92 protein-coding genes, 1 tRNA gene and 2 pseudogenes (2 of these 95 running past the window's edge) are annotated in these 115,343 nt (G+C 60.2%); 46 read left to right on the forward strand and 49 right to left on the reverse strand.

The window, feature by feature from the left end; translation table 11 throughout:
- Nucleotides 1-1,452 carry the 3' portion of a chloride channel protein gene (locus tag JSS95_16480; protein ID MBS1801410.1) on the forward strand. Its footprint begins 456 nt before the window's first position, so only the last 1,452 of its 1,908 coding nucleotides appear in the window; its start codon lies off the left edge, out of view; it ends in the stop codon at nt 1,450-1,452.
- Nucleotides 1,453-1,458: 6 nt separating this feature from the next.
- On the opposite strand, the gene JSS95_16485 is transcribed toward JSS95_16480, so the two are convergent.
- Together JSS95_16485 and JSS95_16490 are read right to left on the reverse strand one after the other, a co-directional pair.
- On the reverse strand, nt 1,459-1,713 hold the full coding sequence (locus JSS95_16485; protein MBS1801411.1) for a glutaredoxin family protein: 255 nt from the start codon (nt 1,711-1,713) through the stop codon (nt 1,459-1,461).
- A 28-nt stretch (nt 1,714-1,741) separates the two neighbouring features.
- Nucleotides 1,742-2,314 (reverse strand): hypothetical protein, encoded by a 573-nt coding sequence (locus JSS95_16490; GenBank protein ID MBS1801412.1) that lies wholly within the window; start codon nt 2,312-2,314, stop codon nt 1,742-1,744.
- Nucleotides 2,315-2,756: 442 nt separating this feature from the next.
- Between JSS95_16490 and JSS95_16495 the strand changes: the two genes are divergently transcribed.
- From JSS95_16495 to JSS95_16535, 9 genes are all read left to right on the forward strand, one after another.
- Complete coding sequence (locus JSS95_16495; GenBank protein MBS1801413.1) at nt 2,757-6,122, forward strand: hypothetical protein; 3,366 nt, start codon at nt 2,757-2,759, stop codon at nt 6,120-6,122.
- Nucleotides 6,123-6,708: 586 nt separating this feature from the next.
- Nucleotides 6,709-10,032 (forward strand): vitamin B12-dependent ribonucleotide reductase, encoded by a 3,324-nt coding sequence (locus JSS95_16500; protein ID MBS1801414.1) that lies wholly within the window; start codon nt 6,709-6,711, stop codon nt 10,030-10,032.
- Between the two features lie 162 nt (nt 10,033-10,194).
- Complete coding sequence (locus tag JSS95_16505) at nt 10,195-12,027, forward strand: AAA family ATPase (GenBank protein ID MBS1801415.1); 1,833 nt, start codon at nt 10,195-10,197, stop codon at nt 12,025-12,027.
- Nucleotides 12,028-12,365: 338 nt separating this feature from the next.
- Entirely contained in the window at nt 12,366-13,016 is a 651-nt protein-coding gene (locus JSS95_16510) for a PEP-CTERM sorting domain-containing protein (GenBank protein ID MBS1801416.1), read from the forward strand.
- A 46-nt stretch (nt 13,017-13,062) separates the two neighbouring features.
- Nucleotides 13,063-13,782, forward strand: a complete 720-nt coding sequence (locus JSS95_16515) for a hypothetical protein (GenBank protein ID MBS1801417.1) — start codon at nt 13,063-13,065, stop codon at nt 13,780-13,782.
- 74 nt (nt 13,783-13,856) lie between these two features.
- On the forward strand, nt 13,857-14,159 hold the full coding sequence (locus JSS95_16520; GenBank protein MBS1801418.1) for a YXWGXW repeat-containing protein: 303 nt from the start codon (nt 13,857-13,859) through the stop codon (nt 14,157-14,159).
- 25 nt (nt 14,160-14,184) lie between these two features.
- Nucleotides 14,185-14,766: an HAD hydrolase family protein gene (locus JSS95_16525; protein ID MBS1801419.1), complete on the forward strand. Its 582-nt coding sequence runs from the start codon at nt 14,185-14,187 to the stop codon at nt 14,764-14,766.
- 54 nt (nt 14,767-14,820) lie between these two features.
- Nucleotides 14,821-19,230, forward strand: a complete 4,410-nt coding sequence (locus tag JSS95_16530; GenBank protein ID MBS1801420.1) for a DEAD/DEAH box helicase — start codon at nt 14,821-14,823, stop codon at nt 19,228-19,230.
- Nucleotides 19,231-19,234: 4 nt separating this feature from the next.
- The gene (locus JSS95_16535; protein ID MBS1801421.1) at nt 19,235-19,426 is read left to right on the forward strand and encodes a hypothetical protein; all 192 of its coding nucleotides are present in this window, start codon (nt 19,235-19,237) and stop codon (nt 19,424-19,426) included.
- A 6-nt stretch (nt 19,427-19,432) separates the two neighbouring features.
- Here JSS95_16535 and JSS95_16540 read toward each other — a convergent pair whose 3' ends face one another.
- From JSS95_16540 to JSS95_16555, 4 genes are all read right to left on the reverse strand, one after another.
- Nucleotides 19,433-20,347: a tetratricopeptide repeat protein gene (locus tag JSS95_16540; GenBank protein ID MBS1801422.1), complete on the reverse strand. Its 915-nt coding sequence runs from the start codon at nt 20,345-20,347 to the stop codon at nt 19,433-19,435.
- Between the two features lie 121 nt (nt 20,348-20,468).
- Nucleotides 20,469-22,637 carry a VWA domain-containing protein gene (locus JSS95_16545; GenBank protein ID MBS1801423.1) on the reverse strand — a complete coding sequence of 723 codons (2,169 nt, stop codon included), beginning with the start codon at nt 22,635-22,637 and terminating at the stop codon, nt 20,469-20,471.
- Nucleotides 22,638-22,642: 5 nt separating this feature from the next.
- Nucleotides 22,643-26,077, reverse strand: a complete 3,435-nt coding sequence (locus JSS95_16550; GenBank protein MBS1801424.1) for a TonB-dependent receptor — start codon at nt 26,075-26,077, stop codon at nt 22,643-22,645.
- Nucleotides 26,078-26,174: 97 nt separating this feature from the next.
- The gene (locus JSS95_16555; protein ID MBS1801425.1) at nt 26,175-26,981 is read right to left on the reverse strand and encodes a hypothetical protein; all 807 of its coding nucleotides are present in this window, start codon (nt 26,979-26,981) and stop codon (nt 26,175-26,177) included.
- 123 nt (nt 26,982-27,104) lie between these two features.
- On the opposite strand from JSS95_16555, the gene JSS95_16560 reads away from it, so the two are divergent.
- Complete coding sequence (locus JSS95_16560; GenBank protein MBS1801426.1) at nt 27,105-27,842, forward strand: VIT1/CCC1 transporter family protein; 738 nt, start codon at nt 27,105-27,107, stop codon at nt 27,840-27,842.
- A gap of 88 nt (nt 27,843-27,930) precedes the next feature.
- Complete coding sequence (gene egtB, locus JSS95_16565) at nt 27,931-29,289, forward strand: ergothioneine biosynthesis protein EgtB (protein MBS1801427.1); 1,359 nt, start codon at nt 27,931-27,933, stop codon at nt 29,287-29,289.
- Here the strand turns inward: egtB and JSS95_16570 are convergent.
- Entirely contained in the window at nt 29,281-30,048 is a 768-nt protein-coding gene (locus JSS95_16570) for a ThuA domain-containing protein (GenBank protein MBS1801428.1), read from the reverse strand. The two genes, egtB and JSS95_16570, sit on opposite strands and share 9 nt — an antisense overlap.
- 103 nt (nt 30,049-30,151) lie before the next feature.
- Here JSS95_16570 and JSS95_16575 point away from each other — a divergent pair, with 103 nt between their 5' ends.
- Together JSS95_16575 and egtD are read left to right on the forward strand one after the other, a co-directional pair.
- Nucleotides 30,152-31,180 (forward strand): YncE family protein, encoded by a 1,029-nt coding sequence (locus JSS95_16575; GenBank protein ID MBS1801429.1) that lies wholly within the window; start codon nt 30,152-30,154, stop codon nt 31,178-31,180.
- A gap of 121 nt (nt 31,181-31,301) precedes the next feature.
- On the forward strand, nt 31,302-32,345 hold the full coding sequence (gene egtD / locus JSS95_16580; GenBank protein MBS1801430.1) for an L-histidine N(alpha)-methyltransferase: 1,044 nt from the start codon (nt 31,302-31,304) through the stop codon (nt 32,343-32,345).
- 102 nt (nt 32,346-32,447) lie between these two features.
- On the opposite strand, the gene moaC is transcribed toward egtD, so the two are convergent.
- The 10 genes from moaC to JSS95_16630 all read right to left on the reverse strand — a co-directional run bounded on the left by moaC (nt 32,448) and on the right by JSS95_16630 (nt 41,562).
- Entirely contained in the window at nt 32,448-32,915 is a 468-nt protein-coding gene (gene moaC / locus JSS95_16585; GenBank protein MBS1801431.1) for a cyclic pyranopterin monophosphate synthase MoaC, read from the reverse strand.
- 35 nt (nt 32,916-32,950) lie between these two features.
- Complete coding sequence (locus tag JSS95_16590; protein ID MBS1801432.1) at nt 32,951-34,228, reverse strand: molybdopterin molybdotransferase MoeA; 1,278 nt, start codon at nt 34,226-34,228, stop codon at nt 32,951-32,953.
- Between the two features lie 75 nt (nt 34,229-34,303).
- Nucleotides 34,304-35,494, reverse strand: a complete 1,191-nt coding sequence (locus JSS95_16595) for a tetratricopeptide repeat protein (protein MBS1801433.1) — start codon at nt 35,492-35,494, stop codon at nt 34,304-34,306.
- 85 nt (nt 35,495-35,579) lie between these two features.
- The gene (gene queC, locus JSS95_16600) at nt 35,580-36,296 is read right to left on the reverse strand and encodes a 7-cyano-7-deazaguanine synthase QueC (GenBank protein ID MBS1801434.1); all 717 of its coding nucleotides are present in this window, start codon (nt 36,294-36,296) and stop codon (nt 35,580-35,582) included.
- Nucleotides 36,286-36,567, reverse strand: a complete 282-nt coding sequence (locus tag JSS95_16605; protein MBS1801435.1) for a DUF2007 domain-containing protein — start codon at nt 36,565-36,567, stop codon at nt 36,286-36,288. Before JSS95_16605 ends, queC begins: the two co-directional genes overlap by 11 nt.
- A 7-nt stretch (nt 36,568-36,574) precedes the next feature.
- Complete coding sequence (locus tag JSS95_16610; protein MBS1801436.1) at nt 36,575-37,324, reverse strand: DUF3108 domain-containing protein; 750 nt, start codon at nt 37,322-37,324, stop codon at nt 36,575-36,577.
- Between the two features lie 142 nt (nt 37,325-37,466).
- Nucleotides 37,467-38,027 (reverse strand): isoprenylcysteine carboxylmethyltransferase family protein, encoded by a 561-nt coding sequence (locus JSS95_16615; GenBank protein MBS1801437.1) that lies wholly within the window; start codon nt 38,025-38,027, stop codon nt 37,467-37,469.
- Nucleotides 38,028-38,031: 4 nt separating this feature from the next.
- Nucleotides 38,032-39,066, reverse strand: a complete 1,035-nt coding sequence (locus JSS95_16620; protein MBS1801438.1) for a glycosyl transferase — start codon at nt 39,064-39,066, stop codon at nt 38,032-38,034.
- A 193-nt stretch (nt 39,067-39,259) separates the two neighbouring features.
- On the reverse strand, nt 39,260-40,294 hold the full coding sequence (gene lpxK, locus JSS95_16625; GenBank protein MBS1801439.1) for a tetraacyldisaccharide 4'-kinase: 1,035 nt from the start codon (nt 40,292-40,294) through the stop codon (nt 39,260-39,262).
- Entirely contained in the window at nt 40,291-41,562 is a 1,272-nt protein-coding gene (locus JSS95_16630) for a 3-deoxy-D-manno-octulosonic acid transferase (protein ID MBS1801440.1), read from the reverse strand. Before JSS95_16630 ends, lpxK begins: the two co-directional genes overlap by 4 nt.
- Nucleotides 41,563-41,635: 73 nt before the next feature.
- Here JSS95_16630 and JSS95_16635 point away from each other — a divergent pair, with 73 nt between their 5' ends.
- The 3 genes from JSS95_16635 to trmFO all read left to right on the forward strand — a co-directional run bounded on the left by JSS95_16635 (nt 41,636) and on the right by trmFO (nt 44,658).
- A complete protein-coding gene (locus JSS95_16635) occupies nt 41,636-42,361 on the forward strand; it encodes a hypothetical protein (protein MBS1801441.1) in 726 nt (241 codons plus the stop codon).
- Nucleotides 42,358-42,888 (forward strand): GNAT family N-acetyltransferase, encoded by a 531-nt coding sequence (locus JSS95_16640; protein MBS1801442.1) that lies wholly within the window; start codon nt 42,358-42,360, stop codon nt 42,886-42,888. The genes JSS95_16635 and JSS95_16640 overlap by 4 nt, the downstream gene beginning before the upstream one ends.
- 342 nt (nt 42,889-43,230) lie before the next feature.
- Nucleotides 43,231-44,658 (forward strand): methylenetetrahydrofolate--tRNA-(uracil(54)-C(5))-methyltransferase (FADH(2)-oxidizing) TrmFO, encoded by a 1,428-nt coding sequence (gene trmFO, locus JSS95_16645; protein MBS1801443.1) that lies wholly within the window; start codon nt 43,231-43,233, stop codon nt 44,656-44,658.
- Nucleotides 44,659-44,734: 76 nt separating this feature from the next.
- Here the strand turns inward: trmFO and JSS95_16650 are convergent, their stop codons facing one another.
- From JSS95_16650 to JSS95_16660, 3 genes are all read right to left on the reverse strand, one after another.
- Entirely contained in the window at nt 44,735-45,256 is a 522-nt protein-coding gene (locus JSS95_16650; protein MBS1801444.1) for a peptidylprolyl isomerase, read from the reverse strand.
- 70 nt (nt 45,257-45,326) lie between these two features.
- On the reverse strand, nt 45,327-46,058 hold the full coding sequence (locus tag JSS95_16655) for a peptidylprolyl isomerase (GenBank protein MBS1801445.1): 732 nt from the start codon (nt 46,056-46,058) through the stop codon (nt 45,327-45,329).
- 81 nt (nt 46,059-46,139) lie between these two features.
- Entirely contained in the window at nt 46,140-47,324 is a 1,185-nt protein-coding gene (locus JSS95_16660) for a dipeptidase (GenBank protein MBS1801446.1), read from the reverse strand.
- 333 nt (nt 47,325-47,657) lie between these two features.
- Here JSS95_16660 and guaB point away from each other — a divergent pair, with 333 nt between their 5' ends.
- From guaB to JSS95_16690, 6 genes are all read left to right on the forward strand, one after another.
- Nucleotides 47,658-49,181 (forward strand): IMP dehydrogenase, encoded by a 1,524-nt coding sequence (gene guaB / locus JSS95_16665; GenBank protein MBS1801447.1) that lies wholly within the window; start codon nt 47,658-47,660, stop codon nt 49,179-49,181.
- Nucleotides 49,182-49,908: 727 nt separating this feature from the next.
- Nucleotides 49,909-50,211, forward strand: coding sequence for a DUF503 domain-containing protein (locus JSS95_16670; protein ID MBS1801448.1), 303 nt, complete (start codon nt 49,909-49,911; stop codon nt 50,209-50,211).
- Between the two features lie 102 nt (nt 50,212-50,313).
- Nucleotides 50,314-50,715 carry a 30S ribosome-binding factor RbfA gene (gene rbfA / locus JSS95_16675; GenBank protein MBS1801449.1) on the forward strand — a complete coding sequence of 134 codons (402 nt, stop codon included), beginning with the start codon at nt 50,314-50,316 and terminating at the stop codon, nt 50,713-50,715.
- Entirely contained in the window at nt 50,712-51,683 is a 972-nt protein-coding gene (locus JSS95_16680) for a bifunctional oligoribonuclease/PAP phosphatase NrnA (protein MBS1801450.1), read from the forward strand. The genes rbfA and JSS95_16680 overlap by 4 nt, the downstream gene beginning before the upstream one ends.
- 23 nt (nt 51,684-51,706) lie before the next feature.
- Entirely contained in the window at nt 51,707-53,521 is a 1,815-nt protein-coding gene (locus JSS95_16685; protein ID MBS1801451.1) for a glycosyltransferase family 39 protein, read from the forward strand.
- A 127-nt stretch (nt 53,522-53,648) separates the two neighbouring features.
- On the forward strand, nt 53,649-54,638 hold the full coding sequence (locus JSS95_16690) for a GNAT family N-acetyltransferase (protein MBS1801452.1): 990 nt from the start codon (nt 53,649-53,651) through the stop codon (nt 54,636-54,638).
- Nucleotides 54,639-54,852: 214 nt separating this feature from the next.
- Here JSS95_16690 and JSS95_16695 read toward each other — a convergent pair whose 3' ends face one another.
- A complete protein-coding gene (locus JSS95_16695; GenBank protein MBS1801453.1) occupies nt 54,853-55,365 on the reverse strand; it encodes a DinB family protein in 513 nt (170 codons plus the stop codon).
- Nucleotides 55,366-55,442: 77 nt separating this feature from the next.
- Nucleotides 55,443-56,210 (reverse strand): enoyl-ACP reductase, encoded by a 768-nt coding sequence (locus tag JSS95_16700; GenBank protein MBS1801454.1) that lies wholly within the window; start codon nt 56,208-56,210, stop codon nt 55,443-55,445.
- 197 nt (nt 56,211-56,407) lie between these two features.
- Between JSS95_16700 and JSS95_16705 the strand changes: the two genes are divergently transcribed.
- The 3 genes from JSS95_16705 (at nt 56,408) to JSS95_16715 (ending at nt 58,167) form a co-directional block, all read left to right on the forward strand.
- The gene (locus tag JSS95_16705) at nt 56,408-56,782 is read left to right on the forward strand and encodes a transcriptional repressor (protein ID MBS1801455.1); all 375 of its coding nucleotides are present in this window, start codon (nt 56,408-56,410) and stop codon (nt 56,780-56,782) included.
- 143 nt (nt 56,783-56,925) lie between these two features.
- On the forward strand, nt 56,926-57,465 hold the full coding sequence (locus JSS95_16710) for a peroxiredoxin (protein MBS1801456.1): 540 nt from the start codon (nt 56,926-56,928) through the stop codon (nt 57,463-57,465).
- A gap of 144 nt (nt 57,466-57,609) precedes the next feature.
- A complete protein-coding gene (locus JSS95_16715; protein MBS1801457.1) occupies nt 57,610-58,167 on the forward strand; it encodes a carboxymuconolactone decarboxylase family protein in 558 nt (185 codons plus the stop codon).
- 127 nt (nt 58,168-58,294) lie between these two features.
- Here the strand turns inward: JSS95_16715 and JSS95_16720 are convergent, their stop codons facing one another.
- Nucleotides 58,295-59,206, reverse strand: coding sequence for a M20/M25/M40 family metallo-hydrolase (locus JSS95_16720; protein MBS1801458.1), 912 nt, complete (start codon nt 59,204-59,206; stop codon nt 58,295-58,297).
- Between the two features lie 186 nt (nt 59,207-59,392).
- Here JSS95_16720 and JSS95_16725 point away from each other — a divergent pair, with 186 nt between their 5' ends.
- Both JSS95_16725 and JSS95_16730 read left to right on the forward strand, forming a co-directional pair.
- Nucleotides 59,393-60,556 carry a beta-propeller fold lactonase family protein gene (locus JSS95_16725; protein MBS1801459.1) on the forward strand — a complete coding sequence of 388 codons (1,164 nt, stop codon included), beginning with the start codon at nt 59,393-59,395 and terminating at the stop codon, nt 60,554-60,556.
- 174 nt (nt 60,557-60,730) lie between these two features.
- Nucleotides 60,731-61,882, forward strand: coding sequence for an SH3 domain-containing protein (locus JSS95_16730; protein ID MBS1801460.1), 1,152 nt, complete (start codon nt 60,731-60,733; stop codon nt 61,880-61,882).
- A 194-nt stretch (nt 61,883-62,076) separates the two neighbouring features.
- On the opposite strand, the gene JSS95_16735 is transcribed toward JSS95_16730, so the two are convergent.
- Entirely contained in the window at nt 62,077-63,204 is a 1,128-nt protein-coding gene (locus tag JSS95_16735; protein MBS1801461.1) for a DegT/DnrJ/EryC1/StrS family aminotransferase, read from the reverse strand.
- A gap of 402 nt (nt 63,205-63,606) precedes the next feature.
- On the opposite strand from JSS95_16735, the pseudogene hfq reads away from it, so the two are divergent.
- The 10 genes and pseudogenes from hfq to JSS95_16785 all read left to right on the forward strand — a co-directional run bounded on the left by hfq (nt 63,607) and on the right by JSS95_16785 (nt 74,168).
- Nucleotides 63,607-63,813: pseudogene (gene hfq / locus JSS95_16740) on the forward strand (RNA chaperone Hfq).
- A 79-nt stretch (nt 63,814-63,892) separates the two neighbouring features.
- On the forward strand, nt 63,893-65,434 hold the full coding sequence (hflX, locus tag JSS95_16745; protein MBS1801462.1) for a GTPase HflX: 1,542 nt from the start codon (nt 63,893-63,895) through the stop codon (nt 65,432-65,434).
- A 533-nt stretch (nt 65,435-65,967) separates the two neighbouring features.
- Nucleotides 65,968-66,432, forward strand: a complete 465-nt coding sequence (locus JSS95_16750) for a hypothetical protein (GenBank protein ID MBS1801463.1) — start codon at nt 65,968-65,970, stop codon at nt 66,430-66,432.
- Nucleotides 66,429-67,151: an ATP synthase F0 subunit B gene (locus tag JSS95_16755; GenBank protein MBS1801464.1), complete on the forward strand. Its 723-nt coding sequence runs from the start codon at nt 66,429-66,431 to the stop codon at nt 67,149-67,151. The genes JSS95_16750 and JSS95_16755 overlap by 4 nt, the downstream gene beginning before the upstream one ends.
- Nucleotides 67,151-67,690, forward strand: a complete 540-nt coding sequence (atpH, locus tag JSS95_16760) for an ATP synthase F1 subunit delta (protein MBS1801465.1) — start codon at nt 67,151-67,153, stop codon at nt 67,688-67,690. Before JSS95_16755 ends, atpH begins: the two co-directional genes overlap by 1 nt.
- Nucleotides 67,691-67,756: 66 nt before the next feature.
- The gene (locus JSS95_16765) at nt 67,757-69,298 is read left to right on the forward strand and encodes a F0F1 ATP synthase subunit alpha (protein MBS1801466.1); all 1,542 of its coding nucleotides are present in this window, start codon (nt 67,757-67,759) and stop codon (nt 69,296-69,298) included.
- Nucleotides 69,299-69,301: 3 nt separating this feature from the next.
- A complete protein-coding gene (locus JSS95_16770) occupies nt 69,302-70,378 on the forward strand; it encodes a F0F1 ATP synthase subunit gamma (protein MBS1801467.1) in 1,077 nt (358 codons plus the stop codon).
- 284 nt (nt 70,379-70,662) lie between these two features.
- The gene (gene atpD / locus JSS95_16775; protein MBS1801468.1) at nt 70,663-72,105 is read left to right on the forward strand and encodes a F0F1 ATP synthase subunit beta; all 1,443 of its coding nucleotides are present in this window, start codon (nt 70,663-70,665) and stop codon (nt 72,103-72,105) included.
- A 339-nt stretch (nt 72,106-72,444) separates the two neighbouring features.
- A complete protein-coding gene (gene atpC, locus JSS95_16780) occupies nt 72,445-72,876 on the forward strand; it encodes an ATP synthase F1 subunit epsilon (GenBank protein ID MBS1801469.1) in 432 nt (143 codons plus the stop codon).
- Nucleotides 72,877-73,286: 410 nt separating this feature from the next.
- The gene (locus tag JSS95_16785) at nt 73,287-74,168 is read left to right on the forward strand and encodes a hypothetical protein (GenBank protein ID MBS1801470.1); all 882 of its coding nucleotides are present in this window, start codon (nt 73,287-73,289) and stop codon (nt 74,166-74,168) included.
- 173 nt (nt 74,169-74,341) lie between these two features.
- On the opposite strand, the gene aroE is transcribed toward JSS95_16785, so the two are convergent.
- Entirely contained in the window at nt 74,342-76,120 is a 1,779-nt protein-coding gene (gene aroE / locus JSS95_16790; GenBank protein ID MBS1801471.1) for a shikimate dehydrogenase, read from the reverse strand.
- Between the two features lie 162 nt (nt 76,121-76,282).
- On the opposite strand from aroE, the gene pgeF reads away from it, so the two are divergent.
- The gene (gene pgeF / locus JSS95_16795) at nt 76,283-77,116 is read left to right on the forward strand and encodes a peptidoglycan editing factor PgeF (GenBank protein MBS1801472.1); all 834 of its coding nucleotides are present in this window, start codon (nt 76,283-76,285) and stop codon (nt 77,114-77,116) included.
- Between the two features lie 64 nt (nt 77,117-77,180).
- Here the strand turns inward: pgeF and JSS95_16800 are convergent, their stop codons facing one another.
- The 6 genes from JSS95_16800 to sppA form a co-directional block, all read right to left on the reverse strand.
- Complete coding sequence (locus JSS95_16800) at nt 77,181-80,264, reverse strand: efflux RND transporter permease subunit (GenBank protein MBS1801473.1); 3,084 nt, start codon at nt 80,262-80,264, stop codon at nt 77,181-77,183.
- Nucleotides 80,265-80,268: 4 nt separating this feature from the next.
- Entirely contained in the window at nt 80,269-81,375 is a 1,107-nt protein-coding gene (locus JSS95_16805) for an efflux RND transporter periplasmic adaptor subunit (protein ID MBS1801474.1), read from the reverse strand.
- 8 nt (nt 81,376-81,383) lie between these two features.
- A complete protein-coding gene (locus tag JSS95_16810; protein MBS1801475.1) occupies nt 81,384-82,664 on the reverse strand; it encodes a TolC family protein in 1,281 nt (426 codons plus the stop codon).
- A gap of 72 nt (nt 82,665-82,736) precedes the next feature.
- Entirely contained in the window at nt 82,737-83,159 is a 423-nt protein-coding gene (locus JSS95_16815; GenBank protein ID MBS1801476.1) for a hypothetical protein, read from the reverse strand.
- Nucleotides 83,160-83,211: 52 nt separating this feature from the next.
- Nucleotides 83,212-83,538, reverse strand: a complete 327-nt coding sequence (locus tag JSS95_16820) for an integration host factor subunit beta (GenBank protein MBS1801477.1) — start codon at nt 83,536-83,538, stop codon at nt 83,212-83,214.
- Between the two features lie 239 nt (nt 83,539-83,777).
- Entirely contained in the window at nt 83,778-84,842 is a 1,065-nt protein-coding gene (sppA, locus tag JSS95_16825; GenBank protein MBS1801478.1) for a signal peptide peptidase SppA, read from the reverse strand.
- Nucleotides 84,843-85,118: 276 nt separating this feature from the next.
- Between sppA and JSS95_16830 the strand changes: the two genes are divergently transcribed.
- Together JSS95_16830 and JSS95_16835 are read left to right on the forward strand one after the other, a co-directional pair.
- Nucleotides 85,119-85,934 carry a glycosyltransferase family 2 protein gene (locus JSS95_16830; GenBank protein MBS1801479.1) on the forward strand — a complete coding sequence of 272 codons (816 nt, stop codon included), beginning with the start codon at nt 85,119-85,121 and terminating at the stop codon, nt 85,932-85,934.
- A 359-nt stretch (nt 85,935-86,293) separates the two neighbouring features.
- The gene (locus JSS95_16835) at nt 86,294-87,214 is read left to right on the forward strand and encodes a proline dehydrogenase family protein (protein ID MBS1801480.1); all 921 of its coding nucleotides are present in this window, start codon (nt 86,294-86,296) and stop codon (nt 87,212-87,214) included.
- Nucleotides 87,215-87,520: 306 nt separating this feature from the next.
- On the opposite strand, the gene JSS95_16840 is transcribed toward JSS95_16835, so the two are convergent.
- From JSS95_16840 to JSS95_16855, 4 genes are all read right to left on the reverse strand, one after another.
- Entirely contained in the window at nt 87,521-88,783 is a 1,263-nt protein-coding gene (locus JSS95_16840) for a redoxin domain-containing protein (GenBank protein ID MBS1801481.1), read from the reverse strand.
- 567 nt (nt 88,784-89,350) lie between these two features.
- Nucleotides 89,351-89,971 (reverse strand): DUF3106 domain-containing protein, encoded by a 621-nt coding sequence (locus JSS95_16845; protein MBS1801482.1) that lies wholly within the window; start codon nt 89,969-89,971, stop codon nt 89,351-89,353.
- An 88-nt stretch (nt 89,972-90,059) separates the two neighbouring features.
- Nucleotides 90,060-90,569: a hypothetical protein gene (locus JSS95_16850; GenBank protein MBS1801483.1), complete on the reverse strand. Its 510-nt coding sequence runs from the start codon at nt 90,567-90,569 to the stop codon at nt 90,060-90,062.
- A 79-nt stretch (nt 90,570-90,648) separates the two neighbouring features.
- Entirely contained in the window at nt 90,649-91,299 is a 651-nt protein-coding gene (locus JSS95_16855; GenBank protein ID MBS1801484.1) for a sigma-70 family RNA polymerase sigma factor, read from the reverse strand.
- Nucleotides 91,300-91,629: 330 nt separating this feature from the next.
- On the opposite strand from JSS95_16855, the gene JSS95_16860 reads away from it, so the two are divergent.
- Nucleotides 91,630-91,704 (forward strand) — tRNA-Val (locus JSS95_16860).
- Nucleotides 91,705-91,709: 5 nt separating this feature from the next.
- Here JSS95_16860 and JSS95_16865 read toward each other — a convergent pair.
- Both JSS95_16865 and JSS95_16870 read right to left on the reverse strand, forming a co-directional pair.
- Nucleotides 91,710-92,672 carry a site-specific integrase gene (locus tag JSS95_16865; protein ID MBS1801485.1) on the reverse strand — a complete coding sequence of 321 codons (963 nt, stop codon included), beginning with the start codon at nt 92,670-92,672 and terminating at the stop codon, nt 91,710-91,712.
- Nucleotides 92,673-92,937: 265 nt separating this feature from the next.
- Nucleotides 92,938-96,903 carry a VCBS repeat-containing protein gene (locus tag JSS95_16870; protein MBS1801486.1) on the reverse strand — a complete coding sequence of 1,322 codons (3,966 nt, stop codon included), beginning with the start codon at nt 96,901-96,903 and terminating at the stop codon, nt 92,938-92,940.
- Between the two features lie 120 nt (nt 96,904-97,023).
- On the opposite strand from JSS95_16870, the gene JSS95_16875 reads away from it, so the two are divergent.
- The 3 genes and pseudogenes from JSS95_16875 to JSS95_16885 all read left to right on the forward strand — a co-directional run bounded on the left by JSS95_16875 (nt 97,024) and on the right by JSS95_16885 (nt 101,863).
- Entirely contained in the window at nt 97,024-100,338 is a 3,315-nt protein-coding gene (locus tag JSS95_16875; GenBank protein ID MBS1801487.1) for a hypothetical protein, read from the forward strand.
- A 216-nt stretch (nt 100,339-100,554) separates the two neighbouring features.
- Nucleotides 100,555-100,842, forward strand: a pseudogene (locus JSS95_16880) (IS1 family transposase).
- Between the two features lie 736 nt (nt 100,843-101,578).
- Nucleotides 101,579-101,863, forward strand: a complete 285-nt coding sequence (locus JSS95_16885; GenBank protein ID MBS1801488.1) for a hypothetical protein — start codon at nt 101,579-101,581, stop codon at nt 101,861-101,863.
- 38 nt (nt 101,864-101,901) lie between these two features.
- Here JSS95_16885 and JSS95_16890 read toward each other — a convergent pair whose 3' ends face one another.
- The 12 genes from JSS95_16890 to JSS95_16945 form a co-directional block, all read right to left on the reverse strand.
- Nucleotides 101,902-103,374 (reverse strand): NADH-quinone oxidoreductase subunit N, encoded by a 1,473-nt coding sequence (locus JSS95_16890; protein MBS1801489.1) that lies wholly within the window; start codon nt 103,372-103,374, stop codon nt 101,902-101,904.
- A complete protein-coding gene (locus JSS95_16895; protein MBS1801490.1) occupies nt 103,371-104,873 on the reverse strand; it encodes an NADH-quinone oxidoreductase subunit M in 1,503 nt (500 codons plus the stop codon). Before JSS95_16895 ends, JSS95_16890 begins: the two co-directional genes overlap by 4 nt.
- Before the next feature lie 4 nt (nt 104,874-104,877).
- Nucleotides 104,878-106,431, reverse strand: coding sequence for an NADH-quinone oxidoreductase subunit M (locus JSS95_16900; protein ID MBS1801491.1), 1,554 nt, complete (start codon nt 106,429-106,431; stop codon nt 104,878-104,880).
- Nucleotides 106,428-108,476 (reverse strand): NADH-quinone oxidoreductase subunit L, encoded by a 2,049-nt coding sequence (gene nuoL, locus JSS95_16905; protein MBS1801492.1) that lies wholly within the window; start codon nt 108,474-108,476, stop codon nt 106,428-106,430. Before nuoL ends, JSS95_16900 begins: the two co-directional genes overlap by 4 nt.
- A gap of 7 nt (nt 108,477-108,483) precedes the next feature.
- Nucleotides 108,484-108,795, reverse strand: coding sequence for an NADH-quinone oxidoreductase subunit NuoK (nuoK, locus tag JSS95_16910; GenBank protein ID MBS1801493.1), 312 nt, complete (start codon nt 108,793-108,795; stop codon nt 108,484-108,486).
- A complete protein-coding gene (locus tag JSS95_16915) occupies nt 108,792-109,292 on the reverse strand; it encodes an NADH-quinone oxidoreductase subunit J (GenBank protein ID MBS1801494.1) in 501 nt (166 codons plus the stop codon). The genes nuoK and JSS95_16915 overlap by 4 nt, the downstream gene beginning before the upstream one ends.
- Before the next feature lie 141 nt (nt 109,293-109,433).
- On the reverse strand, nt 109,434-110,609 hold the full coding sequence (nuoH, locus tag JSS95_16920) for an NADH-quinone oxidoreductase subunit NuoH (protein MBS1801495.1): 1,176 nt from the start codon (nt 110,607-110,609) through the stop codon (nt 109,434-109,436).
- 5 nt (nt 110,610-110,614) lie between these two features.
- Nucleotides 110,615-111,205 (reverse strand): 4Fe-4S dicluster domain-containing protein, encoded by a 591-nt coding sequence (locus tag JSS95_16925; protein MBS1801496.1) that lies wholly within the window; start codon nt 111,203-111,205, stop codon nt 110,615-110,617.
- Entirely contained in the window at nt 111,205-112,335 is a 1,131-nt protein-coding gene (locus JSS95_16930) for an NADH-quinone oxidoreductase subunit D (GenBank protein MBS1801497.1), read from the reverse strand. The genes JSS95_16925 and JSS95_16930 overlap by 1 nt, the downstream gene beginning before the upstream one ends.
- Before the next feature lie 32 nt (nt 112,336-112,367).
- Entirely contained in the window at nt 112,368-112,928 is a 561-nt protein-coding gene (locus tag JSS95_16935; protein ID MBS1801498.1) for an NADH-quinone oxidoreductase subunit C, read from the reverse strand.
- Complete coding sequence (locus JSS95_16940; protein ID MBS1801499.1) at nt 112,912-113,556, reverse strand: NADH-quinone oxidoreductase subunit B; 645 nt, start codon at nt 113,554-113,556, stop codon at nt 112,912-112,914. The genes JSS95_16935 and JSS95_16940 overlap by 17 nt, the downstream gene beginning before the upstream one ends.
- A 61-nt stretch (nt 113,557-113,617) precedes the next feature.
- A complete protein-coding gene (locus JSS95_16945) occupies nt 113,618-113,998 on the reverse strand; it encodes an NADH-quinone oxidoreductase subunit A (protein ID MBS1801500.1) in 381 nt (126 codons plus the stop codon).
- 245 nt (nt 113,999-114,243) lie between these two features.
- Between JSS95_16945 and JSS95_16950 the strand changes: the two genes are divergently transcribed.
- Nucleotides 114,244-115,343 carry the 5' portion of a 2-oxoacid:acceptor oxidoreductase subunit alpha gene (locus JSS95_16950; protein MBS1801501.1) on the forward strand. It continues 769 nt past the right edge of the window, so the window shows 1,100 of its 1,869 coding nt (coding positions 1-1,100); its start codon is at nt 114,244-114,246; its stop codon lies beyond the right edge, outside the window.

Here is a 115,343-nt window from a genome sequence, read left to right on the forward strand (position 1 = left end):
GGGCAATTGCTTCATGCGACCGATTCGGAACGCACGACGCTGCTGGTTGCCGGTGCCGCCGCAGGCATGTCGGCGACATTCTCCTGCCCGCTGGCGGCCGTTCTGCTGGCGGTGGAGTTGTTGCTGTTTGAATGGCGTCCGCGCAGCCTGGTGCCGGTAGCCGTCGCCTCGGTTACGGCGGGAGCGATCCGCAGACTGCTCCTGGGACCGGGGCCGATCTTCCCCATGCAGCCAACGACAGTGCCGATTCACCATATGGCGATGATCGGCGCGTTGGTTGTCGGTTTGCTTGCTGCTCTGCTGTCAACCGGCTTGAGCAAGATTCTGTATGCCATCGAAGACATGTTCGAGCATCTGCCGATCCACTGGATGTGGTGGCCCGCAATCGGCGGCGCAGTCGTCGGTATCGGCGGCCTGTTCTTCCCACAGGCCCTGGGAGTCGGCTATGGAGTCATCCAGAAGCTGGTCACCAATGACGTGACATGGAAGGTCATCATCGGTGTGCTTGTCGTCAAGAGCATCATCTGGACCTTCTCGCTGGGATCGAACACCTCGGGCGGTATCCTGGCGCCGCTGTTGATGATCGGAGGCGCGCTGGGAGCGGCCGCGGCGCATGTGCTTCCTCCCATCTCGCAGGGCGCATGGGCGCTGGTGGGAATGTCGTCGGTGCTGGCGGCGGCGATCGGCGCTCCGTTGACAGCGGCGATGCTGGCGGTCGAACTGACTCACAACGGCGGCCTGATGCTGCCGGTCCTTCTGGGCTGCGTGGTGAGTTATGCCGTCGGCGTTCTGCTGCAACCGCGTTCGATTCTTACAGAGCGACTAAGCCGTCGCGGCTTCCATCTAAGCCGCGAGTACGGCGTGGACCCATTGGAGACGGTGATGGTTCGCGACGTGATGCACACCAGCGTCTTCGCGCTTCCGGCAGACGCCACCCGTCAGGATGCAGCTAACTGGCTGACGAGGATGAACAACCGTGGCAGCGAGGCCTGGTCGCACTGGCAGAGGTTGTTTCCATTAGTGGATGCCGTCGGGAAGCTCGACGGAGTGCTGACGCGCAGCCAGATGATCACCGCGGGGCGTGGAGGCGAGTCGACACAGCCGCTTATCCAGTCAGGCAGCTCGCGGCCTGCGGTGGTTGGGCCCAACGACACACTGCGTTCGGCTGCCGAAAAGATGGCGGAGTCGCACCTCACCTCCTTCCCGGTGGTCGATTCGGGCGGCGGGCTCAGCGGAATTCTGACGATCGAAGATCTTCTTGCCGCACGCAGCAAGGCGCGGATGCGCGACAGCGATCGCGAGCGTGTGCTCACACTCCGTTGGCCGTTTGGGCGGCAGCTTCGTGAAGAGCATTCGATCGACGATCTCGTGGATCGCGCCTATGACAGCGCAATCCGTGAGCACGAGAGATTAGAGGATGTAGGCGAACGGGTTGAGAGCGGACTGGACTAGCAGGGGCTACGACGAGACGCCGAAGAGTTCTTCCATCTCGTCGTAGAGAAAGCCCTCGCCCGGACGATACGGCTGCACCCATTTGCCGTCGATGACAAACTGCGGGATCGCGCGTTTGCCGACGTTGGCAAGAACCAGGTCGGCTGCGCCCGGTGTCCGCTCAATATCGACTTCGGTAAAAGGGATATTGTGCGTGGTGAGGAAGCGCTTTGCTTCGCGGCAGTCGCGGCACCATGCGGCCGTGTAGACAATCAGATCCATACAACCAGTTTACAGAGGGCAGGTTCCGCTATTCGGGAACCTGCCAGCCGGCCAGCGTCTGTGCCAGCGTAATCTCGCCGCTGCCTCCGTTTGTGACGGCCGCGCCCATTGCCGGAAATGCGGCCTGCACATCGGCAGACTTCGCCCACACGGGAACGTCCTCGATCTTGTAGCTGTACTTGATGTGCGTCTCAGGGAACCCGGTCATCCCTTTGGCGGGAGGCGTTGAGCTGTCGATGGCGCTCACCGTGCGGTGGCCATAGCAGAAGCGCGGAGCGTAACGCTCGCCGGCGCGCGCAACCGTGTAACGCGTCGTCTTGACGGCGGTCTCGTAGTTCGATTCCAGCAGCAGCGACTTCACCAGCGTGTTCATCCGCTTCGTCTCCGCGGGATCGGATGTGGCATACGGGAAACGAACATTCGAGAGCAGACACTCGGCGTGCTCGGTGTAATAGCTGTTGATGGTCCGGGTAAAGTTTGCCTCGCTGGGCTTTGCCTTTGAGTTGCAGCCCGTGGCGGCGAGAAGAGTTGCTGTCAACGTTGCAGCAGCGAGTCGAAAGGACCTGGCCGTGAAAGACGTACAAGGGGAAGTCGATGTCATACGTACTCCTAAACGCTTTGATTGAATCTAGAGTTCTGAACGTGCAATATGTTCCGGCAAACAGGTGAGATGCGATTTTTGCGTCGTCAGTTTGTCGGTCAGACTGAGGATGGCCGGATTGTCCGATCTTCGATCGACTCGTGAAATACGAGGGTATATCAAGGCTTGGCGTGCTGAAACAATCTCCATTGGCCATGCACTTGGGAGCTACGGGGACTGATCGAAGCGCAGAGGCCGCAGCATGCGCGGCAGGACATGCTGCCCGGCGTCGTGCGTCGTTATGGCAAGCGCGCGGGGTTAACTACACACGCAACACCATAGGCGCGAACCTTCAACCTCTGCTATTGTTGCCTGAACATTTTCTCGATGGGCCCGAACAGCCTCCGTGTGCGCCCGGGCAGGACGCACCGGTCTCCAAGCATCTCCCCGCAAGGAGCCGTAAATGCCAAAACTACCCGATTCCGCCCTTGAAGAGCAGAGGCTGCGCGACAAGGCCGCGAAGGATTACTGCGACAGACTCGCAACAACAATTAAGGATTTTTACGAGAGAAGAAGAGACCGCGAGGAGAAGAGAGTGGAGTTTGCCCACTCCTGGCACCACTCCTTCCCCGGCTTCGTACCGGCGCTCGATATTCTCGACGCGGCAGGGATCGCGCGGCTGCTTTACCATCAGCCGCGCGCGCAGGCGAGACTGGCCGCCCTCGTCGACTATCCTCCCAGCAAATGGCTTCTTGAGCAGGAGCTCACGGCAAAAGGGAACTGGCCGCCCGAAGGCACCCCCGAAGGTCCGTATGCTGTGCCAACGCAGGATGTCTACGACGTCGCCGCGGCGCTGAACCTTACAGGCATCTGCTTCTCGGGCGGAGGCATTCGCAGCGCCACCTTCAACCTGGGCGTCCTTCAGGGGCTTGCCGCCGCCGACCGCCTCAACTCGTTCGACTATCTCTCCTCTGTCTCCGGTGGTGGATACATCCATCAATTCCTTGCTGCATGGATATCCTGCGAGGACATCGAGACCGTCAAGAAGCAGTTGCAGCCGCTGCCCGGCCCGCCCTCGGCGCGTAGCTTCTGGCCCGATCCCCTGCGCTGGCTTCGCCGTTACTCCAACTACCTCACGCCGCAGGTTGGGCTCTTCACCGCTGACACATGGGTCGCATTCGCCATCTGGCTGCGCAACACCTTCCTCAATCAGATCGTCCTCGTGGCATCGCTTCTACTGATTCTGCTGCTGCCGCACTTCTACTTGAGTTCGCGAGGACGCCTTGCGCACTATCTTCTCGATCACGGTGGAATCACCGCTGCAATCATCCTCACCGGATTTGTGGTTGCCTCTGCCGTCATCGCGTTTACGCAGATCGTTCGTCCGCCCTCCGATCACTGTCACCCCGTTGAAGAGACCGGTTTCGGCCAGAACGGTGTGCTGGCGACGGTCTTCTTTCCCATTCTCATCTCCGTACTCGCGCTCTGCCCGTATCTCTATCGGTCATCGTTCTGGGCCGGCAATCGTTTGCCCGAGAACAACCCGCACAATCCTGCCGCGCAGCTTCGCCATTGGCAGCGAGTGCATCGAGCGATCGACACGGTCGCATGGCCCGAGAACACCGGCATCGTGCCTGCAAGCACGCGCGTCTACATCAGCCATCTGCATCATCTCGCACCACCTCCGCAACCACAGATGTCGACTGATCCCGGCAAGCCGAAGCTGCCGCCGCCGGGAGATCCCGCCGCCCTCGACAACCTTCGCGCATGGCAAAGCGCCTACTCCTTTCGCTGGTGGAAGCCCATCCGCTTCGACGGCTGGAGACCGGTCGGCAACTTCGATGAAGACACCTCCTCGTCGTGGGTCTTCACCTCCATGCTGTTGGGCATCGCCCTCTTTGTTCTCTCCGCCTCGCGTGCTATTCCGCAAGGGTGGAGGCGTCTCATCGTCCTGCTTGGAATCGTTGGAGCGGTTGGAAGCGGCTATGTGCTTATCAATCTCTCGCGCCTCATCATCTTCATCGCCTCATTCTTTCTTCCGCTCGAACACGTCACGCGAACCGCGATCCCTCTGCTCCCCTGGCTTGGCGTCACCATCGTCTTCGTCTCGATGGAGATTGCAGGCGGCTTCATCGGGAATCTAGTCGATGAATCGGTGCGCGAGTGGTTCGCCCGCCTCCGCGCGTGGAGCTTCCTCTTCGGCATCGCATGGTTCGGCCTTACAGCCTGTTCGCTGATCGGCCCCGGCCTGGTGTCGTGGCTCTTTCGTGTGGCCCATGTCGGCAAGCCGTTGTGGGCAACGTGGATCGCAACCACGCTGGCCAGCGTACTCGCCGGCAAGAGCTCTTATGTAGCCGGTGGCCCCAAGGACAGCCCGTCCAAGCTGGCTAAAGTGCTCAACGCGCTCATTCTTATCGGCCCCGTGGTCTTTATTGCGGGTCTTCTGATCACCCTCTCATGGGTCGTCGAAAAAGCGCTCGCCAGCATTGCGTCGCAGATCGGCGATATTATCGTTCCCCACTCCGACTTCGTCTTTCTGCTGCTTCTGCTTGCGATCACGGCCCTGCTCTTCGGCTGGCGCATCGACGTCAACGAGTTCTCACTCCACGCCTTCTATCGCGACCGCATCGCGCGCTGTTATGCCGGTGCCAGCAATCCCGACCGCCGCGCCAACCGCTTTACCGGATTCGCCGCCAGCGACAAGCGTCTGCGGCTGATCGACCTTCTGCCCGCGCAGTTCAATAGCGAGACGATGAAGCCTCTGTGGGCCAACACCTGCAGCCCGGACTTCTGTTCTGCCGAGCCGCAGGTCCCCACCTACCAGGGGCCGTTTCCCATCTTCTGCACCACGCTCAACCTCTCCTTCGGGCAGGACCTCGCCTACCAGGAGCGCAAAGGAGCGGCCTTCATCTTCACCCCGCTCTACTGCGGCTACGACGTTGGATGGACTGAGACTGATACCGACCGCGTGCAGTTCAACGGCTTCACTCCCACGCGCAGCTTCGCCTACAACGATGGCGGCCCGCGCATGGCCACCGCCGTGGCTACGTCTGGCGCAGCCATGAGCCCCAACTGGGGCTTTCACTCCAGCCCAACGATGGCCTTCCTGCTGACCATCTTCAACGTCCGTCTCGGCCTCTGGATACGCAACCCGCGCCACAAGCGCTTCCGTCTGCGGGCACGTCACAGCAATCCGTCGTCGCCGTGGTTCGGTCTCTTCTATCTACTTGCCGAGCTCTTCGGCATGGTCAACGACGAAGCTGCCTTCGTCTACCTCACCGACGGGGGGCACTTCGAAAACATGGGCCTCTACGAACTGGTGCGCCGCCACTGCGCCACCATCGTCATCTGCGACGCCGAGCAGGACGGCAACCTCTCCTTCCAGGGCATCGGCATGGCCATCCGCAAATGCCGCATCGACCATGCCGCCGAGATCAACCTCGACCTCACCCAGTTCGAGCCGGCGGGAGAATCGCAGGCAAGCCCGCAACACTGCATCGCCGGCACCATCCGCTACGCTAACGGAACCGTCGGGCAGGTGCTCTATATCAAATCCGTCTACACGCACGAGCTTCCCGCCGACCTGGTCAACTTCCGCAAGGAGAATCCCACCTTCCCCAACACTTCAACCATGGACCAGTGGTTCTCCGAGTCGCAGTTCGAGAGCTACCGCCGCCTCGGCCAGCACTACGCCCACTCCCCTCGCGTACTGGCCTGGCTCAACCACCACCTGCCCTTGCGAGATCCTGCCCCAGCGCCCCCTCCCGAACCCTCCCCCGGAGCACCACCCGAGGGAGCAGTGCCAGCGCCCACCGATCCGATGTCCTGAACTTTGAGCGGAGGATACGTACTCCTTTTCCACCGCTTCCACCACCCTCCACAGCGACTGCACAACTCTTGCGCCTTGTCCCTGACCTCTCCAGCGCCTACCCTCGCAGGGTGCAACAAAAGTTGTAGCGAGACCCTGCAAAGACCGCCAAAAAGAGCGAGAAGAAAACTCGCTCCAAAGGCGCGGATTTCGGGACTTCCACAGCTAAACCACTGATTTCCACGCCCTCTGGAGGTGTAACCTCGCATTAACAGGGGTATTTCCGCAGCCAACACTACATCTTGTGCTTTATACTTGACACACCCTATAAGGGGCGGTACTTTCACCACTGCAAGGGAACTCGTGAGAACCCCGCGTTAGACTCACCCGCCCCTCAAAATCCGGTTTCGTACGACCTTCAAGCCGTTCGACTGCCTCCGACGCCAACTCGGCCAGGCCAGACCAGTCGTCGCCTTGAAGCAACGTGATGACTATTAGATTCACCCGTTTTTTAGCTCACCTTGACCGTGAGCAGCAGGCCCGCAGTACCGAAGAATTTCTGCCTTGCAGGCATCAAATATCTAAGCGAGAAGGAGCAAACTCCCCCATGGCAACGATCCCGAATCAGACCACCGGCGCCGCTCAGTACCAGAACAACGCCCAGACCTCCGCACCAGCCAAGCGCGCCCCCGGCCTGACCTTCTCGCGCCACTTCACCCGCCCCGGCGTCTCGCCCTTCGACGAGATCGTCTGGGAGCTCCGCGACGCCGTCATTCAGGACTTCAAGGGCAAGACCATCTTCGAGCAGAAGAACGTCGAGGTTCCCGCCGACTGGTCCATGACCGCGACCAACATCGTCGCCTCCAAGTACCTCCACGGCCAGATCGGCACCGACGAACGCGAGACCGGCGTCCGCGCCCTCATCACCCGCGTCGCCGAGAGCATCCGCGACTGGGGCGTCGAGGGCGGCTACTTCGCCTCTGCCCAGGATGCCGACACATTCTACGCCGAGCTCTGCCACCTGCTGCTCAACCAGAAGGTCGCCTTCAACTCGCCTGTCTGGTTCAACGTCGGCTGCGATCGCCTGGAGCCGAACTCCGACGCGCAGAACTGGCACTGGAACCCGCACACCTGTGCCATTGAGTTTTCCGTCACCGGCTATCGCAAGCCGCAGTGCTCGGCCTGCTTCATCAACTCGGTCACCGACTCGCTCGACTCCATCCTCACCCTCGCCAAGACCGAGGGCATGCTCTTCAAGTGGGGATCGGGCACTGGCTCGAACCTCTCCAATATCCGCGGCTCGATGGAAACCCTCTCGGGTGGCGGCACTGCCAGCGGACCGCTCTCGTTCATGCGCGGCTTCGATGCCTTCGCCGGCGTCATCAAGTCCGGCGGCAAGACCCGCCGTGCCGCCAAGATGGTCATCCTCAACGTCGACCATCCCGACATCATCGACTTCATCGAGTGCAAGCAGAAGGAAGAGGCCAAGGCCTACACGCTCGTGCAGGCGGGCTACGACGGCTCCGGTCCTGACTCCGAGGCCTACAGCTCCATCTTCTTCCAGAACGCCAACAACTCCGTGCGCGTCACCGACGAGTTCATGGCCGCCGTCGAGGCCGACATCGTCTTCTCCACCCGCACCGTCAAGAACCGCCTGCCGGTGAAGGAGTACCGCGCCCGCGACATCATGAACAAGATCGCCGAAGCCACCTGGCAGTGCGGCGACCCTGGCATGCAGTACGACACCACCATCAACCGCTGGCACACGAGCAAGAACTCGGGCCGCATCAACGCCTCCAACCCCTGCTCCGAGTACATGTTCCTCGACGACTCGGCCTGCAACCTTGCCTCCTTCAATCTCCTGAAGTTCCTCACTCCGGGAGGCCAGTTCGACATCGCCAGCTACCGTCACGGCATTGAAGTCGTCACCACCGCGATGGAGATCATCGTCGACGCCGCCGGCTACCCCACCGAGTCGATCGCGAAGAACTCGCACGACTACCGTCCGCTCGGCCTCGGCTATGCGAACCTCGGCGCGCTGCTGATGGCCTTCGGCCTCCCGTACGACTCCGACGCAGGCCGCGACTTCGCCGCCACCGTCACCTCCATCCTCTGCGGCGACGCCTATTGGCAGTCCTCGCGCATCGCCGAGCTCTGCCCGCCGCTTGGAGCAGCCACGCCGCTCACCCAGCAGGCGCACATCGCTGGCGGAGCCTGCCCCGGCTTCTACGTCAACCGCGAGCCCTTCCTCGACGTCATCCGCATGCACCGCGCCGAGGTTAACCGCATCGGAGCCTCCTTCGACTCCGCCGAGCCCTTCGTCGCTCCTCAGCTCGACGAGCTCATCGAAGCCTCCCGCCACTCCTGGGACGGCGCACTCGCCCACGGCGAACGCTTCGGCTACCGCAACTCCCAGGTCACCGTCCTCGCCCCCACCGGAACCATCGGCTTCATGATGGACTGCGACACCACCGGCATCGAGCCCGACCTCGCACTCGTCAAGTACAAGAAGCTCGTCGGCGGCGGCATGATCAAGATCGTCAACAACACCGTCCCCTCCGCGCTCTTCAAGCTCGGCTACACCAACGCCGAGGTCGACGCCATCGTCAGCTACATCGATGCCACCGGCACCATCGAAGGCGCGCCCGCCGTCAAGCCCGAGCACCTCGCCGTCTTCGACTGCTCCTTCAAGGCCTCCAAGGGCACACGCTCCATCCACTACATGGGCCACATCAAGATGATGTCTGCCACCCAGCCCTTCCTCTCCGGAGCCATCTCCAAGACCGTCAACCTCCCGCAAGACGCCACCGTCGACGACATTGCGGAGGCCTATATCGAGAGCTGGCGTCAGGGCCTCAAGGCCGTCGCCATCTACCGCGACAACTCCAAGGGCTCGCAGCCGCTCAACGTCTCCGGAGCCGACGGCAAGGCCCAGAAGGAGAAGGATGCTTCTGAAAAGGGTGTCATCCTGAGCGAAGGCGCAGCCGCAGTCGAAGGACCTGCGGTCCTTGCCGCCGCCGAGGCCCGTCTTCAGGCGCAGCAGCATCAGATCGCCGCTCTCGAAACACAGCTACGTCAGCTTGCCGAGGCGGCCACCAGGAACGCCGACTCGCCCGACGCACAGTCTCCTCCGCGCGCCGTCCGTCACCGCCTGCCCGCCGAGCGCGCATCGGTCACGCACAAGTTCGGCCTCTCCGGCCACGAGGGCTACATCACCGTCGGCCTATACCCCAACGGCCAACCCGGCGAGATCTTCATCCGCATGGCCAAGGAAGGCTCCACCGTCTCCGGACTCATGGACTCCTTCGCCACTGCCGTCTCGCTCGCGCTCCAGCACGGTGTGCCGCTCAAGGTCCTCTGCGAGAAGTTCGCCCACACCCGCTTCGAGCCCTCCGGCTGGACCGGCAACGAGCAGATCGGCTACGCCAAGTCCATCATGGACTACATCTTCCGCTGGCTGCAGATCCGCTTCCTCTCCGGCCAGCAGCTCTCCCTCTTCGCCGGACTCGCCCCGCAGCAAGCCATCCCGGTCGAGGGCAGCGTCCTCGCCCCCGGCAACCACGTCATCTCCTCGCTCACCGCAGGCGCCGACCACAAAGACGGCTACTCCGTGACCGAGCAGAGACCAGCGTCTCTCCCCGGCATCTACGCGGAGACCTACACCACCACACCCCCACAGCAGGGAATCGCCCCCGACCCGAAAGCCTACTCCTCCTACAGTGTCATCCCGACCGGAGCCGAAGGCGGAGTGGAGGGATCTGCTTCTCCCCTCGCCATGGAAGACCGCGGCATCTACCACGCCGCCACAGCCATGAAGTCCATGGTCGACATGGGCGACGCCCCAAGCTGCTCCACCTGCGGAGCCATCATGACCCGCAACGGAAGCTGCTACCGCTGCATGGAGTGCGGAAGCACCAGCGGCTGCAGCTAAGACTGGCCGTCCAGGCAAACGCGCTTCGCGCAAAACAAAGGCCCCGCGAAAGTGGGGCCTTTCTATAGTTGAAGATGACAAGTGTGATAGGCTCTCCTTTTAAAGTGAATCCAGCCCCTATAGCTTTTACGGACTGCGCTAGATTGTGAAGTTTGAGTTTGTATGAAAATCACGAAATTCAGAATCAAAAATTATAAGTCCATCATCGATTCGGGCGATTGCTATTTCAGCGATAAGCTAACTATCCTCGCCGGGAAAAATGAATCTGGAAAGACTTCAATCCTTGAAGCTCTTGAGGACTTTGATGAGGATCGAACACTTAGAGACGAGGCGAAGCCGATTGAAGGAGATGGAATACCCCAAGTATCCGTTTCGTTTGCCCTCGATGCTCACGAAATTGGCAAGATTCTAGCGGAGATTAAAACAAGCGCGACGGCCTTGAAGGGTATTTCGATTGCACTTACTAAAAAGTATGGCGTAAAAGGCTATACGCTAGATTCTGATTCACGCAGATTACTCGGATTGTCGAATATATACGATAGCTCAAAGAGGCAGATATTAGATTCAATCAAGAAAGCCGATTCTTTTATTAAGGCTGCTGGGAGCAGCGCCAAATTCCCACGTTTAGAGAAGCAAAAGCCTAGTGACTACAAAAAGCTTAGTGACTACAAAATCGAGGCAGTCAATTTCAGGACTCAGAACACCGGTCTCGCTGATGTGGCTTCTGAAGTAGAAAAAATCGAGAAGGCCGCCGATGATTACTACGAACGAGAAGAGCTCGTGACCGCGTTTACGGAGCAATTTGTTCGCACCCAATTGCCCTATTTCATCCTTTTTTCCTCTTTTGACGATGAGTTCCCAAAATCTATTCCGATTGCTTCTTTAGCTCAGAATGAGTGGGCTCTGGACCTCGAACATGTCAGTAATTTTTCTGTTGAAAAGATGTCTTCTACAAACCAACAGGATCAAGTAAATCACGAAAATTCAGTAAATGTTGAATTTTCGGAGAAGTTCGAGAAGTACTGGACGCAGGACAAAATAAAATTGCAGATCCGAAAAGACGGTACGAATCTCAACTTCTGGATTGTCGAGAATAACCGTCTGTATTACCCCTCACAAAGGAGCAAAGGCCAGCAGTGGTACCTCTCGTTCTATGTGAAGATCGTCGCCCGGCTAAGGGAAAATAAGCCAAACGTCATCTTAATTGATGAACCAGGCCTTTATCTCCATGCGAAAGCTCAAAAGGATCTTTTAATGGTTCTTATGGAGAATACAAGCGATAGTCCGGTCGTGTTTTCGACTCACTCTCCATATTTAATAACCGAGGGCAATCTTGAAAATATCCGATTAGTTGAGAAGGCTACGCAAGGTACAAGAATCTTGGGGAAAATTCATGCACACCCAACAGCAGATAAAGAGACTCTAACCCCAATTCTCACCGCCATCGGTCTCGGAATCAATGATTCAATTGCCAATATTGACCAAAAGGACAACGTAGTCGTAGAAGGACCAGAAGACGTTTTCTATCTTCGTTCTTTTAAGGAATTGGAGAAAAAGGAGTTGAAAACCAACTTTATCAATGGCGGTGGTGCGTCGAACATGGGAATTGTTGGCGCGATCCTTGAAGGTTGGGGTGCATATGTCTACTACCTTTTCGACAATGATCAAGGGAAGAAGGATAGCGAGAAACATCTAAAGGAATGGAAGGTATTGCCGGAAGCCATAAAAGAGGTTATGAAGAAAGATGGTGCAACCATCGTCGATATTTTCAGCACTGATGACTTCAAAAAACATGTTCTCGAAGATTTAAAAGCTATATATACGTCGTCAAATTCAGGGTATGTCAAAAGCCTCAAACCGCGTCCTGACAAGGTTCTTTTCGCGCGTAAATTTCTTCAAAAGGTAAGGTCGGGAGAGGTATCTCTTGATGAAGAGACGAGGAAAAATATACATAACTTATTCAAGGAAATTCAATTTACGAAACGCTCTTCATAGGAAGCCTACGGTAGTTCAATTTGGGAGCCTCGGACCTTCCCATCCCCACCGAAATCCATCCAAAAGGCGAGCCGTTAGGAGCCTTTCACCACCGCCCACCCGCCGATAAACTACCCCCATGGCAATCCCGCAGAGAACCGCCAACCAGGGCACCTTCTTCCTCACCACCATCTGCTACAACCGCCGTCGCATCTTCCAAATCCCCCAGAACGCCGAACTTTTCCTCGAAACCCTACGATCGCGCCAACAATAATCACTCTTTCCCTTGACCTTCCCGCACTTACAGGGCATCATCGACACACTCCCCGCGGGCCCAAAATCAGATCAAGGAGTATGCCTTGAAGAGAGTCGCTGCTGTCCTCGCAGTTTGCCTTGCGTTCTTTACCACCGTGTCCAGGGGAGACACCCTTCGCACCTTCTCCATCACCGGTGCCACCACGACATTCAATACTCTTACCGGCCAGGTCACCATCGACACCACCACGGGAATGGGGCTTTACGGCTACGTCCAGTTCACCGACCTCATTGGCCCTTACCCGCCGGTTCAGATGAACCTTTCCGGCCCCATCATGAACGCCGGATGCGATGCCCTCTCCCCCATCAACTGTGAGGACTTTCCCGACACCCACCTGATGAAGATCTCCTCTACCAACCTTGCCGGGACCTCCCTTGTTGTCTTTCTCCCAACTCCCACAGGTCTCGTTGACTACATGGGCGGGCCTCTCTGCCCCTATCTGAACAAGTGCCAGGGAGATGAGGACACCGAATTTCTCTACCAGAACTTTCCCTACCCGCCATTTGAGCTCAATGGGCAGCTTGTTCCAGGATGGAACGGCGATGGCGTCGAGCCATTCAACCAAGCCTCACTCACATTAGTCAGCGAAGTCCAGACACCGGAGCCATCATCCTGGCTGCTCATGGGGAGTGGCGCTTTAGGAATGCTTGGCATGTGGAAGCGTAGGCGGCTCAAAGCACCTGAGACGGTTTAGTCCGAGCCGCTTTCAGACACCAATCATGTGTACGGAGAACGGATTTATGCGTCGCCTCATCCTTGCAGCTCTCAGTCTTGCTCTTCTTGCCGCGCCCTGTGCCTTTGCCCAGCAGCTTGTCAGCGTCTATGTGACCAGCGACAACAACGGCTTCAGTGCTCCGGGTGCGAACGATTCCTCGCTCGACCTGCAGAAGTCGCTGGCCAGTAAGAAGACCCTGCGTGTGGTCAGCTCCGCGCAGGAGGCCGACATCGTCGTCCGCATCGACTTTCGTGATTCGCACAAAGAGGTCGACGGCTACACCAGCAACCGCACCACCAGCGACGACGGACGTTCCTCAACCCGCACCACCACCCAGAACGACAAGACCGTCCGCAACCTCCACGCCACCCTGATGGCCGGCAGCTACACGCAGGCGCTCGAGGCCCAGAGCGAGATGAGCTGGCGCTTCGCCGCAGACAACATCGCCGGCCAGATCGAGCGCTGGACCCGCGAGAACTACTCCAAACTGATGTCGCAACGCGCCGACAAAACAAACGCTGCTTCGGGCTTGAACTCCACACAACCTCCACCCTCCGATGCCTCTGCTCCGCCCGCCACCCAGACCGGCGAGTCCGACATTCAGCCGGGCATGACCGCCGACCAGGTCATCAAGGCCCTCGGTGAGCCGCAAAAGAAGGTGAACTTCGGGACCAAATCACTCTGGACCTACAAGGGCATGCAGGTCGTCTTCGAAAGCGGAAAAGTGACCGACGTAAAGTTCTAGCCTGAGCGCGAATCACAACTCCTCAAGTGCAGAGTGCGTCTTATCTCTCAGTGATCTTGAGTAGACAAGAAGGGATGCGGCGATTCGCCGCTGCTGTCTGCGCCATGGTGCTCACAACAGCAACGGCGTACGCTCAGCCGATGCCGGCGCAGCCGACGATGGCTCCACCGCCGCCGCCGCGTGAGACGATTCCTCCCATTCCACCGAAGCATCCGCACTGGGTCTGGCGCGGAGGCCACTATCGCTGGTACGGCGGGCAGTATGTCTGGGCGCCAGGAGAATATATACGTCCACCGCACCCCGGCTATCGATGGTATCCCGGCCGGTGGCGGCAGACGCCGCGTGGCTGGGTGTGGGTGGAAGGACGCTGGAGATAGAAGACTTGTCACGTATCATCGAGAGATGACTGCTGAAGATCGCGCAAAAAAGATAAAGGTCCTCATCTTTGACGTAGACGGTGTTTTAACCGACGGCCAGATATTCGTCATCCCCGGCCCGGACGGGAAGGGAATCGAGTGTAAGGGATTTGCCGCTCACGACGGCTTGGGCATCTCGCTTGGGCGTCTGGGTGGTCTCCGCATCGGCATCATCACCAAGCGGAACTCGCAGACGGTTGCGATTCGCGCGCGCGACCTGAAGCTGGAGTTCGTCTATCAAGGGCAGGCCCACAAGATGGAGGCTGCCAACGAGATCCTCGCGAAGACCGGCTACTCGCTTGATGAGATGGCATACGTCGGCGACGACATTGTCGACCTGCCGGTGATGCGGCAGTGCGGTCTCGCCATTGCAACGGCGAACGCTCGTCAGCAGGTAAAGGACATGGCCCACTACGTTACTCCGCATGGAGGAGGGCAGGGCGCAGGACGCGATGCGATCGACTTCATCCTCTCGGCGCAGGGCTCGCTGGAGCGCGTGATTGAGCAGTACCTTGACGCTGAGAACCCGGCTGCGGGCGTGACAGATGTGGGCGTAGGAAACATGTAGTGCAGCTAAGTGTCTGGCGAATAAAGATCGAACAAAGCCGCGCTACAATACCCCATGCCCGCAGTTCAAAATGAACTGGAGATCCCCGCCTCATTAGCCTGGGCCCACCCGGTGACGGCGGAGTGGTTTTTACGCCGCTTCGGTTCTCCCACCGAACCGCAGGAGCATGGCTGGCCAAGCATTGTTGCGGGTGAGGCGACGCTGATCTCCGCGCCAACCGGCAGCGGAAAGACGCTCGCGGCATTTCTTGTCTGCATCGATCAACTGCTGCGCGACGCGATCACCGGGACGCTGGCTCCTGCGACGCAGGTCGTTTACGTCAGCCCGCTCAAGGCGCTGTCGAACGATGTGCAGAAGAACCTCGAGCAGCCGCTGCGCGAGATCCAGCGGCTTGCTCTCGAACGCGGCTATCTCTCAACCGAGATCCGCACGGCGGTTCGCACCGGCGACACACTGGCGAAGGAGCGCGCTGCGATGCTGCGTAATCCGCCGCACATTCTGGTGACCACGCCAGAGTCGCTTTACATCATGCTGACGGCTGGTAAGGCGCGCGAGAACATGCGCCGCGTGCGAACGGTGATCGTCGACGAGATTCATGCTGTTGCCGATGACAAGCGCGGTGCGCATCTGGCGCTTTCGCTGGAGCGGCTGGACGCGCTGGTCTGTGGGGAGAACAGGCTCTCCCCGGGGCAGTGGTTGACGGGGCAGGCGTCTCCGCCGCAACGCATCGGGCTTTCAGCCACGCAGAATCCAATCGACCTGGTTGCGGATTTTCTCACAGGAATTCATCCCGACAGACGGCCTGCGAAGATTGTGCAGGTTGGCCAGCGCCGCGAACTTGATCTTGCGATCGAGGTGCCGAGCGGTGAGCTGAGCTCTGTGCTGACGACGAAGATGTGGGAAGAGATCTTCGACAAGCTTGCCGCATATACCCAGACGCATCGCTCAACGCTGGTCTTCGTGAATACGCGTCGTCTCGTGGAGCGCATTGCCTTTGCACTGGCTGAGAGGCTGGGGCCGGAGAACGTAGCGGCGCATCACGGCTCTCTGTCGCGCGCGCTGCGCCTGGATGCAGAGCAGCGATTGAAGCGCGGAGAGATCAAGATACTCGTCGCCACGGCTTCGCTGGAGCTTGGTATCGACATTGGCGACGTCGACCTTGTCTGCCAGGTTTCCACCACGCGCTCCGTTGCAGTCGCCATGCAACGCATCGGTCGCGCAGGCCACTGGCGCGGGGCTGTTCCCAAGGGAAGGTTCTTCGCAACAACACGCGACGACCTATTGGAGCAGGCGGCGCTGGTGCGCAAGATGCGCGCCGGAGAGCTCGATCTACTCGAGGTTCCTCCAGAGCCGATCGACGTCCTCATGCAGCAGATCGTCGCCGCCTGCGGAGCGGAACCATGGGACGAAGATGCGCTGTTTGCCATGGTGACGCGCGCGTTGCCATATCGTAATCTCACGCGGGCACGGTTCGATGAGATCGTAACGCTGCTTGCGTCGGGGATTGAGTCGAGCCGCGGGCGTTATGGAGCGTACCTGCTGCGCGATGGCATTCACGGTCAGCTTCACCCGCACCGTGGCGCGCGCATGATTGCGATCTCGAACGGCGGAGCGATCCCTGAGACGAATGTCTTTCCGGTGATTCTCCAGCCTGAAGGAGTGCCGATTGCAACGCTCGATGAGCACTTCGCCGTCGACTCGTCTCCCGGCGATGTCGTTCTGCTCGGCAATGCAAGCTGGCGTATTCAGCGCATCGAGGCTGCGGGGCGTGTGTTGGTGGAGGACGCGCATGGCGCTCCACCAACGCTGCCGTTCTGGTTCGGCGAGGCGCCGCAACGAACGGCCGTGCTCTCCGATGGGGTCAGCGAGCTACGCGAAGAGATCGCTGAACTGACGCGCAACATCGCGCCTGGATACATCTCGCCCGCCGACCCCGAGGTCGATGCAGCAACTGCGTGGCTGGTCGAGCATTGCGGCCTCTGTGCAGGCGGCGCGATGCAACTCATCACATACATCGTTACGGGCAGAGCTGTGCTCGGCGGTGTGCCGACGAAGAGCACCATCATTGCCGAGCGCTTCTTCGACGAAGGCGGCGGTATGCAGCTTATTCTGCATGCGCCCTTCGGCGGCCGCATTAACAAGGCATGGGGACTTGCGCTGCGCAAACGGTTCTGTCGCGGATTTAACTTTGAGCTGCAAGCGGCCGCTACCGACAACGGCATCAACATCTCACTGGCGGAGCAGCACAGCTTTCCGCTGGCAGACGTCTTCCAGTTTTTGACCGAGCACACGGCGAAGGAGCTTCTGGAACAGGCGTCGCTGGCATCGCCGATCTTCAAGACACGCTGGCGTTGGGCCGCGAATCGCAGCCTTCAGTTGCTGCGAAACTCCAAGGGAAAGCGTATTCCGCCGCAGATTCAGCGCACGCGCTCGGAGGATCTCCTCGCCAGCGTCTTTCCCCAGGCAGCGGCGTGCTTTGAGAACATCGAGGGCGACATTCAGATACCCGATCACCCGCTGGTCGATGAGGTGATGAAGGACGTGCTTGGCGAGGCGATGGATCTCGAGGGCCTGATCGAGGTGCTTTGCGGAATTAAGGATGGAAGCATTCGCTGCCTTGCTGTCGATACGCCTGTACCGTCACAGTTCGCACATGAGTTGCTCAATGCGAATCCGTATGCGTTTCTCGATGAAGCGGGACTTGAAGAGCGTCGTGCTCGGGCCGTCTCACTGTCGCGTGCGTTGCCGGCGAGTGTGCTTGAAGAGGCCGGCCGTCTCGATCAGGCTGCGATCGACGAGGTGCGTCGTGAGTGCTGGCCCGACATCCGCGATGAGCATGAACTGCATGATCTGCTGCACTCTCTCGTTGCTCTCCCGGTGGACTTCTTCGCAGGCAGGCCCGAGGCACAGCACTGGCCTGTTCTATACGACCGGCTGATGCGAAGCGGACGTGTACAGACCGTTGGGCGTAAGGGAAGAATGTGCTGGACGTCGGTCGAGCGTGCCGGATATATCGCCGCGCTGGAGAATGACCCTTCAGAAAACGGCACCAGAGAGCAGGCGCTCAAGCAGTGCGTGCAGGGCTGGGTGCAGCTTCTTGGGCCTACGACGGCCAATTCATTTGCGGAGCGGCTGGGCCTCGAACCCTCAGAGGTCTTCCAGGCATTTTTGGCGATGGAGATGCAGGGTCTGCTGATGCGCGGCATCTTCGAGTTTGCGAAGCCGGAACAGGATCACGAGATCGAGTGGTGCGAGCGTCGTATTCTGCAGCGAATCCATCGCCGCACCTTGCATACGCTGCGCAAGCAGATTGAACCGGTCTCTCCATCGGTATATATGCGGTGGCTGCTGGAGTGGCAGCATCTCGCTCCGCAGACGCAACTGGCTGGTGAAGAGGGCGTGTTGCAGGCGCTGCATCAACTGGAGGGCTTTGAAGCGCCGGCGATCGAGTGGGAGCGCTCATTGCTGTCTTCGCGAGTCGCTAACTATGACCCTCGATGGCTCGATGCGCTGTGCCTGTCGGGCGCGGTTGGCTGGGGACGCATCTCGCCGCACCCGGCATGGTCGAACGCCGATGGCACCGGCCCGCGTCGTGTCATTCCAACGAATGCTGCACCGATTACTTTCTACATCCGCGAGACGGCGGAGTGGCTGCCCCACGCGCTTGCCCGCGAGCGCGTGGAAGAGACAAGATTGCAGGAATCGCTGAGTGCGGACGCGATCCAGGTGCGCTCACTGCTGCTCAGTCGCGGCGCTTGTTTTGCGAACGATATTCAGCGCATCCTCAATCTCTCGAAACAACAGACGCAGCAGGCGCTGTGGGAACTCGCTACGGCTGGTCTTGCCGCGGCTGACGGCTTCGACCAGCTTCGTTCAATCATGGACCCTCGCAGAAGATCGAATAGCAACAGCGCCGTAGCAAAGCGCTCACTTCGGTCGACGGCGGGCAGGTGGTCGCTGCTTGCCGAAGAGGCTCACGCCGCGCCTTCGAAGATCGAGCAGGCGCGGCGTAACGAGTCGGCGCTGGAGTCCTACGCGTTCATGCTGCTCGTGCGTTACGGCATCGTCTTCCGCGATCTGCTCGCGCGGGAGTCGAATGCTCCAAAGTGGCGCGATGTCGTTGGCCTGCTTCGCAGGCTTGAGGCGCGCGGCGAGGTTCGCGGCGGACGCTTTGTGACAGGATTTGGCGGCGAACAATTCGCGCTGCCTGAGGCGGCGGATTCGCTGCGTGCCTCGCGTGCGCGTGAGTCGTCGTCGATTGTGACCGTTGCAGCTGCCGACCCTGCGAATCTTGCGGGCATCGTTTTACCGGGAGAAAAGGTCGCCGCAATCCCTGGCAGGCAGGTCCTCTATCGCAACGGTCTGTTGTATTCGGAGCAAGCTGATACCGATACCGGCAGTATTCCAGCAGAGGCCATCCAACTGGCCACAACGGTGAGCGCAGTCAATCTGCCAATGTTTTAACTAAATGACGAAACCGGATCAATCATCGCCGAACGATGAAGTTGCACGAACTAAGAGGGAAGAGCAAACGCTCGCGCCCGAGGACTTCTACTACGAAGGTCCTTACATTGTCTTCACCGAGGCATATCACCTGAAGCGAGGATACTGCTGCAACTCCAACTGCCGTCACTGTCCTTATCGTTGGAACGCGACCTGAGCGTGTTCAGTGTTTAGGCGTCGATTCAGGCGGCAAGGGCGGTGGCGGGGCCTCTCCCGCAGCAATCGGAATGCCCTTCATTCTCATCTCCTGCGAGTTCTTCACCAGTAGCAACACGCGCGGGTCCTTGCGATATTTGCCAAGTGCGCCGTCGTAGGTCATGTGGTCCAGCACATCGAAGCCGGCTTCACTCGCCATCGTCAGGAAGTGCAACATCGTGGCTTCATCGCCTCGCTGAGCATATAACCGGGCCATCTCGAAGCAGAACCGCGCATGGTCCTCGGGAGAAAGCATGCGGGCAGTCACACCGATCGAGCTGTGATGGTCCATCATCTCCGGGTCGATCTTCAGGGCGATCTCATACTGCTTGCGGGCAGCTTCATAGTCTTTCTTCTCAAAGTAGGCGGTTCCCAGATTGGAGTGATAGGTCGCCGACTCCTTGTCGTACTTGATGGCCTTCTTGTAGTTGCCAATGGCGTTTTCGTAGCGGCCGGTTAGATACTCGATGGCGCCCAGGTTATTCCAGCCTTCGGGATTCTTTTTCTGCAACTTCACTACGCGCTGGAAGTATGACTTCGCGGCAGAGATTTCGCGCAGCTCCAGCTCCGAGACCCCCAGCTTGTTGAGCAGGACCACCTGGTTGCCTCCACGCTGAAGGGCAAACTGGTAATAATCCATCGCATCGACGATAAAGCGGCGGGCGCGAAGGATATCGGCGGCAGTTTCAAGCTGTGCGGCCGTGGCCGATGTTGGATTGGGAAGGTGAGCGCGTACAGAGTCCCACGAAGGACTCTGATGGTCCAGGGCGCGAATCTCGTCGCGCGTCAGTGGTTTGGTCTGTTCTGCGCGAACCGGCGCCGAAGATACAAAGGCAACTGCGGCTACAATCAGCAGGATCGAAGACCGAAATATAGGGAACATGGCATACCTCCAAGAGGTACGCACACATCATCCGCTGCAACCGGATGCCTGTCAACGGCTAGTCGTCACCGGGAATCCCGTTTTTTGTACAACTTCAAGGCAAGCGGGCAACTTCCGGGTTTTACTGCCCAGCTGCCGTCTTTGTAGACGACGGCGCTGCTGTTGCCGGTGCCTGGATTCGCAATGCGAGGCGCGGAAAGCTGAAGCTGCCTCCGGCATCGTCGATCACGTTCACCTGGCAGACGTAGGTGCCGGGCTTCAACTGTGCCAGCGGCACGTCGAACTGGAAGGCGACCGCCTCGCGGTCGGGGACATTGACGGTATCGGCTTCGACAAGAGGAGTCTCGTAGACCTTCACGCCGCCGCTCAGAAACTCGATATTGGTGAGCACCTTCACTGCGCCAGACGGGCGTCGAGTGAGGCCGGGAGATGGAGCAGGGGCCTGATCGGCTTTTTGCCGTGTTGGGTCATATACCTCGTAGAGCAGATAGAGGTGCTGGTCCTGCCTGAAGACATGCGGGACGTTGGGAATCCATTCGACGCCGTCGCGCACCAGCGGATTGATCGTCTTCTTCGCTGTGTTGGGCGCCTGCTGGCTCGCCAGAACGATGGAGCTCAGCTTCATCGGCAGCTTCTTGAGGTCGGGCACCTGCAGGTCGGCCTCGAAGCTGCCCATGTGGCCGGTTTCATTCTCGCGCACGACAAACTTCAGGTGATAGCGTCCAGGCGCAAGTGCAAAGCCTGTGGAGTACTGTATGTTCTTGCGCTGCACCTGCTGCGCCTGGTCAATGGCAAGCTTCACCGTGTCGCGAGCGTTGCCGACCACGATACCCTGAGCATTCTTGACCTCGCCGATAATGTCGATCGTCGCTTTGTCGCGGTCTCCGTTCTTGATGAAGGGGATCTGCGACCCCGGAACGATCAGGGAGACGGGGATGAAGAAGCGGTTGTCAGCGAGCCGGAAGTAAAGTGCTTGCAGATAGACCGCTACATCCGTCGCCGGCAGGTCGCTGCGCATCTGTTCGGTCAGGGCAAGTTCGCGGTCTTCGTTCTTCTGATGCTGGAAGTCGGCGGGTGCGTAGTAGCCGGGCCGGTACTCCAGCTTGGCGTCGCTGCGGTTCAGCTTGACGGTGAGGCGGCGGTAAGACCCGTCTCGCGCCGTATTCGTCGAACGGAAGCCGACGATGTAATACGCCTCGGTGTCATGTTGGATCTGCTGAAAGACGGGGCCAAAGTCGTTGGAGTCGAAGAAGGCCTTTCCGCCGGTATCGCTTGAGAGCGTGGACAGCACCTCCTGCGAGCCGAAGTTCGCATCGAGCTGGCTCTGCATGGCTCCGCCGCTGTAGGCTGCGGTTCCGCGAAGGCTGCCCTTGGAGGCATTGCCCACAGGAGGAAGCGCTTCGAGGCCGCGCGAGTCGACGCTGTAGATGGCCATGTTGGCGCGCACCGCGGCATTGGTTGCCGCGCGCATGCTGGCCTGGTTTTCGATGCCCTGCCGAGTCAGCCCTCCCGAGAAGTAGAGAAGGCTCTTACGCTGGTCCACGCGTTCCAGGCTCTTGGCTATGGTGCGAATCGCATACAGCTCGCGGTCGGTGTTGAGTGCGTTGTACTCCGAGTCGTCTGCGGTAAAGCTGGAGGCGTCGTCGGATGTGCCGCCATCGTTGCCACCCTCATTCCCGTTGGCGAAGCCCGTGCCCTCGGTGCCGTTGTAACGTCCTACGCCTTTAAGTAATGCAGCTTTGTCCGCGGTGAAGTCCTGGTCCATGCTCAGACCGGTCGACATGCTGACCAGCGCGACAAGGTCCGCCGGCTGCATCTTCTTGTTGATGTAATCCTGCGCTGATTCGACCGCGCGGTCGATGTCCTCCGGCTGCATACTGCTCAGGTCGAAGAACATGACGATCAGCCTGTGGTCCTTGAGCTGCGCCGGGTCTGCGGCGAAGTTACGATTGACGAGGTCGGCAATGGAGGTCTTGCCGCTGACAGTTGTGTTCTCGTGCAGCGCGACGGCCTCATCGACGGTCTGAAAATCGAAGCTCTTGATCGTCTGCGGCTTGCCATTTTCCAGAATCGTGAAGTCGCTCGCCTTCAGCCCCTTCACCACAGCGCCGGTCTTCTTGTCGCGAACGACGACGTTGGTCAGTACGATGTCACTCTGCACCTTCAGGGTGAAGGTGCCGTCTGCGGCGGCCTGCTGGGCCGAGGCGGTTGCAACTCCCAATGCCGGTGAGATCGCCAATACAGCAGTGAGGGCGGCTCCTGCAAGTCTTCGATCTTTTGCTGTTCTCATCATGGTCAGAACCTGTACCGGGCCATAAAGGTGATCCTGCGCATTGCGGCGGCCGATGTCACCTGTCCAAATGTTCGTGAGGTCAGATTTGTGTCGATACCTGCATATTGGACGGTGTTGAAGACGTTGTTCGCAGTGATGCGGGCCTCGAAAGAACGTGTCTCACCCAAGGAGACTGTCTTTGCGAGCGAGGAGTCGACGGCAACCGTACCCGGTCCCCTGATGGATCCACGCGATGCCGTGCCGAAGACGTTTGCCGGAGTCTTGAAGGCGGCCGGGTTGAACCAATTGAGAATCGTGCCTGCGCCGGAGATCGGCTGCGAAAAATCGCGGTCGGGTCGAAGGGAGTTATTGGTTCCAGTTGCAGTCTCCGCAACGGTGGCGGCATAGTGCGGCGTGTAGTAAGTTCCGGTGGCGAAGGTGAAGTCGCCGGAGAGCGAGAATCCATCGAGCGTCTTCGACCAGAAGCCGCCCTTCGACAGCAGCGCGCGGTTGGGGCCGAAGGGGAGTTCAAGCACCCAGTTGCCGGTAAGTTTGTGGCGTATGTCGAACGAGCTGTTTCCTTCTTCTGCTACGAGATTCTGGTCGTTCTGCGCGGGCACTGCCGTTGAGCCTCCGATCGACGATGCGTTGTCAATAGAGTGTCCGTACTGATACGTGGCCTGTAGCGAGATACCCTTCTGCATCCGCTTCCGTGCATTGATGCTCAGCGCATTGAACCGCGAAAAGCCCAGCGAGTCTTCGTAGTTGAAGGGTTGTGCTGCCGAATTCAGCACGCTTGCAGCGGTGCGATTCGGCGCGCGCACCATATCGAGGTTGCCGCCGAGAGCGCCGTTGTAGCCGACATTCAGTACGACGCCCATCCCCAGCGTGCGCTGTATGTCGAGGTTCCAAACCTGGACATGTCCCAGCCTGTAGTTCAGGTTCACGCTGTAGTTGTTCTGTACGGCCGCGGTGGAGCAGTTGAACGCATTCGCAAGCTGCAACGCAGCACATCCTTGCTTGTTTGCGATGTTTGTCTGCGTCACGGAGAACGGCGGCTGGAAGGCAAGCTGTCTTGCAAAGCTGCTGTACTGCTGCGTGTTGTAGTTGATGCCGTAGCCCCCGCGAACCACCATCTGTCCGAAGAGCTTTCCCTTCGGCCGGTAGGCCAGACCGAAGCGCGGCGAAAACATCGTCCGGTCGGGATTGACCAGCGAGCGCGGAAAGGCGCCGCTGTAGGGCCCAGCCTGCCCCGGCTGAACCGCGGCGATCTGCGTGAAGTCTGCGTTGTGGTCGAGATTCACCAGCCGGTTGTTCTTCTCCACGTAGGGAGAGAAGTATTCATAGCGCAGGCCGTAGTTCAGCGTTACGTTCGGAAGAATCCTCCAGTCGTCGTTGGCGTAGAGGTCCCAGACATTTGCGCGCAGGTAGCTCTTCTCAAGGCCAGCCTGTACCGCAGCTTGCTGGGGGAGCCCGAGAAGAAAGTCGGCGAAACTATAGCCGCTGGCGGGCTGCGGTCCCGATCCCGAGCTTGCGTGCTGTGTCGCATAGCCGGTGAAGGTGAAGGCGCCAAGGGGGCTTGCGCCGCTCTGCAGATTTCCTGGAGGAGTCAGACTGTCGGCATGTACGCGACGTATGTCGAAGCCGAAGCGCATGTTGTGCTTCTTATGGCTCCAGCTTACGAAGTCCGTGAACGAGATCGTCTGCCCAATCGAATCGCTCGGCTGTGTGGAATGTAAGCCTGAAAGCCCTGTAAATGTCAGCGATGGAACGCCATAGTAGAAGGGGTTTCCGGCGATGGCTGAGTTGCCGATCAGCACGCCTGCATCCGCCGCGGGGTTGGCCGTCCCATTGGTGAAGTAATTCGTTGTTGTTGCGTGAGAGCGGTTCCACGTAACCGTTGCGTTATTGGTCAGGCGTCCATAGCCGATGGTGTATCCCGCCGAGATGTTGTAGCCCTCGGAGGAGGATGAGCCGCCCAGCGGAAGGAAGATGTTCCGGCTGTCCGATGCGGAGTGGCTATAGCTTCCGCCGAAGTTGATGTTCTGCCGCAGAGACTTGGGGCCGTTGGTCTGTTGCTGACGACGGCCGCCGCCAAAACCTCCGCCGCCAAAGGGGCCAGAGCCGGCGTTCTGGCCGAAGTTGCGCACGTAGCGCGCCGAGGCGCTCAAGGCATTCTGGCCGGCGGTTGTGATCGTTTGATAGTTGTAACCCTGCGCGCCCGTCGTTGGGATATTCGGTGCCGGATAAAACTTCAGCAGCGAGAGCGCCTGCGGCGTGATGCGATTCTGGCAGATAACGTTCAGCGTTCCATTGCATGCGAACTGCTGCCCGGTCGTGGGGTCGTAGAGCGGCTGGCCAAGCTGCGAGAAGTCGCCTGTGCGCTCCAGCGCCGTTGGCACCGTGCCGTAAAGGTTCTGCGGATTTGTGTTGCGCTGCCCCGTGACATTCAGGAAGACAAACTGTTTCGTGCTCGCCTTCAGCAGGCCGGGGATAAAGGGCGATCCGGCGAAGCTGACCCCGAACCGGTTGGAGCTGTAAGCAGGCTTCACCACTGGAGCGCCCGTCAGCGAAAAGCTCGTGGCATCGAGCGCGCCATTGCCGCCCTGGTAGAAGATCGCGCCATGCGGCTGCGTAGGGTTGAACCCGCGCATGCCGCGTCCACCACCTCCACCGCCTCGCACGAAGACAGCGTTGCCCGGTCCTCCGCCTATCATCATGCCGCCCAGCATTCCTGCCACGGCATTTGCCACATCGCCGGCGGCCCCGCCCTGCTGCCTGGCGCGGCTCATCGCCTCTTCCACGCGCTGCCTGACCTCGTCTTCGTTGAAGTTCGCAAGGCCGTTCGTCTGGCCCATCTGTCCGCTCACAGTCACCGAGTCAGTCGCTGTGCTGTCGTTGCCCAGCCCAGTGAGCGACGGCATCTGTGTGCCCGCATTTGCTGTGCCAGCGCTTGCGTCCGCCAGGTCAGATGCTCCTCCCGTCACACTCAGCGACTGCATACCTCGGCCCGCGATGCCCGCCAGCGCGCTGGTGGCCGCAGCCTGTTGCCTTTGCTGTTGCTCTTCCTGCTGCTGTACCCGCGAAGCCAACTGCATCGCAAAGTCGGCAGCCTGGTCTGCCTTGCCGCCATTCTCTCCGGCAGCATTGATGAGAACTTCGGTGGTCTCACCGGCAAAGGCTGCCAGCTCTGCCTTGACGACGTAGCGCCCATTGCGCGGAATCGTCATCGCATAAGCGCCGGTCACATCCGTGGCCGTGGAGTACTTCTTTCCCGTCAGCGTATTGGTTGCCGTGACCGCCACTCCGGGCAAGGGAACGGCGCCGGCCTTCACTGTGCCGTGAATCGTTCCTCCTGCAGAAGCGGAAGGTGCCGACGTTTGTGTCGTCTGCGCAGGAGCACCGTTTGCCGGTGCAGGCGGCTCTTGTGCTGCGACTGCCCCTGCACTGTAGGTCATCACTGCAAACAGCGCGGCAGTTTGAAGAACTCTCACCACAAAAACCTCATCCCGTATCTCTGAATGAACCGCATGAACTCCCAATCCATAAAAGCCATTACTGTTTGGGAGCAGTTTGTGGAGTTGGGCCCGAGGCTTCGCCGCCACGCCGCATACGCGCTCCAAACGCGCCCTGCGGAACGACTGTAAGATTCGTCGGCACGAAGACGCCGTGCTTCACAGAGCCTTGTCCGGCGACCATATCGCCTGCTTTGATATCGGCCAGCGTAATGCTTTCGCCGCCCCCGGTGCCGCCCGTTGCCGCTCCGGGAGGCGGGCCTTCTGCTGCTCCATCTGCTGAAGCAAAGGCACGGCGGCCGCCGCCCTTGCGAAAGGATGTCGTCTCGTCCACTTCGATGACCTGCGTCACATTGTCCGAGCGAAGGATCGTCAGCTTCACATCGTCGATCGCCATTACCTTGCCGGTGATGAAGACCTTGCCCATGCCTTCGCGAAGTTTCTTCACCTCATCGGCATCCATCACTGCAACGAAGAGCGCATGAACGGTCTTCTTTGGAGCGTCAAGCTCCCCCATGGCGCCCACTCCGTCTCCCGGCTTGATATCTTCTGCCTTGATCTGCTGGCGGGTTCCCGGCGTGCGCGGTTGGCGTTCCCCGCCGGCTGCGGCAGCTATTCGCTGGTCTTTCATCAGGCGCGTGTTGGCGGAAAGCGCGACGGTGTAGGTCTCCCCGGTATCTGTCTTGATCGTCAGATGGTCGGACGCGGCTGCCGTCACCGTGCCGCGAATCATCTGTCCGCCGCCAAATGCGACGTCACCGCGTTGTGGAAGATCCTGGCCCCGGGCACAGACTCCATACGCGATGGTTGTTGTAACCAATAGTTGCCGTAAAAGCCCTGCCTTCATCCCGTCCTCGTCGATCAATACCCTGTGCACATACAGACGTGCTTCTGTGCGGAAAGACTCTGTGGGTGAGAAACTTATCTGCTGTCTTCCGTCACATTTCCTCAAGCTGGATACACTATCGCCATGGACCTCACTCCCGGAAGATCCCAGACGCCAGCCAAGCATTCGCATGTAGAGTCGCACTTTGAATCCGGCGAGACGGTGCGCGACATCGTGATTGGTCTCTCCGACGGGTTGACCGTGCCCTTTGCCCTCGCAGCCGGCCTTTCCGGCGCCATCGCCTCTTCGCGCATCGTCGTCCTGGCCGGCCTAGCCGAGATCGCGGCCGGCTCGATCGCCATGGGGCTTGGCGGCTATCTCGCCGCCCGCGGAGACGCCGAGCATTACGCATCGGAACGCCTGCGCGAAGAACACGAGATCGTTGAGAAGACCCACGATGAAGAAGAGGAGATCTATGAGATCTTCCAGCAGTACGATGTTCCGCGCGCGAACGCGGCCCCTGTCATCGACGCCCTCAAGGAGAACCCCAGGGCCTGGGTCGACTTCATGATGCGCTTCGAGCTGGGGTTGGAGGAGCCAAGGCCCAATCGCGCTCTCAGCTCAGCGCTTACCATCGCCGGCTCCTATATCGCCGGAGGCATCATTCCTCTATTGCCTTATATGGCTGTCGATAACAATCTTTACGCATTGAAGCTCTCCGCGATCGTCACCCTGGCGGCTCTCGGCATCTTCGGCGCGCTCAAAGGCAGGCTGGTCGGCACTGGCTGGCTTCGCAGCGCGATTCAGACGGTCTGCATCGGAGGAATCGCCGCAACAGCCGCTTACGGGCTTGCCAGGATTCTCAACGGCCATGCAGGTTAATCTCTCGCTATAAGGGAGAAGAAAAAGCAACAGAACCGCTCTCCGGCACATCCCATAGGACACCCCCCGAAAGTAGAGGATGCCAGACATGGTTCCAGCCTCAGTTGAAAGATCGGCTCCGTCTATCCTCGCCCGCTACAAGGCAGTGCGCCGCGCAACCACGGCCCTGTGCAGCCCGCTGACGCCCGAGGACATGATGGTGCAATCCTGTCCCGAGGCAAGTCCGGTCAAGTGGCATCTCGCCCACACCAGTTGGTTCTTCGAGACCTTCGTCCTGACAGAATTTCTCGCAGGCTACACACCCTTCCACCCTGACTTCCGCTGGCTCTTCAACAGCTACTACAACGCGCTCGGCGAAATGCCGGAGAAGAAGCTGCGATCCTCCTTCTCCCGCCCAGCCCTCGACCAAATCCTCGGTTACCGCGCTCACGTCGATGCCGCCATGGAGCGGCTGTTGCAGCATCCCGCGGAAGATGAGGCCGCTCGCAGGATCGCCCTGGGCATGGAGCACGAACAGCAGCACCAGGAGCTGATCGCGACCGACATCAAACACGCGCTCTTCACCAATCCGCTGCATCCGGCCTATATCGAGCGCACCGGGCAAAGCGCTGCGAACACCACCATCGCTCCTCCGCTCGAATGGCTGAGCTACGCGCCCGGTCTCACCCAGATTGGAACCACGCCAGACCCTGCCGCTGCCGATGTCTTCGCCTTCGACAACGAGACCCCCCGCCACCCCGTCTACATCGCTCCGTTTCGGCTCTCGACCCGCCTGGTGACGTGCGCGGAGTATCTCGCCTTTATGGAGCAGAACGGGTACGGCCGTCCGGAGTTGTGGCTCTCCGAGGGCTGGACCACGATGCGCGCGGAAGCCTGGCAGGCGCCGCTTTACTGGTATCGAGATTCTGCAACTGCATCCGGCTGGTCCATCTACACGCTCAATGGTTTCGTTCCGCTGGAAGACCTGAGCGAGAGCCCTGCCTGTCATCTCAGCTTCTTCGAGGCCGATGCCTATGCGCGCTGGGCAGGGCATCGCCTGCCAACGGAGTTTGAATGGGAGTACGCCGCCACCCGGCCCGACGCACCGGAACCTGAGAGAAGGTCAGTCGCCGCCACGCAGGCCAACCTGCTTGAGACCGGCAACCTGCACCCGGCGCCGGCAAGTCCAATGCCCGGTCTTCAGCAGATGTTCGGCGACGTGTGGGAGTGGACCGCGAGTCCTTACACCGGCTATCCGGGATACGCGCCGCTGCCCGGAGCGCTCGGTGAATACAACGGCAAGTTCATGAGCTCGCAGATGGTGCTGCGCGGAGGGTCCTGCGTCACGCCAGCCACGCACATCCGCGCGACGTACCGCAATTTCTTTTCACCGGCCACCCGCTGGCAGTTCTCCGGCCTCCGACTTGCTCACGATGCTTCCGCGGGCTCAAAGAACAACTCATTTTGAACTGGAGATTTTGGCGGTCGCTGTCCACATCATCGCATCTTCCAGCAGCTTGTTCTGCGTATCGCTGGTGAAGATGCGGTCCCCGTGCCCCATGTTCGTATACAGCATCCGGTAGCGCGTATTGGTCCACATCACCGGCAGATCGCCTCCGCGCAGCACATCCTTCATGCCGATGGGGTAGTTCTCCGGCGACAGACTCAGCAGCACCTTGACGTCCTTGTTTTCCCGCGGTGACGGCTTCCAGATGTACCACTCGTTCGCAGGCGAGATAAAACTTGCGGGAAGACTCCGCGTGACTGCGTGCTTTGGATCGTCGACGACCAGCTTCGCCGGCAGCGGGGGCCACTCATTCCCATAGAAGACGCCGCCGCCCAGGAACTGCACAAACCACGGCCACTTCGTTCCCCTGTCGTTATAGGCGGCGATGTGAAAACCGAGCCATCCCCCGCCGTGCTCCATATACTGCTCAAACGCCGCTCGCTGTTGCGGTGTGTGCGGGAAGTCGTCGAGCCAGACCACCAGTTGGTATCCGGCCAGTTTGGCCGGGTTCATGTCGTCCCAGTTCATCGTCGGCTGAAACTCATAGTTCCCGCGCTTCGCGGCATCGGTATAGAACCGGATCGCCTGGTGAGCAAAGTCGACATGGTCGTGCTCGACCGTCTCGGAGTAGAACGCGAGCACATGAAAGACCGGCTGCTGTGCGTGAGCGCACAGACACACAGTCATTGCCGCCAGCATCATCGTCAAAACGCGCCGCATCTCGTTGGCCCCGGCCATCTGCTAGAATCGTCCTTCGTTATAGACAAACGATTTTCTACGAAAACAGGCCGGCATTCAAATGGCGTTTTTAAACAGAACCCACTTGCTGCGACTTTCCCTCGCTCTTCTTTGTGTATCCGGTGCGAGGCTCGCCGCGCAATCCGTCGATCCGCAGCTTGGCCTGATCAATCGCGATGCCTCGGCATACAGTGAAAAGCTGGGAAAACTTTACATCGTCGATCCGGTACGTGACTCAGTTGCCATGATCCCGCGATCGGGCAGTCCACAAACCATCAAGGTCGGTACGCGACCCGACGCAATCGCGGTCAACAACCTTACTCAAATGGTCTACGTCGTCAATCCAGGATCGAAAAGCGTCTCTGTGATCGACGGCGCCAAAGATGAAGTTGTCGCGACCATCGACACGGGAGCACGTTCCTACGCCCTCGCCGTCGACGAATCGGTAAACAAGGTATACGTAGCGAATACCTTCAGCACCATGTTGACCGTGATCGACGGTGCAACTAATACAGCGAGCAATATCAAAACGGGTTCAGCCGACGCAGTCCTCGTCGACCAGGATCGCAAACGTGTCTACGTGCTCACCTATGAGAGCGAGACGTTTACAGAGCTCGATCCAGTGAGTGGCGCCATCTCGAAGGTCCCTGCCGGTGCTCTGCATCTTTGGGGACATGCGAGGCAGGGCAAGAAGCTCTACATAGCGCACATTCAGGACTCCGATATTGCTGCGATTGACCTTGAGACCCACGCGGTCAGAAACATCCACACCGGCGCTATGCCATGTGCTCTTGCGCTGGACGCAGACTCTGGCCAGATCTATGTCGCCAACTATGCTGACGGTACCGTGACTGTTCTGAAGAACGAATTGCCCGTCGCCACAATCAAGGTTGCGGCGCATCCTCAGGCGCTCACGCTCGACGCGGCGAAGGGACTGCTCTATGTCGCGAGCCCCCAGGAGAATCTTGTTACCGTGATTGAAATGCGGTCTCGCAAAGTTGTCCGCCGGGTTAAGGTTCCCGTACAGCCTTACGCCGTCGCGGTTCATCCCATAACTCACATCGCCTATGCGGTTAGCCAGGGTAATGTGCCGTTCACAAAGATCGAGCCGTAACCCGTCTGCTGACAACGTTATGTCAGCAGGATACGATCATTGGATACTTCACCGCCATCAACTGCATCAAACGGCAGAGCGGTTAAGGCCGCGCACTCCGGGAAGGGAACCGCAACCGCCGATGACCGCTGCCGCCGCTTCGTTGCCTCTATATCTTGAGCCGGAAGTTGCACCTTCCCTTCACGCGGTGGCAGAAGAGGCGCGCACAGGGCTTGCGGCAGATCCAAAGATGCTCTCGCCGTGGCTCTTTTACGATGAGTTGGGATCGGGCCTCTTCGAGCAGATCACCGAGCTGCCGGAGTACTACCTGACGCGCACAGAGCGCGCTCTCTTCAGCGCCCATGCCGATGACATCATCGAGTGCGCCTCCGTGCAGGCCGGAAGCAGTGCCGCGCCCATGCTCACCATCATTGAACTGGGTGCTGGAACAGCGACCAAGACCGGAATACTGCTTCGGGCGGCGGTCAGGCGCCAGCATAGCATCGTGTATCAGCCGGTAGACGTCTCGCAGTCGGCGCTCGCGGCGGCGAAGGAGAACATCCGCGCCAACATTCCAGGGGTAACCGTTCGATGTCAGGTCGCGGACTACACCTCGCAGCCGCTTCCGCTTAACCGTTTACCCAACACACGAACGCTCGCGCTCTACATCGGATCGAGCATCGGCAACTTCTCTCCTCAACAGGCGCGCGATGTCCTCCGCAATCTCCGCTCGCAGTTGCTTCCCGGCGACAAGCTCCTGCTCGGGACCGACCTCGTTCCTGCAACTGCGTCGAAGACCGTAGCCATGCTCGAAGCTGCCTATGATGACCGCGCTGGAGTTACGGCTGCATTCAACAGGAATGTGCTGCATCGTCTCAATCGCGAGCTTGGAGCCAACTTCCGCCCTGCGTGTTTCGACCACAAAGCCACCTGGAATGCCGCTGAATCCCGCATCGAGATGCACCTCGTCGCCCGTCATGGACAGCGCGTCCACATCCCGGCCAACAGTGCGGGCCCGGCGATGGACGTCATCTTCGACGAGGGAGAGAGCATCCACACCGAGAACAGCTACAAGTTCACCTCTGCGCGCATCGAAGGCCTGCTCAACTCCGCCGGCTTCATGCTCGAAAAAGACTGGCAGGATTCGCAGCATCTCTTTGCCGTCAACCTTGCAACGGCTGTCTAGAAGCGGTTTCCCAGATGCGATAGATCAATAAAAAGGTCGTCATTCTGAGCGAAGCGAAGAATCCCTGTATTTCGTCTTTGCTTTTGCTGTTGGCTGCTTGAGTCACGCCGGACGACGCCACTCGCCGCTCTTGCCGCCGCTTTTGCTCACCAGCTCAACCTCGCGTATGCGAATGCCCTTGTCGAGTGCCTTCGTCATGTCGTAGACCGTCAGCGCGGCCACCGATGCGGCGACCATCGCCTCCATCTCCACACCGGTGCCTGCTACAGTTGCGGCCGTCGCTTCAATGGCGACACCGCCGTCTGCAACGCGCGCATCGACATCGACAAAGCTCAACGCCAGCGGATGGCACATGGGGATCAACGTCGAAGTTTGCTTGGCCGCCTGTATTCCAGCAAACCGTGCCACCTCCAGCGGATTGCCCTTCGGGTTCTTCGGCAGCGCAGCAAGGGCCTCGGCGGTGAGTTCCACAAAAGCGCGTGCCTTCGCCTCGCGCCGTGTCGCAGGCTTCGCGCTCACATCCACCATGTGCGCCTGTCCCTCATCGTCATAGTGCGACAGCTTCGTCAATGTCGTCTCCACGCTCGTACATTCTCACATCAAGGTTATTTCAACAGAACCGTAACGATATCGCCGGCGCGGAACCGCTCCGTTCCCGGCGGCAGCACGGCATAACAGTTGGCGCGCGCATTCGCCGCCATGTCCCCGGAGCCCTGCCACACCACCAGGCGCACCTCGGGGCGAATGCGGTTCGAGTCGAGCCGCGCAGGCAATACGCGCGTCAGCCCTGTCCGTCCGTCTACATCATTCGCCAGCGTGGCCTGTGCAAAACGCGGACCCTCCGGCGCCGCTCCACGCATCGCGTGCAGCAGCGGTTCGACAAAACACGCAAAGGTCACCTGCGTCGATACGGGGTTTCCAGGAAGCCCGAAGAAGGGAAGCGCGGCCCTGCCGTCACGCATGGGTAGCCATCCGAAGACCAACGGCTTGCCCGGCTGCATTTTCACGCCGGTAAACAAAAACTCCGCTCCCAGCGACAGCAACACCTCTTCCACCAGGTCGTACTCTCCCATGGAGACGCCGCCCGACAACAGCAGCATCTCCGCATCGCACGCCTGAAGAATTCGCGCCTTCAGCTCTTCTCGACGGTCGGGAGCGACCGGAAGCCGCCGGGCCTCTCCTCCTGTCGCTGTCACCAGTGCCGCGAGCCCATAGCTGTTCGAATTTCGTATCTGCACAGGACCCGGTGTCTCCGTTACGTCCACCAGCTCGTCTCCCGTGGCAATGATAGAGACCCTCGGCCGCGCAGACACCTTGACCGTAACCGCACCGCAAGCGGCCGCCAACGCAATTGCTGCTCCGTCCATCTGCGTTCCCGCTGGCAACACCAGATCGCCTGCGCGGGCCTCGCTGCCTTGCGGCACGACGTTCTCTCCTGCTGTAATCGTTCGCCCTGACGTCAACTGAACTGCCAGCCTCCCCTCATGGCTGCTTCGTTCTACGTGCTCGACCATCACCACGGCATCGGCACCCTCAGGTACGGGAGCGCCGGTCATCGTCTCAACCGCTTCGCCTGGCTTCAGAGCAGTGCTCCACCGCTCGCCTGCCCGCACCTGCCCCACAACCGTGAGCCACGCATCGGAGAGAGTGTCTGCGGTATGAACGGCAAATCCGTCGCGAGTCGATCGGTTGAACGGAGGCTGATCGCGGTCGGCCCGCACCGGGTCGGCAAGCACCCGACCCAGCGAATCAGACAGCGCCACAGCTTCTGCCGGTCTTTGAGGAAGACGCCCCGCCTGCTCCAGAACAATGCCGAGCGCTGCGTCGAACTCCACAATGCGTTCTTCCGTCTTAGCCGTAGAGCGAATCTCGCTCGATCTCATCTGGCTGCCTTTCGCATAAAACAGAAGGCCTCGGCACATTGCCGAGGCCCTCCTGGTTCAGTTCGTTCCAGCGCCTTACTTCTTGGTTCGGCCGGCTTTGTAGCTGGACTTCACTTCCGCGCCGATGCCCGTCAGGATGCCCTTGACCTCGTCCACGCGCGCCTGCTCATTGGGTGGCGCAAGCTCGATGAACTGCTGGTAGGCCTCCACGCATCCCGGAGGAGCCACAATCTTCTGTGTCTTCGGATCGACCGAGGCCTTCGGGATCAGCGACTGGCCCTTGATGTAGTACGCATCGGCGCGCTTTGGATCGGCGGCGATCGCTTTGTCTGCGGCCGCGGCTGCATCGTCCAGCTTGCCTGCGTTGTACAGGGTTGCCGCTTCGTTGTAGTAGTACATGCCCGCATTGGCAGGAAGTGCCTTTGCCGCTTGCTCATAGGCGTCGGATGCGCCCTTGCCGTCGCCGCTCTTCGCCAGTGCCTGGCCAAGCTGGTTGTACGCGGCGGCAGCCGTCTCTACGCTGGGCTTCTTTGAAGCGGCGTTCGCATCGATGGCCTTCTTGTACGAAGCCGCCGCGTCGGCAAACTTCGCCTGGACAGAGGGGTCGGCCGGCTTGCCGGCTGCCTTTGCCGCTTTTGCCGCAGCGTCTGCCGAGCCAAGCTCAGCGTCGCCCAGCGCCACCCACAGGATGCCCTCATCCGGCTTTGCAGCGGTTGCCTGTTGCATCGCTGTAATGGCCGGCTCGAAGTTGCCCGCCTTCGTATCCGCGCGCGCCTGCGTCAGCAGAGTATTCAGGTTGGCGATCTTTGCGTTGGCAGCGGTCACGTCGGCGTTCTTCTTCTTGAACTCCTCCAGCTGCTTCTTCTCCTCGGGAGTCATCTTGTCGAGATACTCCTTGCGGGTCATGTCGAAGTTCAGCAGGTGGTCTTCGCCGGCGGTGAAGGTCACGTTGTCGATATAGTCGATGCTCTTGTCGTCCTGGAAGACAACCGCCAGATAGCTGCCCGGGGCGATCCCTGTGCCCTTGAAGTTGCCGGACGCGTCGATCTCGAAGGTGTTGGTGTACTTGCGGCTCTTCTCCTCCGAGGCACGGTCCTGCGTCAGCTTCACCTCGCCCTTGGGCAGCGGAGCTCCAATTGCGTTATTGACATGGCCATGAACGCTTGCCGGAGCAGGCTGCGCCCATCCCGTTTGCGCGGACAGCGCAACGACCACAGCAAGAGCGGCTCCAAGTCCCGCGCTCCATCTTCTTCCGATACGATTGATCACTTCCGTTCTCCTGGTTTCAGATCTCTTCCGGCCCTCAAGAGGCCTTGCTCTTCAAATACAAACTTCTCGGCGGCAAAATCCGCTACCGTTTGGATGCAGACTTCGGGTCCGCGTACGGTATCGGGTCGATGCTTCCTGCTTCGCGAAAGGCGCGCAGACGCAGAACGCAGCTTTCGCAGACGCCACAAGCCTCGCGCTCACCGGAATAGCATGACCAACTTACATGGAATGGAGCGCCAAGTTCAACTCCCATGCGCACGATCTCGCTCTTTTTGAGGTGGATAAGTGGTGTCTCTACACGAATATCGCCCTCTTTCGTCCCCTGGCGGATCAGGGCATTGAAGGCGTCGTAGTACGCCGGCCGGCAGTCCGGGTAACCGGAGCTGTCCTGCTCCACGGCCCCGATAAACACCCGCTTCGCCCTCACAACCTCGGCCCAGCTTACCGCCGCCGAAAGAAAGTGCGCATTGCGAAACGGGACATAAGTCACTGGAATCGCCGTGCCAATCGACGCCTCTTCCACAGGGGCATCCGGAACGGCAATCGTCGCGTCGGTCAGCGCCGAGCCGCCAATCCTGCGGAACAAGTCCATCTTCAGCGGCAGAAATTCCTTGACTCCGGTCAGACGGGCGATCTCTGTCGCCGAGGCCAGTTCTCGTGCCTCGGTCCGCTGCCCGTAGCTGAAGTGCAGAGCGTACACGTCATAATCCCGCGCAGCCAGAGAAGCGCACACCGTTGAATCCATTCCACCCGAAAGACACAGGACTGCCCTCGGTCTGTCTGTCGTCTCAGCTGCCATGCTCTTCATCCGTCGTCTCGGGTAAGGCCTCGCCGTCGGCGGAGGTATCCAGCAGTTTGCGCGCCGCCTCCTCGTCCTTCTTGTGCACCATCAGACGCGCGCGAAAGGCCGGTGCCAGCAGGTTGTTGGCATTTTCGCCGTGCAGGAAGCACTCAAGGCTCGCCGACTCCAGCACGCCCTTGGCCATCTGGGCCTCTGTTGGGACAATGTAGCGGGCGATCATCACATACTGCTCCGGGTCGAACTCTCTGTCATTCTTCTCGTCTGCCATCTCAACCTCACTTCGTCTCGTACGATTGCAACTTTGCCGTGATGGTGCCCCAGAACAGGCTCGCACGCACCTGCACCGGCATATGCCGCGCATCGTCCGTATACCAGATCCATATCTTGCCGCGGTTCTTTACGATACCTTCGTCTGCCGTAGGTTGCACTCTGATGGTCTGGAAGGTGCCCGCCGGGGTCTTGACCTCTTCCTTCGCCTCCACCTTCATCGTCACGGTTACCGTGCGCATCGAGTCGGCCAAAGGAAACCGGAAGTTCTGCCCTACCGTCAACGGCTGCGAGCCAACGTAAAAGATGGCGGACATCGAGTCGGTGACGCACGCCGGAATCGATGCCGTAAGCTGCTTCGACGTGCCTTTCACCAGGTTGCGCTCCACCAGCGTCTGCTTGCCGTCCTTGTAGTTGAAGCTCAGGTCGCTGGAGATCTTCCGCCTGCCCTCCTGCGTCTGCTTCGAAAACCCCGTCGAGCATCCCGTCTTCGTGTCGAACCCCGACTGAAAGCGGTCGATCACCGGGAAGAGCATCGTGACGGCGCCAACCGTATCCGCCGTCGCCGTAATCTTCTGGACCGTGCCCTGCTGTTCGATCTGGAATGTGGCGAGCGCTGCGGTAAACACCCTCCAGTCGACCGTGAACGTCAGCGTTTGTTTTGTGGGAAAGCTGTAGTTGGCAGGAGGGGCCTCGAGCGTAGGAATGACGACCGACGGCGCGGGAGGGAAGAGCCTGTCCTTGATGGAGTCCTTCAGTGATTCCTTGCCCGGTTCTTTGCCCGGCTGCGTCTGCGCACACGCACACGTCAACGCTGCAAACAGTAAGAGTAAAAAGACCGTGGGTCGCTTTGCCAGGGGACAGATCGCTCCGTTTCAGGATTGAGGACGGCGTCCTGGCCTATCGCCGGAGAAACAGCAGACGCGCTGCCAGCGCTCCGTAGATGGCGATGGCACCCATAAGAGCATTGTACTCGCGGTGATGCAGGTATCGCTCGCGCGAAAACCTCCCCGGGGGCAGATCGCTCTTCGCCGCCGTCAAGCGCGGCAACAGGCGCGGCACCTGGGCCGCATACGCATCGAACCCCGCAAAGTGCTCGCGCAGAAAGGTTTCCTCCGACCGGATCGTCGGTAGGTAAATCCCCAGAAAAAGGGCCGCCAACGCCACAAGGATCACCCAGCTTCCCGAAGCCCACGCAAACCCGAACGCGATCATCATCGACCCCAGGTACAGAGGATTCCGCGTATACGCATATGGCCCCGTCCGTGTCAGCTCGGCGTTCTTCTTCACGTACCCGGCAGCGTAAGCCCGCAGCCATACTCCGGGCACGACCAGCACCAGGCTCAGCAGCATCGTCTGCCACGTAGGACGCGCCAGCCACAGAAACACCGCCGCAAACACGAAGCCCAGCGGAACGCGTATGCGCCGGGCGATTCGCTGCCATCTCGTTCGTTCACTCACTCATCTACCTTACCCTGTCAGCGCCAGACGTGCCCTTCAGCAGATCGAGTGCCGCCGCGACAACCTCATCCACAGTGATCGCCAGCAGTCCCACCTCCGGCTCCGCCAGCCGCCTGTGGTCGCGGCGCTCGCCGCCATGCCGCAGCACCCGCGACTCCGTGCCGTACGGCCCATTGCGAGCGGGATCGGTCGGGCCGAACAGCGCCACCACAGGTCTCTCCAGTGCAGCCGCCAGATGCAGCGGTCCAGTGTCCCCAGCGATCACCAGGTCTACCCGTCGCGTGAGGGCGATAAGCTCCGCCATGCCGCACGGGAGTACCGTTGCGTGTCCACCGCTGGCCCGCACCACCTCATTGGCCAGCGCATCCTCGGCCGAGTAGGCATTCACCAGCGCCCGGTATCCCGCCTCAGCCAGTATGGCCGCCACCGCGCCATATCGCTCTGCTGGCCACTGCTTCGCGCCCCACCCGGCGCCCGGAGCGATAAGTACCAGGCCTCGTGCGCCTTGCATCCCGTGCAGGCGCGTCCTGCATGACTCCTCCGCGAGTGAGTCGACGGGAAGCTCAATCTTTGCCGGACGAACCAGCTCGCCCACGGCTGCGCCCACAATCTCGCACCCCTGTTCGACGACATGCGCCGCATGTGTCTGCACCCTCTGCCGATAGAGCCATCGCGCAGGACCCTCACGCGGATGCTCCGGCCCGGTGAACATCCCTGCGTTCGCCATGTGTCCGATCACAGCCGAACGTATGGACCCCTGCATGTCGATGCACAGATCGAAGCGCTCCGATCGAAGCCTGCGCCGCAACCCCGCAATATCGCCAAGCGTCTTCGCCGCAAGCGGTCTCTTCTTCCACTCGCGAGTTGCCGCAAGGTACGTCTCGTCGACCAGCGGCCTCGCGGTTCCGCGCCCTGCAGGGGTTCCCGCTGCCTGCAACAGCGGAAGCCATCGCGGCTCGATGACCCACCCGATGAACCACTCCGGATGCGCCGCCCGCAGCGCCGCAACGGCAGGCATGGCGTGCAGAACATCGCCCATCGCGCCGATCCGCACGATCAGCACGCGTCGCCGCTCAGCGGCAGTCAGCACATGGTTATGAGTCGCCAAAGACCAATTCTCTCACGCAGAATTCCAGTATTTCGCCTGTGCCCGAAACAAACATCGGGTGCCCCATCCTTCGCACAGCGAAGGGTGGGATGAATGAAATCGTAAGGAATAAACGTCAGTGTCCCTAACGCCCTTTGCGCCGGTCGAGCTGCCCGACCATCGTCACCAACTGCGACACAGCCTCTTTCTCCGCAATCAACTCGACCTTGAGATGCGCAACGATCAGCGGCCCAATCGCCCTGAGCCGCCCACGCATCTCCGGCGTGATTTTAACCGCGTCCTTCTCCGTTGTTACAAATCCGTTGGCCCCAATCTGTTCAGCGTGGCCGATCAACCGAGTCATATCGCTGTCGTCGTACAGTTGATGGTCGGCAAAGGCCATTGTCTCCATCGGTTCATAGCGCGATGCCGTCAGCATCTTCGTAAAGTTCGCGGGGCGCGCAATGCCGCAGAACGCCAGCGGCAGCGTTGGCAGCGTCACCACCTCCGTTCCATCCAGCAGAGTCAGTGACCGCCGTATCACCCACGTCGCAAACCCGTGCCCCCGGTCGCGCAGCCCGTTCAGGACTCCCTTCAGCGCATCTGCCTCTTCTTCACGGACGACGATCACATGCGCCTCGCCGAGCGCCGAAACCGGCTCGCGCAGATTTCCCGCGGGCAGCAGCGTGTCCTCCGCATCCTCCAGCGTCAGCAGCGCAATATCGATGCTGCGGGCCAGACGCAGGTGTTGAAATCCATCGTCCAGCAGGTGAACGGCGATGCGGCCCTGCGCCTGGTCCCGCTCCGCCATCAACCCGGCCTCATAGCGGTCTGCACCCGCAAATACCGGGGCGTTCGACTGCTGCGCCAGAAGCACCGGCTCGTCGCCGTGCCACTCCGGATCATCGTAGGCTTCTACGCGCTCCGTCACCTCCGAAGTGCGTTTGTACCCGCGCGTCAGAATGCTGACCTCATAGCCTCTGCGGTGCAGAATGCCTGCCAGCATCGCAACAAACGGCGTCTTGCCCGCGCCTCCCGCCGACACGCTTCCCACGCTGATCACCGGCACCGGAAGATGCTTCTGTTTCAACCAGCCCCACCGGTACATCCGCCGCTTGGCCACCACAACGGCGGCATAGAGCGGAGTCAGCGGAACCAGCCATGGTCTTCGTGCGCTCATGCCGCGTCCCGCCTCATCAGGTCGAGAAGCGCCTCAACCGTCCGTGCCGTCGCGCCCGCCTGTGCATTGAAGATCGCGCGTCCACGCTCGCCGATGGCCCGCACGCTGCCGCCCCCACGCATCATCTCCATCAGGTCATCGGCCAGCGTATCTTTCGTTGCGATGCGGAGAGCGTCCTCCGCTCTCATCGCTTCGACCATCTCGCGGAAGTTTTCACACGACGGTCCCATCACGATCGGCACGCGAAACCGCGCTGGCTCCAGCGGATTGTGTCCTCCCGCCTGCACCAAGCTGCCGCCCACAAACGCAACGTCGCCCAGCGAGTACACCGACGCCAGGTCGCCGATCGTGTCCAGCAGCACCACGCTGCCCGGCGCAATCTTTTCTGTGCTGCCGCGAAGCTCGCTCGCTCTTGTTGCACGGATGCCGCTCGCACTCACCAGCGCCGCCACAGGCTGAAACCGCTCCGTGCGCCTCGGGGCCAACACCATGACAGAGCCGGGAATCTCCTCCACAATCTGCCGCCACGCCTCCAGCAGCAGCGTCTCTTCTCCCTCCAGCGTGCTGCCCGCAACCAGCACCTTCGCCCCGGCCGGGAGCCGCTCGCGCAGGAGCGACGTCATCGGGCTCTCGCCAGCAGCCTTCACGTCATATTTCAGGTTGCCGCTCACGCGCACTCTGTCTGCTGGTGCTCCGATCCGTACCAGCCGCCGGGCGTTCTCCTCGCTCTGCGCCAGGAACAGCGACACCTGCTGCAAAACCGGACGCCACAGCCTTTTCAGCCGCAGGTAACGCGGCAACGACCTGTCCGATATGCGTGTATTGACCACCGCCACCGCTACGCCTCCCCTCGTGCACTCGTTCATCAGGTTCGGCCAAAGCTCGCTTTCCATCAGAATCAGCAGTTCAGGTTTGAGGAGGTGAAGATATCTTCGCACGACAAATGCGAAATCAAGAGGCAGATAGAAGACTGGCAGACCCTCGAACCGCTCACGCGCCAGCTTCTGTCCCGTCTCAGTGGTAGTGGAGACGGCGATGGTCCATTCCGGCAGTGCGGCGCGAAGTGACCGTACAAGTTCAGTTGCGGCCATGACCTCGCCCACCGAGACCGCGTGTAGCCAAATCACCCGTTGCCCGCGCACGGCCAGCCGGAGTGCCTGCGGAATTACCCCCAGGCGCCCTGCCAGCCCGGCCCGGTATCGTCCGCTGGTCGCCATGCGCACCAGCCACCACGGGGCACCCACTACGAGCGCCATTGCGAGCAACATGCTATAGACAGCTAAAACAACGGCCAGAATCACTCTTTCCCATTCCCTCGCTTTACCAGGTGCGCCAGCGAAGATGATAATCAACTTGGTGATGAACTCCCACAAAACCCTTCTGCGGCAGACCTTTCTGCTGACATCCGCTGTGTTGCTCGCCGTCAGCGCCACAGCCTTTGCGGGAGGTAAAAAGGCCCCTCCCGTGCGCTCCGCAAACCAGTATCCGGCCTTCGACACGCATCCCGCGGAACACGTCTCTATCGCCATCGATCCGTGCAACGATCCCCGGAACTGCGATTTCTTCCGCCTTCCCTATATCCGGCACTCGCTTATCCCCGTCCGCGTCATCATCACCAACGACTCGGACTCACCGCTCGACCTCAACGACGTGCGGATGCAGTTCATCACCGCCAACAACGACAAGCTGCCTGCCGCGACCCTCGACGATCTCAACCGGCGCCTCTTCAGCACCAAGCAGGCAAAGGGGACCAAGGTCCCGCTCATCCCCTTTCCGATCCATCATGCGCCGGTAGACAAAAAGATCACCGACGACGACAACGACTTCGGCTTCTCCGGCACGACCGTTGCCCCGCACTCGACGCTTGCAGGCTATCTCTTCTACGACGTCAAGGACCTCGACGACCCACCATTGAAAGATGCCGAAATCTACGTCAAGATGATCCACACCAAGGGCGGCAAGGAGCTCTTCGCCTTCTCCATCCCGTTCAATAAATGGCTCAAGGCCACCGCCACGACTTCGGCCTCAGCGGCCCCGGACAAGAAGGATGCAAAGGACTCGCAATGACAACATCGCAGCCATCGCCGCAGGTGGATGACGCAACCGCGTCCTCGAAGCTCCTCATCCGCCCTGCGACTCCTGCCGACGTGCCCGAGATGCTCGTCTTCATCCGCGAACTGGCCGAGTACGAGCGAGAGCCCGAGGCCGCCATCGCCACCGCCGAAGACCTCCTCCGCGACGGCTTCGGCGACCGGCCCGTCTTCGGCTGCCTGATCGCCGAGTGGGACGGACAGCCCGCCGCCATGGCGCTCTACTTCCACTTCTACTCCACCTGGCGCGGCAACGCCGGCATCCACCTTGAGGATCTCTTCGTCCGCCCGCAGTTTCGCCGTAAGGGAATTGCAAAGGCTCTTTTCGCCCGCCTGGCGCAGATCACGCTCGAGCGCGGAGAGCGTTTTCAGTGGCACGTCCTCGACTGGAACCAGCTCGCGATCGATTTTTATGAGTCCATGGGTGCCGGCATGTTGGGTGAGTGGCGCATTATGCGCCTCGACGGAGAGGCGCTTCAGGCCCTCGCCGGCTCAGGCACGTAACGGCCTACCAGTAGCATCTCCGGTATCCATAACCATCCCAGTAATATCGCATCCGCCAGTACGGATCGTAGGGAGTATATGCCCCATACGGATAGGGGTAAGCTCCGTAGTAGAAGGGATAGCATCTGTATCCCCACCAGCAGCGTCGGGTTAGTAAGAGGACCAGCAAAATCAGGCAAAGCATGACGACCCTCGTTGGCGCATAATCGGCAGCGTCCGGTAGAACAATACGCCCGCAACCCGGTGCCGGTTCCCTGAATCCTCCATAAGTACAGGTGCCTCAAGTACGGTACGCCGTGGGCTGAGACAATACAAAGTAGTCAGGAAAGAACCACGGAATCCATGAAGAAAATCAAAGTTATCGGCGGAGGCCTCGCCGGCCCTGAAGCCGCGCTCCAGGCCGCCTCGCTCGGCTGCGAGGTCACCCTCTACGAGATGCGCCCCGCACGCTCCACCGAAGCCCATCAAACGTCCGACTTCGCCGAGCTCGTCTGTTCGAACTCCCTCAAGTCCGAGAGCGAAAACTCCGCCCCCTGGCTGCTCAAGCAGGAGATGCGCCGTGCCAACTCCTTCCTCCTCGCCGCCGCCGACGCCTCCGCCGTTCCCGCAGGTCACGCACTCGCCGTCGACCGCATCGAGTTCTCGCGCCGCGTCGCCGAATTGATCGCTCAGCACCCACGCATTACTGTCGTCCGCGAAGAGGTGAGAATACTGGATGAGATCGCTGATGAGATCACGGTCCTCGCCTCCGGCCCGCTCACTTCACCGCCTCTCGCCGCCGAGCTGCAACGCCTCACCGGCTCCGAGCAACTCGCCTTCTACGACTCCATCGCCCCCATCGTCGACGCCAGCACCATCGACATGGACAAGGTCTACCTCGCCGCCCGCTGGGACAAAGGCACCGCCGACTACATCAACTGCCCCTTCACCAAGGAGGAGTACGAAACCTTCCTCGAAGCCCTCACCGCCGCCGAGACCGTCCCCGCCAAAGAGTGGGAGCAAATCCCCACCGCAAGCCCCAACCCCCAGAATTGTCATCCTGAGCGAAGCGCAGCGGAGCCGAAGGACCTGCATTTAAGTCCCGCCTCGAACCCCAACCCACAGCCCAGATACTTCGAAGGCTGTCTCCCCATCGAGGAAACCGCGCGCCGAGGCCGCGATACCCTTCGTTTCGGCCCCATGAAGCCCGCCGGTCTCACCAATCCCAGGACAGGGAAGTGGCCCTACGCCGTCGTCCAGTTGCGGCAGGAGAACCTCCGCGCCGACTCCTACAACCTCGTCGGCTTCCAGAACCACATGAAGTACGGGGAGCAGGCCCGCGTCCTGCGCATGATCCCCGGCCTCGAGAACGCAAAGTTCCTCCGCTACGGGCAGATCCATCGCAACACCTACGTCAACGCGCCCAGTGTGCTCACCGAAACCTTGCAGCTCAAGCAGCACCCCAACATCCTCATCGCGGGCCAGCTCAGCGGAGTCGAGGGTTACACCGAGTCCATCGCAGGCGGCCTTCTCGCGGGGCGCTTCGCCGCCGTGCTCGCGCAGGGCCGCACTCCAACCCCTGCGCCACGGCTCAGCGCCAACGGATCGCTGACCCACTACATCACCCACAGCGAGAAGAAAAACTTTCAGCCCGCCAACATCACCTTCGACCTGCTGCCGCCGCTCGAAGAGGAGCTGCGCAAAAAAATCCGCGACAAGAAGGAGCGCCACCGCATCCAGTGCGAACGCGCCCTCACCGCGTGGGAGCAGTGGTTGGATACGGCTGGATAATGTGGATCGGCAACTGTTGCTCCAAATGAGAAAGCCCGCCATGCCGGCGGGCTCATTCATTGTTTTGAAGCAAGTTTTAAGCGACGCGTTCGATCGTGACCGACTCAAGCACAACCGGGGTCTTCGGACGGTCCATACCATCGCGCGAGACCTTTGAGATCTTCTCGACGATGTCGTAGCCCTCGACCACCTCGCCGAAGATCGTGTGCTTGCCGGTGAGCCACCCCGTCGGCGCGACCGTGATGAAGAACTGCGAGCCGTTGGTGTTGGGACCGGCGTTCGCCATCGCGAGTTTGCCCTTCTCCTGGAAGCCGTGCTTCGAACCGCGCGTCTCGTCGGCGAACTTGTAGCCGGGGCCGCCCATGCCTGTGCCCTCGGGATCGCCGCCCTGGATCATGAACTCGGGAATCACACGATGGAAGATGGTGCCGTCGTACAGCTTGTCGCCCTTCTTGCTGCGGCTCTCCCAGCTCTTCGTGCCCTCGGCGAGACCGATGAAGTTCGCGACGGTCTCCGGTGCGTCCTTCTCAAACAACTCGGTGACGATGGTGCCTTCAGATGTCTTGAAGGTTGCGTAGGTTCCTGGCTTGCGTGCCATGTTGTTCTCCTTGTGATGGTGAGTAGTTGGTAGCGAGGGCCTCTCCGTCAGAGATGGGGGAGGCGAGAAATTACGGTGTTGGCGGCGCGGCCGGCGGAAGCGCAGGCTCAGGCGGCATCGGCTGCCCTTCGCGCACAATGGTGATCTTGTTGATGACCACAGGTGTAACAGGCTTGTCGTCGGCGTTGCGCGAGACCCGCGCGATCGATGCGACCAGCAGCACGCTGTGGGCGTCGCACTGCCCGAAGATCGTGTGCTTCCCGTTGAGCTGTTCGACCTGCGCCTCGGTGATGAAAAACTGCGATCCGTTTGTGTTTGGGCCGGAGTTCGCCATGGCCAGCCGGCCGGGCTCGTCGAAGGTCAACGATGGGTCAAACTCGTCTTTGAAGAAATAACCCGGGTCGCCCGTGCCGTTACCGGCCTTGTCGCCGCCCTGGATCATGAAGTTCGGGATCACGCGGTGGAACGTGGTTCCGTTGTAGAACGGCATGCCGTGCTGCTTCTTGAGCGTCGCCGGGTCGGTCCAGTCTTTTGTTCCTTCGGCCAGTCCGATAAAGTTGGCCACCGTCACCGGGGCCTGCGTGTCGTACAGCTTGCAGGTGAGGCGGCCCATCGTCGTGTCGATCACGGCCGTTGGCCCGGTAGGAACCACGGGCGGCTTCGCGTTCGAGGTCGTCGACGGTGCATCCGGCAAAGCCTGCGACGAAGCCGGGACCGTCTGCGAGGCAGGGGATGTCTGCGGAGTCTGGGCCAATGCCTGCGTGCCGAGTGCAACTGCGAGTGCGAGAAAACGAAGCGTCATGCGGAAGTTCTACTCCATAAAACAGGCTATCTCACTCGCATCGATGCGGCAATGCGACGGCAATGAGTGCATGGGAAGCCGCTATCGCCCCGGAACGATCACCGGAGGCTTCTCCTGCGCATCCTCCACGGCGCGGAAGACACGCAGCAGATTGCCGCCGAGCAGCTTCGTCATATCGGCAGCGGTGTACCCGCGGGCCATCAGCGCCGCCGTCACCTTCGGCAGATCGGCGGCCGAGTCGATCTCCGCCGGCGGAATGGGAAAGCCGTCGAAGTCCGTGCCAATACCCACGTGGTCGATGCCCGCCACCTTGATGATGTGATCGAAGTGATCGATCAACGAGTTGAATGGAGCGCGCCCAATCATCGCCGCGTACTTGCGGTCGATCTTGTCCGACGCCTCAAACGGAACGGGAAGCCCCTTGGCACTGTACTCGGCCTTGAGCGCAGCCTGTTCTTCCTGGCGTTCCGGCCTCGAGGCATTCCACGCCGCACGCCACTCTTCGTTGATAAAGGCAGGGTAGAAGTTGACCATCACTACGCCGTTGTTCTCCGCCACCGCGCGCAGCATCTCGTCGGTCAGGTTGCGCGGTGCCTCCGTCAGTGCACGCGCCGAAGAGTGCGACGCGATGATCGGCGCCTTCGTTATCTCGATCACGTCCCAGAATGTCTTGTCCGAAACGTGCGAGACGTCCACCATCATGCCCAGCCGGTTCATCTCGGCGATCACCTGTCGTCCGAACGGCGTCAGCCCGTTGTGATGCTTCACCGCCGGGTCGTTGATGTCGCCCGACGAGTCGGCCCAGTCATTGCTGTTCGACCACGTCAGTGTCATGTACCGCACGCCGAGCCGGTAGTAGTCGCGCAGCAGGCCAAGCGAGTTTTCGATGGAGTGGCCGCCCTCGATGCCCATCAGCACGCAGAACTTCCCCTCGTCATGCGCGGCGGCAATCTCATCGGCCGTCACACAAAGCGCGAGCTTGTCCGGCGCGCGGCGCACCTGCTCCAGCGTGCCATCGATCAGCTCCAGCGTGCGTCGTGCGCTGTTCTCTGCCGCGTATTGATGCGGATCGACCCATATGGAGAAGAACTGCGCGTTCAGGTTGCCCTTTCGCGCCGTCTCATAGTTCAACATGCCGCCGTTGATCGGGTCGGTGAAGTTCCACTGCTCGTCGACGAAGCGCTGCGGTGTGTCGGCGTGGGTGTCGATGACAAGGGCGCGCGCATGAACGGCGAACGCGGAGTCAGCGGTATTCTCAGGCGGCATTCTTCTTCTTTCCTGCTGCAAAGGCGACCGCGCAGAAGCGCCGTCATCGATCAGCCTTGAGAAAAATTTTAGCAAGCATTCGAGTTAGACCCACGAGCTCGCCTCACCCCACTGATCTCTTTTAGTTTAACTATTTAGAGTGTGGAACAGACCGGGTGCCCCATCTTCGGCGCAGTCTTACCGCGCCTAAGGTGGGACAATCGCGCAAAGCGCGATCCCACCCGCAACACCCCACCTTGCCCCACCCCAACCATCTCCCCTACAATCGAATATTAAATCTCCAACGGCCATCGCCTCTATTTGAGGCCCTCACCTTGGGACTTATAAAACGACATGATCAATCTCCCGGTACCCGAAGCGCTTACCTTCGACGACGTCCTCCTCGTACCTGCCTACAGCGAAGTCATCCCGACCCAGGTCTCCACGCAGACCCAGCTGACGCGGAATATCTCCCTCAACACCCCTCTGCTCTCCGCCGCCATGGACACCGTCACCGAATCGCGCCTCGCCATCGCCATGGCGCAGCAGGGAGGCATGGGTGTCGTCCACCGCAACCTCTCCATCGAGCAGCAGGCCGGCGAGATCGACAAGGTCAAGCGCTCCGAGTCCGGCATGATCGTTGACCCTGTCACCATCGCTCCCGAGGAGCCCATCGCCGCCGCGCTCGAGGTCATGCGCCGCTACAAGATCTCCGGCGTCCCCGTCACCAAAAACAAAAAGCTCGTCGGAATCCTTACCAACCGCGACCTCCGCTTCGTCTCCCGCACCGACATCCCCATCTCCGACGTGATGACCAAGGAAAACCTCATCACCGTCCCCGTCGGTACCACCCTCGAACAGGCCGAGCAGATTCTCCACAAGCACCGCGTCGAAAAACTTCTCGTCGTCAACGACAGCTATGAGCTCAAGGGCCTCATCACCGTCAAGGACATCCAGAAGAAACTCAAGTACCCCAACGCCTCCAAGGACTCCCAGGGCCGTCTCCGCGTCGCCGGGGCCATCGGCGCGACGGGCGACTTCCTCGAGCGCGCCGCCGAGCTCGTCCGCGCCCGCGTCGACGCCCTCGCCATCGACTCGGCCCACGGCCACTCCTCCCGCGTCCTCGAAGCCGTCCGCGAGTGCAAGGCCCGCTTCCCCGAGATAGACCTGATGGCCGGCAACATCGCCACCTACGAAGGCGCACTCGCGCTGATGAAGGCAGGCGCGGACGCGGTCAAGGTCGGCATCGGCCCCGGCTCCATCTGCACCACCCGCATGGTCACCGGCGCAGGCATGCCGCAGATCACCGCCATCTCCGAGGCCTTCCGCGCCGCCCGCGAGACCGGAATCCCGATCATCGCCGACGGAGGCATCAAGTACTCCGGCGACGTCACCAAGGCCATCGCCGCCGGGGCATCCGTCGTCATGATGGGTTCGCTCTTCGCCGGCGTCGATGAGTCGCCGGGCGAGACCATCCTCTACCAGGGCCGCAGCTTCAAGGCCTACCGCGGCATGGGCTCGCTATCCGCCATGGCGCAGGGATCAGGCGAGCGCTACTTCCAGGGCAAGGACGACATCTCCGACCCCTCGACCGAGCGCCACTCGCTCACCGCGCGCGAAAACGCCTCCTCCAACCGCCTCGCCAAATTCGTCCCCGAAGGCATCGAAGGCCGTGTTCCGCACCGTGGCCCGCTCGAAAGCATGGTCTACCAGCTCGTCGGCGGCCTGCGCTCCGGCATGGGATACCTCGGCTGCTCGTCCATTCCCGAGCTGCAACAGAACGCAAAGTTCATCCGCATCTCCGGAGCCGGCCTCCGCGAGAGCCACGTCCACGATGTCATCATCACCCGCGAAGCCCCCAACTACCACGTCGAGTAGAATGCTGCAGAACCGCAGAGCTGTTGTCTGTCGATTTCATTTGATGTTTGTTTGTTGTCCTGATGGATTGTCATTCCGAGCGAAGCCGAGGAATCTGCTTTCGCTCGATGAGCCACTGCATCTGGCAACTATCGTTGAATGATCGAACGAGGTACTTAATCCACGTGATATTGGCCGCAATTCGAGTTCTGTTAGTTTGCGAGATCTTCTCAGGCTTTATATTCGCTCAGACTCTCACGATCCGGCTAATCGACGGAAAATCCGGTAAGCCCATGAAGGGGCAACACATCACAGTCGCATGGGACAAGGATCAAAAAGTGTCGGTAGGTACGGTTAACGACAACGGAGTCGCACAAGTTGAAGTACTGCTGGGCGCGAAGCAATTTGCCATAATAGAAGGTCCTCGATTGGGTTCTGAGCCCAATCGAGTCGCATATCTGGATTGCAATGAATGGGCTTCCGCTCTGGTCACTGTCTCAGAAGTTATGAATAAGGGAGTAGTTCAGAAAAATAGGTGTGAGAAACAGAATTGGATTCCCCATCCTGGCGAGATCGTGTTTTGGGCTAGATATAGACCCTTGTGGGATTTTCAGTAAACGTAGATCGACGTCAAACCTGTCAATACCTTGCATATAAGTCTCTATCTCTCAATGCTTTGCGATTTGGTTAAGGCCTAAATCCAATCAGATGAAAACCTTGCGCAAAAGATAGGTAGGGGGCCTTTACGATGCCGATAGCCAGCCTGACCATCGAGATCGAAATCCCTCAGGCCCAGTCCATCAAGGACCGCCGCCAGGTCGTTCGCTCCCTCAAAGACCGTCTGCGCCACGCCTTCAACCTCGCCATCGCCGAACTGGACTCCGGCGAGGTCTGGAACCGCGCTACAATAGGAATAGCGGTTATCTCAAGCTCCAACAGCTACTTGGCTGGGCAACTGCAACAGATTGATCAGGCTGCGCATCGCATCGCCAACGGTTTGGGAGCACAGATCGTCGACTCCTGGGCCGAGACACTCTCGCAGCCGGACTGAAAGATATCCACCGTCACGGCAGGAAATCCACCGTCCAAATAAAATTAGAACGAACGGTTTGTTTTTGATATCCTCAACCGTTCACCAGGCCGAAATCACGTTATGCCAGAGCAAAGAGCCAGAGCGCATCACCGCAGTCGAGTTGCGAATACATTCTCCGAGGAGATCGGGGCCATGCTGGAGGGAGAACTCTCCGACCCGCGCATCGCTCCCAGCTACGTCACCGACGTCGTCCTCGCTCCAGGTGGAAAATCCGCCCGTATCTATGTTGCAGTGCAGGGCAGTGAAGAAGAGGAAGAGTCGACCCTCGCCGGTCTTATGACGGCGCGTGCCTACATCCGTTCGCAGCTAAGGGAGCGCATGGGGGTGAGGCATGTCCCTGACCTGACCTTTGCTATCGACCGGTCGGAGAAGATGACTGGACGGATGAACGAGCTGCTCGAGCGCATGCGCAAGCGTGAGAAAAAACCGGTACAGCCGGCCGAGGCGACTACCGGATCATGAGCATGGATGCCCCTATTGCAGCGCTGCTTGAGACCTTTCGCTCGCATCGACGCTTCCTGATTACCTCGCACGCCCGCCCCGACGGCGACGCGATCGGCTCTGTGTTGGCGATGGCTGAGATTCTCGACCAGCTCGGCAACCAGGCCACGGTCGTTCTGCTCGATCAGATACCCGCGATCTACAAGACCTTGCCCGGACTGGACAGGATTGTCCACGTAGCCGACGCCCGCGAGGTCGAACCGGATCTATCAGTCCCCGCCATCCTTCTCGAGTGCGATGGGATTCCCCGATCCGGGCTTGCCGGTCTTGAGGGCCGCTTGCTGGTCAATATCGACCACCACGCCAGCGGACGCGAGTTCGGCAGCGTCAACTGGATCGACGAGAACGCCTGCGCCGTCGCCGCGATGGTCTACCGCATTGCCGTCGCAGCGAAGGTGGAGATCACGCCCTCCATGGCGACCTGCCTCTACACGGCTGTTTTGTCGGATACGGGATCGTTTACCTACCCGAGCACCAGCGCCGACACCTTTGCCATGGCGCACGATCTTGCCGCCCATGGGGCCAGTCCCAGCCAGATTGCGCGGGACATCTACTTCTCCAACCCCGAGAGCAAGCTCCGCCTGCTGGGGACAGCTCTCGCCAATCTGAGGACTGACGGCCCTCTGGCCTGGAGCTGGGTAACGACCCTCGACATGGATCGCGCCGGGGCAGGCGCCGAGGACTGCGAGGGGGTTGTCAACTATCTCATCAGCATCGCGGGAGTCGAATCGGCAGTCTTTCTCCGCGAGCTGCCAATGCTCGACCAGTACCGCCTGAGTATTCGCAGCAAGGGCAAGGTCGACGTGGCGCAGGTCGCTGAGAGCTTTGGCGGCGGCGGTCACCGCAGCGCCAGCGGATGCACTCTCGACGGCCCTCTGACCGTCGCTACGGAGCGTATTCTGAACCAGTTGCGGACGGGACTCTGTTAGCCTTGTCTCGCTCCAATCTTGAAATGACCGATCTCCAAAAACCCGCTGGAAGCGTCGCGGTCGGTGAGCGTTCATCGGCTGGCTGGCTGCGAAGGCTCTGGAACCATCCCGATGCCGCGGTGACGCGCGAGATGCTCCTTCTGGTCCTCGTCAGCGGATTTCTTCTGCTCTACGGTCTGGTTCCTGCGTTCGGGGGCGACCAGCTTGGCCTGGTCGGAGCGGATGAGCCGCGATACGCGCAGATCGCCCGCGAGATGCTGGAGGCGCACTCCGAGGCGTGTCATGCCGTGAATGCGAAGATCGTTCCGCACAGCCTCCGGCTTGCCGACCTGAAAGCGTCTTATCACTGTCTTGAAGGCGGGACGGTGACGCCCATTCTCTACGGCCAGCCCTGGCTGGAGAAGCCGGCTCTCTACTACTGGCGCGCCATGGGCTTCTTCAAGGAGTTCGGCGTCTCCGACTGGTCGGCCCGCCTGCCCTCCTCCTCAGGCGCCTTTGCTCTTATCGTCCTGATCTTTCTGCATATGCGGCGGTTCCGTCCCGGCGGGCATCTCGATGCCGCGCTGATTACGGCCTCGTGCGTGGGAATGGTGAGTTTCTCCCGTGGAGCTTCCACCGACATGCAGCTCGCCGCGCCCTTCTGTATCGGCATGCTCGGCTGGTATGCCTGGTATGAGACCGGCAAGAAGTTCTGGCTCTTCGATCTCTATTTCTTCGGAGCGGCCGCGACCCTGGCCAAGGGCCCCGTGGCGCCCTTCCTCGCGCTTGCCATCATCCTGCTCTTCGCCGGGCTGCGGCGCGAGTGGTCGCTGCTGCGCCGCACCATCTGGCTCCCCGGAATTGCGCTTTACCTTGCCATGGTGCTGCCGTGGTTTATTGCAGTGCAGCGCCACAACCCGACCTTCTTCCGCGTCTTCTTTAAAGAGCACAACCTGGAGCGCTTCGCCACCAATCGCTACCAGCACCACCAGCCGTTCTGGTACTACGTCGCGGTGCTGGTCATCGCGCTCATGCCCTGGACGGTGGTCGCCATCCGCGCGCTCATCGACTCGATCGAAGTCTCTATCGCCGAGTGGAAGGTCAGGCACAATCCGAAGCGCTACCTCGGTCACACGCGCGCCGGCGACGCCTTCCCGGAGTTCCTGGTCCTGTGGGCACTGTTTCCCATCGTCTTCTTCTCCTTCTCCGGCTCCAAGCTGCCCGGCTACATCCTTCCCTCCATCCCGCCGCTCACCATCCTCACAGCCGACTATCTGAACCGTATTCGCCGCCAGGGCCTGCCGCGCTGGCTGCTATGGTCGCACGCGGCCATGTGCGCGGTCCCCGTCTTTGTGCTGACGCTGGCCCCTCAGCATATGAAGTACGAGACGCTGGTTCCCTCGACGGTATGGCTGGTCTCGGCGGCGGCGGCGGCGCTGTTCTTCGCGGCGCTGGTCTTCCTCATCGTTCGCCGCTGGGGACTCTCGCAGATATCGAATGCGACCCTGCTGCCGGTTGTCGCCGTGCTCGTCTTTCTGCTGGGCTTCCACGGCAGGGACCTCGACATCAACTATTCGGCGCGGCCCCTGGCCGAGGAGATCGCAAAGCAGGCCCCCGATGTAAAGGTCGTGGCCTTGCAATCGGTCAAGCGCGATATCGACTACGGGCTCGCCTTTTACCGCAACGAGCCGCTCGTGCACTACGACTCCGACGGCGTCCCCGCAGGCGAGCATGTGCTCGTCATCAAGGCGAACGAAACGGCAAGCCTGGACCACCTGCTTGCCGGCAGGGTCTACAAGCCGCTCTTTCTCTACGACTCGCAGGGGCTTGAGGTCTATCGCGTCGAGGCCCGTCCTTGAACGATCCGTGGTCTATGCGCCGCCACTGATGAGTGAGAGTCCATCCCGCCAAATCGCTCGCTCGCAGCCGTGAATTTTCCGATAATCTCTACGCAGACTTTTTTCGCGTGAAAGCTCTGCGACTCCCATGCCTGTTGCTGCCACACAAATCGAAGTCCTCGACCTGAGGCACTTCTCAGCGCGCCAGCTTCGCCCGCTGCTCGAAGGCGAGGCCCGCGTGTGGGAACAGAGGCTGCGCTGGGACTATCGCAGCTCCACCGAGCTGCTGCTGCAGTATCTGGACTCGCGCATCCTGCCCGGCTTCGTCGCACTCGATCGCGGAAAGATCTGCGGCTACACCTTCTGCGTCTACGAAGGACACAAGGCCGTGGTGGGCGACGCCTACTCCATTGCAGCCGACCCAGAGCAGGGTCTGCTGATCACCCAGATATTGCTGCACCGGCTGATCGAGCTTCTGGAGCACTCCCCGAATATCGAGCGCGTCGAGTCGCAGCTGCTTCTCTACGACTCCGGTTCCATCGACGAAAGTTTTATAGAGGCCGGGTTCGCGCGCCATCCTAGGCTGTTTATGGAATGCAACCTCAGCCGCACCATGTTGGCCGAGGCAGCCTCCACGCGGGCGCGCACCCTGCCGCCGGGCATCGAGCTTGTCGCCTGGTCCTCCACCTGCTACCAGGCGGCCGCCGAGTTGATCCACGCCTCTTATGCCGGTCACATCGACGCCGAGATCAACGACCAGTACTGCTCCCTGCACGGCTCGCTGCGTTTTCTCCACAACATCGTGCGCTTTCCCGGATGCGGCGTCTTCGATGCCACACAATCGTGGCTGCTTGTGGACCGCGCCACCGGGCATCTGATAGGAATGCTGCTCTGCTCCCGCGTTGCACCGGAGGTCGCGCACATCACGCAGCTCTGCGTCGCTCCCCAGGGACGCGGACACGGCCTGGGGCGGGTTCTGCTCGACCACGCCATGGCGCAACTGCTGCTTGCGGGATTCTCCGCCATCACGCTCACCGTCACCGAAGCAAACCGCCAGGCGGTGGAGCTGTACGCCTCATCAGGCTTCAGGGTCAGATACAGGTTCGACGCCATGGTGCTCAACCGCGGCGCCTCCTGAAAACCGAGACTATAGCTGTTTTCTAGAGCCGTTTCCTCATAGATGTAGTTCCTGCTTTCAGGGCCGAAGGCCCGCCAACATACCAGCCTGGGCCGAAGGCCCAGGCTTACAGGCCGACGATCAACCAGAGCGAAGGCGCGACAATACGTTCTCGGATATGAGCTACACCTCAAGGGAAATTGCCCTGATTGCTGTGTCTTTTTCCCAGAAGGCCTTACTCCGCCGCCCACTGCTCGTCAGCCGAAGGGCCATACAGCGCGGGCACAGGAAGATCGTTCAGCCGCAGATAAACCCCAAGCTGCGCCGTGTGGTGAATCAGGTGGTTGAAGCACATCATGCGGAAGGTCGTCGAGCGCGGCAACTCCGAGATCAGGTGCTCTCCAAAGCTGAACCTCCACTTCGCCGATAACGTTTCATCCGACGCGGCAGCGATGGCCTCGCGGCAGGCCTTCGCGCACTCGTCGAGCTGCTTCAACGCCGCCTCGCGTGTCGTGAACTCCATGGGGAAATGAGGACGTTTTGAATTCGCCATGTCCATGCCATCGTCCAGGATGATGTAGGAACCAAACAGCGGCAGCGTCGCGCAGTGTATGGCCAGTCTGCCCAGCTCCATCGATTTGTCGTGACACTTCCAATCGTTCTTCCCCTCGGGGACACGCTCCAGAGTGCGGCGTGTGTTCGAAATTTCGGCGTCGAAGTCCTGAAGAAGAAGCTCAGAGATTTTCATAGATGTCCTTTCGTAATGCAGGCGAAGGATAGCTGTGACCTGCTGACAGCATCCTGTCAGCAGAGACGATAATTTTGTTACAGCCCGGTTACGTTGTATCCGGCATCTACGTAGGTGATCTCGCCGGTAATCCCGCTCGAAAGATCGCTCGCCAGAAACAGCGCGGCGTTGCCCACCTCAAGCTGGTCGATGTTGCGATGCAGCGGCGCGCGCTCCTCAACAGCGGTAAGAATTTTGGTGAAGTCCCCGATGCCTCGCGCTGCCAGCGTCTTGATCGGTCCGGCTGAAATCGCATTCACGCGAATGTTCTTCGCGCCCAGCGAGGCCGCCAGGTAGCGTACTCCCGCCTCGAGCGAAGCCTTCGCCAGTCCCATCACGTTGTAGTTCGGGAAGACCTTCTGCGAGCCGTAGTAGGTCAGCGTCATGATGCTGCCACCCTCCGTCATCAGCGGAACCGCCGCGCGCGTGACCGCGATCAGCGTATACGAGCTTACATCGTGCGCGATGCGAAAGCCCTCGCGGCTGGTGAAGATGAAGTCGTTCTTGATCTCGTCGGGTGGAGCAAACGCAACGGCGTGCACCAGGATGTTCAGCTTCCCGTAGGTGTCCTTCAACGCGGTGAAGAGAGTGTCGATCTCGGCGTCCACGGAAAGGTCGCACTGAAAAGTCTTCGCATCGGGCAGCGACCCCGCAAGCTCGTCGGCGTCGCGCTTCAGACGCTCGTTCTGGTAGCAGATCGCAAGCGTCGCTCCCGCCTCCGACAACTTCTGGGCGATACCCCAGGCGATGCTGCGCTTATTGGCCAATCCAAAGATGACGGCGACTTTGCCCTTGAGATCGATCATGGTTCTCTTGTCCTTCTCCTGTTGGTGTTCGTTGCTAAGAATAGCAGCGCGCGGAAGCAATCGTTGGAAATGGAGCGGTTGAGTAGCATCCTGTGGATAACCAGACTTATCAAACGATAATCTTTATCGTCTTTTGCTGTATACTCAAATCCGTGGAGCAAACCTTCCGCCAACTCTGCGCCGACCACGGCATTGCCATGACGCATCAGCGTCAGGTGCTGTATCAGGTCATGCAGGGGATGGAAGGTCACCCAAGCCCGGAGGAGGTCTACGCCCGGGTGAAGAGGAAGGTGCCGGCCATCTCGCTGGCCACCGTCTACAAGAACATCCATCTCTTTGTGGAGAGCGGCATCTTCCGCAAGATGAGCGTGCACCATGGCTCCGTGCGCGTCGAGATGAACAGCAGGGAGCACCATCACATGGTCTGCTCCCGATGCAAATCCATTACCGACATCGGCGAGAAGGAGCTCGGGCTCAGTCCCGCTCGCCGCAAACTGGCCGACGGGTTCCTGGTGGAGAGGTACGCCGTCGATGTCATCGGTCTCTGCGCAAAGTGTCAGCAGACCTCGTGAATTGCCGTAGGCGGTAAGAACACTAACTGATGCAGGCAAGCAGGATGGCCCGGAAAGAGGGAAATCCCGCAACGGACTCGCTGCGCCAAAAAGCTGTATTCAACGAAGTTCATAACAAACAACAGAGAGAGGAATTAACTGACATGCTGCAAATTGGAGAGAAGTTCCCCGACTTCGAGCTCACTGCCACTGTTTCCACCGAGAAGGACGAGACCAAGGCTTTCAAAACCATCACCGGTGAGACCTACCCCGGCAAGTGGAAGCTCTTCTTCTTCTGGCCCAAGGACTTCACCTTCGTCTGCCCGACGGAGATCGCCGCCTTCGGCAAGCTGAACGGCGAGTTCGCCGACCGCGACTGCCAGGTTCTCGGCGCCAGCACCGATAACGAGTACGTCCACGCCGCATGGCGCACGCATCACGAAGACCTGAAGAACCTGCCCTTCCCCATGCTGTCGGACATCAAGCGAGACCTCAGCGGACAGCTAGGTATCCTCGACGAGAAGGCCGGCGTCGCCCAGCGCGCAACCTTCCTCGTCGATCCCGACAACATCATCCGCTTCATCTACGTCACAGACCTCTCCGTCGGCCGCAATCCGCAGGAGGTCCTCCGCGTGCTCGACGCGCTCCAGACCGACGAGCTATGCCCCTGCAACTGGCAGAAGGGCGAAGCCACGCTGGCCTAATCACAAAGGTGCAGAATACATCCGTCGAGGGCCGAAGGCCCGTAAGATACCAGCCTGGGGCGTTAGCCCCAGGTTTGGGTCCAACACAGCCGGTACGAGGGCTGAAAGCCCGCTCGATAGCTGTTGAGGGAAGAGAGAAAAATCATGTCCATGGAAGACCTGACCGGCACCCTGCCGGCCTATGCAAAAGACCTGAAGCTCAACTACTCGTCGCTGGTAAAGCAGAACACCGAGCTGACGCCACAGCAACTCTGGGGGACGGTCATCGCCTCGGCCATCGCCACCAGAAACCAGGAGCTGACGGCTGCTGCATTTGCCGAAGCCCAGGCAGCAGGTCTCAGCGCCGATGCCATCGATGCCGTCAAGGCCGCCGCGGCGATCATGGGCATGAACAACATCTACTACCGCTTCCACCACCTCACTAAGAACGAGAAGTACGCCACGCTGCCGTCGCGTCTGCGCATGAACGTCCTGCGCGGCCACAAGGTTGATCACGTTGACTTCGAACTCTGGTGCCTGGTCGTCAGCGCCGTCAACGCCTGCGACAAGTGCGTCGACTCGCACGAGCGCGTGCTGCGCGAAAAGGGAGCAACCGAGGAACTGATCAACGCAGCCATCCGCGTCACCTCCGTCATTCACGCCATCGGCGTCGTGCTCGACTCCGAGAAGGCCGCACCCACACCGGTAGAAGCTGTCGCATAAATCTGTCGTTCGGACGAAGGCAAAAGGCACAGCATAAGCCGTGCCTTTTGCTTTGCGCCTCGCCAGGATATTGTCATCCTGAGCGAAGGGTTCGCGCTTTTGCGAACCCGCAGTCGAAGGACCTGTATTAGTGGCTGCTGGCCGGAGAGCTCGTCTGGGGATTTCCTCCCGCATTCCACTCCGGTTTGAAGTTCGAATCCGCCAGCCAGCGTATCGGGCCCGCCATCGATTGAATCGCGTTCGTCATGTGTGCGAAGTCGATCGTCCGCACCTCGTCCGACACCTGGTGGTAGTCGTGGTGCAGCCCAAAGCTCGAGACCGTATGCGCGACAATCCCCTTGAGCGCGAGAGCATAGTTGTCCGAGCGCTGGAAGAAGTGCTCCTTCGGGTGAGGGTCGTTGACCAGGTGCGCTCCGTGCTTTGCCAGCTCCGGGCCCAGGTTCGACCGGTCGAAGCCCGTGAGCCACAGCGTTCCGGCAGGCACAGCGGAGTCCGGCCGGCCGATCATCTCAAACTCGAGGTTAGCCACGATACTCGTCAAGGGAACCGGCGGGTGCGCCAGAAAAGCGGCATTGCCGAAGCCCCCGATCTCCTCCGAGCCGAACAGCGCGAAGACGATCGTGCGCTTCGGACGCGGCCCGGACGCCAGCATGTGCGCAAGCGCCAGCACGGCGGTCGTGCCGGAGGCATCGTCGTCGGCGCCGTTATAGATGGTGTCGCCCGTTCCCGAAGCCGCCATGCCCAGGTGATCGAGATGCGCCGTCAGCAGAATCGTCTGCTCCGGCGCGGAGCTGCCGCGAAGGATGGCCACCGCGTTCCAAGTCTCCTTGCGCGGCACATCTTCAAACTTCGACAAACGCTGTTGCAGCCGCGCCGGCAGGGGGCTGGGCAGCGCGGCTTTTTGAACGAACGTCCCACTGTCGCCACCCGGCTCAAGGCCCAGCGCCTCGAACTGCGCGGCGGCAAACATTGCGGCCAGGTGTTCATCGCGCGTCGCCGAGCCGCGCCCGTGCATCTCATCCGAGGCCAGAAAATCCATGTCGGCCCTCACCTCGTTCTCAAGTGACGAAGTTGCGGGTGCCGTTTTCGCCTGTGCGCCGTCGAATGAATGAGCCAACTGCGGTTCAATCGCAGATACGACGAAGAGAAAAGTGAAGGCGCCGAGAAGGCGCAAGGGTTTTTCTGAAAGCATGCCGCCGATTATAGAAGAGGATATTGTTGGGAGATGGCCGAAGTGACGTTGTCAGCAAATCAGCCGCACGACCGGGATAAGCGCCGCAAACCGGCAGCAATCTTCTCTATTGCCATCGTGACATTGGCCATCGCGCTTACAGGCTGCGGACAGTTCTTCATCCCGCCAACCGGTGGCGGTGGCACCACTGGTAGCAACCGCGTCTACGTTGCAAACTCGGCGACCAACTCGCTCTCCGGCTTCACCATCGGTACGGCTGCACTCTCCGCGGTCTCCGGTTCGCCGCTCTCGCTCGGATACGTTCCCATCGCTGCCGCCGTTACGCCGAACAATAACTTCATCTACGTCGCTGGACCGGGTGCGATTTACATGTATACGATCAGCTCCGATGGCTCGTTGAGTGCACCCAGCTCAGGCGCGGCCGTGGCGGCTGTCAATGTCGTCTCGCTCGATGTCTCGCCCGATGGCCAGTGGCTCTTTGGGCTCGACAATACGCAGACCGTGCTCGATCAGTTCCAGATCAACTCCTCCACCGGAGCCTTGTCCGTAGTCGCCGCAACCCCTTACTCGGCTTCAACCGGAACGGTTGTACCCAAACAGGTCAAGGTTTCGCCCACCGGAAACCTGGTGTTTATCGCGCTAGGGACGGCAGGCGATATCGTCTTCACCCTCAACACAAGCACCGGCGCAGTCGTCAACAGCCAGTACCTCAAGCCGGCCGATACCACCAGCGACAATGCGCTGGCCATCAACAGCACCGGGGCATACCTCTACATAGCGCGCAGCGGCACCAACGGAGGCCTCGGCGTCTACACGATCGGTGCAGGCGGAGTTCTCAACTCTATCGCTGGTTCACCCTTCGCTGCCGGTAACCAGCCCAGCTCCGTCGTCATCGATTCGACAGGCAAGTACGTCTACGTGGCCAACCGTGGCGATAGCAACATCTCCGGCTACTCTATCGGAACCGGCTCGTCCCTCACTGCTCTCAGCGGGTCACCATATGCCAGCGGAACGGGCGTCACTTCGCTCGGCGTCGACAAGAGCGGCAAGTACCTCCTCGCGGGAGCGAACGGCGGAAGCCCCGATCTCTCCATGTACAGCTACGACGCGACAACGCTCGGCAAGCTGAACCTCGCAACCAGCACGACGTCCGGCACGCAACCCGCCGGCGTCATTGCCATCGCGCTCACGCACTGATTCATGTGCAAAGGTAATTAGCGAGATAACGCATCGCTGAATTTGCGCTGCATAGGCGCAGCGGCTTCTGAATCGCCGGTAAAATGAACGATAAGCCTTCTTCAGGCCGCGGAGCTCAGGGCCATTTCGTCTTCACGACAGACCGGCAGGGTAGTCAGGACCGCGCGAAGCCTTGTGCTCGGTCTCGGTCTTGCGTTCAGTCTCGCGCTCGCCAACGGATGTTCAAAGCTGCGTCCCAAACCTCCCGCGCAATACGTCTACGTCACCGCCAAGCAGACCTACCTTCGCGATCGCGTCGCCGCCGTCTCCAACCGCACCGGCACGGTGACGAACGGCGATAAGCTCGAGGTGCTCGAGCGCGGGCGCCGCTTCTTCAAAGTGCAAACCTCCAAAGGCGAGCAGGGTTGGATCGAGGAGAAGGCCGTTGCGACGCAAGACATCTTCGACCAGTTCGAGGCCCTTAAGCAGCAGCACAAGGATGACCCCTCCGTCGCCAGCGGCGTCGTCCGCGACGATGTCTACATGCACTCCAGCCCAGGGCGCGACACCGAGCGACTCTTTCGTCTGTCCGAAGGCGAAAAGCTGAAGCTGCTGCGCCGCGCCACTCTGCCCAAGCCTCTTCCTCCAGGCCAGCGCGCGCCTAAGCCTGCCGCTCCCGAAGCAAAGACTGGAGACAAAAACGCGCCACAAGCTGAAGCGCCTCCGCCGCCCGTCATGGAAGACTGGTGGCTCGTGCGCGACTCCAAAGGAGACACCGGCTGGCTCTACAGCCGCATGATGGACGTCGATGTGCCCGATGCCATCACGCGCTACTCCGAGGGCCAGCGCATCGTCGGCGCCTACGTCCTCACCACCGTCAACGACGCCGAGGCACCGCAGGACGACAAGAACATCCCCATCTATGTCACCGTCGTCAGCCCCTACAAGGCGGGACTGCCCTACGACTTCGACCAGGTGCGCGTCTTTACCTGGAACATCAAGAAGCACCGCTACGAGACCGGCTTCCGTGAGCGCAATATCGAGGGCTATCTTCCGGTTGAGATTAAGATGGCTGCCGACCCCTACAGCAAGGCGCCCGCGGGCATGGCGGCAGCCCCGACCTTCAGCTACCGCGTGCTCTCCGCCGAAGCCGGGCCCGTCATTCCCGACCCCGTCACCGGCGCGATAGTTCCGGGAAAGACCAACTTGAAGACCTACCGGCTCGAAGGAAACCTCGTCCGCCGCGTCATCGAACCCGGCGCCACGGCGCCGATGGACGCCCACCCCGAACCCGTAGCCGGCAAGAAGAAAAAAGCCGCTGCTCCAGCAAAGAAAAGACGCCGTTAGTACCTGCGAAGCCCTTTCGAGCGAGACATTCAACTATTACGGTTTGTCATCCTGAGCAAAGCGGCGCAGCCGCGAAGTCGAAGGACTTGCATTTTGCAGGATGCCAATATAGAGGTCAGGCCCAGCGGTGCCTTCGACCAGGGCCCTATCTTCGACCGCGAAGCGGTCTAAGGTGGGAGAAGCGCCACGGACCCTCAGGCGTAGAACCTGCGCACCGCATCCACCACAACCTGCTGCTCGTCCTCCCGCAACTCGGGAAACATCGGCAGCGACAGCACCTCTTCCGCAGCCCGCTCCGTAACAGGGAAGTCGCCCTTCTTATACCCAAGCTCTGCAAGGCTCTGCTGCAGATGCAGCGGCAGCGGATAGTAGATCTCGCTGCCGATCCTGCGGGAGCTGAGATACTCGCGCAGCGCGTCGCGCCTTGGTGCGCGGATAGTGTACTGGTGAAACACATGCACGCCGCGCGCATCGCGAATGGGCAGCACCAGGCCTTCAGCCGTCGTCGAAGCGGCCAGGCACGCTGTGCGAAACAGTTCGTCGTAGCGTGCGGCCAGGCTGCGCCGCCGCTCGTTCCACTCAGCCACATAGCGCAGCTTCACTTCAAGCACTGCGGCTTGTATCGCATCCAGCCGCGAGTTCCAGCCCACCTCATCGTGGAAGTAGCGCCGCCGCATTCCATGCGCGCGCAGCATACGCGTGCGCTCGTCCAGGCTGGCCGACTGCGTCGTCAGCATTCCCGCATCCCCCATCGCGCTCAGGTTCTTCGTCGGATAGAAGCTGAAGGCGGCGATGTCGCCCAGACCACCTGCCATCACTCCGCGCCACGATGCGCCAAAGGCCTGTGCGGCATCTTCAATCAGCAGCAGGTTGCGGCGCTGCTTCAATGCGGTAAAGGCGTCCCAGTCGGCGCACTGGCCATACAGATGCACCGGCATGACCGCCTTCACAACCGTCCCGCGATGCCGTTCGATGGCTTCGTTCACAGCATCCGCCGACAGGTTGAAGGTGTCCGCGTCGATATCGGCAAGCAGGGGCTGTGCACCAGCCCGCAGTACCGAGCTGGCCGTGGCGAAGAAGCTGAACGGCGTCGTGACCACAGCATCGCCCGGTCCGACACCGGTCGCCGCCAGCGCCAGCCAAAGCGCCTCGGTGCCGCTCGAGCAGCCCGCCGCATACGCTACATGCAGGGCCTCCGCCGCCGCGCGCTCAAACGACTCCACTGCCGGGCCGAGGATGAACTGCTGCGAATCGCATACTCGCGCGATCGCTGCCAGAATCTCTTCACGCATACCGGCAAACTGACGGGCGAAGTCAAGCATCTGAACGGGTTGGGAGGTCTCAGTCACACTTGTGATGGTAAATCGGACTCCGGCGTCGTGGGTTCGATGGGGCTATTGAAGGGTATGGCTTCAGTTACGCCGCAATTTCTCTGGGAGAAGGTGCAGTCAAATCCTGTAGTCAGCTCTCTGTTGGAACTGACCACTTTTGAACAGCGTCATACAGCGCTCACATTCTGGAGCCTTTTGCGGGGATAGTACGTCTAACCATGCAACCAGGGGATTTGTGCGCTTGCCCCGGTTGAAAATTGCAGAGGATGCTCGTATTGTTGACCTCTTGGCTTCGGACGCGGCAGCTTCTCCGCGAATGCTCGACTGGAGTGCCATGCAGTACAGCAGTATCGCTAACTTTTACGGATTTTTAAAAAGAAGGAGATCGGCACCATGGAATCAAAGCCGGCACAGAACATTCAGGACACTTTTCTCAATACCGTCCGCAAGGACAAGAGCCCGATCACAATTTATCTGGTGAGCGGAGTGAAGCTTACGGGAAAGATTCGCTCCTTCGACAAGTATTCGGTCCTCCTCGAAAACAATAGTCAGGAACAGTTGATCTTTAAGCACGCTATCTCGACGGTGGTAAGCGGCCGCATGGGAGGCCACGGAGAGGTGAAGAGCGAGTTCCGCTCCAGCCAGTCCACTGTAGCTGCTCCCGCTGCTGCCGCGGCCCATGTACCCGAGGTGGCTGGCGTCACCGGCCGGTAAGCCTGGGGCACGCACGTTTGATGGGATTGAAGAGGGTGTGAAGATCGCTTCGGTGAAAACTTCAAACGCCTCCAGGCGCACCCTGGTCGAAGCGCAACAGGCTTCGAGCTCGCGCGTTCAAGGTGTCTCTGCGCCCACGGAGCGCGCTGTCCTGGTCGCCGTGGAGTTTACAGGCGACCGCAAGAAACTGACGGCTGCCGCCGCGGAGGCGCGCAGGGCGGCGGCCGTTCTCGCTGCCTCCGAAGCCGAAGCCGCCGATCTCGCAACGCCCTCCGTCTCTCACCACGCCGGGCTCGACTTCGACGCCTCTCTCGCTGAATTTGAAGAGCTGGCACGAAGCGCAGGCGCCGAGATCGCAGCCACGTTAATCCAGCGGCGCGCCCGCCCCGATCCTGCTACGCTCGTCGGTCAGGGCAAGCTCGATGAGATCGCCGGAGTCACCGCCTCCACCGGGGCGGACCTCGTCCTCTTCGACCACGACCTGACCCCCTCGCAGTTGCGCAATCTCGAGGCGCGGCTCGACGTCCGCGTCATCGACCGGACGCAGTTGATCCTCGACATCTTCGCCCGCCACGCCCGCACCCGTGAGGGCCAGCTCCAGGTCGAACTCGCGCAGCTTGAGTACCAGCTTCCCCGCCTCGCCGGGCGAGGCAAGTCGATGAGTCAGCTGGGCGGCGGCATTGGCACGCGAGGCCCCGGCGAGACCCAGCTCGAGACCGACCGCCGCAAGATCAACCTCCGCATCGACCACGTCAAGCAGCAGCTTGAGTCCGTGCGCCGCATCCGCCGCCAACAGCGTCAGCGCCGCGAAGCTGTGCCCGTACCCGTCGTCGCCCTCGTCGGCTACACCAACGCAGGCAAGAGCACGCTCTTCAACGCCCTCACCGGCGCTGGCGTGCTTGAGTCCTCGCGCATGTTCGCCACGCTCGACCCCAAGCTCCGCCAGCTTCAGCTTCCATCACGTCGCAAAGTGCTTCTGTCCGACACTGTCGGCTTCATCCGCAATCTGCCGCACACCCTCGTCACCAGCTTCCGCGCCACACTCGAAGAGGTCGAGCGCGCCGAACTGCTCCTCCACGTCCGCGATGCTTCAAGTCCACTTCTCGATGAGCAGAAGGCGCAGGTTGAGCGCGTCCTCTCCGAGTTGGACACCGCCGGAAAGCCCGTCGTCGAGGTCATGAACAAGATCGACCTGCTGAATGAAAAAGACAGGCACGCGCTCGGCAACAAAGACCGCGTCCCTGTCTCGGGACTCGCGAATATCGGTCTGGACGACCTGCTCCGCGCCATCGACGACAGCCTGGTCGCCGACCCCGTCATCGAGATGGAGTTCCGCCTGCCGCAGTCCGAAGGAGCCGTAATCGCCGCACTGGAGGCCGGTGCCGTTGCCCTCGCCAAGCGGTTCGAGGGCAATCTCGTCTATCTCACCGCGCGAGGACCATCTTCGCTGCTCAACCGCTACCGCCGCTTCCGAACAACCGCTGCCCCCCATACCTTGTCATCCTGAGCGAAGCGACCAAAGGGAGCGCAGTCGAAGGACCTGCATCTTCCACGCAAACCGGATATCCCATAATCTGGCGGTCGTATCGCCGGATGCGGGACATTCGCGCAACGCGCGTACCTTCCAACCAGCCCGCATCTCCACGCAGGCAAACCAGCAACTTTGTCGGAGATTGAACCGGGAAGTGGACGATGAAAATCCATTCTTAACTACCATAGGCCGCCTGAGGGGGAGCGGAGGTGGTGTCCCCGGTCACGCGACCTATGTGACCCAGAAAATAGGGTCCGGGTGGTACCTACCAGTCTACGAGTTTCAGGCATAAAGTCAAAGATTCGTCACCTGCAAAAGCACTGCTCGAATATCGCACCATATGCCCGTTTATCGACGGGATTGTGTTTGACACTCCCGCGAATGCTTTGCTAAAACAAGATGTACCGCAATCTACAAACTGGCCAAAAACCGGAACGCTTTGAATGACTTTGCGCTGTTAGACCACTGGAAAGACAGCTTCTGAGCGGGCCTCCAGGCCGTACCCCTGCATGGACGTGATATTCAAACAACTCGGTGAACTTGTGCTCGGCTCTGTGCCGACGATGGTCCTTTTCATTCTGCTGGTCGTCGCCTATGGCGTCCTTGTGCGCCGTCCGCTCGACCGTGTCCTCGCCGACCGCCGCGCCCGCACGACAGGGGCTGTAGAGCAGGCCAAAGGCGCCATCGCCGCGGCAGAGGCCGAGACCTCCGCTTACGAAGAAAAACTGCGTAAAGCCAAGGCCGAGATCTTCGCCATGCGCGACGGCAAGGTGAAGCAGTGGAACGCCGAGCGCGACGCCGCCCTCGAGCAGGCGCGCCAGGGTGCGCAGGAGCGCGTCCGTGGAGCGAAGCAGGGAATCGAGCAAAGTGTGGCCGATGCGCGTATCCAGATTGAGGCTGCCAGCGTCGAGCTAAGCTCGCGCGTACTCGCGGCGGTCCTTCCCGCGCAGGTTGCCACGGAGGTGACGCGATGAAGCTCCGGCTGAAGCGCCTCCTTCCAGTCTTCGTTGTGGCAGTGCTGTTCGCTGCAGTCCCGGGCGAGCGTGCCGCTGCCCAGACCCCCGTCGTCCTTGCTCAGGCTGGTTACGAGAGCACTCCCGAGGCGAACTCCGCCGCGAAGGAGAAGCAGGAAGAGGACGAGAACGACGCGTACCGCCACTCGGCTGCCGTGAAGGCGATTGGAGCCAAACTCGGCCTCGACGCAGAGCAGGCGGCGACGGCGTTCACTGTCCTGAACTTTGCCGTCCTCGCGATCCTCGTTGGCTGGTTCCTGGCGAAATCGCTCCCCAAGACCTTCCGCGCCCGCAACGAGGCGATCCAGAAGCATCTCGTCGAGGCGCGCGCCGCCTCGCACGAAGCCAAAACGCGCCTGAGCGGTGTTGAAGCCCGCCTGGGCAAGCTCGATGAGCAGATCGCCACGCTCCGTGCGCAGGCCGAGAAAGATGCCATTGCCGACGAGCAGCGCATCAAGGCCTCCGTCGAAGAAGAGAAGCACAAGATACTCTCCGCCGCCGAGCAGGAGATCGCCGCCGCTACCGCCAACGCGCGCCGCCAGATTCAGCAGTACGCCGCCGATCTCGCGATCGACCAGGCAGCGAAGAAGCTCGTCGTCTCCGCCGAGACCGACCGTCTTCTCGTGCAGGACTTCGCCCGGCGCCTCGTCGGTGACGACGCCAAGGGAGGGCAGAACTGATGTCGGTCATTGCGCTCCGTTACGCCCACGCCTTCTCCGCGGTCGTCCAGTCGCAGAAGATCGACTCCGCCGCCGCGCAGCAGCAGTTGCGCGACTTCAGCGGCACCTTTGCCGGCAGCCGCGAGCTTCGCGACGTCCTGATGAACCCCGCGATCGCCGGCGACCAGAAGCTCAAGGTGCTCGACGCCCTCGCCGCGAAGATCGGTATGATGCCGCAGGTTCGCAACTTCGTCGCCGTCATCATGGACCATCAGCGGCTGGCCGAGCTCAACGACATCCTCGAGGAGTACCATGCAGTCGCCGACGAAGAGTCGGGGCTGGCCGAGGCGGAGATTACCAGCGCGCACGTCCTCGAGGGCGCCGATCGCGCGGAGCTTGAGGCGCAGGTGGCAAAGCTGGCCGGTGGCAGGGTTCGCGCCACCTACCGGCAGGACCCCTCGCTGCTGGGCGGCGCAATCGTGCGTATCGGTTCGACCGTCTATGACGGCTCCCTGCGCGCGCAGCTTCAGCAGTTGAAACAAAGGCTTGTCGGCGCATAAGGTTCAAGGCTGCGCTGAAGTTTCAGAAGCAAACAAGATCGATACGACGTACCGCAGAAGGAAGACATGGCACAGATCAACGCAGGTGAGATTACAGAGCTGCTTCGCCAGCAGATTGAGAACTACGAGCAGAAGATCCAGGTCGACGAGGTCGGCACCATCATCTCGCTCGGCGACGGTATCGCTCGCGTGCACGGCCTCGACAAGGTCATGGCCGGCGAGCTGATCGAGTTCCCCCACAACGTGGCCGGCCTCGCCATGAACCTGGACGAAGACCAGGTCGGCGCCGTGCTCCTCGGCGACTACACCGAGCTCAAGGAAGGCGACCAGGTCAAGCGTACCGGACGCATCATGTCCGTGCCCGTCGGCGAGGCCATGATCGGCCGCGTCGTCAACGCGCTTGGCCAGCCCATCGACGACAAGGGACCCATCAACACCGACCAGTTCCTCCCCGTCGAGCGCCTCGCTCCCGGCGTCATCGCGCGCCAGTCGGTGCGCGAGCCCATGGCAACCGGCATCAAGGCCATCGACACCATGATCCCGATCGGCCGCGGCCAGCGCGAGCTGATCATCGGCGATCGTCAGACCGGCAAGACCGCCATCGCGCTCGACACCATCATCAACTCGGCGAAGAACAACCTCATCTGCATCTACTGCGCCATCGGCCAGAAGCGCTCGTCGGTCGCGCAGGTCGTGCAGACGCTGGAAGAGAACGGCGCGCTGCCCTACACCATCATCGTCGCCGCCACGGCGTCGGAGCCCGCGCCGATGCAGTATCTCGCGCCCTTCGCAGCGACCGCCATTGGCGAGTACTTCCGCGACAACGGCAAGCACGCCCTGGTGATCTACGACGACCTCTCCAAGCACGCCGCCAGCTATCGCGAGATCTCGCTGCTCCTCCGCCGTCCCCCGGGACGCGAGGCCTACCCCGGCGACGTCTTCTATCTTCACTCGCGTCTGCTCGAGCGCAGCTCCAAGCTCTCCGACGAGAACGGCGGAGGTTCGCTCACCGCGCTCCCGATCATCGAGACCCAGGCCGGCGACGTCTCGGCTTACATTCCGACCAACGTCATCTCGATCACCGACGGCCAGATCTTCCTCGAGACCGACCTCTTCAACTCGGGCGTCCGTCCCGCCGTCAACGTCGGGCTTTCCGTCTCGCGTGTAGGCTTCTCGGCGGCCGTCAAGGCGACCAAGCAGGTCGGCGCGACGCTGAAGCTCGACCTCGCGCAGTACCGCGAGCTCGCCGCCTTCGCGCAGTTCGGCTCCGACCTCGACCCGGTGACGCAGCGTCAGCTCAACCGCGGCCAGCGCCTCACCGAGCTGTTGAAGCAGCCGCAGTTCCGCCCGCTCCCGTTCGAAAACCAGGTGGCGATCATCTTCGCCGGCGTCAACGGCCTGCTCGACGACGTCGCCGTCGCCGACCTGCGCGCCTTCGAGGACGGGCTCTATCCCTATCTCGAGTCGACCGGCTCCGTGCTCAAGGACATCGTCGCCAAGAAGCAGATCGACGACGACATCAAGGGCCGCCTCACCCAGTCCATCAAGGACTACAAGGCCGACTTCCTCGCCGCGCGCAAGGAGAAAGAGGCGGCTGCGGCCCGGTAAACCATGGCAAACGTACTCGATCTACGGCGTCGCATACGCAGCGTGAAGAACACGCGCCAGATCACCAAGGCCATGAAGATGGTCTCGGCGGCCAGGCTGCGCCGCGCCCAGGAGCGCGCGTTGCAGGCGCGTCCCTACGCGCAGATGATCTCGAACGTGCTCGAGTCGCTGGTGCGCCGCGCCGACCAGACCGACGTCATGCACCCTCTGCTGGTCGAGCGCGAGGAGAAGAACGTCCTCGTCCTCGTCATCGCCGGCGAAAAGGGATTCGCGGGAGCCTTCAACTCGAACATCGCCAAGGCGGCGCAGTCGTTCATCGCCGACCGTCGCGGCAAGGGCCAGAACGTCGACATCGAGACGGTCGGCCGCAAGGCGCGCGACCTGGTGGCGAAGCGCTACACCGCCGCCGTCTACGAAAAGAAGGAAGAGCGCTACGACAACGACCTCGCCACGCACTATGAGGTCATCCGTCACCGCGCCCAGCCCATCGAGGTCACCGGCGACCACGCCACCGTCCTCCAGCGCGTCGACATCGACGACGTCAGCGGCATCGCGCGCTCGATCGTCGACCGTTACACGCGCGCCGAGATCGACTCGGTCTACCTCGTCTACAACGAGTTCAAGTCCGTCATCGCCCAGCGCGTCGTCGTCGAAAAGCTCCTCCCCATCCGCAAGCTCGGCTCGCACGAGATCACGGTGGCCGAGGAGATGACCGAGGAGCAGAAGGAAGCCGCCGGCCACGCAGCAAAAACCGCCGGCGTCAGCCTGACGACCCCCGAGGAGTCCGTCGTCGAATCCGAGGCGAAGAAGTTCGGTACCGCCGAGGTGGATTACATCTTCGATCAGAAGCCGGAGCGTCTGTTCCGTCACCTGATGCCGCGCTACGTCACCACGCAGATCTTCCACGCCCTGCTGGAGTCGGTCGCCTCCGAGCACGCCGCACGCATGACCGCGATGGACTCTGCAACCAACAACGCAGGCGACATGATCGACGCGTACACGCTACAGATGAACCGTGTTCGCCAGGCAGCGATCACAAAGGAAATTATCGAGATTGTGAGCGGAGCAGCAGCTTTGTAACGGTTGTTAAGGGCGCGGCTGGTAGCCCAGGGCTTTAGCCTTGGGTCTCCGTGCCGAAGAAGCAGAGGGAACAACGGGGCTTGCCCCTGAGGTTTTGAAGTTCAGCTTCGTAAAGAAGTACCTGAAGATTTTTTGAAGTTCAGCAGTAAGAAGGTTTTGAAAGTTTAGCTTCTAGGTAGGCCAGGGCTTCAGCCCTGGCATTCTCGGGGCGCAAAAGAAAACGGGGCTTTAGCCCCTGGGGTATCCAAGGATACCCGCAGAAGTTCAGGAACACAGAGAGACCTATGGCAGAGAACATTGGAAAAGTAATCTCAATCAGCGGCCCGGCCGTCGACATTCAGTTCGAAGAGTCGAAGATGCCGGCCATCTACCAGGCCGTTCGCATCGTCAGCGAAGGCTTCAACGTGCCCGCTCCCATGGACGTCGTCGTTGAGGTGCAGCAGCATCTCGGCGAGGGCCGCGTGCGCTGCATCGCCATGGTGGCCACCGAAGGTCTTGTCCGCGGCATGAAGGCCATCGACACCGGCGCTCCCATCTCGGTGCCCGTGGGCCGCGAGACGCTCGGCCGCGTGCTCAACGTGCTCGGCGAGCCCGTCGACGAGCTCGGTCCCGTCAACGCGAAGAAGCGCATGCCTATCCACCGGCAGGCCCCCGCGTTCGACGAGCAGTCGACGAGCGAAGAGATGTTCGAGACTGGCATCAAGGTCATCGACCTCATCCAGCCGTTCTTGAAGGGCGGAAAGATCGGCCTCTTCGGCGGCGCAGGCGTCGGCAAGACCGTCGTCATTCAGGAGCTCATCAACAACGTCGCCTCCAAGCACGGCGGCTTCTCGGTCTTCGCAGGCGTCGGCGAGCGCACCCGCGAGGGCAACGACCTCTGGCACGAGTTCCAGGAGTCGGGCGTCATCGATCCCAGGGACTACAACAAGTCCAAGGCCGCGCTGATCTACGGCCAGATGACCGAGCCGCCGGGAGCACGTCTCCGCGTCGCGCTCACCGGCCTCACCGTCGCCGAGCACTTCCGTGACGAAGAGGGCGCAGACACGCTGCTCTTCATCGACAACATCTTCCGCTTCACGCAGGCCGGCTCCGAGGTCTCCACGCTGCTCGGCCGTATGCCTTCGGCCGTGGGTTACCAGCCGAACCTCGCGACCGAGATGGGTGAGCTCCAGGAGCGCATCACCTCCACCAAGAAGGGTTCTGTGACCTCGGTGCAGGCCGTCTACGTTCCCGCCGACGACCTTACCGACCCGGCGCCCGCGACGACCTTCGCCCACCTCGACGCCACCACCGTGCTCTCGCGTCCGCTGTCCGAGCTTGGCATCTACCCGGCCGTCGACCCGCTGGCCTCGACCTCGCGTATTCTTTCGCCTCGCGTCGTCGGCCAGGAGCACTACGACGTTGCCCAGGGCGTGAAGAAGATCCTGCAACGCTACAAGGACCTTCAGGACATCATCGCTATCCTCGGCATCGACGAGCTCTCGGAAGAGGACAAGATCACCGTGGCGCGCGCAAGAAAAGTCCAGCGCTTCCTCTCGCAGCCCTTCCACGTCGCCGAGATCTTCACCGGCATCCCCGGCGCTTACGTCAAGGTCGAGGACACCATCCGCTCCTTCAAGGAGATCATCGAGGGCAAGCACGACAGCATCCCCGAGCAGGCCTTCTACCTGAAGGGTGGCATCGAGGACGTCCTCGCCGCCGCCGAGAAGATGAAGCAGACCGTCTAACGATCGACGTTGGCGGCCGTCGCATGGCCGCCAGCTACGTTTCGCAGTTGTTGCACTTTTGAAGTCGCATCTTTGAAGTTGTTGCATCTTTAGGAGTCATTGCATCTTTAGAAGTTGTTGCAACGTTCGAGCATTGCTTTGATGGAGTTGTTGCTTCCAGGAATGCCAAGGCTTCAGCCTTGGCATTCTCTGGGGCCATCGAAGAAAAATGGGGCTTTAGCCCCTGGGGTTTCAAAACTGTTTTGTTAAGGGCACGGCTGGCAGCCCAGGGTTTTCGCCTTGGGTCTCCGTCCCGCAAAGAATCAAGCAAGAAAGGGGCTTTAGCCCCTGAGGTCCAAGATGGCTGAACAAAACCAATCCGGACTCCTCGCCGTCCGTCTCGTCACACCGGACCGCGTCCTCCTGGACGCGACCGCCGAGGCCGTCGAGCTTCCGTCGATGTCGGGCTACCTCGAGGCCCTCTACGGCCACGCACCGCTGCTCGCCGAGCTGAGCGCGGGGGAAGTCCGCCTGCACGGCGGCACCTCTGGCGACCAGAAATTCTTCGTCGCCTGGGGATTCGTCGAGGTGCTCCCGGAGCGTGTCACCATCCTCGCCGAGACGGCCATGCACCCCAACGAGATCAATGTCGCCGAGGCGAAGGAGGAGCTCGCCGAGGGCGAGAAGCTCTGGAACGAGGCCGGCGACGACGGCCAGAAGTACGACGAGGCCAACGCCATCACTCGCCAGGCAGAGGAGAAGATCGCCTCCGCCGAGCGCAACGGCCACTAGATTTCCCTGTTATACCTTTCCTTTCGAGAAGCCGCCCCTCACCGGGCGGCTCTTTTTTCTCGATAAAGGAAGCGCTGCCGCTAATGCGTGGGATGAACTCCATCTCACCCCGCCACGGTTTGTACTCTCACTTATTTGTCATCCTGAGCGGAGCTCGAACCTTATAACTCTCACTTATTTGTCATCCTGAGCGGAGCGTAGCGAAGTCGAAGGACCTGCATTTTGCATCGCTCGCCCGCCGCTGAATAGGCAGGCCCGCGTGTCATTCCGAGCGTAGCCGGGCAATCCCCGTATTCTGCCGAAGCAGCGATCCTCTCTCATTTTGGTAAGCGCCAATAACCGATTCCGCACCTCCGCTCTCAAGTCGTCCCCTCCCGCGCCGATAGGTGCGGGTAAGGACGGCACCTCACATGAAACCGCAGAGCAATCTTGCAGGCGCACTCGTCATCGCAATATCAGTCTTCTCAGCCTCGGCGCAGACACCAAACAGCCGAGACCCGCTCGTCGCTTCAACCGGCGTGCCGTCGCGCTTTATAACGGAGAGCCGCGACGCGTCGGCCGAAGCGGTCATCCGCCCGATGCCCGCCAGCCCCCCACGCACCTGGAGACCCTTCGCAACTCTCGGCATGGCCGCGCACGCCGGAATCAACGGGGCGGGGTTCGACGTCGCGGTTCCCGTAGCGCATAAGCTGAATGTTCGCGCGGGCGCGGACTTCTTCAGCTACTCGTTCTCCTTCCAGGAGGAGGGCGCGGACATCGGCGCCGCCTTTCGCCTGCGCTCCGGCCACGCGTCGCTCGACTGGTTTCCCTTCGGCGGCCGCTTCCGCATCAGTCCTTTGATGGTTTTTGCCAACAGCAACCAGGTCCGCGCCACCGCGCTCATTCCCTCGGGCAGCACCCTTTCGCTCAACGGGGGCGACTACATCAGCAGCTACACCGACCCTCTCCACGGCTCGGGCTCGGTCGGCTTCCGCAAGGTGGCTCCCGGTCTAAGCGTCGGCTTCGGCAACATGGTCCCGCGCACCCGCAGCCACGTCAGCTTCCCGGTCGAGGCGGGCTTCTACTACGCCGGCCAGCCAACCCTCAAGTTGGACTTCGCCGGCAGCGCCTGCGACCCGCAGTATCCGACCTCGATCGGGTGCCAGCCCGTCATGCAGGACCCCGGCTTCCAGAAGGACCTCGCGTCCTTCATCGCGCGCAACAACCACAACCTCAGCTACGCGTCCTTCTTCCCCATCTTCTCCGTCGGCGTCAGCTACTCGTTCGGCAACCAGCAGGGAAGGGTGCACTAGCCGGAGGAAGAGTCGAATGAGTCGGCGCTTCTACGGTCACAACACGCCGTTATGATGGCAACACGCAGCCATGCTCCGCCATGCAACCCGAATGGCGGTTCATCTCCCGATTGACTGAGAATGGCCCGGCAGATAGCGCCGGGCCTTCTGACCGCATCGTTCAGGTATCCGGTTCAGGCCTTCTTCTTCGTCTTTGCAGCTGAAGATGCCTTAGCGCCATTCTTCGACGGCACAGCCTTCGCTTGTGCAGCCTTCACGCCATTCTTAGCTGGCGCAGCCTTCGCCGGGACCGCCTTCTTTGTCTCCGTCTTTGCTGGCGCAGCCTTCGCCGGCTTGCCGTTCGCAGAGTTCGCAGCCTTCCCCGGCTTGGCCTCAGGCTCAGCCTGTGCCGCAGAAGCGGCCTCGGCCTGCTGCCTGAGCGCGTGGATCACGACCCGCAGCATCTCCTCCTCCGGAGCGGGCTTGCCTGTCCATATCTCGAACTGACGCGCGCCCTGCTGCACAAACATCTCCACGCCCGTGATGAAGGCGATGCCCTGCTGCCGTGCCATGCGGATCAGCGGCGTCTCGATCGGGTTGTACACCAGGTCGAAGACCAGCTTCGTGTTCAGGTCCTTCGCCTCGATCAGGTGCGCGCCCTTCTGTCCGGCCATGCCGATCGGAGTCGCGTTGATGACGACGTCGAACGCAGTCTTCGCGACGGCGTCCTTCTTGATCGTCTTCGCGCCCGCCTGCCGCGCCAGCTTCTGCGCCGTCTCGGGCGTACGGTTCAGGATGAAGACCTCGGCCCCGCGGTCGCGCAGTCCAAACACGGCGGCACGTGCAGCGCCTCCCGCGCCCAGCACCAGCGCCTTCGCGCCGCGCAGCGAGATGCGCTTCTCGAGCGGCCCCACAATTCCTGCGACGTCGGTGTTGAAGCCGTACAGCTTGCCGTCCTGCGCCCGCAGCACCGTATTGCACGCTCCGATCTTGGCTGAGAGGGGATCGGTGTTCTCCAGGTGCTCCATGATCTCCTGCTTGTGCGGCATCGTAATGCTCAGGCCCTGGATCGGGATCTCCTGCACCAGCTTCAACAGATCGCTCACCTTCGTCGCCTGCAACGCAAGATAGACGGCATTCACCGTCTCGCGGCGGAAGGCCGTGTTCATCATGATCGGCGACAGCGAGCTCTTGATCGGGTTCCCTGCAACGCCGTAGACCTTGGTCGCTGCGTCGACCTGGTCGATGCGGTAGGTCTCGATCAGCGTGCGTGCGGCAATCTGCCCCGGCCCTGTCTCCTCGCCCTGCGTGGCCGCGGCAAAGGTGAAGGTCGAACCCGCGCGCAGGCCCAGTACGCGCGAGATGATGCCCGCGTCGCCCATGCAGATGCCGATGATGTTCGCGTTCTCGTTCATGCGCTCGATGAAACGCATCAGCGTCACGTTGTCGGTCAGCGCCTTCGCCGTGGGGACGATCTTGAAGAAGTCCGGCTGAAAGGGCTGAATGCGCTCGTAGATCTTGTCGAGGTCTTTGGTCGCGTGGAAGTCGTGGTAGCTGACGATCACGGCGATACCGGTGTCGCGCAGCTTCTGCAACTCACCCTTCTTGAGCGCCTCGGCCGACTCCAGCTCCAGGTCCACCAGGTGAAAGCCCGCGCCGGCCGCCTTGCCGAGGATCTCCATCTCGTCGGCAACGCTGCCCGTGAACTTGCCTCCGTTCCCCGAGCGTCGACAGGTCGCGATGCCGACCGCGGCCGTGTTCTCCGCGAAGAAGTGCTTCAGCTTTGGCAATGCGGCCAGCGGCTTTTCCAGGTAGTCCAGCCGGAACTCGAGAAACGGCGTCTCCTTGACCACAGCGCTGGCCTTCTCGACCATCTCGGCGGCGGTTGACCCGATGATGGCGACGCATACCTTGCCAATCCGGGTACGTAGAAGCTGTGAAGCGGCGGTTTGAGTGGGCACGTTCGTTCTCATGTCTACAATCGGGGTATCTTACAGATAACGCGGTTTCGATGCAAATTTTTGTTGAAAGATAAGGTAGTTAGCGCTCTCTCGTCCAGCGACTCTTAGCCTTCCCTCATCAAACTGCCTGCGTGTGGGAAAGTCAACGGGCAAACGTCTTAGAATGAGGCAATTATGGTGGAAATCGAGAGTAAAAGCGTAGCCTCCTGGAAGAACTTCCCCTGGCTGCGTCACGGCTTCAGCACCCGGCAGGGCGGCGCGTCCGCCGCCTACGGTGGAAAAAGCCTCAACCTTGGCTGGACCAAGGAAGACGACCCCGCGCATGTGCGGCAGAACCGCGGCGCCTTCGTCCAGGCCGTCAGCCGGCCCGGCGAGCCGATGCAACTGGTGACCATCCGCCAGGTCCACTCCGGGGTAGTCAGGGTTGTCGGCGAGGAGGCGTTTCAAGGAACGCTGGAGACCTCCGAGGGCAAGGCCGTTCTCGAAGGCGATGGCCTGGTGACGAATGTGCTGGGAGTGCTTCTTGCGGTAGGAACGGCGGACTGCGTACCCGTCCTCGTCGTCGATCCCATCCACCGGGCCGTCGGAGCCTTTCACGCCGGATGGCGCGGCACCGTTGCCGGAATCGTGCAGCAGGGAATCGCCCTCATGCAGCAGCAGTACGGATCGCACCCCGGTGAGATGATGGCCGCCGTCGGTCCCTCCATCGGCGCCTGCTGCTACGCCGTGGGCGAAGAGGTGCGCCATCAGTTCGCCGCCCGCTTTCTCTACGCGCAGGACCTGTTCGTTTCGCGTTCCAACGATGGAGCGGCGCAGCTTTATGTCGACCTGTGGGAGGCCAACCGGCGCCAGCTCATCGACGCGGGCGCAGCCCCGGAGCGCGTCACCATGATCGGCGAGTGCACGGCATGTGCCCGCACCGCCAGCGGCGAGCGGCGATACTTCTCGCACCGCGCCGAGCGCGGCACAGCCGGCCGTATGTTGAATGCCATCGGCATCGCCCGATAGCGTACATCGTCTCATCGTGCAATCTCCCAGCGCCGGGATCCGCGCGCAAGCAACAGAACTGCGCCTACTCGCTCTCCACCTCGCCGATGTTCGAGATCGGATGCCCCGGCCGCCGCCTGAGCAGCAGCGGCATCACAAACAGGATGGCGATCACCGTCGTTACCATGCCTCCTACCACGACGCGGGCCAGCGGCTGCTGCGCCTGCGCTCCGATGCCGTGTGAGAGCGCTGCGGGCAGAAGTCCGAGACCGGCGGCCATGCACGCCATCACGACCGGCCGCATCTCGTCGACGCAGCCGTGTTCAAGTCCTTTGCCGTCCACGCTCTCGCGCTGCGCACGGCGCACGCCCGACATGAAGACCACCGCGCCCAGCGTCGCCACGCCGATCAGCGACGTAAAGCCGACCGCGGCCGAGATACTAAACGGCGTCCCGCTGACGAACAGCGAGACCGTCCCTCCCACCGCCGCGAAGGGAAGCGTCGCAAGCACGATCAGCGCGTCCTTCCACGTGCCGAACTGCGTGTAGAGCAGAATGACGATAATGGCCAGCGAAATGGGAATGATGAACGCGAGCCGCTTCTGCTCCTTGCGCAGCGAATCGAACTCGCCCGCCCACGTATAGTCGTAGCCGGTCGGCATCGGCACCTGCTGCTTCAGCTTCGCCTGCAACTCGGTGATCGTCGTCGCCAGGTCGCGTCCGCGCACGCTGAACTTGATGGGGATGTAGCGGCGTCCGCCCTCGCGGAAGATCTGGAAGCTGCCCTCTCGTATGGAGACCTCGGCGATCTGCCCCAGCGGAATGCGCGTGCCGTCGGCGGTGGGAATCAGGATCGCGCTGATGGCCTCGGGTGTCGAGCGGTTGATCTCCGGGTAGCGCACTGTCAGGTCGAACCGGCGGTCACCCTGGATGACCTGCGTCACCGGAGCGCCGCCGATCGCAGCCTGCACCACGGCGTTGATGTCGCCCGACAGAATGCCGTAGCGCGCGGCCTTGGCGCGGTCGATCTGGATCACCAGCGAAGGCTGTCCGCCCACTTTGAATACACCAACGTCGGCCGTGCCCGGCACAGACCTCATCACCGTCTCAATCTTGGTCGCCAGCGCGGTGAGCGTGTCGAGATCGTCGCCGAAGAGCTTCAACGAGTTCTCGCCCTTCACTCCCGACATGGCTTCTTCCACGTTGTCCTGGATGTTTTGTGAGAAGTTCAGCTCCATGCCCGGATAGCGCGACATGCGGCGGTTGATCTCGTCGATCAGCTTCGCCTTCGTCAGCCCCGGACGCCACTCCTCCTGCGGCTTCAGCGCGGCCGAGATCTCGATGTTGTTGAAGGTCGAGACGTCGGTGCCGTCGTCGGGCCGCCCCATCTGCGAAACCGTCTGCGTGACCTCCGGCGACTCCGCGATTACCGCGCGAAGCTTGTTGGCCAGGTCGGCCGACGTGTCGAACGAGATGTCCTGCGGCAGCGTCGCGCGAATCCACAGGTTGCCCTCTTCGAGCGGAGGCATGAACTCGCCGCCGACCAGCACGAAGCAGAGCACGCCCACGCCAAGCATCGCCGCCGCGCCGATCCACACCAGCGCCGGGACCCGCAGCACATGGTGCAGCGCCTTCTCGTAGTTGTTCTTCAGCAGGCGGCTCAGCCAGGTGTAGCCATCGCCGACCTTCTGCTCCGCCGGCGCGGTCATATAGCCGAGTACCGGAGCGAAGATCAGCGCGAACAGCAGCGCGCCCAGCAGCGCGAAACCATACGTCACTGACATCGGCGAGAAGATCTGTCCCGCGACACCTTGCATGGTGAACAGCGGGATAAATGCGATGAGGATGATGGCCGTCGAGAAGAGCACCGGCGTTGCGGCGTCGGTGACGCCTTCGACAATCAGGTCGCCCGTCTGCTCACCCGGAACGCGCCGCGACAGCTTGCGGTAGATGCTCTCGAGCACGATGATCGACGAGTCGACCAGAATGCCGAAGTCGATCGCGCCGATCGAGATCAGGTTCGCCGACCGCCCCGTGAGCACCATCATGCCGAAGGCGAACAGCACGGCGAAGGGAATCGTCACCGCCGCGATGAAGGTGATGCGCAGGTCGCCGAGCATCAGCAGCAGCACCAGCGTCACCAGCACCAGCCCCGTCGTGATGACCTCGCGGACCGTGTGTGTAGTGCGGTTGATCAGGTTCGTGCGGTCATAGATCGTGCTGATCTTCATCCCCGGAGGCAGCAGGCTGCCCGTGTTGAGATACGCGATCTTCTCCTTCAGCGCCTTGAGCGCGGGCAGCGACTTCTCTTCCTTCTGCAGCAGCACGATGCCGAGCACGATGTCGTTCTGCTTGTTGCGCCCCACCTGGCCCAGCCGAGGCTGTGCGCCCTCCGACACCTTGCCGACATCGCCGACGGTCACCGGAGCACCGTTCTTCTCCGCAACGACGATGTGCGCGATGTCGTCGGTCGAGTGAACCTGCCCCAGCGCGCGAATGTTGATGTTCTGGTTGCCAAGCTGGAGGTAGTTTCCTCCCGCGTTGGCGTTCGACGACTGAATCGCGTTGAGCACCTGCGGCAGCGTCACGCCGAAGGCGAGCAGCTTGTTGGGATCGGCCTCCACCTGGTACTGGCGCGTGGTGCCGCCGAAGGTGGTGATGTCGATGATGCCCGGCACCTGCTTCAACTCACGCCGTACCAGCCAGTCCTGCGTCGCCTTGATCTCATTGAGCGTGTAGCCGGGGCCGGTGAGCTGGTAGCGGAAGATCTCGCCGATCGGCGACCACGGCGAGAGCTGCGGTTGCAGATTGTTCGGCAGTTGCAGCGTCTGCAGGCGGTTCAGCACCTCCTGCCGGTCGCGGAAGTAGTCCGAGTCGAAGCTGAAGTAGAGCTTGACGTCCGACAGGCCGAAGATCGAGATCGAGCGCACCTGGTCGAGATGCGGCGTGCCGTTCAGCGTCGTCTCCACCGGCACGGTGACTTGCTGCTCCATCTCCTCGGCCGACCACGACGGGTTCTGCGTGATGATCTCGACCAGCGGTGGCGATGGGTCGGGGTACGCCTCGATGTCCAGCCGCGACAGCGCGAACGCGCCGGCAGCGAGCATCACCGCGAAGATGATGAGAATGATGGCGCGATAGCGTATGAAGAGTCGAATGAGCGATTGCACGCCGTCAGTCTCCGTTGGTGGGACGGAGCAGAGCTCCGCCGGCTGTGACGACCTTGTCGCCGTCGTTGATACCGCTCAGGACCTCGACGGTCTTCACCGTGCCCGACTCGAATGTGCGCCCGATGGTCACAGGACGCTGGTCGTACTTACCCGATGCGTTCTCCACGAACACCGACGTCTTGTCTCCCTCGTGCAATACGGCTGTCGCCGGAACGATCACAGCGCTGCGCACTGCTCCGGGAACGCGGATGGTGGCGAACATGTCGGCCTTCAGCGTGTGCTTCGGGTTCGGCAGAACGACGCGCAGTTTGAGCGTGTGCGTGTTCGGGTCAAGCGCGTCGCCGATGTTTGCCACGCGCCCGGTCAGCTTCAGGTCGGGATAGGCAGGCACAAGGACCTGTACCTCGCGTCCGGGCTTCACGCTGCTCAGGTCGCGCTCGAAGACGTCGCCGACGATCCATACCGAATCGATGTTGGCAATCGTCGCAATCGGCGCTGCGCTGTCGAGCGACCGCTGCATCTCGCCCGCAGCCGTGCCGATGTCCAGCACCACGCCCGAGATCGGCGCGCGCAGGGCGACCTCGTCGGAGTTGCTGTCCTCGGAGAAGCCCAGCTCGTGGATGCGCTGACGCGCGCGCTCCAACTCGGAGTGAGCCGTCTGGTTGGCTGCTTCAAGCTCGTAGTAGTCGGTCTGCGACAGCACATCGTGTTGCAGCAGGAGTTTTCCGCGCGTCAGTGCGCGGTCGGCGCGCAGCACCTCGATCTTTGCCTTCTCGAAGTCGGCTCGCGCAGCCGCGATGTCGCTGCTCTGAAGCGTGGCGACGACGGCGCCCTTGGCGACCTCCTGCCCCGGCAGAACGCGCAGCCCCAACATGCGCCCGCTCAGCGGAGGAAAGATGCGCACGACGTGCGACGGGTCTGCGGAGACGCGCGCGGGAATGTCGAGGTAGTCGGTGCTCTGCTGCACACGGGCAGCCATCGTCTCCACGCCGGCGTTGGCGGGCTGGTTCGCCTCGGCCGCCGGAGGAGCAGACGACTTGCACGCGGTCAGCGGCAGGCCCACGGCCGCAAGCAGGAGCAGGGAGTTGATTCGTATCGGAAGCGTCTTCATCGGTTCCTTCATGGCAGAATGTCCGTCGCCGTAGCGAAGCTGAGTTGGTGGAGCGCGAGCCAGACCTGCGCATTCGCGTTCAGGCCGCTGAGCCGCACCGCGCGATAGTCACGCAGCGCCGAAAGATAATCGAGCAGCGTCGAGTTGCCGTTGCGATAGCTGAACTGCAGGTTGTCGCGCACGCGCCCCGCCTCGTCGAGGTAGTGACCGTTGTAGCGCTGCGCCAGCCGCTGCGATGTCTCGAATGCCATCCACGCCAGATCCACATCGGAGACCACCTGGTTGCGCGCCGCGGTCACCGCCAGGCGGCTCGACTCCACCTCGTAGCGCGTGCGCGACTTCTCGCCCTGGTTGCGGTCGAAGATGCGCAGAGGAACGGCCACGCTCACGCCAAACGAGTTGTCGATACCGTTGCGGTCGTACTCGGTGGAGAGCGTGGGATCGGTCGTTCCGCCTGCAATGGCCAGCTTCGAATTGGCCTCCGCTGCCGTCAGCGCCTGTCGCGCCGCGAGGTAGTCGGGACGCGCGGCGAGCGCCTTGCTCTCGGCCTCAGTCTGCGTCAGCGGAATCGCCGGCGGATCGAGCGTGCCGGTTACATCGAGGTCTGGCGTTGGATGGTCGATGCCGAAGAGAAGCTGCAACTGCGTCGACGCCTGTTGCAAGGCCAGCCGCGCATTGTCGGCGTCGGCCTCAAACTGCGCCTGCTGCAGGTCGATGCGCTCGAAGTCGGTGCGCGTAATGTCGCCCGCGTCCAGGCGCGAACGGCTCAGGTCGACCGTCTTGCGGTAGTCGGTCAGGTTCTCTTCCGCCACAGCGAGCGAAGCCTTCGCCAGCAGCATGTTGGTAAAGGCACCGCGAACCGCGAGCACAAGCTGCCGCTGCTGGTCCTTGTAAAGGCTCTCGGTCGAGTCCGCCGTCGCCGTGGCGGAGTCGAGACGCCATCTGCGCTTCTCGCCGCGCTCGAACAGACGCGCGACATTGGCCGAGTAGAAGTACGGATTGCCGTTGGCTGCGGGAACCTCGGGCAGCGTCAAGCCCTGGCCGTAGAGCGTCAACACAGGGTTCTGACGCAATCCAGCAGTGATCTTGTTTGCCTGCACCGCAGCGACGTGCTGCTGTGCCGACAGCAGTGTCGGATTCGCAGCCAATGCTCGCGCAACCGCCTGCTGCAAGGTTAGCGGTACCGTTGCCGCCGCCGGTGTGGGTTGAGGAGCCTGTGCCACAAGCGCCGGTCCGGTGCAGGACAAAACGGCGGCAAGGGTCATGGCACGAAGAGGGTTCAGTGTCATGCCTACCTTCAGGTTGAAATACAGGTAAAAGATATCCCGGGAGAAGTCTCTACAACTTCGTACGAAAAGGGATCAGGCGGCCGAGAGCGCCGCGAAGGGTGGAGGCCGTATGCCGCCTGCCGCTCCAAACCCGTCCAGAAGCCTTCCGGCGCTGCGGCGCGGAACGGTCCGAGAAAGCAGGGAAGCAAGGAAGGCAAGACCGATAAAGAGCTGTGCCATCAGTGTTCCCATGTCCAGCATCGCCGTCTGCATCTGGTCCAGATGCAGCATGGAGATGTCGCCGCGCCGGACGAGGTGTTCCACCTCAACGGGACTGGTCATGGCGACCAGGTCGTCCGTCACCGAGATGACAGGCAGAAGGACGACGACAAGCAGCAGAAGAGCCACGAAGGCTCGTCCTGTCTTCAGGTTAGAGCGTGGTTTCGCGGCCGCCGTCCAGTGGACGATCAGCAGGAGCGAGAGGATGCACCATACAAGATTGAGAAAAAGCTCCACGCAGCATCAGTATAGCAAGCGGTCTCCTGTGATCTGCGAGACCGCTCTGCCACTACATTGCGGGTGGATGATGAGGATCGACGGCGGGCGAAGACTTCGCTCCATTGGGATTCACCAGGTCGCGAAGCTCTTTGGACGGCTTGAAGAACGGGACACGCTTGGCCGGCACGTCCACCTTTGCGCCGGTCTTGGGGTTCCTGCCCGTTCGCGCATTGCGCTGGCGGGTGCGGAAACTTCCGAAGCCGCGAATCTCGATCTTGTCACCCGATTTCAAAGCACCGATCACGGACTCGAACAGGGTATCGACGATAACCTCTCCGTCCCGGCGGGTCAGGTCACCGATGGCGGTTACTTTGTCGACAAGGTCAGCTTTGGTCATAAGTGGGATCCTTTCAATGCTTCGGGAGGGCTGAATAAGTACCGCAAAATGCCACAGTGCTGGAACAGAAACCCATGTTGATTATAAATGGGATGCAGGTTCCCGCAAAAAGGAAACCCGCCGTAAGTAGCAAATAAGTGAACATCTTGCTGTCATCTGATGCAGAAACCTGCACTGGCGTTTTCAACAGGCACACCGAGCCGGTGTCTGTCTCCGCCTAAAGGTTGGCCGACGTGGAGTTACTTCCAGATGAAATAAAATCCCGGAGACCGATTCAGCAACTGGCTCGGGTTCGGGAAGAGATCTTCGCCGTCGTCGGTCAGGATCGTCAGCAGGTTCCGCTTGTTCTTCGGCGGGCGCACAATGGAGGGTTCGCCGGAGATTCCGACGTCCTTTGCCGTATCCATCACAGCCGTCCGGAAGCCGCCGATCTTGTCGATCAGGCCCAGGTCGAGCGACTGTTGGCCGGTCCACACCTGTCCTGTAGCCAGAGGTTTGATCTTGTCGTCGGTGGTGTTGCGTCCCGTGGCGACGTCGTGGATGAACTGCGCGTACATATTGTCCACCAGCGACTGAAAGTAGGCCTGCTCCTTGGGAGTCAGGTCGCGGCTAGGGTCGCCCGCGCTCTTCAACTCGCCGGCTGAGATGGTGATGTTTTTCAGCTTCGCCCAGCGCATCAGGTCGCCGTAGTTCATCCACTCCATGATGACGCCGATCGAGCCAACCACCGAGGCCTCGTTGGCGTAGATGCGGTCGCAGGCGCTGGCAATATAGTAGGCGCCGGATGCGCCGACGCTCTCGACCGAGGCCACCACGCGCTTGTGCTTCTCCTTCCGGATGCGCAACACCTCGTGGTAGATCTCCTGCGAGGCCGCAGCGCCGCCGCCGGGAGAGTTGATGTGCAGGATGATCGCCTTGACCGACGAATCGTTGCCGAACTTGCGCAACTGCGCATTGACGGCCTCCGGCGAGAGGATGACGCCGTCGATATCGAGCACCGCAATCTGGCTCGACCCCAGCCCTAGAGCGGAGCCGTTGCCCTGGATCGAGCGCATGCTCCACCAGATCATGGCGCTCATCACCAGGCAGATCGCGGCAAACGAGCCGCCGATCACCGCCACATAGAACCACGGCGAGCGCTGGCGCAGAGGCGCCGGAGCATAAGCCTGCTGGTAGCCGGCGCCATACGGCTGACCGTATCCATAGGGCGATGGCGGCCGGGGAGCGGCATAACCGCTCGCATAAGGCGGAGGCGGAGGCGGCGTCGACGGCTGCGGCGGCTGTTGCGGGAACTCTTCTGACATGCTGTGGAGTTTAGCAGGGAAGCGGCTGAGTTGGTGTTTTACGTGCCGACCGTCGTGGTACGCAGAGCGGCTATTGTCCGCCCCTGCCACGTATGGCAGCAGAATTGCCCGCGATTAGAAAGGCATCATTGCGAACACCGTGGGGCTGATCCATGCGAGTTATTTTTCGACTTTCTGCGATGTACCAACGTCCAATAGTTGCAGTATGATGAACAGCGGCACCTCTGCCTCCCTACATCGTTCTGCTTGAAGTACCCAGGAAGGCTGGCGACAGGTATGGCGCATCCGCAGTTGAGTATCGTAATCCCGGCGTATAACGAGAGCGCGCGCATCGAATATGCACTCGATCGCGTGATGTCGTGCATCGACGCGCAGGGGTGGGATGCCGAGGTCCTGGTCGTCGACGACGGCTCGAAGGACGACACCGCCGCCATCGTCCACCGCTGGATGGCAGACTATTCCAGGCTGCACCTGGTGCAGAACCCGGGCAATCGCGGTAAGGGCTACTCGGTGCGCAACGGCCTGTTGCAGGCTGCCGGCGAGATCGTGATGTTCACCGACGCCGACCTCTCCGCTCCGATGGAAGAGGCGGAGCGGCTGATCGCTGCCATCAACGACGGCGCGGATGTCGCCATTGGCTCGCGCTGGCTCGACCGCGCGAGGCAGACGATCCACCAGCCGCTCTACCGCCAGTTCTTCGGACGCTGCTTCAACTGGATCACGCGCAGGGTGATGGGACTTCCGTTCCGCGATACGCAGTGCGGCTTCAAGGCCTTCCGTCGCAATGCCGCGCAGGTGATCTTCCGGTTGCAGACGATCGAGCGCTGGGGCTTCGACCCGGAGATTCTGTTCATCGCGCGCAAGTTGAAGTATGACATTCGCGAGGTGCCGGTGACCTGGGGCCACGACGAGCGCTCGCGCATCAGCTACCTGAAAGACGGCATGAAGATGCTCGAGGAGATGGCGCGCATCCGCTCCAACTCCGTCCGCGGCCGTTACGACGAGGCCATTGCCGCGATGCGCGACACCAGCACCATGGTGACGCGCCCGGTGGAAGTGAAGCCGGTGGCCAAGGTGGTTACGACCAAGTAAGGCCTGCCAGTTCTTGCTCGCGTATCCTCCCCGCACATACTCTTTATGCTTCCGAGCACACCCTTATTTGTCATCCTGATCGGAGCCGCGTCCCTTCACTTCACCAAAATTTGTCATCCTGAGCGGAGCGCAGCGGAGTCGAAGGACCTGCATTTTCCGTAGCGGGTAGACTCTCGCCCGAAGGAGCAAAAATGCAGGTCCTTCGGCTGCGGGTTCGCAAAAAGCAGCGAACCCTTCGCTCAGGATGACAATTTATGGTTGAACAAGCGTCAGGACAATAAAGAGCACATCGCGCACTCGCCCGCAGGCGCACCAGCGTGGCACAATACCTCCTGGCTTTCGGGCTGGTGTAGAGGGACATGCTGCGATCTTTCTTTATAGCGCTCTCGCAGAACAAAGCGTTGCGCGCATTCTCCGAGCGCTCTTCGATCGGCAGAACGATGTCGAGCCGGTTTGTCGCCGGCATGACGATTGCCGATGCGCTTGCCGCCTGTGAACGCGTGAACCGGGAGGACATCGCCGTCACGCTCGATGCGCTGGGCGAGAGCGTGGCTACGGCAGCGGAGGCCCGGCGGAACGGCGCGGTCTACCACGATCTGTTGGACGCCATCGCCTCGCAAAGACTGAACGCCAACGTAAGTCTGAAGCTGACGCAGATGGGCATGGACTTCGACCCCGCGCTGGCCGAGAGCATCGCCGTCGAGCTGGTGGAGCACGCTGCGCGCGCGGACTCCTTTGTGCGCATCGACATGGAGGGCAGCCCGTTTACCGAAGCTACCATTGCGATCGCCGAGCGTCTGAACGCGCGCGAGGGATGCCAGGGTCGCGTGGGGACGGTGTTGCAGGCATACCTGTTTCGCACTGAGTCCGACGCCGAGCGGCTGCTCAACCGGGGAATCCGCATTCGCCTGTGCAAGGGCGCTTACCAGGAGCCGCCCGAGATCGCGTTCCCGCTGAAGAGCGACGTCGACGCGAACTACGTGAAGCTCGCCCAGCGTCTGATGACCTCCAGCGTCTTCTGCGGGATCGCCACGCACGACGAGGCCATCGTCGAGAAGCTGCTCGCCTTTGTTCGTCAGCACAACGTGCCGAAGAGCGCGTTCGAGTTCCAGATGCTCTACGGTATACGGCGCGACCTGCAACGGAGGCTGGCGAAGCAGGGCTTCGGCGTCAGGGTCTATGTCCCCTTTGGCCCGGAGTGGTATCCCTACTTCATGCGGCGGCTCGCGGAGCGGCCCGCGAACGTGCTCTTTTTGCTGAAGAACTTTTTAAAGAGCTGAGAGTCGTCGAAAGCTGCCGATCTCTCGACGGCTCGTCATGAGTAACCATCACTACTTTGTCATCCTGGGCAAGCGCAGCTTACGATCCTGCTCCCCCTCCTTGTCATTCTGAGCGAAGCCGCGTTCCTTCACTTCACCAAAATTTGTCATCCTGAGCGGAGCGCTGGGGCAGAGCGGAGTCGAAGGACCTGCATTTTTTTGTCACCGGCGAGAATCTACCAGGCACAGGCAAAATGCAGGTCCTTCGACTGCGGGCCCTCAGAAGCGCGGACCCTTCGCTCAGGATGACAAACGTGTTCGGTGGCTTTACCGCGAGGCCGTCCGCGTAGGCGCTGGTTCGGCCAGCAGCCTCTCCAGCGTCGCTGTCACGTCGCGTTCGAGCGCGGCGTGCGCGGGCGGGTTGGCCGGTCCTGCGAACCCGGCGTGGACCTCCTTCACCCGGCCATCGCGGCCCAGAATGAACGACGTCGGCCAGCAGTTGAGGTGGTCTCCCTGCGGCACCTTCTCGTTCAGCTCATCCGGTGTTCCGGCGACGAGGACGGGATAAGTGAGTCCATAGCGCGCAACGAAGGCGCGGAGCCGCGTGGGGTTCTTGAGCTGGTCTTCCTCCTCAAAGGAGAGGTTGACGATCTCAAGGCCCTTGCCGTGAAATTTCTTGTAGAGGGCTTCGAGAAAGGGGGCCTCGTCGTGGCAGTTGGGGCACCATGAGCCGCCGATGGCGACGATGACCACCTTGCCGTTGAACTCAGCATCGGTGCTGGAGACCTGCTTGCCCGCGAGGTTTGGGAAGCTGAAGGTAAAGGGCGCGGAGGGGTCCTTCACCTTTGTCTGTTCGGTCGACTCCGTAGGAGCGGCAAGGTTCTGCCTGCGCGCATCGGCAGGGCGGCGGGCCACGAGATCCCGTGCCTGCGCCTTCTGCGACTCGGCCGCGAGCAGGTTCGATACGAGCAGCGTTCCGTTCTGCTGCGGCACGAGCGAGTAGAGCGCCGGGCCGGCGGCGGTGAAGTGGCTGACGGTGTATTGATGACCGTCCCACGAACCGTAGAGCGAGCCCGTGTCTCCATCGATACGCTGGATGACGGCATGGACGACGGCAGGCTGCTCCGCCGGCTGCTGGACGCTGAGCTGCCATGCGGACTCGCCCTTTGCGCTGGCGACGGCGATCTCCCAGTCGCCTTGAATGTACGGGCCGTCTGGGTTGTGGGGACCAGCCTGTGGCGTTGCGGCAGACGCGGCGTGCAGCGTGAGCGGAACACGCGCGGGTGAGGGATGCGCCGGGGTTCCGGGCGAGATCAGTCCGAAGGTGCCGGTGAGCTGGTTGTTGTTGTCGAGCGTGGCTTCGAGTGAGCGCGCAAAGTAGTTGAAAACGAGGGTAAGTTTGCCGTCCTTGTAGCTGACCGACGACGCGGGCGCCTGTTCCGGGCCGTTGACCAGGACGGCTTTGAGATTGGCGGGCTGGCCGCTGATCCGGAGGTGAAGCGGGACCTGCTGGCCGCGAACAGTCGCCGCGCCCTCCCAGGTTCCTGCAAGCGGTGTGGAGGTTGCGCTAAAGGCAGAGGTGGCAAGCAAGAGTGATCCAGCGAGAAGCTTCCCAGAGAATGGGATCATAGCGGGGCTCAATTCTTTCTTCAGTTGTAACGAGTGGGGGTAGTGCAGGAGAGGCGCTCTTAGCTCAAAGCGCAACACGCCTCTGTGCAGGCCAGCACGAAGCGGCAGCGACAACAGAGGATGTGAGGCGTGTTCATGGATTAAGGGTATGCCGCCCGGACGATCGCGTCAAGACGAGATGGGAAGGGAAGAAATTGGTGCGGCGAAGGCCTTTATTATCCGAAAGTTGTATAGGCTTCTCCGACCGTAACGTAACAGAATACGAACACTATGGAGGAGGGGAGCCGTTCAGAGAAACTGCCTGTGCCGGTACGATGAGCGTGATCCTTCAGCCGCACTCCTGATCGGCTGAGTTCATGTGGTGCAGAGGAATCTTTGACGCTGGGCCAAGAAGCAACGGCATCCCCTCCGGCCATAGCCCTGCGCTTTCCTCCTCGCTCTATATATAGCCGCCTTCGGGCGGCTATCTCTTCTTAAACCTGTCACCCTTCGCTCAGGATGACAAATTGAATGATGGAAGAGGCAGAACTACTTGCCGAACTCGGAGGGTTCGTTGCTCTTCTTGACCGGGAGGTACGGTTCGACGGCGAGCAGGTTGGAGACCGTGCTGCGCTCTTCGTCCGAGAACTGCGACCGGAAACTGTCCGACGACATGATGGACTGACGCTGCGGCTCCGGCATCTCGCGCAGGTCGCGCCAGGCCTTCGCGACCAGTCGCTGGCGATCGCGCGGGAGACTGGAGAACTGCTTCATCGCACCGCGAACCTGCTGCCGCTGTGCCACGGGGAGGTTGGCGATGGCCTCGTTGCGTTCGAGGAGCCGACGGCGCTGCTCCGGCGGCATGTTGTTGAGCTGCGTCAGCCGGTCGCGCATCCGTTGCTGCGTCTCCGAGGGAAGGTCGCGGAAGCCGGGCTCGCTCTCGAGCGCCTTCTGTTGCTGGGCGAGAGGGAGATTGCTGTGGCGGTCCATCCACTGCCCCAGGTGCTCCTGGTTCTGCCCCGGGTGGTTGGCATGGGGGGGCGGTGCTGTCATGCGAGGCGCGGGGGGGCGGCCGCCTCTCTGCGCGTAGAGCGCGCTTGGGCCAAACAGGAGCGCAGCCACCATCAACGATGACGTGAGCGTGCGGCGAACTGTGGCAGCGTGCAGCATAAAAGTTGTACAGAGGAGTGAGGATGGGCGATCCCTGGTAATGAGCTTACTGCGTTCCCCCTCTCCTTTCAGCGAAAATTTTTACTCCTTACAGCGAGCTTCCAGGCTGCGATGCCCCATCGTCCGGAGAGCTGTCGTCCTGAAGCAGTTGGTCCATTGTCTGCAAGGCCTGGTCGTTCTTGTCGAAGACCTGAAGGTCGGTGACGGTGGCTGAGACGCCATGTCCGCCGCCGGAGCGTGCCGAGAAGTCGGCGATGGTGCCGCCGCCGATCAGAAGCGCCAGGGCGAGCGCGCCGGCAAAGGCCGGGCGGAACTGACGGCCAGTGTTGAAGAGCAGGCGGGAGCGCATGCGCTCGAACCATCCCGCGGGCGGCCTGGCCTGTTCCTCGCGCAGCAGCACGGCCAGTTTCTGATCGAAGTAGGCAGAGGGTTCGGGGGCCTTCCACTCATCGAGCAGAGAGAAGGTGGCCTCCAGCGAGCGAAGCTCGTCGCGGCATTCGGCGCAGGAGTCGACATGCGCGCGAACCGCAGTGCTCGACGGTGCGCCCGGATCGAGAAGCAGTTCCGGAAGAGCGGATTTTGCATTGCGGCAGATCATGGTGTAACCCTTTCCAATCCTCTAAAGCTACCGGCGCTCATCAGGCGCGCCGTAAGGTCCCAAAGATGGGACGAAATAACTACACAAAAGCCTTCAACTTCTCGCGCAGCGTCTGGTAGGCGCGAAAGAGCAACGATTTGGTGGCGGATTCGCTGAGCTTCAGCACCTCGCCGATCTGTTTGTAGTCCATGCCCTCGTACTTGTGCATGAGCACGGCCATGCGCTGGCGCTCCGGCAGGGCCATCACATGCTGACGAATGGCGTTCATCCGCTCCGTGCGCAGCATGTTGGTCTCAGCCCCGATGGTGGAGTCGGCAACGTCGGGCGTGGTCCCGGTTTCGGGATCGACCTCGTCGAGATGGATGGTGGAAGCGAAACGCTCCTGTTTGGTGTCGCGCGCGTGGTTGACGCCGAGGTTCGTGGCGATGCGATAGAGCCAGGTGCTGAAGCGGGCCTCGGCGCGGTACGTCTCACGCGAACGGTAGACGCGGAGAAACACCTCCTGCGCAAGCTCTTCGGCGACGGCCTGGTTGTGCACCATGCGGTACATGAAATGGATGATCGGCTTGCGGTACTTCTGAATCAGGTAATCAAAACCGGCCATGTTGCCGTCGCGCAACTGGAGCATGATCGCGGCGTCGTCCATCTGCGCGAAGGCGGCCGGAGCAACCTGCTGGCCGGGGGCCGGAAGTCGTTCTGCCAACTGCGGATTCATCGCGAGAGTCGCCATACCGTTGCTAACACCGTCTTCGTCCCGGGGTTGCGCTTTTGACGCAATTTCCGGGGAATCCGCAGCGGTATGGGGCCTGGGCGGCTTTGGCGGGGCGGTGTGGGGAGACTCAGGCATGTGCTTCCGCTCGATTGTACCGCCCGGCAATGTATCGTAAATCGCCGAAAATGAAGCAAAACAGTGACATTTTTGAGGCGTGGGGGAACGTAAAGACGGGTGTAGAGCGCCGCCGTGGTGCTTTTGGCCAATCGCCGATGGAATGGTATCCTGAATGAGCAAGATCTGGCCCATTCCAGGGAAGCCCCCTGAAGAATGGCGCGAGTTCAGACAGGGCGCATAACTCAGCGGTAGAGTGCCACCTTCACACGGTGGAAGTCGTAGGTTCGAATCCTGCTGCGCCCACCATCAAATCATTGAATATGCGTGATTTGCGGATTTGCCATCTCCGGCCATATGGCCAACTCGTCACCATTCGTCACCAATTGAGCCATCGCTTCGACGGCTTGGCGTTGATGTGCGGGTGTCGGCTGCGTGTAGATATCCATCGTGGTCGAGATGTGTGCGTGCCCTAGCTGTGCCTGAGCGTCCTTTGGTGAGGCTCCAGACTGCGAGAGCAGGGTTGCATGAGTCCGTCGCAGGGTATGCCAACCCAGCCACGGGGTTCCGATCTGCTTGCCTGCCGGTTTCAGATGGCGGGCCAGCAGGTTCGAATCGCTGTTGGGCGTACCGGCACTGGTGGGAAACACCAGACCGTCTGTTTGGTTTGAGTTGTGACGGTGACGGTTCAAGGCCACTGCCAAGGGTTCGGCAAGGGGTAAGGTGCGTTTGCTGCCTTTGGTCTTCGGAGAACCCAGTGAGCCTCGGTAAACGGCTTGCTGAACCCGAATCAACCGGTTGGGAAAGTCCACATCCTGCCAACGCAGGCCGAGAATCTCCCCCACGCGCAAACCGGTAAGAATCCCGGTTTGCACCATCGTTCGAACCGGTTCCGGTAACACGGCTCGCAGACGCTTGCTCTGCTCTGCGGTCAACGCGTGTTTTTCGTGAACCGGAATCTTCTCCGGTAGTTCGACACCGGTAGCGGGATTCTCCCCCGCGTAGTGCCCCCACTTCTTCGCTGATTCGAACACCTTCGACATGAGATTGCGGAGGTGATTGCAAACTTCCCAACCGGAACCCATATCCATCTTTTGCAAGACGAACGATTGCAAGTCCAGGGTAGAAATGTCGCACAGGCGTTTGTGACCAAATGCAGGTTTGAGGTGATAGTTGAGTGTCGAGCGATACCGCTTGCGCGTGGATAGCTTGAGCGTGGGCAGTGCGTTTGGTACGAAGAAACGTTCGATAAAATCCTCGAATGTGATCGTTGCCATCGGCGTGGCGATGAGTGCCGCGAGTGCGTTCTTGTGCCTCTCGCTTGTCCTCGGTGACTGCCTGCGTATACAGCTCCGGCGTGATGACTGCTGTTGCATGACGCAGAAGCTCTTGCGTGGTGACAGAACGAGAACAACTTCGGTCTCTCAAGCGAACACGAGTGCCCGTCAGCTCTGATGTGTTCTGCCCATCCGCACCGCATGGCATGCTGGAACAAAAGTGTGAGTGATGGCAGGTAGGCTTCCGATACTCAAACAGTCCGTTCTACCGCAATGAACTAACAGCAATTTGAATCGAGTGAACGGTATTACCTGAAGCGGCTTGAATGGTGAGTACATCCGGACCTGTGCCTCTGATTTCTTTAGTGCCAGGCCCACAACCCTGGATAGCGCCTAGCGATAAGGCAACAAGCACAGCCAGCTGCAGACGTCGGCGCGAACGGCGTCCGGTTAGAAGAAGAACAAACGCAACAAGAGGCCCAGCAAACGAGGCGGAATATGTCGTCACGATTGGTCGAACGATAAGCAAGGACACGCCCGATCTGGTAATCATGCTCGGGGCAAAGTCGCAGACATAGTTTCTGGACTGACAGGAGAGACTCACGACGCTATTCCATGTTCCCACAGCACTTACCTGAATGAAGGCTGGCGAACTACTCGAAATGGAGTTTATGGAGCGGTTGCCTGCGGAGAGACTTTGTTGTGGCGTAGACCAACGCAGCGAAAAATCCGAGGGAGCATAGTCTGTGGATGTGACAGCCAGCGAGCTGCTAGGCGCATACTCTGCTGAACCTGCATAGCTTGCATAGAACGTGTGAACGAAAGCATCACTGTTCTTCACTGTAAATGGAGCAATCCCTGACGTTTCAACCGATGTTGTACCGACGATCTGTCCATCTTCAATGAGCGTGACCGAACCAGCCGGTTGTCCATTGCTGGAGCTCACTGTTACTGTCAGAATCGCACCGGACCCGTTCGGATTTGCATCTGTCCTGGTAAACAGCACGTAAGAACTACGGAGGCCTGCAGCAGCGGCCCTTACTGTAACGGGCACTATGGCCGAGGTGCTCGATATAAAAATGCCATTTTGGTTATAAACCGCGGATAGGCTATGTTGGCCTCCGTCTAACGAGGAGGTATTGTAGGAGGCTGAGCCTTGGCCGTTGAGAGCTACGGTCCCAAGCAGGCTCGTTCCGTCGAAGAAGCTCACGCTCCCATATGGGACAGAAGAGACGCCTGGAGATGTGACGTCGGCACTTAGCGTTAGCACCATACCCTGAACAGGGGGCTGGGGCGACTGCGTTAGTGTTGTCGACGTAGCCGAACCTGTGATTGTAACGATCACAGGAGACGATGTGCTGGCCTCAAAGATCGCGTTCCCGGTAGAACGACTGGGAGCGGAAAATCCTTGGTAAATGGCGGTGAGACTATGTGTCCCGACGCTGAGCAGGTTTGTATCCAGGCTGGCAGTTCCAGTCGAAGAAACGTTGCTCTGGCCAATAATTGCGCCTCCGTCATAAAAAGTCACGACTCCTTTTGTGACGGTGGCGGGCGCAGTAACGACGGCGGTGAGATTGACGTTATTGCTAAGTAGTGTTGACGTAGGTGTAGCCGTCAGGGATGTCGAGGTCTGGTAATCGGGTTTGAGAACCGTAAGTGTTCCACTTATCCAGGTAGAGGGATAGCTGCTATCTCCGGAATAGACTCCTGCAACGGTATAGCGGCCATAGGCAATCGCCTGCGTGACAGTGCCAGGTATGGTCAGGGTTACTGTTCCGTTTTGTATCTGCCCAGTACCGATATCCAGGCCACCGATGCTGAAGTCAACCGTGCCGGATGGAGATGGGCTCCCTGCTATGGTTGGGGTAAGCAAGCTGGTCAGAGTGAAGCCCTGGTTAGATGCAACGGTTGCAGGGTTGGCGTGAATCGTTCCGGTCACGGTTTGGCGAGCATCCGGTTGGTTCAGAAGCACGGAAACAAGATTGCCTCCAGAGGAAGCTACCGGTCTGGCTGTAGTCCCCATCAGGTCTGGAAAGCGGTCGCCATTGAAGTCTCCGAGGGAAACCTCCATCATCGACTGGCCGTTTACATAGTGTTGCTCGGTGCCAAGGACTCCATTTCCCATATTAGGGATGACAGAGATCAAAGCGCTATCCGTCAGAACGATATCGGGTTTGCCGTTCTGGTCGATGTCGCTGAGATAAATAGACGAATAGTTGTGGCTCAGCGGAATGATTTGCGGCACACTGAGGCCGCCATTGTCGGTTCCATGAAATATGACAAGACATACGGGCACGCTGGCGTTGGCCGTCGATTGTAAACCTAACGCGACCAGGTCTGGCTTCCCGTCTCCATCCAGGTCGACGACTCCTCCGATACGTATTGTTGACGTCAGAGTGCCGAGAGAAAGCTGTAATGCCGAAAGGTCTACAGTGCTGCCGGCGCGAAACGTTCCGTCTCCATTGCCAAGCCATGTCTGCGCGTTCTGCTGATTGCGGTCGTAAAGAACGACGTCAGTGTGTCCGTCGAGATTAAGATCTCCTACAGCGATGATGAAAGGCGTATAGTTCCCACGATAATCCGGGGGAAGCGTAGTCGTTGTCGTCGTCGGCATACGACTGGCATTGCCCATCATGGCTGTGAGGCTATAGAAATAGTTGCTAGCAGAATCGATGAACGGGCCTGTCACCCCAACGATGTCGGATTTTCCGTCCCCGTTTAGATCGGCAACCAGACCCCATGTCAGGGCTTGTGATACGGGACCTGGATTAAAGGTCCCGTCGCCGTTTCCGAAAAGGACCTGGAGCCCATTGTGATTGAAGACAACATCAAGTTTGCCATCGCCGTCAAAGTCGCCAGTAGCGTTGCCGATGTAGGTGAGCGAACTGGAAGGTGTAAACGCCGGACCGCTGGAAAAGCCACCAGCCGGCTGTCCAAAGAAAACTTTAAAGCTGCCATCGTACTGTTGGATGAGCGCATCATCTCTTCCATCACCATTGAAATCACCCGAAATTGCCGCTGAAACCGGCTTGCCGGTATCGATCAGCGTTGAGTTCGTAAAATTTCCGGTCCTATTCCCAAACAGCAGAACAATGCCTCCCTCCGTCCCGCTGGCGATGTCCTGAACTCCATCGTTATTGAAATCTCCTGTCACCGTGACCAAGGCATTCGCAATGCCAGTCGTCGCCACCTGCGCATTTCCCAAAGTAGCGCCAGTGGAACCTGGAAGGACTCGAATCCCTGTGGCCGTCTGCAAGATGAAGTCGGCCAGACCATCTCCGTTGACATCGGCCGCTGTCAGAAGGATGTCGTTAGGCTCAATTTGACCGGTAAGCTGGAACGCGGTCCCAAAACTCCCATCGGACCTACCGGGCAAGACCCAGATGTTGCTTTGGGGATCGTTCCCCACAAGATCGGCAATGCCATCTCCTGTGACATCCACATACGCTGTAAAGGTCGCGTAATAATAGGTGTTGATCGGCCCGACAGAATAGCCGGGTCCCTCCGTGAAGCCACCGCTTCCATTGCCATAAAAGACGACTGCGCTCGTTGTGCCTCCAGAGGACAAAACGAGGACATCCAATTTGCCGTCCCCGTTAAAGTCGCGAGCATAAATCTGTGCAGGTCTGCCGATGTTGTATCTGGTGTTCGAAAATTTAGAGCTATATAGGAAATGCCCTGCGCCGTCGCCCGCTAAGAAATAAATACCTCCGTTCATAGCATCAGCAATCACCAGATCAGGCTTGCCATCACCATTGAAATCTCCTACCGCAGGGCGAAAGATCGTATATGGGTTGGATACCTGATAGTTGATCGCGGAAGCAATAGGTGCCCCAAAGGTGCCATCGCCGTTGCCTGGAAGCGTGATGATCCCAATAAACTGATTTCCAACGGCTCCGAATATCAAATCCGGTTTGTTGTCTCCATTGACGTCAGCGGAGATCAGATAGCAATTACGTCCAACGTATTGATGGCAAGAATCCGGCGGAAGATTTATCGACTGGCCGGGAATAAACGTCCCATTGCCATTCCCCAGGAGAACATGCAGGGTTGCATTGGGGACGCCATCAATATAGATGAGATCGGTCTTGCCATCGCGATTCCAATCGCCGGCGGCCACCGCACCTGGATCACCAGTTGTAGGAAGAAGGACGGGATTCTGTAACTTGCGTTCCTGGGTCCAGGATAGCGCCGGGAGAGCTAGAACAAGAAAGCATAACAATCGGCGCATAGCTCGTATTTTCCTGAAAATCGAGAAATAAGCAATCGCAAAAATAGCATGTCGTAAAGGGTTGTTCAATCGAGAATTGTGACATATTATCAGCAAGTCTTCCGAGAGAACTTCCAGGGCATGTCATTTGCAGGTAAGGATTACAAAGATCTTTTCGGCTTCAAAGGATGGATTTGCTGTTGCCTGCTTTTGGCAGCAGTCATAGCCACAGGTTGTGGCAGTGGCGGCTCATCCGGCAGTGGGAACCAGGGCGGTGGTGGCAATGGCGCAAGCGCGGACTACTCCCTGTCGCTCCAGCCTTCCAGCCTCACAGTGACGGCAGGAACCAATCAACCGGTCACATTGTCAGCCCAACTGTCGAATGGTTTCGCAGGCTCCATTAATGTTTCCATCACAGGACTCCCGGCTGGCATTACGGCTTCGCCATCCTCATTCACGCTGCAACCTTCGGGGACACAAATCATAGTCTTTGCTGCAAGCGGCACAGTTGTAGCTGGTCCAGCTTCTGCCACGATCCAAAGCTCAAGCGGTACGCTTTCGCATCAGCTTCAATTGAACCTAACGATAAAGGCTGCCACGCCTATAATTCCATCCCGATCAAAGTACCTTCGGACGGACGCGACGACATCCTACACCTCATATCCACCGCCGAACTGGACCATCTTTCACTCGCCAACGAGACGATTTTTTGCTTCTGATCCTTATACAAACCATCTCAACGTCATCGATTCGGTGACGCAGAAACAAATTTCAACCTTAGTTGTGCCGGGTGCATTCGGCCTGGATCAGGCTCCAGATGGCAGCGTCCTTTATGTCGGCACCATGATCGGCGATCTTTACGTGATCGACCCGGTACAACTGAGTATCATCAAACGCTATCCGGCGAATACGATCAGCCCTTATGGTTTCAGTGCCAACGCAGTTTACGCGCTGTCCAACGGCAAACTGCTGCTCGAAACATATAATCTCCTGCCGGGGTATTCCTGGGTTGACGGTAATGGACCACTCGCCTTGTGGGATCCTTCCAGTAACTCGATTGTCAAATTTGTCGATCCATCTAATTTCGACGGCCTCATGCCTGAAAAATCCAGCTGTTTGGCTGGGTTTGAATATGGCATCCTTACCAATAATCGCAGCCGAATCCTGCTGACTCCGATACTGACCTCACTGGGAAGCTCAATCCTCTGTTCTCTTGATCCTGTCTCAGGCTCCTGGGTCTGGTCAAAAACGCTGGCAGACGGGGGCGCCAGTGCGCTTGCGAGCCTGGCTGTAAGTCCAGACGGAAACACAGTCGTTGCTTCTACAGGAACGACTGCTTATGTGCTCGATGCGGCGACCTTGCAGTTGAAGAACTCTTTCACAACAAAATCGTCACAATCCCTTTTGAAATACCCATCGCTGGTGATAGGTCCTGACAATCAAACGCTATATATCAGCAGCGGAGCGTTTGTTTACGCATACAACATGTCCACAGGTGCTCTTGCTGGTTGGCTTCCTAATGTGCAACTAAACGGCGCAGCTGCGCCCTCTACCCCCTATATGCAAGCCGTCAGCAGCAACGGGCTTATTGCGGGTGTGCTCGATCAGGGTGTGGGCCTGTTGGACATCAATGCTTTGAACACCTCCACGGCGGGAACTCCTTTTGGTCCTGCTCTTTTGAGTACGACATACGGTCCTATCGCTGGAGGTACTACGACGACATGGCAGCTGCAGACCACATATGGAGGAGCACCATTATCCTCGGTGAGCGCGACTTTTTTTGGTAACAACCTTGCCAGTGGCGTTTCTATTTCGACGACCGGAGGCGTCACGATCTCAGCGACCTCTCCGAGTGGGGTTCCCGGTGTAGTCGATGTGACCACACTCGCAAGCGATGGTGGCGAACAGATTTTGCCTGAAGCATTTTCGTATGGCCCCACAGTACTCGAGGCCCCCACAATATACGCTACGGCTGAGGGCGGAGGCCCAGCGCAGATATTTGGATATGGGTTCGGCCCAAATGCTTTGACCAGTAGCGCTCAGCCCGTCGTAACCCCACCTTCGGATCTTCAGGTCCAGGTAGGCACCAGCAACGCGAAGCTTACCGGTTATCTTCCTCAAGCATATTTGGCCAACAGCACCTTTCTTGCTTCGCCGTTTCCGCTTGCTGGGATCGAATACATTGTTCCGCCTGGATCAGCCGGTTCTTCCGTCGACATTACTGTTAGTAACACTTCAGGTGCGACGACCCTCAAGCAGGCAATTCAGTATCTTCCTGCGGTCCAGGTCTTGCCTGCAACCGGAGCCAAGCTGGTGGACGGCATATACGATCGCCGTCGTGATCTGTACTACTTCACCGACACGAACCAGATTCGTGTGTTTTCACGCTCGCAGGGTAAATGGCTGAACCCTATCGCGATTCCTGCACCTGTTGGAGCATACGGTTCGCAGCGCCTGCTTGGCATCTGTCTCTCGCTAGATGGTTCGAAGATGGTTGTTTCTGACGCTGGCGCGATTGCGATCTATATCATCGATCCCGACAATCCAACTTCAATCAAAAGCTATCCCTTTGCGTCACAGGTATTCGGAGGCACTCCCAATATCGAAACTCCTTCTGGAGTCGCGATTACCAATTCAGGGACCGTCTACTTTACGACGTTCGATCTCAACGGTACAGGCGCTCCCTTCCTGATGACGTTGGATCCGTCAACAGGAAGGATTTCTACCTATGGAGGGTTTGTTTATACGTTCTCGTCGGAAGGGCCATATCAGTATGGTCGTCTACCGATGAGTGCCGACGGCGCAAGAATCTACCTCAATTCTTCCGGGATTATCGCCGCTATTGATGCTTCTACTGGAGCAGTTACTTATCCCTTTGAGAGGACCGGAAGCATCGGACAGGGCGGCTATGAGGTCGTGCTTGCTCCTAGCCAAACCAATCTGTTTGCAGACGGCTTCATGATGGACAGCAATATGAACCTGCTTGGCATGCTCGCCCTCAACTGGAGGGAGAGCGTCGACGCAGACCCCGTCTACGGCGCAACAATGTCGACGGACGGGGGGCTGTTCTTTCAACCCAACACACATTCCATTGATGTCTTTGACGCCAGAACGGGAGTCTTCCGGTCGCGCATCTCGCTTCCTGTTGCTCTCTCTCCCTCTTATAGAGCTCTAGTGAGCGACGGGAAAGACAATGTCCAGATAGGTATTACGAGCAACGGAGACAGTATTGCGGTCATTGACCTCGGTTCTCTGCCAGAGCCTCCTCCAGTAGCTCATCTCATTCATCCGCACGATGATGAAAATGGGAACGCAAACGTCTGGAGTTCTCAGAGTTCGATCCAGCATTTTCTGCGTCAGGAAACTGCCCCGCTCACAACCGGTGTCAAGCCGCAACATCGTATCGTCAACATTATGCAGCGCACAGCCGAACCCAACAATCTATCCATACCGTGAGGTGCAGCCAGTACCTATGAGGGCTCAGAATTTCCTGGACGAGGTTACCTAATTTGAAGCTGAGGTTGCCTTTGTAAGGCTATCGGGTTTGGATGACATGGTGCGGGATCAACAGTAAAACTCTATGGCTCGGATTCCTTCGATACGAAGTACAGCCCCGGCAGAATCCAAGGTATCCAGACGGCTGTGCTAAAGAGGAATCCCGATCCGACTCACATTAGTACATCGTTTGTGGAACGTCAGAACCTCACCATGCGCATGAGCATCCGCTGATTTACACGCCTGAGCAATGGCTTCTCGAAAAAACTCCAGAACCATGAGGCGTCTGTTGCACTCTATTTCATGTATTACAACTTCTGTCGGGTGCATCAAACGCTCCGTGTCACGCCAGCAATGGAAGCCGGATTCACGGATCACGCCTGGATAATTGCTGAATTGGCTTCCCTCGCACCTGAGCCGGGACCAAAACCGCGTGGCCCTTACAAGAAAAGAATTTTAAACTGACCCACTACCGGCTTGCCAAGGGAGTTCTTCGACCTCGAATACGCGGTCTATAATCACCAGACCGAGCGCAAACACAGCCCAGACGCATGCGAGCCACCATGGCTACGTAGATTCATGCCAGGCAAGCGAGGCAAGCAGAATCGTTGCTGTTCAGGTATGTCCCCATGCGGTATAGCCTCTGTATGGAGCGTCAGATAAGGTGCAGAAACGCGATATGGCATAAAGACTGTGGCGCAAATAACAAAGGGCAGATAGCGCTCAATTGCTCTCTGGGCGTACAGGTTTGAATCCAAGCAATTGAGCGGATACAAAGAGAGCGAGCAGATGTTCCTGATAGGTCAGGCCGGCAAGCCTGATTCGGCGGCCAATCAGGCGAAGTGATACAGCGAGTCCGAGCCATACCACTGCGACCCAAGCCAGAGCAATCTCGAACGAGGCGAGCGCTACAAGTCGTAGATCCGAATCCTGCTGTGTCCACCAAGTAAATCAACAGCTTGGCGATGTAATTCATGAAAGCCGGGAACATCCTGGGAATCTGTGGATCGCCTCGTTGCAGGTGTAAAGAAATTCGTTGCTGATAGATGCCCGCACAGATTAAGCTTTCGGACGCTGAAAGGCGCTGGGTAGACGAAGGACTGGAGGCTTGGCCATGGAGCTGCGAATCAGTACGATTCCGTCACCGGAAGACCCCCCGTGGAGGAGCACCGACTACCAGTCGGAGCTGCGGGAGCTTGGAGTGAGGCTTCGGGCGGACGGCCTTGCGATTCGCGAGGTGAACTCTCCTGCGCCTTGCTCGGATTGCCCACCGGCGGTCTCGGGGGAGTGGAAGGTCCCACTCGACGCCGCGCTGGCGCCGGCTCTGGAGGCCCCGCTGGGTACATGGTTGCAGGCCCGCCACGGCCGCACTGCACGGCTGCGTATTGGAGAGATCGAGGCGGACGTGCGAGACGTCCACGAACTGGCAAGGGTCATCAGGGTCGCCAAGTGCTATCAGGACGTCACGGAGAGCGAGAGCAGTTAGCCGCTCAGTACGCGTTAGATGTGTGCGATGCGAGTTGGTTAATGCAGCCATTCTAAAAAAAGGTTTGGCGCGCAGCCCAGCAGCAGAATGATCAGCGCAATGGCGCAAAGAGCAAGCTGGCTTACGATCGGCACTTGTAGCGAAACGGCCCCGGAAGGCGGCTCCGCGATATAGATGCGCTTCAACACTTGCAGGTAGTAGTAGAGAGATACTGTGCTCATGGCGATGGCCAGAACCACCAGCCAGAGCAGGCCGAGCGTATGTTGCCCCGCGGACAGCGTTGAAGCGAAGAGAAAGAATTTGCCGAAGAACCCCGCCAGGGGCGGAATTCCTCCGAGCGAGAGCAGAAAGATCAGCATGCAGAAGGAGAGCACGGGTGCACGGCGGCTGAGCCCGGCAAAGTCGGAGAGCTTTTCACCGCCAGCCCGTTCTTCGACAATTGAGACGACACCAAAGGCGCCAATCACGGTCAGCGCATAGGTGACCGCGTAGTAGAGCAGCGCGCCGAAGCTCAGTTCGGTGTGCGATACGAGCGCCAGCAGGATGTATCCTGCCTGCGCGATTGCCGAGTAGGCAAGCAGCCTGCGGACGCTGGTCTGCATGATGGCGACGAGATTTCCCAGGACCATCGACAAAGCTGCAACGACTGCGACAACTGGGACCCAGCCTGAAGCGTAGCGTCTCCAGTCGGCGCTGCCCTCTGCTCCCGCGAAGCCGACGGTCATCACCTGGTAGAAGATGACGAAGCCCGCGACCTTTGCGGTGGAGGCGATCAGGGCCGCGCTGTTGGCGGGCGCTCCTTCGTAGACGTCTGGCGCCCAGAAATGAAATGGGACTGCCGCGACCTTGAAGCCAAACCCGAGGACGATCATGACGATTGCCACCGCCAGCAGCGGGTCCAGGTGCGTGCTTTTCATTGCGTGCGCAATTTGCACGAGATTGGTTGAGTTGGACAGGCCGTAGAGAAGGCTCAGCCCAAACAACAGGAATGCGGCCGACGTTCCACCGAAGAGAAAATACTTCAATGCGGCTTCTGCTGAATGCGCGCTGCGCTTGTTGAATGCTGCCAGAACGTACAGAGAGAGGCTCAACAGCTCCAGCGAGAGAAAGATGAGCAGGACATTCTGCGAGCTTACGAGGAACATCATGCCTACGGTTGCAAAGAGGGTGACAGCAAAGTATTCGCCAACGTGCGACGTAAAAGAAGAGTCAACCGAAAGGGCCACGATAAATACTGTCAGGACGAGCAGGGCGATCTGAACCAGCTGTGTCTCCGGTCCAATGACGAGAGTTCCATCAAAGATGTTGGCCTGTTGTGGAGCGCACACGATCTGGGCGATTGCGCCAATGCAGCCGAGCCCGGAGATGACGGCTCCCGCAGTACGCGGGGTATGCGTCTGAGCGGTTCGGGAGATCAGGAGATCTACGCCGAGCACGAGTAGTGCCGTGACAAGCACAATCACCTCAGGCAGGAGGAGATGAAGGAGCGCGGCATAGGAGACTGCGATCATTGCCAGTGTCCTTTCCGCAGGCCATCAAACAGCGGCGAGTTCAGGGCTGGAATGATCAGCTTCAAGAGCAGTTGCGGATAGAGTCCGATCGTCACGCTGGCGACAATCAACAGGACAGCCCCGAGGCGTTCAGGCATTGAAATGGGAGGAAGCGGCTGCACTGTACTCTCTGGGGCGGCGTCGGAGAAGAAGGCTTTCTGCATGGCGCGCCATGTGTAGGCAACGGAGATTGCAATTCCGATGCCTGCGCCAACGACATAGATGGGAAATGCGCTCCAGGCTCCGACGAGAACCTGGAGTTCAGCTACGAAGCCGCTGAAACCGGGCATTCCAATGGAAGCGATTGCAGCAAGAACGAATGCGGCCGTTGCGAAGGGAATGGCTTTATTGAGGTGCATCCTGCTGAGCGCGTCCAGATCGCGAGTGTGTGTACGGTCGTAGACCATGCGTCCGACGATGGCGAACAGCAGGCCCGCCAGGACGCCATGAGAGAACATCTGCAATACCGCTCCGGTGAGACCGATGCGGCTCAGGGTCATGAGGCCTAACAGCACAAAGCCCATGTGGCTGACACTGGAGTAGCCGATGACGAATTTGAAGTCCTGCTGTACAAGCGCGACCAATGCGCCGTAGACGATGCCGATTACCGCAAGCAGGCTGAAGACATCGCGCCACGAAGCGAGGCCCAGCAAAGTGAATCCCCACGGATCGAGTCCGTGAGGAAACAGGGTCATGGCCACGCGCAAGCAGCCGTATGCGCCGAGCTTCATCACGACTCCGGCAAGCAGCATGGAGGCTGCTGTGGGCGCGGCGACATGGCCTGTAGGTGCCCATGTATGGAAGGGCCAGAGGCCGGCAAGAATGCCGAAGCCGACAAACATGAGCGGAAACGCCCACATTTGAAAGTGAGGAGAGAATGGAAATTGCGACAGTGCAAGAAGGTCCATCGTCCTTGCGCCCGCGACAACGTATGCCGCGACCAGCACAACGAGCACCATGGCGCTGCCCACCAGCGAGTAGAGGGCAAGCTTCATGGCAGCGTATTCGCGCTGCGTGGAGCCCCAGATGGCGATGAGGAAATACTTTGGGATGATGGCGATCTCGTAGAAGACAAAGAGCAGAAATATGTCGGCGCTGAGGAAGACGCCGTACACGCCTCCGATCAGCGCGAGATAGAGCGCGAAGAACTCGTTTGCGCGGTGCTCGATGTTCCAGGAGAAGAGGACGCCGGCGATGGCGACGATTCCAGTGAGCAGGACCAACACGAGGCTGATGCCATCGGCGGCAAGATGGTACTCGATGCCGAGCGACGGAATCCACGATCGATGAACGATCGTCGTCATGACTCCGTCTGCGTGCCGCAGCAACTGAGCGAGCGTGACTGCAAACCCCGCGATTGCTGCCAGCAATGCGATGCCGCGCGACACCCTTGCAGGCAGCCGCAGCAACACCAGCGCCAGCGCTCCCAGAAACGAGATGTAGATGGTCCAGGCGAGCACGGGGCTAGTACCTCATCTGTTGCACCAGTCTGACGACTGTGCTGTTAAGAATGCCGAGGATGAGTTGCGGAAAGAGGCCCAGCGCGAACATGAGGCCGATTGGCGGCAACAGCGCGAGCCGTTCGGCGGTTGTCAGGTCCGCCATGGTTGACCACCGCTCATTGAGCGGCTCGGAGAAGACACGTTGAAGGATTGTCAGGATGAAGATAGCCGTCACGAGCAGGCCGATGAGGGCGAGCGCAGCAGCCCATGACGCGAGAGGGAAGACGCCTCGAAAGATGAGGAACTCTCCGATGAAGCCGTTCAGGCCGGGCAGCCCAAGAGAGGAAAACATGGCGATGCCCATCAACCCGGTGAAGACGGGAACGATTTTTCGCAGGCCGCCGAAATCGTTCAAGCCGCGCAGGCCAGCGCTGCGCGCTTCGAGCAACGCCACAAACCAGAACAGTGTCGCGGCAGTCAGTCCGTGGTTGAACATCTGAAGGATTGCGCCATCGAGAGCGGCGACCTGGGCTGTGGTTGTAGACGCAGCATTGCCGGTGAGGCTTGCAGAAGCAAAGATCGCCATCATGCAGTAGCCGAGGTGATTGACTGAGGAGTAGGCGAAGATGCGCTTCAAATCCTTTTGCGCGAGAGCCGCAAAGGCGGAGAGAACCACTGTGCCGACGGCGAGCCACAACAGCGGCGTCAGCACAGATCGAATCTGCGGAGAAAAGATAGGGAGAACGATTCGAAGGAATCCGTAGACGCCCATCTTCGACATCGCGCCGGTGAGCAGCATGGTCGTGCCGGTTGGCGCTTCTGCGTATGCCGAAGGCAGCCAGGTATGAAATGGAATGAGCGGGACCTTGACGGCGAAGCCGAGAAAGACGCCGCCAAAGATCAGGAGCGCCATCTGCTCCGGCGTAAACCTGTGCCAGGCGAGATTCGCCAGTGCCGGGACGAGTTTCCCGCCTCGCGCCAATTCAGACAGACGAATGAAATCGAATGTTCCGGTGCACTGAAACAAAGCGAGAAACGCGAGCAGCAGTGCGACGCTTCCAGCCATGGTGTAGACGAGAAACTGCGTCGCTGCGGAGGCGCGTTGCGGCCCGCCCCAAAGTTGTATGAGAAAGAAGGCGGGGATGAGGCTCAACTCCCAGAAGATGAACCAGTGGAAGAAGTTTAGCGCCGTGAATGTTCCGAACAGTCCCGCCTGGAGGAACAGGACCAGAGCGAAGTAGAGTCTCTCACGCTCGCGGACCTGCGACGATGCGGCAATCGACATCGTGACTACAAGGGCTGAAAGCAGCAGCATCGCGAGGCCAAGCCCGTCGATGCCCAAGTGATACTCCGCGCCAAGCGGGGGTATCCATGCGTGCCATTCCTGAAACTGGAGAGCCCCGGATGCCGCGTCGAACCGATGATAGAGGATGAGCGTTAGAGCAAGTGCAATGAGGCTGAACGCTAACGCAAGCACTCGAGCACGCTTCTTCTGCCTGTCGCCAAGGGCAAGAATTGTGATGGCGCCGACAAGCGGCACGGCAGTCAGCAGTGTAAGGAACGGGAAGGCCGTCATCCGTGGCGACCCCAGATGAGGAATAGGACGAATCCTGCAAAGGCGATTCCGATGATTCGGAGATAACTCTGCGCGCGTCCACCCTGTAGGCGCGAAAGAAGCCGTCCGCTAAGAGCTACTCCCTGACAGCTTTGATCGAAGGTGCGATTGACCACAAAGACATCCGTCGAGCGGCTCAGCCAGGAAGCCCCAAGCGCAAGCGAGGAGACGAGCCGAACCGCGCCGTGGAAGACCCATCGATCGAGCCAGTCACACGCGGCGGCGCACCATGTGGTGAAGCGAACAAAGGTCGCTGCGTAAAACGCATCCACAAACCAGCCGTTACGGAGGAGATGGAACATTCGTGGACTGAATTGTTCGAGGGCGTCAGGCGCTTGAGGAGTGCCGGCCGGTTTGTAGCTATAAAGCAACCAGCCTGTAGCCAGGCCAATCAGGAGAAGGGCCGTTGATGAAAACATGACAGCCAGGACGCCGCTCTCTCCGAATCCCTGAAGATCGAACCGTACACGCTGGCCGTTGAGAAATGCGCTGAACCATGGCCACACCGGAGTGCCGACCAGACCCAACAGCATGGAACAACCAGCCAGGATGACGAGCGGGAGTGTCATGAGGGCGGGGCTTTCGTGGGGAGCCGTTTCAGATTCCGCCTGATGGGGTCTCCCAAAGAAGACATAGATGACCTGCCTCGTCATGTAAAAGGCGGTGAGCAGGACACCAAAGGAAGCCAGATAGAACGGAGCCCGCGATACGCTCCAGGTGGATGCTGCATGCAGGATCGCATCCTTGCTCCAGAAGCCGGAGAAGAGGAGCGGGAAGCCACACAGAGCCATCATGCCTACGGCGTATGTGGCGAATGTGATCGGCATCAGCTTGCGCAATCCACCCATGCGACGGATGTCCTGCTCCTCGTGGCAGCCATGAATGACCGACCCCGCGCCCATGAACAGCAGGGCCTTGAAAAATGCGTGCGTGATGAGATGAAACATCCCCACGGCAACGCCGCCGACACCAAGACCGAGCATCATGTAGCCGAGCTGCGAGACGGTGGAGTAGGCAAGGATGCGCTTGATGTCATCCTGAGCGACGGCAATCGTCGCTGCGAAGACGGCCGTGATTGCGCCAACCCAGGTGACAACGTGCAAAGCGGTTGTTGACATGGGAGGCAATCCGGGCCCGCTCATCAGCGGATAGACTCGCGCAATCAGGAAGACACCGGCGGCGACCATCGTAGCCGCGTGAATCAACGCGCTCACTGGCGTTGGGCCTTCCATGGCGTCCGGCAGCCAGACATGCAGCGGCACCTGGCCGGATTTCCCGACTGCGCCGCAAAAGATGAGCAGTGCAATTCCCGTGGAGGCGGCCATGCCGATGCTTGTCGTCTGCGTGAAGAGATGGATGAGCGCGGTTTGCTCAAGACAGCCTGCGCCGCTGTCGTAGAACAGCAGGGTGCCTGCCTGGGAGTACAACCAGACCATTCCCAGCAGGAACGCGAGATCGCCGATGCGCGTCGTGATGAATGCCTTCTTTGCCGCGGCTGCCGCGCTGGGTCTGTGATACCAGAAGCCGATGAGCAGATAGGATGTGAGGCCGACGATCTCCCAGCAGATAAAGAGCAGCAACAGGCTGTTCGCAATCACGAGGCCCAGCATGGCTCCGGCGAAGAGCGAGAGAAAGCAGAAGAAGCGCGTGAAGTTATCGTCGTGCGCCATGTAGCCGACGCTGTAGATGAAGATCAGCAGGCCGACGAAAGCGACCATCACCAACATCACGGCTGTAAGCGGATCGAGAACCCATCCCACCTTGAGCCACTCGCTGCCTATCTGAAACCAGCCGAAGTTGAAGACCTGCTTCGCTGCGCCCTCCTGATTGCCGAAGCGGAGGGCTTCCGCAAATGCAATCAGCGACAGCAACAGCGAGAGCGACATGGAGCCAATGGCCACCGATGCTGCAAACAGCCGTTGCCTGCGAGGAGCCAGCGCGCTCAGACCTGCAGCCAGCACGGGCATTGCGGGAACGAGCCAGAGGTTATGGACAATCCAGGTCACTTTCAGCTCATCCCCTCATCGAATGGATCCGGTCGAGATCTGTTGTCTTGAAATGTCGATACACTGCGATGATCAGGGCCAGGCCAACCGCAGCCTCAGCCGCTGCAACACCGATGGAAAAGAGAGTGAACATGATGCCGGTCAGTGCTTCGGGATGGGGGCTGTAACGCCAGAAGGCGATGAAGTTCAGATTCGCGGCGTTGAGCATCAGTTCGATTCCGATCAGCACGAGTATGGCGTTGCGGCGGACGAGCGCGCCAGCCAGACCGATGGCGAAGATGAGTGCGGATACGAGAAGATAGTTGACCGAGGCTGTCATTTCTTCCTCCCCTGTTCGCGCATGGCAATCGTCACCGCTCCTATAAGCGCGGCCGTTAGCAGCAGGCCAATGACTTCGAGCGGAAGCACGTACTGCGACATCAAGGCGTCGCCGATCTGCTTGACCGTGATCTCGGGACGCGGCAGTATCGCAATCGCCGACACCGCGCTCGAACGGATCGACCAGGCAAGCACCGCAAATACAGCGACGGCGACGAGGGTGCTTGTGAGCCATCCAGACGAAAGAGCCGGCCGCAGGAGCGGTTCGTGACTTCGCGTAAGGAGTATGGCGAAGACGATGAGGATGGCTACGGCGCCGACATAGACCAGGATTTGTGCAAAGCCGACGAACTGAGCGCCAAGCTGGAGATATAAACCGGCTAGTCCCGCAAAGGCCAGCATAAGCGCCAGCACGCAGTGGACAAGGTTGCGCAGCGTCAATGCGGCAAGCGCCCCGGCAACGGTGAACACAGCGATGATGGCAAATGACAAACTCACTTCTCCCGGCACGTCTCCTTGTTCAGTGGCCTTCGTTCTGCGTTCGTCACAACAGTGGCATTTTCGTTAATTCCTGCGTCTTCAGCAACAGATACTTCTTTGCAAAGCAAAATGGCACGATGGCCTGCGTTCATCAGGTTCTTAATCGGCGAACCGGTAGGTACGTTTTTCCAGCCTGTTCGACTGCATGAGGCCGCGGCCAAGCAGCAGGTAAGGGACAACAACAAGGGTTGCGCCGACAAGCCATCGAATAGCGCCGGGCGGTAAGAAATGCCAGATGGCAGCGGCAAAGATGTTGACCAGCGCCATCGGCAGCATGAACTTCCACGCAAAGTTCATCAGATGGTCCATGCGCAGGCGAGGAAGCGTGCTGCGGATCCAGATCAGCATGGCAATCAGCACGAGGAGCTTGGCAAAGAACCAGAGGTACGATGGCACCCATGTGAGAAAGGAAAATGGCGCGGCCCAGCCTCCGAGAAAGAGTGTGATGGCCAGCCCGCAGATCGCGAACATGCCGATATATTCACCGAGAAAGAAGAGAGCGAACTTGAAGCCTGAATACTCGACGAAGTAGCCCGCGATAATTTCGGATTCGCCCTCGGGCAGATCAAACGGCGAACGATTGGATTCCGCGATGCCAGCGATCATAAAGAGCACGAAGCCGGCGAAACCCCACGGCGTGAAGACAAACCAGTGGGGCCAGATCCCCGAATAGCCAACCTGGCTTTTCACGATGGCGACCGTCGATAGAGCGCCCGCAGCCATGACGACGGTCATCGTGGAAAGGATGAGAGGGATCTCGTAGCTGATCATCTGCGCGATGGCGCGCATCGCGCCAAGCAGCGAGTACTTGTTGCGGCTGGACCAGCCCGCCATGAAGATCGTGAGTTCGACGACCGAGCCCGCGGCAAAAAAATACAGCAGCCCGGCGTCGAGGTTGATAGCAACCATGTTCCGGCCCAAAGGCAGAACCGCATAGCCAAGAAAAGCCGCGACGACGAGCGCGATCGGCGCCAGCAGGTGAACGACGCCGTCTGCTGCGTGCGGAACGATGTCTTCCTTGATCAACGATTTTACCCCGTCGGCGAGCGGTTGCAAGAGGCCAAAGGGGCCGACTCGATTGGGGCCGTACCGGTTCTGGAAGCGGCCTAGTCCTTTGCGCTCAAGAATGGTCGTCAAAGCGAACAGGGAAGCGAACACGACAAGAATCGCGACGGCTGACAGCACAGCAGAAGAGAGCGGTCGCGCCCAGACAGGCGAATGCTCCAGAATCCAGTGCTTGAGTAGAACGAAGATTTGGTCCATCGTCTCGGTCATGGCTGTCAGTTGGTTGCAGGTTGAGTTGTTGTCGAGGTGCTTCCATCCGCGGCTGGCTTCGCTCTGGCCTCCGCTTTGGCTTTCGCTGCCGCCAGGCGTTCGTCGACTGCAGTTGCAGTAGCGGGATGAATCTGGTGAAAGTAGCTGTTGGGCTTCGCCAGTTGCTCTCTGTTCCACAGCAGTCCGTCGAAGCGATCAGTCGTGCTCAGCTCGAATGCGTTGTCCATCTCGATGGCATCGAACGGGCAGACTTCAACGCAGATCTGGCAGCTCATGCAGACCGAGACGTCGATGTTGAAGACCGCCGGATAAAACTGCTGCTTGCCCGTGTAGTCGGGCTTCTTGTCGCTGCTCTTTTCGATGAAGATGCACTTGGGCGGGCATTCTTTTTCGCATATCTGGCAGGCGACGCAGCGCAGGCCTGCCTGCCAGTCGCCGCCGTCGTAGACGAGGAAGGGAAAATTGCGCGCAGCTTCGGGTTGCGGCAGGCGCTCTTCAGGAAACTGAACGGTGGTCAGCCGGTCCTTGCTGACGTAGCTGCCGAAGAAGTTTCTGGCGGTCTCCACCAGTCCTTTCAGGATGCCCTCACCCAGCATTAGCGGTCCACCTCTCCCAGCACAATATCCACGGTGCCAAAGATCACAATCGTGTCGGCGACACTGTAACCGCGGCACATCTCTTCAAGGACGGTCAGGTTGATCAGACTTGGCGGACGGACGCGGTACCGGTATGGATTGGGCGAACCGTCGCTGATCAGATAGAAGCCGAGCTCGCCTTTGGGCGCTTCGATCCGTCCGTATGCTTCGCCGGGTTTTGGGCGGAAGCCGCGGATCTTTGCCTTGGGGTCCATGATGGGCCCCGGTGGAAGGTCGCGCAGCGCCTGATTGAGAATTTTCAGCGATTCGCGCATCTCCAGCATGCGGACCATGTAGCGGTCGTAGACATCGCCATGCTCGCCCAGCGGGATTTTGAAGTCGAAGCGGTCGTAGATACCGTACTTGTCCACTTTGCGGATATCGTAGTTCACACCCGACGCGCGCAGCATCGGGCCGGTCACGCCCGCGTCGATTGCCAGTTCTTTCTTCAGCACGCCGACACCCTGAGCGCGCGCCATGAAGATCTCGTTGCCGGTCAACAACTGCTCGTATTCGTCGAGGAAGCGTGGGAACTCAACAACAATCTTCTTTGCCTGTTCGAGCCAGCCGGCGGGCAGCTCCACGCGACAGCCGCCAAAACGCATGTAGTTGCACATCATTCTTGAGCCGGTAAGCGACTCGAACAGATCGAGTATCTTTTCGCGCTCACGGAAGGCGTACATCAGCGGCGTGCCGCTGGCGCCCATCTCCTGCGTCAGAAAGCCGATGGTGGCGGTGTGATTGACCAGGCGAGTAAGTTCGGCAGTGATGACGCGTATGTACTCGGCGCGCTCGGGAACCTGTAGCCCCGCCAGCTTTTCGACAGCCAGCGCATAGGCCCAGTTGTTGGTCAGCGAGCAGATATAGTCGAGTCGGTCGGTGTAGGGCATCGAGGCAAGGTAGCTGGCCGACTCGGCGATCTTCTCGTGGTTGCGATGCAGGTAGCCGAAGACGGGCTTCAGCTTTACCACCCGCTCGCCGTCGAGCACGACGTCCATGCGAAAGACGCCGTGCGTCGATGGATGATGCGGCCCCAGAGCAATCTCCAGCAGCTCACCCTGACCGTCGCCGGTAACGAGGACTTCGTTCATCTCTTCCTTTAGCGGTGTTGTGGTCATGCTGGTCATGATGATTGCGACTGCCCCATGGCGTGCTGCTTTGCCTTTGCCAGAACGTCATCGTGCGGTGTCGGTTCGTACTCGTAATCGTTGGGTTCGACGTAATCCCGGCGCATGGGATGGTCTTCGAACTCATCCCACATCAGAATGCGGCGCAGGTCGGGGTGGCCGTCGAAGATGATTCCATAGAGGTCGAAGATCTCGCGCTCCTGAAACTCGGCGCTTCGCCAGACCGGGGTCAGCGAGGGCAGATGAACGCTGTCCGCGCGGTTCTCTGTGCGCAGCCGAACGACGACAGGGCCGTGCTTCCTCTCCATGGAATACAGGTGGTAGACGGCTTCGAGATATCCGTGCGTGTGCTCTGTTGCAAGCCAGTCCACGCCAGTGACGTTGGAGCAGTAATCGAGGCGCAACTCTCGGTCGTCGCGCAGAAACGTTGCTGCTTCTACTGCGTGAGCAGAATCGAGCAGCAGCGAGTGCTGTCCCGAGGGGCTGCCGTTCGGGATGATCTCCGCGCGGCAGCCGGGGATAGCTGCTTCGAGCCTGAGCTTAATCTCCTCCAGCATCGACCTCTCCTGCCGCGCATGAATCGATGTTGTTGAGGATACGAAAGACCTCAGGGTTGTTCGGCGGTTCGAGATCGTGCGCGCCAAACCGCGGCACGACAAATTCGCTGGGTGCTTCGGGATCGAGATGGCGCGGCCGGCCTTCGCCTGTCAGCGTTTGTGCATCGATCTTTTTCTGCAAGGTCATGAACGCATCGATGAGGGCCTCGGGGCGCGGAGGGCATCCGGGAATATGCACGTCCACGGGAATGTAGCGGTCGATACCCTTCAAAACGTTGTATCCCTGCTTGAAGGGGCCGCCGGAGATGGCGCACGCGCCCATGGCGATGACGTACTTCGGCTCCGCCATCTGGTTGTAGAGGCGCACCACCTGAGGGGCCATCTTCTTGGTCACGGTGCCGGAGACGATGATCAGGTCCGCCTGACGGGGTGAAGGCCTGAAGACCTCGGCGCCGAACCGCGCCAGATCGTAGCGCGCCATGCTCGTGGCAATCATCTCGATGGCGCAACAGGCGAGGCCAAACGTCATCGGCCACACGGAGTTCTTCCGGCCCCAGTTGTAGAGCTCTTCAAGGGTCGTTGTGACGATCCCCTGTTTGCTCAACTCGATTCTGAGCTTCTGGTCCATTGCGACCCCATGCCGCCCTGTCTCTTCGACGCTCCGCGCTGTCATTTGTTCTGCCCGCCCGTCATGCCCAGGTCAATACGCCTTTCTGCCAAGCCCACACCAGCCCCTCGACCAGCAGGAGCAGAAAGACCATCATGGCGATTGAGGCACCCACACTTAGACCGCCGAATGCGACGGCGAACGGGAGCAGGAAGATCGCTTCTACATCGAAGATCAGAAAGATGATCGCGTAAAGGTAGTACTCCGGCCTGAAGGGAATCCAGGCGCTGTCTTTTGCCTCCAAGCCGCATTCATAGGTGGAGTTTTTGTGCGGTCCGGGTTTGCGCGGCGAGAAGCTCTTTGACCAGAGCCATGCAAGTACGAGCGGAGCGATTGCAAAACCTGCGGCAGCGATCGCAAGGACCACGATGGGCAGATACACGCCGAAGACCGGAGGATTCATAAACACCTGAGCCGGAAAATCTTAACAACCGAAGCTACTGCTCAAAACAGTGAAGCGGCTTGATTTCTCCATCAGCATTTACGCCAGATCAAGTTATCAATTGAACTTCGATGCGTCAAAAGCAATTCGCTCCAGAAGCTGGTGTTGTACGTCGTGGGACGACACAAATCCCGCATTGGAATGGATGTGGTATTGTGGCTTGTTCGTGAAACTCCCAGGTCTTGTTCAAGGAGGGGGAATTACCCATGGCGGCAGAAAACGTCGCGCGGACAGCCACTGAAGGCGGGCCCCAGGCCGAAACAGAGATGGTTCGGCAGGCTGCGCGGGAAAACATCGTCAACGACTTCAGCATCCAGGTCGCGACGGTCAACGGGTCGGGATCTCAGTCGGCCAACCTTGTGCTGCTGCGGTCCATCTTCCGGATGGGCATTCCAGTCAGCGGCAAAAATCTCTTTCCTTCCAACATCGCCGGCCTGCCGACCTGGTACACGATCCGCGCCAGCAAAGATGCATACATCGCGCGCAAGAAGGAGATCGACGTCCTGATTGCGATGAACCCGGAGACATGGCAGGAGGACATGCTCTCTCTGCCGGCGGGAGCGGCGGCTATCTATGAAGAATCCGCCAATCTTGGCCAGCTTCGGAACGATGTCGCCTGCTACCCGGTGCCGTTCGACAAGCTGACGGCCGCAGTCTGTCCTGAGGCCAAGCTGCGCAAGCTGGTCAAGAACATGGTCTACGTCGGCGTCGCCGCGCATCTTCTCAAGATGGACATGGTCGCGGTCGAAGCCGCCTTGCGCAAGCAGTTTGCCAAGAAGGTGAAGGCTGCGGATCTCAACTGGGCCGCGGTCCAGGCGGGCTTCGAGTACGCCTCGGCAAACTTCACCAAGCACGATCCCTTTGTGCTGGAGCCGATGAACGAGACGGCAGGAAAGATCATCATCGACGGAAATGCGGCGGCTGCGCTGGGTTGTGTCTTTGCAGGCTGCACGGTGGCGATGTGGTATCCCATCACGCCGTCGTCGTCGCTGGTCGAAAACTTCATCGATCTCGCAAAGCGGTATCGCGTCGAAGAGAACGGCAAGGCCACCTTTGCGGTGGTGCAGGCCGAAGACGAGCTGGCGGCAATTGGCGCCGTGCTTGGCGCGGGCTGGGCCGGAGCGCGCGCCATGACGGCGACCTCCGGGCCGGGCATCTCGCTGATGGCCGAGTTTGCCGGGCTTGGCTATTACGCCGAGCTGCCGGGAGTGATCTTCGATGTGCAGCGCTCGGGGCCGTCGACCGGCCTACCCACCCGCAACCAGCAGGGCGATCTGCTCTCTGTCGCGTTTCTGTCGCACGGAGA

The organism is Acidobacteriota bacterium (genome assembly GCA_018268895.1).
Taxonomy (GTDB): domain Bacteria; phylum Acidobacteriota; class Terriglobia; order Terriglobales; family Acidobacteriaceae; genus Edaphobacter.

Coding starts and splice junctions, on each gene's coding strand:
- JSS95_16485 (MBS1801411.1), bottom strand. CDS start 1,713: ATGGATCTGATTGTCTACACGGCCGCATGGTGCCGCGACTGCCGCGAA.
- JSS95_16490 (MBS1801412.1), bottom strand. CDS start 2,314: ATGACATCGACTTCCCCTTGTACGTCTTTCACGGCCAGGTCCTTTCGA.
- JSS95_16495 (MBS1801413.1), top strand. CDS start 2,757: ATGCCAAAACTACCCGATTCCGCCCTTGAAGAGCAGAGGCTGCGCGAC.
- JSS95_16500 (MBS1801414.1), top strand. CDS start 6,709: ATGGCAACGATCCCGAATCAGACCACCGGCGCCGCTCAGTACCAGAAC.
- JSS95_16505 (MBS1801415.1), top strand. CDS start 10,195: ATGAAAATCACGAAATTCAGAATCAAAAATTATAAGTCCATCATCGAT.
- JSS95_16515 (MBS1801417.1), top strand. CDS start 13,063: ATGCGTCGCCTCATCCTTGCAGCTCTCAGTCTTGCTCTTCTTGCCGCG.
- JSS95_16520 (MBS1801418.1), top strand. CDS start 13,857: ATGCGGCGATTCGCCGCTGCTGTCTGCGCCATGGTGCTCACAACAGCA.
- JSS95_16525 (MBS1801419.1), top strand. CDS start 14,185: ATGACTGCTGAAGATCGCGCAAAAAAGATAAAGGTCCTCATCTTTGAC.
- JSS95_16530 (MBS1801420.1), top strand. CDS start 14,821: ATGCCCGCAGTTCAAAATGAACTGGAGATCCCCGCCTCATTAGCCTGG.
- JSS95_16535 (MBS1801421.1), top strand. CDS start 19,235: ATGACGAAACCGGATCAATCATCGCCGAACGATGAAGTTGCACGAACT.
- JSS95_16540 (MBS1801422.1), bottom strand. CDS start 20,347: ATGTTCCCTATATTTCGGTCTTCGATCCTGCTGATTGTAGCCGCAGTT.
- JSS95_16545 (MBS1801423.1), bottom strand. CDS start 22,637: ATGAGAACAGCAAAAGATCGAAGACTTGCAGGAGCCGCCCTCACTGCT.
- JSS95_16550 (MBS1801424.1), bottom strand. CDS start 26,077: ATGACCTACAGTGCAGGGGCAGTCGCAGCACAAGAGCCGCCTGCACCG.
- JSS95_16555 (MBS1801425.1), bottom strand. CDS start 26,981: ATGAAGGCAGGGCTTTTACGGCAACTATTGGTTACAACAACCATCGCG.
- JSS95_16560 (MBS1801426.1), top strand. CDS start 27,105: ATGGACCTCACTCCCGGAAGATCCCAGACGCCAGCCAAGCATTCGCAT.
- egtB (MBS1801427.1), top strand. CDS start 27,931: ATGGTTCCAGCCTCAGTTGAAAGATCGGCTCCGTCTATCCTCGCCCGC.
- JSS95_16570 (MBS1801428.1), bottom strand. CDS start 30,048: ATGCGGCGCGTTTTGACGATGATGCTGGCGGCAATGACTGTGTGTCTG.
- egtD (MBS1801430.1), top strand. CDS start 31,302: ATGACCGCTGCCGCCGCTTCGTTGCCTCTATATCTTGAGCCGGAAGTT.
- JSS95_16590 (MBS1801432.1), bottom strand. CDS start 34,228: ATGAGATCGAGCGAGATTCGCTCTACGGCTAAGACGGAAGAACGCATT.
- queC (MBS1801434.1), bottom strand. CDS start 36,296: ATGGCAGCTGAGACGACAGACAGACCGAGGGCAGTCCTGTGTCTTTCG.
- JSS95_16605 (MBS1801435.1), bottom strand. CDS start 36,567: ATGGCAGACGAGAAGAATGACAGAGAGTTCGACCCGGAGCAGTATGTG.
- JSS95_16620 (MBS1801438.1), bottom strand. CDS start 39,066: ATGGGCGATGTTCTGCACGCCATGCCTGCCGTTGCGGCGCTGCGGGCG.
- lpxK (MBS1801439.1), bottom strand. CDS start 40,294: ATGAGCGCACGAAGACCATGGCTGGTTCCGCTGACTCCGCTCTATGCC.
- JSS95_16630 (MBS1801440.1), bottom strand. CDS start 41,562: ATGTTGCTCGCAATGGCGCTCGTAGTGGGTGCCCCGTGGTGGCTGGTG.
- JSS95_16635 (MBS1801441.1), top strand. CDS start 41,636: ATGATAATCAACTTGGTGATGAACTCCCACAAAACCCTTCTGCGGCAG.
- JSS95_16640 (MBS1801442.1), top strand. CDS start 42,358: ATGACAACATCGCAGCCATCGCCGCAGGTGGATGACGCAACCGCGTCC.
- trmFO (MBS1801443.1), top strand. CDS start 43,231: ATGAAGAAAATCAAAGTTATCGGCGGAGGCCTCGCCGGCCCTGAAGCC.
- JSS95_16650 (MBS1801444.1), bottom strand. CDS start 45,256: ATGGCACGCAAGCCAGGAACCTACGCAACCTTCAAGACATCTGAAGGC.
- JSS95_16655 (MBS1801445.1), bottom strand. CDS start 46,058: ATGACGCTTCGTTTTCTCGCACTCGCAGTTGCACTCGGCACGCAGGCA.
- JSS95_16660 (MBS1801446.1), bottom strand. CDS start 47,324: ATGCCGCCTGAGAATACCGCTGACTCCGCGTTCGCCGTTCATGCGCGC.
- guaB (MBS1801447.1), top strand. CDS start 47,658: ATGATCAATCTCCCGGTACCCGAAGCGCTTACCTTCGACGACGTCCTC.
- JSS95_16670 (MBS1801448.1), top strand. CDS start 49,909: ATGCCGATAGCCAGCCTGACCATCGAGATCGAAATCCCTCAGGCCCAG.
- rbfA (MBS1801449.1), top strand. CDS start 50,314: ATGCCAGAGCAAAGAGCCAGAGCGCATCACCGCAGTCGAGTTGCGAAT.
- JSS95_16680 (MBS1801450.1), top strand. CDS start 50,712: ATGAGCATGGATGCCCCTATTGCAGCGCTGCTTGAGACCTTTCGCTCG.
- JSS95_16685 (MBS1801451.1), top strand. CDS start 51,707: ATGACCGATCTCCAAAAACCCGCTGGAAGCGTCGCGGTCGGTGAGCGT.
- JSS95_16690 (MBS1801452.1), top strand. CDS start 53,649: ATGCCTGTTGCTGCCACACAAATCGAAGTCCTCGACCTGAGGCACTTC.
- JSS95_16695 (MBS1801453.1), bottom strand. CDS start 55,365: ATGAAAATCTCTGAGCTTCTTCTTCAGGACTTCGACGCCGAAATTTCG.
- JSS95_16700 (MBS1801454.1), bottom strand. CDS start 56,210: ATGATCGATCTCAAGGGCAAAGTCGCCGTCATCTTTGGATTGGCCAAT.
- JSS95_16705 (MBS1801455.1), top strand. CDS start 56,408: ATGACGCATCAGCGTCAGGTGCTGTATCAGGTCATGCAGGGGATGGAA.
- JSS95_16710 (MBS1801456.1), top strand. CDS start 56,926: ATGCTGCAAATTGGAGAGAAGTTCCCCGACTTCGAGCTCACTGCCACT.
- JSS95_16715 (MBS1801457.1), top strand. CDS start 57,610: ATGTCCATGGAAGACCTGACCGGCACCCTGCCGGCCTATGCAAAAGAC.
- JSS95_16720 (MBS1801458.1), bottom strand. CDS start 59,206: ATGGATTTTCTGGCCTCGGATGAGATGCACGGGCGCGGCTCGGCGACG.
- JSS95_16725 (MBS1801459.1), top strand. CDS start 59,393: ATGGCCGAAGTGACGTTGTCAGCAAATCAGCCGCACGACCGGGATAAG.
- JSS95_16735 (MBS1801461.1), bottom strand. CDS start 63,204: ATGCTTGACTTCGCCCGTCAGTTTGCCGGTATGCGTGAAGAGATTCTG.
- hflX (MBS1801462.1), top strand. CDS start 63,893: ATGTACCCGAGGTGGCTGGCGTCACCGGCCGGTAAGCCTGGGGCACGC.
- JSS95_16750 (MBS1801463.1), top strand. CDS start 65,968: ATGGACGTGATATTCAAACAACTCGGTGAACTTGTGCTCGGCTCTGTG.
- JSS95_16755 (MBS1801464.1), top strand. CDS start 66,429: ATGAAGCTCCGGCTGAAGCGCCTCCTTCCAGTCTTCGTTGTGGCAGTG.
- atpH (MBS1801465.1), top strand. CDS start 67,151: ATGTCGGTCATTGCGCTCCGTTACGCCCACGCCTTCTCCGCGGTCGTC.
- JSS95_16765 (MBS1801466.1), top strand. CDS start 67,757: ATGGCACAGATCAACGCAGGTGAGATTACAGAGCTGCTTCGCCAGCAG.
- JSS95_16770 (MBS1801467.1), top strand. CDS start 69,302: ATGGCAAACGTACTCGATCTACGGCGTCGCATACGCAGCGTGAAGAAC.
- atpD (MBS1801468.1), top strand. CDS start 70,663: ATGGCAGAGAACATTGGAAAAGTAATCTCAATCAGCGGCCCGGCCGTC.
- atpC (MBS1801469.1), top strand. CDS start 72,445: ATGGCTGAACAAAACCAATCCGGACTCCTCGCCGTCCGTCTCGTCACA.
- JSS95_16785 (MBS1801470.1), top strand. CDS start 73,287: ATGAAACCGCAGAGCAATCTTGCAGGCGCACTCGTCATCGCAATATCA.
- aroE (MBS1801471.1), bottom strand. CDS start 76,120: ATGAGAACGAACGTGCCCACTCAAACCGCCGCTTCACAGCTTCTACGT.
- pgeF (MBS1801472.1), top strand. CDS start 76,283: ATGGTGGAAATCGAGAGTAAAAGCGTAGCCTCCTGGAAGAACTTCCCC.
- JSS95_16805 (MBS1801474.1), bottom strand. CDS start 81,375: ATGAAGACGCTTCCGATACGAATCAACTCCCTGCTCCTGCTTGCGGCC.
- JSS95_16810 (MBS1801475.1), bottom strand. CDS start 82,664: ATGACACTGAACCCTCTTCGTGCCATGACCCTTGCCGCCGTTTTGTCC.
- JSS95_16820 (MBS1801477.1), bottom strand. CDS start 83,538: ATGACCAAAGCTGACCTTGTCGACAAAGTAACCGCCATCGGTGACCTG.
- sppA (MBS1801478.1), bottom strand. CDS start 84,842: ATGTCAGAAGAGTTCCCGCAACAGCCGCCGCAGCCGTCGACGCCGCCT.
- JSS95_16830 (MBS1801479.1), top strand. CDS start 85,119: ATGGCGCATCCGCAGTTGAGTATCGTAATCCCGGCGTATAACGAGAGC.
- JSS95_16835 (MBS1801480.1), top strand. CDS start 86,294: ATGCTGCGATCTTTCTTTATAGCGCTCTCGCAGAACAAAGCGTTGCGC.
- JSS95_16845 (MBS1801482.1), bottom strand. CDS start 89,971: ATGCTGCACGCTGCCACAGTTCGCCGCACGCTCACGTCATCGTTGATG.
- JSS95_16850 (MBS1801483.1), bottom strand. CDS start 90,569: ATGATCTGCCGCAATGCAAAATCCGCTCTTCCGGAACTGCTTCTCGAT.
- JSS95_16855 (MBS1801484.1), bottom strand. CDS start 91,299: ATGGCGACTCTCGCGATGAATCCGCAGTTGGCAGAACGACTTCCGGCC.
- JSS95_16865 (MBS1801485.1), bottom strand. CDS start 92,672: ATGGCAACGATCACATTCGAGGATTTTATCGAACGTTTCTTCGTACCA.
- JSS95_16870 (MBS1801486.1), bottom strand. CDS start 96,903: ATGCGCCGATTGTTATGCTTTCTTGTTCTAGCTCTCCCGGCGCTATCC.
- JSS95_16875 (MBS1801487.1), top strand. CDS start 97,024: ATGTCATTTGCAGGTAAGGATTACAAAGATCTTTTCGGCTTCAAAGGA.
- JSS95_16890 (MBS1801489.1), bottom strand. CDS start 103,374: ATGATCGCAGTCTCCTATGCCGCGCTCCTTCATCTCCTCCTGCCTGAG.
- JSS95_16900 (MBS1801491.1), bottom strand. CDS start 106,431: ATGACGGCCTTCCCGTTCCTTACACTGCTGACTGCCGTGCCGCTTGTC.
- nuoK (MBS1801493.1), bottom strand. CDS start 108,795: ATGACAGCCTCGGTCAACTATCTTCTCGTATCCGCACTCATCTTCGCC.
- nuoH (MBS1801495.1), bottom strand. CDS start 110,609: ATGACCGAGACGATGGACCAAATCTTCGTTCTACTCAAGCACTGGATT.
- JSS95_16925 (MBS1801496.1), bottom strand. CDS start 111,205: ATGCTGGGTGAGGGCATCCTGAAAGGACTGGTGGAGACCGCCAGAAAC.
- JSS95_16930 (MBS1801497.1), bottom strand. CDS start 112,335: ATGAACGAAGTCCTCGTTACCGGCGACGGTCAGGGTGAGCTGCTGGAG.
- JSS95_16935 (MBS1801498.1), bottom strand. CDS start 112,928: ATGCTGGAGGAGATTAAGCTCAGGCTCGAAGCAGCTATCCCCGGCTGC.
- JSS95_16940 (MBS1801499.1), bottom strand. CDS start 113,556: ATGGACCAGAAGCTCAGAATCGAGTTGAGCAAACAGGGGATCGTCACA.
- JSS95_16945 (MBS1801500.1), bottom strand. CDS start 113,998: ATGAATCCTCCGGTCTTCGGCGTGTATCTGCCCATCGTGGTCCTTGCG.